Source organism: Weizmannia sp. WK01, assembly GCF_025905465.1.
Lineage (GTDB): Bacteria > Bacillota > Bacilli > Bacillales > Bacillaceae_C > Weizmannia > Weizmannia faecalis.
Window position 1 is genome coordinate 692,057 of the sequence record NZ_CP109616.1, and the last position, 115,343, is coordinate 807,399.

Genomic DNA, 115,343 nt, shown 5'->3' on the forward strand with positions numbered 1-115,343 from the left:
GTGATGTCAAGCATTAAAAATCTGGATCCGCAAGAAGCCGACCAAATCCTGCGCCTGCCAAATTCCTTTTACGACAAAGGGTACAAAAAAGGGAAGGAAGAAGGAAAAGAAGAAGGAAAAGAAGAAGGAAAGGAAGAAGGATTGAAAGAGGGGTTGAAAGAAGGGGAAAGGAGAGCGGCATTAAGGATTGCCAAAAGAATGCTGGAAGAGAACCAGGATCTGGCATCAATCGCAAAATACACCGGGCTGGCAGAGGAAGAATTGAAAAAGCTGAAACAGAGCGGAGCAACCAGACTTAGGTGTGATCAATAAATACACTGGGTTGCCGGAAGAAGAAATTCAAAATTTTAAAATAGAACCGAGCAATCGGCTGCAATCGCATAAATTGTGAGCATCCGTGGAAAACTAGCCGCATCACTTCAATAAGGATGTGGAGAGAGTGGAAAAAGAGAACGGACGTGTTGAGCCGACACTTGCGACTGGCCTTGACGACCAGGAAGAGCTCGACCAAAAAGCAACGCCGGAAGAAATAGCAAAAGGTGAATATACGAAAGTGGTCAGATTGTCTCTGGATGAAGCAGATCCAAGTAAGGGTGAAGATTAATATGGCATCGAATTTTTTGGCAGGCCTAATTGCCTCCATAACCGCATTTTAAATGGCGATCCCGTATGAAAGTCCGCTATGGCGGCCATTTCTATTGCAAGTGATGCAAACAGAAAAGGCGGAAACTTTGAAAAAATGGTGCAACAAACGGATTGCATTTAAGCAGGGTGAAGGCGGCCTTGTTCCGGGGCCGCCCGTGCCAATCATTTGATATCAGCCTTTTCAGCCGTGAGCTGTTCGATTGTTTCCATTGCTTTTGCAATTTGCGCCTTCGTAAAGCTGCCAAGCAGGCGAAAGGATTCTTCGGGTTTTGCGGCATATGCTGCGACTTTTTCAATGGCCGCGCCATGATTTTCCGTCACATGCAGTGTATCCAGATTATAAGGAAAACCGAGTTTTTGATACAACGGAAGCAGTTTTTTCACTTCATTGATATCGCCTGTTGCCGCTAATTGGACAAGGATGCCGTAAGCCACTTTGGAACCGTGCAGAATGGAATGCGTTTCCGGCAGGAAGGTCAGCCCGTTATGGATGGCGTGGGCCCCAGCCATTCTTCCGTATTCGCCGGCAAAGCCGCCGACTGTCCCGGCCGCGCCAATTATAATTTCAACTATATTGCGGAAAGCGTCGGTTATCTTCCCTTCGTTTCGGTCGTGTAATGCCTGCTCACTGTCGCGCAAGATCCCTTCATAAATCGCTTTTGCGGAGCGGAGGCCGAGTTCGACCATCACCGGCAAATGTTTCATGGAACGGGTGATGCCTTCTGCTTCATACCATTTGGCTAAAGAATCGCCAATTCCGCCCAGCAAATATTCGGCCGGTGCGTTCAGGAGAATACGCAAATCGATCAGGGTTAAAAAGGCGGAACGTTTGTAATAAGCGACATGACTGAATGAGCCGTCTTCATGATAAACAGCGGATAAAGGCGTATAACCGGCACACGTTCCGGCTAGCGTTGGAACGAGCACGACTTCACAGTTGAGCAGTTCTGCTGTTCCCTTTGCCGTATCGAGCACTTTGCCGCCGCCAATCCCGACGATGACATCTGCACGGCCTGCCTGTTCCGCCAGTTTTGCCATGTTTTTCTCACTTGCAGTATGATCGTACCGGAGTACCGGCCAGTTTTGCGGTATTGACGCAAATTTTTGAAATGCTTTGAATGATTTTACCCCGGTAATGACAACCGGATATTTGAATTCTTTCAGCTTTTCTTCCAAATATTTGGCTGCATCTTCTTCACATATGTATTGGTTTGGACCGCTTCTTATGACTTGGCTTAGACGCATCTTACAGGACCTCCGTGATATAAAAATTTGATGTATGTCCAGCTTACGCCTAAATAAATTATATTTCAATAATTTTTTTATAAATGTCATAAGTACAAACTCTATTTTTTACAGATACTGGTTATCAAGAAATCTTTTGGTATAGAAACTTAACTAAGTATTGCAGCTCCATTGATTAGTCAAGTTTGGATAACGGAGTACGTGATTGAGATTACTTTATACATATAAGACAGATGTGCTTAATCAACAAAACAACGACTGACTAATGCAGCCGTTGTTTAATAAATTATTTTTGTATGGATTGAGAAAAGTTAAATTTTTTATGCTCAGCTTGTTGTCTGAGATCAATCTCAATTTGCTCAAGGCTTTTTCCTTTTGTCTCGGATACTTTTCGGGTTACAAAGATGAACGCCAGAACACCCATAATGCCATATATAATAAACATGGTTGAAATGCCAAATTGTTCAATCAATTTAGGAAAAGTTAAGGAGACAATTAAGTTTGCAAGCCAGTTTGTAACACTGCCAATCCCCATGCCTATGCCGCGAATTTTAAGCGGAAAGATTTCAGAGAGCATCACCCATACGACCGGTCCCCAGCTGAGGGAGAAAAATGCAATGTAAACAGCCAGGCAAATCACCGTTGTCCAACTGGCAGCAGTTGACGGGCCAAGTAAAGCGTTTACAATCCCCAGTACAAATAAGGCAAGAGACATACCGGCATTACCGATTAATAAAAGTGGTTTTCTACCAACTTTATCGATGATAAGAACTGCAATAGCTGTAATGATCACGTTAACAATCCCGATGCCTACTGTACCCAGAATAGCTGCAGATGCTCCTAGCCCGACGTTTGTAAAAGTGGTAGGTGCGTAATATAGAACGGTATTGCAGCCAATGATCTGTTGAAAGACTGCCAATCCTATGCCGGCAATTAATGCTGGCCGCACCCACGCTTGTTTTACTTCACTAAAACCGCCCTGATTTTTTTCAAGTTCGTTTGCTTGCTTGATCTCACGTATTTCTTCTTCAACGCCGTGCCCTTTTCTCATATAATTGAGAATCGTTCTTGCTTCAGGTTCTTTTCCCTGTTTCAAAAGCCAACGTGGGCTTTCTGGTAAAAAAAGCATACCGATTAACATCAGCAAACCCGGGATCAGCGCAAAACCGAGCATCCAGCGCCAGCTTCCTGTAGCAGCAAAAACATAGTTAATGATATAAGCCAATAAAATACCTGTCATGATCATCAGTTGATTCAAACTGGACAATGCACCGCGGATTGAAGTTGGTGCCATTTCTGATAAATACATTGGAACAAGGGTAGAGGCACTTCCGACTGCCAGGCCCAATATGACCCGGAAAAGAATTAAAACACCAGTATTTGGTGCCAACGCGGTACCTAATGCTCCAATACAGAAAACAGATGCTGCGATGAGAACGACTTTTTTTCTTCCCCATCTGTCAGACATTGCTCCGCTAATTGCGGCACCGATCATACAGCCAAACAGAATGGAGCTGACGACAATTCCTTCTGTCCAGGAAGTCAGGTGTAAATCATTTTTGATAAAAAGAAGGGCGCCGGAAATTACACCGGTATCATATCCAAATAATAATCCGCCCAAAGCGCCAAAAAAGTAAATCAAGCCATTATTGATTTTAAATTTCATCTGTTTTCCCTCCAAACCGCGATTCGTTTACTCTTCTTAAATCAAACAACTGGTGATTGATCGCGACGGTGTGCGGATAAACATCTTTATAAACCTGGTAAAAATCCCGGTAACGCTTCACGTTTTTCGGTATCGGCTCAAATGTCCGGCCTGTCCGGATAAAGGCGGCTGCACAATCTTTGAGGGAAGAGAACCATCCTAATCCGCTTGCTGCAATCATGGCGGCGCCCATCCCAGGACCTTGTTCATTCTGAAGTTTGATGACTTTTGCTTGAAAAATATCAGCCTGAATTTGCAGCCACAGGTCACTTTTCGCACCGCCGCCGATGGATATCACGGTATCGATGTTCTTGCCATAGTTTCGAAAAATTTCAACGCTTTCATTGATAGAGAAGGCAATACCTTCCATCACTGCACGGGTAAAATCCCGCCTGGTATGTGAGCTGTCAATTCCTGTAAAAGTGCCGCGGATTTTTGCATCGGCATAGGGCGTTCTTTCCCCGGCAATAAACGGTGTGAAAAGCAGCCCGTTTGCCCCGATCGAAGAATGCGCGGCTTCTTCCAGCAATGTTGCAAAATCTTCGCCTTTTGTGAATGTATCCTTAAACCAGGACAGACTGTATCCGGCGGCAAGTGTAACGCCCATTGTATAGTAAGCATCTTTCTGTCCATGATTAAAAAGATGCACTTTGCCGCCAAAGTTTTTATTGCTGTCTGATTCATATGAAAGGAATACACCGGATGTGCCAATGCTGCAAAGTGCTTTGCCTTCTTCTAAAATGCCGGCGCCGATCGCACCGCAGGCATTGTCCGCCCCACCGGCAAACACTTTGGTCGCAGGAGAAAGGCCGCACGTCGCAGCGATGTCCGGCAATAATGTGCCGACTTCTGCTTCCGTCTCAACAAGCGGCGGGCAAATATCGGCCGGGATGTCAAATGTGCGCAAAATATCCGTGCTCCATGATTGATTGACGATATCTAACAACAGAGTGCCCGCTGCATCCGAGTAATCCATGCCAATCGTTCCGGTTAACCGGTAACGAAGATAATCTTTTGGCAGGAGAAAGACACGCGTTTTCCGGAAATTTTCCGGTTCGTACTGCTGGACCCAAAGTATCTTCGGAAGTGTGAACCCTTCTAAGGCCGGATTTTTTGTAATTTCCAGCAGCTTGCCACCCAGTACTTGATCGATTTTTTTGCATTGTTCAGTTGTTCTTGTGTCGTTCCAAAGAATAGCATTGCGGATGACTTGCAGATTTTCGTCCAGCAGCACAAGCCCGTGCATTTGGCCAGAAAAACTGAGCCCTTCAATTTCATCGCGGGGTACCCCGGATTTTTCCGTTAGTTCTTTCAAAGCTTGAATCGTTTTTTCGACCCACTGTTCCGGATCCTGTTCGCTGTAACCCGGGTGCGGCTGCATTAACGGATAGGATTTAGAAACAGATGAAACCACCTGTCCGTTTTGGTCAACAAGTAATACTTTAACAGAACTTGTCCCAAGATCGACACCGATTGCATATTTCATCTTAATCTCCCCATTGAATAAACCGGCCGGCCTTCATCCAGGCAGGCCGGTTCGGAATTTTATGCATTTACACTTTGATAGGCTTCTTGCACAATATAATGGTTCAGCGTATTTTTCAGTTGTTCCAGGCGGCCAGATTGGTTTATAATTTCTTTTTTATCAAGAATATAATTTTCAAGTGATTTAAAATCAGCTTTGCCGGAAACGATATCGGCGCCGATGCCTTCTTTATAACTGCTGTACCGTTCTTCGATAAAGGCATCAAATACCCGGTCTTCAATCAGCCGGTTCGCTACTTTTAATCCAAGGGCAAAGCTGTCCATACCGGCAATATGGGCATAAAACAGATCTTCATCTGTGAACGAGGCGCGGCGTGTTTTCGCATCAAAGTTCAATCCGCCCCTGCCAAGGCCGCCGTTTTTCAATACTTCATACATCGCAAGCGTGGTGGAATAGAGATCTGTCGGGAATTCATCTGTATCCCAGCCGAGCAGCGGATCACCCTGGTTCGCATCCAAAGAGCCAAGCAAGCCGTGGGTACGCGCAACCCGGATTTCATGTTCAAACGTATGGCCGGCCAAAGTGGCATGATTTGCTTCAAGATTCAGCTTGAAGTGTTGATCCAAATCGTAAGTTTTTAAGAATGCAATAGTCGTAGCAGCATCAAAATCATATTGATGTTTTGTCGGTTCTTTCGGTTTCGGCTCAAGCAAGAACTGAGCATCAAATCCGATTTCTTTCGCGTAATCAACGGCCATATGGAAGAACCGTGCCAGGTTGTCCTGTTCCAGCTTCAAATCTGTATTTAACAAAGTTTCATAGCCTTCCCGGCCGCCCCAAAATACATAGTTTTCAGCGCCCAGTTCTTTCCCGACTTCAAGCCCTTTTTTCACTTGGGCGGCTGCGTACGCGAAAACATCTGCGTTGCAAGAGCTAGCTGCACCGTGGACAAAACGTGGATTTGTGAACATATTGGCTGTATTCCATAAGAGTTTTACTTTGCTTGTTTTCATATAATCTTTAATCATGGCAACGATGACGTCCAGATTTTTATTTGTTTCCCTTAATGTATCGCCTTCAGGAGCAATATCGCGGTCATGAAAGCAGAAATAAGGGTTACCTAGTTTTTCAAAAAATTCAAATGCTGCTTCTACTCTTGCTTTGGCAAGATCCATGCCTGTGAAGCGATCCCACGGGCGGATCTTGGAGCCTGCGCCAAACGGATCGGTACCGCTTTCAGTAAAGGTGTGCCAGAATGCGACTGAGAATCGAAGCTGTTCTTCCATCGTTTTTCCACCAACGAGTTCTTTCGGATTGTAATGATTAAATGAAAGACCGCTTTTCAATTGTTTGCCAGAATAAGTGATTTTGCTGACATTTGGAAAATATGCCATCATTGTCCCCTCCTATCATTCATTGCAAGCGTATACATAGGGCCCTAGAAAAATAGCACTTTGTTTGTTTAACGGTTAAACTAAGTACATGTTCATAGTAGCACGGTCTTTTAAAAAAAACAACCAATTTTTAAGAAAAATTTTTGATATAATGATAAAAACCGATAATGTTTGTTTAGTGCCTTTACGAATGGAGAGATATTACAACATGCACATAGCGGACCAAAGTTTTATTAAAAATCAAAACCAGCGGGTGATTTTGAACGAGTTGATGAAACATGAGCAAATTTCCCGTGCCAAATTAGCAAAAATTACGAAATTAAATAAAGCAACGATTTCTTCCCAGGTATCGTTTTTGATAGAAAAGAAGCTTGTGAAAGAAGTGGGCACTGGCTTGTCGAGCGGTGGAAGAAAGCCGGTTATGCTAGTATTTAATGAAAAAGCCGGTTATGCTATTGGCGTGGATATTGGTGTGACATATATTTTAACAGTGCTTACTGATTTGGACGGAAACATGATTTACAGTGATTACTGTGAAATTGAAGATCCTTCTTTTGAGATGATAAAGCCGGTAATTATTGAAAGAATCCGGCTTGTTGCAAGTAAAGTGTCGTCTTCCCCGTACGGTATTATTGGCATTGGCGCGGGCGTTCACGGATTTGTCGATATGCAACAGAATGTGCTGTTTACACCGAATTCCGGCTGGCGGGATGTGGATTTAAAAGGCTTGCTGCAAACCCATTTTGATTGTCCTGTTTTGGTGGACAATGAGGCAAATGCCGGGGCATACGGCGAAAAATTGTTTGGCATCTTGAAAGGATGCAAAAATGGCATATATGTCAGTATTGGCATTGGTATTGGGCTTGGTATCATTGTTAATGATGAACTGTATCGCGGAAAAGAAGGCTTTTCCGGTGAAATGGGGCATATGTCGATTGACTTTAACGGCAGGCAGTGCGGCTGCGGCAATAAAGGTTGCTGGGAACTTTATGCATCCGAAAAAGCTTTTTATGATCAACTGTGCTTAGTAAAAAACAAACGCCGGATTACTTTGGAAGAAGTGACGAATTGGGTAAAGGAAAATGATGGTGAAACACTACGGGAATTGGATAAGCTGGGGTACTTTTTAGGAATCGGCCTTACGAATATTATCAATACCTTTAACCCCGAGGCGATTGTGCTTCGCAGTAATTTAATTCAGGAAAACCCGACCATTTTAAATTCTATACAAAGTACGATTGCATCCAGAGTGTCAAAATATGTCCGGCAGAACCATCGAATTTATTTGTCGCAGTTGCATCGGAATGCGACAGCAGTTGGGGCTGCGGCTTTTATTGTCCATCATTTTTTGATGGAGTCGGAAGAGCTTTACGGGAATTAAGGATGCTGCAGGTAACCTGGTGTTCATGTTAAAGCTAGGCCATAAAAGAAAAAGATGCGGAGCGCCCACGTGCAAACCACCAAAAAGACAAAAAGGGGCTCTCTGGGCCCCTGAGTCCAAGCACGTGCCAATTTGAAACCGGGAATCATTAAAGTTTTAACATCCGCTCTAACGCCAAAACCGCATCCCGCGCTGTGTTTTCCTCTACTTTGATCACGTTTGTTTCTTTGCCCTCGATGATATTTTCCAGTGACCATAAAAGATGGGGCAGGTCGATCCGGTTCATGGTCAGGCACGGGCACATGACCGGATTTAACGAAATAATCTTTTTATCCGGATGATTTTTGATCAGGCGCTGCACCAGGTTCATTTCAGTGCCAATTGCCCAGGCGCTCCCGGCCGGCGCGTTTTCAATCGTATCAATGATGTATTTTGTGGAGCCGCTGAAATCTGACAGGGCAACCACTTCATGCGCACATTCCGGATGGACAATGATTTGCATATCCGGATATTTCGCGCGCACGAATTCGATATTTTTGATGGTAAAGTGCGCGTGTACGGAGCAGTGCCCTTTCCATAAAATGACTTTCACATTTTCCAGCGCGCCTTCGTAGATAAGTTCGTTCCGGATCGGGTCCCAGACTGCCATATCTGCGAGTTCCACGCCCAAATCAAATGCAGTGTTCCGGCCGAGATGCTGGTCTGGTAAAAAGAAAACCCGTTTTTTCTGGGTGAAGGCCCACTTGACCATTTTTTTCGCATTTGAAGAGGTAACGGTTGCCCCGCCGTTGCGCCCGACAAATGCTTTTATCGCTGCTGTGGAGTTGACATAGGTAAGGGGCAGCATCGTATCCCCGAACAAAGATTGCAACATATCCCATGCCCGTTCCGTCTGGTGGATGTCGGCCATGTCTGCCATCGAGCAGCCTGCACGCATGTCGGGAAGAATGACGGTTTGTTCCGCCGATGTTAAAATATCCGCCGTTTCTGCCATAAAATGTACACCGCAAAACACAATGTATTTGGCATGGCGGTTTTTTGCCGAAATTTGCGCAAGCTGCAGCGAATCACCGGCAGCATCGGCAAACTGGTATACTTCTTCACGCTGGTAGTGGTGACATGGGAGGAAAAGTTGCGCGCCCATTTCTTTTTTGATGTCCCAAACCCGGTTTTCCATTTCTTCTTGCGCAAGGGACTGATATTTTTCCGGCAAAGCCGTAAGTTGTAACGTTTTCAGCAGGCTCATAAAGCAACCTCCTTCGTATTTTCCACGATTGCACTGATATCAAGTATTTGATAGGAATGGGTCAAAAATCCGAGCGAGATCCAATCGACGCCGGTTTCAGCATAGCTCCGGATATTTTCCATTGTGATGCCGCCTGATGCTTCCGTCGCAATATGGGGCGGCACGAGCGGCAGCCATTCGCAGACTTCTTCCGGTGTGCGGTTGTCAAACATGATGATGTCGGCACCGGCACGGACAGCCTCAAGCAGATGGTCCTTTGTTTCAATTTCGACTTCAATTTTTACGGTATGCCCGATGGATGCTTTCACTGTTTCCACGGCTTTTGTGATGCTGCCGGCAAATGCGATATGGTTGTCTTTCAGCATGACACAGTCGTACAGCCCGCGCCGGTGGTTGAATCCGCCGCCTGCTTTAACGGCGGATTTTTCAAGCATCCGGAGGCCAGGGGTTGTCTTTCTTGTATCGCAAATCTTTGCATGGGTGCCTTTCGTCTCACGGACTGCAGCGTTTGTTGTTGTTGCAATGCCCGACATGCGCTGGACGAGATTCAGGATTACCCGCTCTCCGGAAAGGAGGCTTACAATGGGCCCGTGGATTTCTGCAATGACCGTACCTTTTTCAATCCAGGCACCGTCCCGGGGGAAAATGCGGGGTCTCACCGTACTGTCCAGGATACGGAAACCTTCTTCTATCACATCTTTCCCACAGAAAATCCCGTTTTGCTTTGCAATGAACGTTAATTTGCCCGGCTGATCCGGCGAAAAAATATATTCCGTATTGATATCGCCTTCCCCAATGTCTTCCATGAAAAAATCTTTAAGCATGGATTGAAGTTTGAGCTTGTTCATAAAGTCCCCTCCTTGCGATCAAGCCTTTGTTTTTTGCATGAATGAGATGGATACCCTGCCAGTCGCTGCTTTCATCCGGGTAATCGGCGCGGATATGGGCACCACGCGATTCTTTCCGGAAAAGCGCCGATTGTGTGATGAAAAAGCTGTTGGTAAACATAAAGACTTTTTCTATTTCTTCCTTTGTAAGATGGTCGAGTGAAAAAGCGGAAAACGTATCAGCCCCGCGTGCTTCGAGCCACCGCAAAAGATGCCGCAACCCGGTTTCCGTACGGATCACACCGGCATTTTCCATCATTTTTTCCTTCAATGCTGCGGTGTCTAGCCGGCGGGCAATTTCCGGATTTAAAGGAGGGCGGGCGATTTCTGCTGTTTCGCCGCCCGATGCTTCAGGTTCCAATGCATTTAAAAACGCTGCGAGCCGTTTGCCAAATACGAGCCCTTCCAAAAGCGAATTGCTGGCGAGCCGATTTGCACCGTGTACGCCGCTTGCCGCGGCTTCCCCGATTGCATACAGCCCGTTTACCGTTGTTCTGCCATATGTATCCACTACGATGCCGCCCATAAAGAAATGGCTGCCCGGGACAATAGGCAACAGGCCGGAATGGATATCAATGCCGCTTTCCCGGCAAATCCGGGAAATGGTCGGGAACCTTTTTTCAAAGTTTTTGATTTTACGGATGTCCAGAAAAACTTTCTTTCCGCTATGAATCGTCTGATGGATTTGGTGGGCGACCACATGCCTGGGTGCCAGGTCTTTTAACTGGTGGACGCCCGCCATGACAGGCGATCCGTTTTCATCCATAAGCACTGCACCCTCTCCACGGACGGCTTCGGATACAAGGCCTTTCGCGCGGCCTTCCGCATACAATAATGTCGGGTGGAACTGGACGAACTCCATATCTGCAAGTTCCGCGCCGGCCCGGTATGCCATTGCAATCCCGTCGCCGATGATTTCCGGGTGGTTGGAGGTGAAAGGATACAAGCTCCCAAGCCCGCCGGTTGCGATCACGGTATGATCGGAAAAATAGTGGCGGATGTTGCCGTCGGCCGTTTTTGTTTTTACACCGGTTACGCGTCCTGTTTCTGCGGATACGATTAGTTCAAACGCCAGCTCATGTTCGATCATCCGGACGTTTTTTCCAAGTTGCCCGAGAAGATGTTGAATGACAAATTTGCCGGTTGCATCGCCGCCGCAATGGAGAATACGGTGCACTGTATGGGCGCCTTCAAGCCCTAAATCAAGCCCGCCGTCCGGCCGCCTGTCTACGGGAAGCCCGCTTTTTATGAGTGCTTCCGCTACAGCCGCACCCTCTTTCACCAATTTTTCCACTTCTTTTTCATCATGGTGCCGGCAGCCCGCCCGGATCGTGTCTTTCACATGCAATTCAAAACGGTCTTCCGGCGAGAGGACGGCTGCGATCCCGCCTTGTGCTTTGTAGGAATTGCTCGTTTTTACCTGCGCCTTTGTGATGATCGTCACTTCGTAGCGGCTGCCCAAGTGCACGGCCAACTGTAAGGCGGCAATCCCGCTTCCCAAGATACATATTTTTTCTGTCATCGGTCTCCCTACTTTACATCTGTCTTGACACCTATCTTTGCACAAAATTAAACTGAATACAAGTACTTTTTAGGAGGCTAGCTATGTTTTATTTTGATTATGCGGCAACGACAAAAATGAGTGAACGGGCACGGGAGACGTTTATGGAAGCGGCCGAATCTTTTTACGGAAACAGTGAAAGCCTGCATGACATCGGGACGGATGCGTGTGCGGTTCTTGAAAAATCGCGGGACTTGATCAGCAGCTATCTCGGCATACCGGCTGAAGGGCTGTATTTTACTTCAGGCGGGACGGAGGGGAATTTATTGGCGATTGTTTCGCTTGCAATGGGAGCTTCCGGAAGGGGAAAACATATCATTTCGTCGATGGCGGAGCATGCGTCCGTCCATTCGGCGCTCGGGTTTTTGGAAAGGCTGGGATTTGAAGTGACAAGGCTCCTGTTTACAGAAAAAGGGACGGTGGATGTTAAGAAGCTTGAAGCGGCGATCCGGCCGGACACGGTGCTCGTTTCGGTTCAGCATATTAACCAGGAAATCGGCACCATCCAGCCTATTGAGGAAATTTCCCTGATGGTAAGAAGGCGGGGGATCCTGTTTCATTCCGATTGTGTGCAGTCATTTGGCAAAGCAGATGTAGCACGCATGATCCCTTACGTCGACAGCATCACCCTCTCTTCACACAAAATTCACGGGCCAAAAGGGGTCGGAGCAGTGTACATTCACCCCTCTTGTGTCATGGCGCCTGTTTTTCCGCATTTATCCCATGAAAAGGGGTTCCGCGGCGGGACGGTGAATGTGCCCGGCATTGCCGGATTTGCTGCCGCTGTCGAGGAAATTTTGATAGAAAGTGAGCGGGACTGGGAATACCGGACTGCATTAAAAGAGGCAACCGGCGGGGCGGTTGTTTTTATAGAAGGGGAACGGGCGATGCAGCTTCCTTCCATCGTCGGCTGTATGATTACAGGCGTTCAGGGGCAGCTTGTTTTATTGGAGTGTAACAAAGCGGGATTCGCGATTTCAACCGGGAGCGCCTGCCAGGAACATCATGAAGGCGGGAGCAAAGCGGTTGAAGCCATGGGATACCCGAAGGAAGCGGCTGATCAGTTTTTTAGAATTTCTTTTGGGCGCCACACAACAAAAGAGGAGATCTTTTCACTCGGAGAAAGATTGAAACAGATTGCGGCTGTGCACCGTGTCGGAACCGCGAGATGAAATCTATTTGCCCGCTGAACAAACATTGAGTGACTTATGGTTCAAGCAGTTGGTAATGTGGAAAGAGGGTATATGGAAGAACATGTATGGGTAGAATTTTACTTGAAGGGATAGATGAGTGGAAAAAATGGGAAGACACGCTGTTACTTAATTTTGCTGTTGACAGCTTCCCCGGTGTGGTGATATATTTACCTCGAATAGGTCAAGAAACTCGGAAACTTAACCAAAAAGGGATATGGTAAGACCGTCAGTCGGAGGCGGTGTCTTTCAGTGTTGTGAGGTGCTTAGCAATCGAAGCTAAGTACAAGAGAATCAGAAAAGGCGTCAGCATCGAAGCTGGCGCCTTTAGTATGTCAAAGGGGGAAACCAAATGTGAAGAGAGTGATGGTCTTTATTGATGGCAATAATTTCGAAGCGGCTCTTACTGCCTTGTACGGGTCTCAGCAGAGGCTGGACTATTTAAAGTTGGCAGAATACGTGGCTGCCCGGAGAGATGGGATCCTTCAGCGCATTTATTATTACACAGCAGTCGGAAGTTTGGATAAAGAAAAAGCGGCAGCAACGAAATTATTTATTGATCATTTAAACAAAAAGGTTCCAAAATGTATCGCGAAACTGGGTTATTTAAGTGTTGTGGGAATAAATGCGCTAGGCAAGCCAATTTTTACAGAAAAAGGAACAGATGTAAATATAGCGGTAGATTTGGTGTCACTTGCTTTTAATAACGGTTATGATGAGGCAATTTTATTCAGTGCTGATACGGATTACGAAGCAGCCATTAAAATGGCCAGAAGTTTGGGGAAAAATGTGGTTGCCGGTGTCGTAGATCAACAAAAAGCGGGTTATATGAAGGATCTTTGTGATGAGTATATTACTTTAAAAAAAGAAGACTTTAATCAGTGCATGCGTTAATGAAAAAGTAAAGCTGCCCGGAGTCCGAGCCTCAAGGCAGCCAATGATGCGCTTGGCTGTATAGTTCGAATCTGTACAGCCTTCTAATCATGAGTATGAACGGACAACACGGGTTCATACCCATTTTCTTTCGACATTTTTATTCCCATTTGAAAGAATGAAAAAACCTGTCTGCCATGCCATCCGTGTGGGAATCGCTTTATGGATTAAAATACGCGTGGTTTCCGCCATAAGAGGAATAGCCTTCCTAAAGGGCACAACTTTTAATATACATAATATCTGAATTTTTTTAAAAGGAAACAAAAAGTTTCCTGCTTGTCTGTTTAAGCATGCGCCGAAGTGGGGAAAGGTATTTTGCAAAATGTACAGAAGCGCCAAAGTGCATTTGACTTCATTGAAAGTTTGGATATATTATAAATTAGAAATTTTTCCATCATGGAAGCTTCAAAAAATATCATGCAAAGAAAACTGGATAAAAAAATTTTGCTTATACATCCTAAAAGATAGCAATACCCGCCGGACATCCCGGGAAAAATACGGGTGTAGCGGGAAGAAACACGCTGGCACTTAAATATAGCCTGATTTCGAATGATCTATTTTGCAAATTTGCGTTGATGCTGGTACGTTGAGAGGCAGCAGGAATGTCTGCATTCACTATCATATAAGAAATGAGAGGTGGGTATGATGGACTTAAGTCCGAAAGAAATTGCGGATGTAGCAATTGAAAAAGGAATAGCGAAAGCGAACAGCTCGTTTTTGTCGATGGTGGTGCTTGGTTTTTTGGGCGGGGCTTTTATTGCAATCGGTTATTTGGCTTATATCCGGGTGACCGGCACGATGCCAGCGAGCTGGGGCAGTTTTGACACATTTATGGGTGCCGCAGTGTTCCCGACCGGCCTGATCTTGATTTTGGTTGGGGGCGGCGAGCTTGTCACCGGCAATATGATGGCCGTCAGCATGGCCTGTTTTGACAAAAAGATTAACATCTTGCAGCTTATCTGGAACTGGTTGTGGATCACCATTTTTAACCTGATCGGTGCGCTGTTTGTGGCCTACTTTTTCGGGCATTTTATCGGCCTGACAGAGGGGGATTTTTTGGCGAAAACAGTTCACACGGCAGAAATGAAGACAAGCGCACCTTTTTGGCAGGCATTTGTCTCCGGGATCGGTTGTAACTGGCTTGTCAGCATGGCAGTCTGGCTTTGCTACGGCGCCAAAACGTTTGCAGGCAAAATCCTCGGCATCTGGTTTCCGATCATGGCTTTTGTGCTGATTGGGTTCCAGCACGTCGTTGCCAATATGTTCATTATTCCGGCCGCTATTTTTGCGGGGCATCTTTCATGGATGTTATTTTTGAAAAATATCATTGCCGTTTTCCTCGGGAATGCGGCAGGCGCAGTTGTGTTTGTCAGCATGCTCTACTTTATCGCATATAAAAAAGAAGGGGTTCAAAAGACAGACACTGCACTTTGAAACGGAGGGCTTCTCACAAAATGGGAAGCCTCCCTTTTTTGGCTTTCGGTAAAAACAGAATCGCTTTTTCAGCCATTGCAGAAAAGGATGCAAATTTGAATAGGCTACGCAGAATGGGAGTGAGTCAGCAAGAATGCAAATATCTGATAGAAAAAGCAGCAAAAACTTTGTACCCCGCCTGGTTCTAACGGAGAAAGAGCCATTACCAAGCCCTTCGTAATAATGGGTATCACAGTGCTTCCCGAGCAAAGCTCCACTTGCTTCCGCTCCCTATTCACACAAATTTTGCATGATTCTACAAATTTCCGCAAAGGATTGATATAATAGATATATAGTCTCAGACATTGGATCTGTTACTTATGGGACATCGTTTTTTGGAAAAACAACCTGTTCATAAATTGCAGATTGATGCTGGGTACATTGTCCTATGGATATCTTTACGGATTCCGGTTTGCAAGGGGATACCCATTTTAAAAAACAAATCTATCGCGGTGGAACCAGGGGGAAGAGGATGAGCAAACTACTACATACGACTGCAGCAAAAAAAGCACTGGCTAAAGTTGAAAGGGTGGCTGAAAAGGTAAGGCAGGTTTGGGATTCGCAAAAGTCCATTGAAGAACAGGCCGATTCCATTCGTTCCCTGCTTGATCAGGAACTTGCGCGGGATGAATACTTTGTGATTGTGGATGAAAACGGTGTGGGTTATATCCATACGAACCGCCTCTGGGAAGGAACCATTTTTAATGACAAAGTGGGGCTGGCTGCTGCCAGTACCAATACTGGCCTATTACAGATGTACCCAAGAGATACGGGGGAAGTGCTCATTGATGCCTCGTGCCCGCTTTTGACTGGCCCAAATAGAAAGCGCTTTAATTTGCGGATGGGCAGGCTTGTTCATCAGCCGTTTATCGGTCTCCTTTTTGGGGGGATAACGGTGGTGTCGAGCGTAGCAGCATCATTGGCCGCCTATTTTTTTCATCAAGACCTGGTGGAAACAGGCAGTGTGTTCAGCATTACCCTTTTCGTCAGTCTTGTGCTTAGTTTGGTCGCCTATTTGATCATCACTCATCAGCTGCGACATTGGTATGCGGTTACAAGAAAAATTTCATCGGGGGACTTGAGCGCAATGGTGAAGACAGTAGGGCTGCGCAATGAGTTCCATCAAATCGGCTATGAAATAAATAAAATCATTTTAGGGATCCGGGCAATGATCCGTGACTTTAAAAATGGAAGCGAAACAGTGGAACAGATAAGCAAGGAACAAGAAATGGAATTGCAGCACATTTCCGCAGCTTTTGAACAAATCTCTGCAGCCGTCCAAACTTTTCGGGGCGGCGCTGAGATTCAGGGCAACTCGGTTGGAAATGCGAATGAGATGGTGGAAAAGATGATGGAAAAGGTATGGGAAATGCAGGAAGAAGCGGAGAATGCTGTTGCCGGGGCGGATGAAGCACTGAGGGATGCAAGTAAGGGAGAACAGGCTGTACAATTGGCGAAAAACCAAATGAAGGCGATTCAGGATGAGGCTTCAAATACAGCGTCTAATATCCGTTTGGTAGCCGAAGAAGCGAAAACGGTCATGGAAAAGGTGTCGGCCATTACGGAAATTTCCAAGCAAACGAATATGCTGGCACTTAATGCCTCGATTGAAGCGGCACGGGCTGGCGAGGTCGGAAACGGTTTTGCGATTGTCGCCAATGAGGTGAGAAAACTGGCGGAAGGGACAAATGTATTTGCCGAACATATCATGTCCTCTATGAAAAAAACAAGGGAAGATTTAGAAGCAGCTGTTGCGCAGGTTGAACATAATGTAAAGGCGATCGATAAGGGAATGGAGATTGTTTCGCAAACCGGTGAGACCATTATGCAATTAACAAAGAGCGCCGTCCGGACACAAGACATGGTCATCCATAATCGCAAGTCTGTTCAAAACATCACGGAGGAGGGGGAAAAGCTTCAGGAAATGATAAAAGAAATAAAAACGATTACGGAAGATTTCACCAAAACAGTGGCTGAAACGAACGCCAGCATGGAAATTCAGGTGGAAGGCGTAAATTCGATCGCTCAGAATGCAACACAGCTGGCATCGGAAGCCAAGCATCTTAACCGCATTGTGAAAAGATTTCGGGATGGAAAAGACATTTTTTAAAAAGGGGACGCCCATTTCGCAAGCGCGACGTGGACGCCCATTCTGAAAATAGGGGGAGTGATTTTCATTTTTTACGGATGCATTCATTGCGGTAGGGGTGTTCCTCCTAAAAAGAACCCTAAACCAAGCCTTAATTAAGATAACTTAAGAAACGGGTTATAAAAGCGGCTGCCGTTGTGAAAGGTGACAAGCAGTGAAGCAACCAAGATGGCCAAAAAGACAGCCATTGTTGCATAGTCCTTTAACTGAAAAGGGCGTGCACTGTACCAGGTGCGTTTTTTATTTTTTCCGAAGCCGCGTAGTTCCATCGCGTTGCTGATGGTTTCGATTTTATCAAGGCTCGACAAGATGAGCGGAATCAGGATGGTTGCCGCATTTTTTATCCGTTTCGGCAGCTTTTCTTTGCGTGACATATCTAAGCCTCTTGCCTGCTGGGAAAGGGCGATATTGTGAAAGTCCCGCTGAATATCGGGAATATAGCGGAGCGCTAGGGCAACCGCAAATGAAATCCGGTAGCTGATCCCGATTTTATTGAGCGATGCAGCAAACTCGCTTGGATGCGTCGTTACAATAAACAGAAGTGCGGCTGGAATGACCGTGAAATATTTGAGTGTAATGTTAAACTGGTAAAAAAGCTGTTCCCACGTGATATTGTACCGGCCGGCAATCGAGAACAGCACATGGCTTGTCCCGTAAATTTTTACACCCTGTCCTGGCGAAAAAATATAAATCGCAATGTTATTCAAAAGCAGAAAAGCCAAGATAAAAAGCAAAATAAATAATACTTCCCGGATCTTGATGCGTGAAATGTAAAAAATAACAAGGCTTAAAAGAAAAAGGAAAAGAAGCACACGTGTATCATAGGTAAGCATGGCAGCAAAAGACCACATCAAAAAGAGAATCAATTTTGTCGCACCAGTCAATTCATGGACGGGGGATTTCCGCTCGATATAAGACAGCATTTCGGTTGCCATTTGTCTGTAGCCCCCTTTCGTACGTGATAAAGCGTTCCGTGAAACTTTCCGGGTTCAAATGTAGCCGGTTTGCAAGCGCATAGAGGGATGTCTCTTTTAAATTGGCACGTCGGATTATATCAGGATGAGTTAAAATTCCGGCAGCCGAACCGTCGGCAATTTTTTCTCCGTCTGCAAGTACAATGGCGCGCGGCGTATACTCCAGCATGAGGTGCATGTCATGGGTGATGAAGAGAATTGTGATGCCTTTTTTGTTCAGTTCCACCAAAAACTCCATGATTTCATGGTAATGCATATAATCCTGGCCGGCAGTTGGTTCATCGAGAATCAAAATATCCGGTTCCAGTACGAGAATAGAAGCAATGGTCACCCTTTTTTTCTGTCCGAAGCTGAGCGCGGAAACAGGCCAATTCCGAAAAGGGTAAAGACCGCAAAGCCGCATGGCATTTTCTGTGCGTTTTTTGATCTCTTCCGGGGCAATTCCCCGGTTGGCCAGACCAAGCGCAATTTCATCGAAAATCATATGTTTTGAGATCATCTGGTTCGGGTTTTGCATGACCATGCCAATCCGAAGCGACCGTTCTTTAATGGTGTCGTTTGTGACGTCTTTCCCTTTGTAAAAAATTTTTCCGGAAGAAGGTTGTTCAAAGCCGCAGATCAGACGTGACAATGTTGATTTTCCTGCACCATTTTTCCCGACAATGCTTACCATTTCCCCTTTTTGGATGGTGAAAGAAAGGTTTTTGAGCACAGGCTGCCCGGGTTTATACGAAAAAGACAAATGATGGATTTCAAGCACCGGCTCTGTTTCGATGCGGGCAACCGGCTTTTTGGCATGTTTATACCAGTTTAAAAGGGCGTCTTTGCACCGGCTGAGTTGAAATGTATCCAGGTGGGCCGGATGCATTTCAGGTGTAATGCGGCAGCCGGCATATTTTGCAGCTTTGACATAAAGCGGCTCCCGGATATGGCACGTTTCCAGCACGGAAGAAGAAAGCAATTCATCCGGCGTACAATCGCTGATCATGTTGCCTTCATCCATCACAATGACTCGGTCTATTTTTTCAGCCAGTACATCCTCAAGCCGGTGTTCAATGATTATGACGGTCACGTTTGCTTTTTTTCGGATGTCCGAAATAAGCTGAATGGCTTGCTTTCCGGTTGCCGGGTCGAGATTTGCGAGCGGTTCATCAAACAAAAGAATTCCTGTATGGTCCACCATTACACCAGCAAGAGACACTTTCTGCTTTTGGCCGCCTGATAATTCATGTACATGTGCTGAAAGCTTGTTTTCAATACCGACTGTCCGAGCTGCTTTATCAACGGCATCATGCATGTCACGGAGCGCGAGACCCTCATTTTCCAGGGCAAAAGCGATGTCCTCGCCGACGGTTAAGCCAATGAACTGTCCGTCCGGATCCTGTAGCACTGTCCCGACTAATTTGGATATGGAGAAAATGTCCATATCTTTTGTTTCTTTTCCGTTTATCTTTAGACTTCCGGATACTTTGCCTTTATATGAAAAAGGAATGAGACCGTTAATGCAGTGGCCAAGTGTGCTCTTCCCCGACCCGGACTGCCCGAGGATCAGCACGCTTTCCCCCTCATAAATCGTTAAATTGATATCATGCAGGGTAGGGGTGGCCTGACTTCTGTATTGAAACGTATAATTCTGGAATTCAATGACGGGCTTTTTCATCTTTTCCTCCCGGTATTCTCTCATTCTTTTCGGAGACTACCGCTTTTGCTTCTCGTTTTCGCGTAAGCAGTAATCAGCAATGTTCCGATAATCCCGACTGTCACCATGTTAGACACACCCGCGACAATGCCTTGCAAAAATACTTTATTGGCAGGTTCCGCATAGATAAGGATGTCGAGCAAAGGGGCAACAAGAAACCATCCGATTGCTTGGGCAATGACTTGTACGATATTAAACAGAAAAATCTTTTTGCCGTTTAGAATGCCGGATTCGATGTCTATTTTTTTCGAAACAAGGCCGAATAAGAAGCTGACAAGGGTAGAAACGATCACCCAGCTCCACCAGATAGACCCGTAGGAAATGGCATCCTTTAAGGCGTGCCCGATCAGACCGATCAGGGCGCCTGCAACCGGGCCGGGCCGTATACAATCGACATAAGGGCAAGAAAAGCATAAGACGTTTCAATGGTTGTATTCGGGATGCCGGTCGGGATTGAAACAAACCTGCCCAAAATAATAAAAACGGCAGCGCCAATCCCGATTGCAACAATTGTGACGATCGATCTTCTGTTTGATTGCATGTCGTGTTCCCCCTATTTTTGATATACAATTTTCGGTGCTTTGCGGATGGTAATGTTCCATTTGATACCGGTATCGATATGGTAGGCTTTTGCGAAAGAGCCCTGGTTGATGGCGATGCCGAGTTTGTACAGGGAATTGATGTACAAAAGCGGTTCGCCAATATGGCTGTCGGCAAAAGAATGGCCGAATGTCATAATGTTTTTATAATGCTGGCGGGATTCGTTAAAAATCGTGACTTCGAACGAATCGCCGTAGTTGACGTCCAATTGCCTGAACAAGGAAGAATCAATATTGGTCCATAAATTGCCGAAACGGACATCCAGCGTATCGATCGTGCCTGTAATCACGCCATCCTGAAGCTCCGGTGCTTTTCTCGGCAGTTCAATAATGGAGTCAGCCGGAATTTCCGGCCCGATTTCTTCAAAACGGATTACCCCGGCAGCCAGTTTCGCGCCGGTGTAGGCATACACATCACGGCCGTGAAACGTATACGATTCTTCTGAATGCGGGAGCCGGTTGGTGGTTTCGTCAATTTCTCTGGCGGCCACAATCGTGTCTTTAATGTGGGTCAGGGTGCCGTTATCCGGTGTGATGATGTACTGGCCGTTTGCCGTTTTGGCGGCAATGCTGCGCCGATCGGATCCGACACCGGGGTCGACCACGCTCACAAACACGGTATCCGCCGGCCAGTAGGAAATCGTCTGGTACAGCCGGTAAGAAGCTTCCCAAATATGGTAGGGTGGAATTTCATGGGTCAAGTTAAAGATTCGGAGCGCTGGGTCAACCGAGACTGCTACCCCGTTCATCGCGGCTACGGCGCCGTCGCATAATCCGAAGTCTGTTTGAAGTACCAATGGTTTTGTCATATCATTTCCTCCTTGAATTTTGAAAAATAAAAAACCACGCCCCTATACGATAAGGGCGTGGTTTGAATTCACGCGGTACCACCTTCGTTCACTGTTTACTCACATAAACAGCCTTAGCCAGTACGGGAGCCTGCAATCTCCTTATACTGCGGCGCTTTAACGGGCGCTCTTCCCGCCGGAACCTACTTACGGTTAAGCTTTCAGCACGGAACTCCAAGGCCATTTTTCCGGTTCGTCCTTTTGCTTCTTTTCAGCAACCGAAGCTCTCTGTGAAAATTCGTGAACCGTACTTTTCCTTTTCCTCGTTTTTGGAATGAACTTTGAATTCATTATAGGATTAATCATTTGAAATTTCAAGATAAAATTTTATAATTTTGCTTTTTCATCAAATCCCGTCTTCTATCCTGAAAATATACATCAGCTGATTTTCGTCTTTTTGCTGGTGCTGCTCACTGCTGTATTGGCGTCTAATTGCGGCCGTGCCGTTTCCGGGTTGGTTGCAGATGAAAACGGCACGATTTCTGACGCTCCGCCGGTTATTGCGCCGTATACCCTCCGTCAAGCACGGCTGCCTGGCCGGTGATACCTTTTGCTTTATTGCTAACCAAAAAAACGGCATAATCAGCGATTTCTGTGACAGAAAGCAGCCGTTTTTGCGGGACAAGGGGATAAATCACTTCCTCAAGTACTTTTTCAAAAGGCACTTTCCGCGTTTCTGCCAGGTCTTTCAGCTGGTTGCGTACAAGCGGCGTGTCGACATAGCCCGGGCAAATGGCGTTGACACGAATGCCATGCTCCGCCCCTTCCAAAGCGGCTACTTTCGTCAACCCGATCACCCCGTGTTTGGCGCTGTTGTAGGCGGCTTTGCCGGCAAACCCGATCAGACCGTTAACAGATGCCATGTTTAAAATCGTGCCGCCGCCCTGTTTTTTCATGATGGGGAAAGCATGCTTGATGGCCATAAAAGGGGCTGTCAGCATGACTTTAATCAGCAACTCAAACTTCTCTGTCGGAAAGGCTTCAATCGGCGAGACGTACTGGAGCCCTGCGTTGTTGACGAGAATATCCAGACGGCCGAATGTGCTTGCCGTTGTTTCAATCACTTGCTTCAAGTCTTTTTCGATCGTAACATCACAAGGTGCAGAGACAGCACCCAATTCATCAGCTGCTTTCTGGCTTGCTTCGGCGTTTTTATCGGAAATCACGACATTGGCGCCTTCTGTTTTAAAAGAGCGCGCAATGGCAAGGCCGATGCCGCTTCCTGCCCCTGTCACAAGCGCGGTTTTTCCTTCAAGGCATTTTTCCATCCCTTTTTCCTCCCTGTAATTCGGATCAAATGATGCCAAATATGGTGTAGAGTGTAATGGCAAAGAAAACAGAAACGGTTTTAATGATGGTGACGGCAAAAATATCACGATAAGACTGCTTGTGCGTCAAACCTGTAACGGCAAGCAGCGTAATGACCGCACCGTTATGCGGAAGGGTATCCATACCGCCGGATGCCATGGCAACAACACGGTGCATGACTTCGGGCGGAATATGGGCAGCGGCAATGGCTTTGTTGTACTGATCCGCCATCGCGCTCAGTGCAATCCCCATGCCGCCCGATGCCGAGCCGGTCACCCCGGCAAGCGTTGTTGTTGTTACAGCGCCGTTTACAAGCGGATTTGTAAACGTATGGGAAATACCGTGGCTGATTGTTGTAAAACCGGGAAGCGAGGCAATAACGCCGCCAAACCCGTATTCAGCTCCGGTATTCATCGTTGCGAGCAGAGATCCGCCGATACTTGCATTCAATCCTTCTTTTATATTTTTCGTTACCCTTTTCCAGTCAAAAGCAATCGTTGCCAAAATGCCCATGACAAGCGCCATTTCCACCGCCCAAATGGCAACCACTGCGTTGATGTCCACCGTGCCAAAAGCGTCAAGGCCGATTTTGGAAAAATCGAATCCGTCCGGGTACCATTTCGGGATATAGGTGGTAAAAACTTTGTTCATGACACCGACAAGAACGAGCGGGACGAAAGCAAAAATCTGCCTAGCCAGCGATTGGCTTGCGGAAAGATCCGGTTCTGGTTCCTGTTCGGCTTCAAGCGCCACGGCCGTTTCTGAAGAAAAACCGTAATAGCCCTCGCCGGATTTTTCTGCTTTTTTCCGCCTGTATTCCAAGTACAATAGGCCGCATATCAGCACGAATGCACCGCCGAGCAGACCGAGAATCGGTGCTGCATAAATGTCCGTTTTAAAGAAAGTGGTGGGGATCACGTTTTGGATTTGCGGCGTGCCAGGCAAAGCATCCATCGTAAACGTTAAGGTTCCTAAAGCGATTGTCCCGGGAATGAGCCGTTTCGGAATATCCGCTTCCCGAAACATTTGGGCGGCAAACGGATAGATCGCAAACACGGCTACAAACAAGCTTACACCGCTGTAGGTCAGAATCGCTCCAAGCAGCACGATGGCAAGCATCGCCCGTTTTGCGCCGATGAGCTGGACGATCGTTTTGGCAATAGATTCTGCAATCCCGCTCATTTCCACCACTTTGCCGAAAATGGCACCTAAAAGGAAGACAGCAAAATAAGATTTAATAAAGCTGACCATCTTTTCCATAAACACATTTGAAAAGAACGGGAGCACATATTCCGGCGCCGTCAATAGTACGGCGAGCAGCGCGCACAAAGGGGCAAACAGGATCACCGAGTACCCCCTGTATGCAACAAATATTAATAGGCCCAGCGATAATAAAATGACGAAAAAGTCCATCTTCATCCCCCATTTTTCAATTTGAGAAAACGGTTACATTTATGAGCGTATCCGATTTGCCAGCAAACCTGTTTCCATAATCATAATAAAATGCAGCTGCCACAGTTGAATCAGCTTTCGATTGCAAGCATTACCCCAAAGTATTGTTGCAAAAGCGTCCGAGGATCTGCCCGGGTTTTTCAACTCATTCGGACAACCGGACTGCAAAAAAGAAAGCAGAAGCCGCCACGCCGGGCAGCTCCTTGATTTTTACCACCTTGCTGTCAGCATTTTCCGGCGGGTGTAGAATTCGACGCCGTCTGTGCCATTTGCGTGAAGGTCGCCGAAGAAGGAATTTTTCCAGCCGGAAAACGGGAAAAAGGCCATGGGCGCAGGCACACCAATATTAACGCCAAGCATGCCGGCCTGGATCTTTTCCCTGAAGTAGCGGACATTGCTGCCGTCTTTCGTAAACAGACAGGCGCCGTTACCAAACTCAGACTGGTTTGCCACTTCAATGGCTTCTTTCAGGCTTCCCACGCGCACAACGGAGAGGACCGGCGCAAAAATTTCATCTTTCCAAATGCGCATATCCGGGGTGACTTTGTCAAAGATGGTCGGCCCGAGGAAATAGCCATCGCCGTGCGTAGCCGCATCTTTTCTGCCGTCCCTCACCAAAACGGCGCCTTCTGCTATTCCGGTTTCGATATATTTTTCCGTACGTTCTTTATGTTCTTTTCTGATAACCGGTCCGAGGAACACACCTTCATCGAGGCCGTTGCCGATTTGGATTTCATCCGCTTTCTGCTTCAGTTTTTGCAAAAGCGGTTCGGCTGTGTTTCCGACAGCGACCACAACCGAGCAGGCCATGCACCGTTCGCCGGCTGACCCGAAAGCAGCGCCGATTACTTCTTTTACCGCGGTGTCCAGATCGGCATCCGGCATCACGATCGTATGGTTTTTGGCGCCTGCTAATGCCTGCACCCGTTTTCCGTTGGCTGCCGCGGTTTTATACACATATTCAGCCACTGGTTTTGACCCGACAAAGGAGATTGCGGGCACGTCTTCGTGTTCCAATAGACGGTTGACAACATCATGTGCGCCATGGACGATATTGAGCACGCCATCCGGCAGACCTGCTTCCCGGAACAATTCTGCAAGCCGGTTGGCAAGAAGTGGTGTGCGTTCCGACGGTTTCAGGACAAAGGTATTCCCCATCGCGATAGCCAGTGGAAACATCCAGCACGGCACCATCATCGGAAAATTGAACGGTGTAATGCCGCCTACAACACCGACCGGGTAGCGGTACATGCCGGATTCCATATTGGTTGCAATATCCGGCAGCTGTTTTCCCATCATGAGTGAAGGGGCACCTGCGGCAAACTCCACACATTCAATGCCGCGCTGCACTTCCCCGTAAGCTTCCGTATAGCTTTTTCCATTTTCCTCGGTAATCATTTTGGCGAGTTCATCCCAATGGTCCACAAGCAGCTGCTGGAATTTGAACAAGATACGCGCACGTTTCGGAACGGGCGTTGTACTCCACGTTTTGAAAGCCTCTTTTGCTGCTTCTACCGCTTCATCGACATCAAGCGCAACGGAGAGCGGCACTTCTGCAAGCAGGTCGTCTGTCGCAGGATTCGGGACAGCCTGGTAACGGGTTGTTTGCGGCTCAATCCATTTGCCGCCCACATAGTTTTTTAAAATATTTTTCGTCGTTGTGTTCAACGTCAACAGCTCCTTTTTAGAAATGAAATACAATATGTTTTCAATGATGGGGCACAGCTGCAAAGGCAAATCAGCTGTGAATTTGTATTTAAGTTTTGCCCCAGTTTGCACGATGGTTGATTTTTGACAAAACAGGGTACAGCGTAGCAATGATCCGGCCATTTTATACCGAAAAAATTTTCAGAGTGAGCGCTCATGCCGCTTTTTCCCGTTGTAAATTTTCCGGATAAGCACGCCGTCCGCAAATCAGCGGCCGCAATTTTTCAGGATAGGCGGCCATTTAACGCGGTACCAGCCGAAGATTAAAAATCAGTCGCTGCAAACTTCCAGAATCGGCCAGCCTAAAACATGGACCGACATGCAGCATATGGAATCTGAAAAGGCCGGCTGCTCTATCCCCGGGCCTGCACTTCCCCGGAAAACTGGTAATCATAGCAAACAAGATATAAATCTTCTATTTCCTTTTGCGAAGGAACCCTTGGATTGTTTTGCGGGCTGCCGCTGGCAAGGGCATCAGAAGCCATTTTGTTTATGGCGCTTTCAAACGGTTGCTGTGGAATGCCCCAGCCTCTTAAATTCGGGATATTTAAATCAAGGCACAGCTGCTTGACGGCACGGACGGCAAGATCAGCCGCTTCTTTGCCGGACAGGTCTTTCGCTTCCGGTGAAAAAATTTTCCCGATATCCGCGAGCCTTTCCAAACAGGCGGATTTGCTGAATTCGAGCACGGCAGGCAACAGCATGGCATTCGATACGCCGTGCGGGACGTGGAAGAGTGCGCCGATCGGCCGGCTCATTCCGTGCACAAGGCAGACAGAAGCGTTGGAAAATGCCATCCCCGCTTGCAAAGAACCGAGCGACATGGCGTCGCGCGCTTCCATATTTTCCCCATCTTCGTAGGCACTTTTTAAGTTCGGGATGATCAGCCGCATAGCGGACAGGGCAAGCGTATCGGTTAACGGATGGGCCCTTCTTGAAATATACGCTTCAATCGCATGGCTTAAGGCATCTACACCGGTTGCCGCTGTAACCGATTTCGGGGAAGACTTTGACAAAACAGGGTCCACAATCGCGACAGCCGGCATAAAGGCAGGCTGCTTGATCATCATTTTGACATCATTGGCAGTATTCGTAATGATCGTGGCGTCTGTCGCTTCTGACCCCGTTCCGGCCGTTGTCGGAACCGCAATATGCGGGACAGGCGGCTTTTCTGCTATTTTCCTTCCGCCCATGTAATCGCCGATATAACCACCGTTCGTTGCGACAACGGCAACGGCCTTGGCTGTGTCAATGCAACTGCCGCCCCCGAGAGAAACCAGCAGGTCGCAACTTTCCTGTTGAAAAAGGGCGAGCGCTTCAGAGACATAGTGGTCAACCGGTTCTGAATGGACACCTGTATATACGGCGCTTTTCACACCGGCTTCCTGCAAAATGCGCTGGCACGCATCCGCGTTTCCAAGCCCGGCCATGATTTTATCTGTGACAATTAAAGCTTTTTTTCCTCTTCGGGCCGCCTCTTCACCGATTTTTTCAAAAGCTTGTTTTCCGTAAAGAATGGTTTGCGGGGTCCGGAATACGGCTTGCCTCATTTTATTTTCACTCCTTTTGTGATGCTGCCTTTTTAAATGCAAAAAGCATGCCAAAAGCGTCTCGCAGAACTGGGCCTGTTTCATGCCGGGAAAGTGTAGGAAAAACACGACAATTGTAGCGGACTGGCTACACTACAGGCGCTACAAGTTATATTTTTTGATTTTCTGGTAAAGCGTTGTGCGGTGGATACCGAGCAGTTCCGCCGCTTTCGTCTTATTGCCGCCCGCATTTTTCAGCGCCCGGATAATGAGTGCTTTTTCTTGCGCCTCGCCCGCTTCTCTGGCGCGGCTGATCAAAGATTCAGCGTAGATGTCTTTTGCCGGTTGAACCTCATGAATCGCTTCCGGCAGATCGCCACGGCTGATTTCCGGCCCGTCGGCGAGTGTCACAAGCCTTTCCACCGTATTGGCCAGTTCCCTTACATTTCCTTTCCATCCGTAAGCCATCATCGCTGCAACTGCCTCTGAACTGATCCTTTTTTCAGGCAAATCGTAACGCCGGCAAAACGCCTTCAGAAAATGGGAAACCAAATCCGGTATATCTTCTTTTCGTTCGCGGAGCGGGGGCAAATGGATCCGGATAATATTCAGCCGGTAATATAAATCCGCCCGGAACGTGCCGGCTTCTACCATTTCTTCAAGATTGCGATTCGTAGCGGCGACAATTCTTACATTCGTTTTATATTTTTTTACACCGCCGACCCGCTCGGCTTCTTTTTCCTGAATGGCACGCAGCAGTTTCGTCTGCATGGCGGGCGATAGTTCCCCGATCTCGTCCAAAAACAGCGTGCCGTTTTCCGCCAGTTCAAATTTCCCGAGCTTCCCGCCTTTTTTTGCGCCGGTAAATGCGCCTTCTTCGTAACCAAAAAGCTCGGATTCGAACAAAGGCTCCGGAATCGCCGCGCAATTGACGGTAATAAATGGCCCCCGCGCATACGGGCTCAACTGGTGGATGCTTTTGGCAAACAGTTCCTTCCCTGTTCCGCTTTCCCCTGTTATCAAGACCGTTGCCGAAGTCCGTGCCGCCCTTCTCGCTAGCCGTTTTACGCGGGAGATGCTTTCGCTCGTTCCTAAAATTTGTGTGAAGCCGGCCTGGTCCGGTATCTTTTTGGAATCTGTTTTTTCTTCCCGGGCGGACAAAGCATCCTGCTGCAGCCGCCCGAAAATTTGATACAATTCCGAGACGCCTTCAAAGATCAGCATGCCAATCGCGCCCACTACCCGGCCCTCTTTCCAAATCGGGATACGATGGACAACCATTGCCTGCCCCTGAATATATTGGATGACACCGCGCTCAGGGATGGCCGTTTTAACAGTGATATGAAGGTTTGTATTTTCAATGACCTCGGTGACATGCCGCCCGATCGCATCTTCCCGTTTGATTCCTGTAAACCGGCTGTATGCCTCGTTAAATTCGATAAGAATGCCGTTTTCATCGACAACGGCAATGCCCTCATAGGCGCTCTCCAATACGGCGTTTAAAATCTCTGCTGCGTTTTTTGTTTGCGCCATTTGCCGGATATAGTGCGCGAGCCCGTCCAATATATCATGCCTTGTAAGGATGCCGGTGCATTTCCGGTTTTCATTTACGACCGGAAAGGCAGAAAAAGGCAGGGGCAGCACGTCAAGCAGGCTTGCTTGTTCAGAGATTGCTGCAAAATTTCTCTTTGGCAGTGCCCGAAAGACCGGTTCGTTTTCCATATGATCCAGCAATGCGGCGAGGACATGATGCAGCGTCAGCATCCCGACTGGCTGGTCTGTCTCATCCGTAACCACAAGGCTGCTTAAATTTTGCCCGCGCATGATGCATGCCGCTTCCCGGAACACGGTCCCTGGCCGGATGACATAAGGGCAAGGGGACATCCAGACACCTGCTTTTAACATGCTTTCCGTTTTTTCATAGTAAAGCGGTTTTGCCATTTCTCATTCCCCTTTTTGAAACGAAGGCTGCCGGCATACCCGGCACCATTCCGTTTAAATCGTTTTTAAGCATGCAACGAATAACTTCTTCTTTTCTTGCCGATTTCCTTTTGAAAAGTGCCATTTGTAAAATTTTTTTGCCGGATCAGCATGATTTATCATGGGAAAAAGTTTGCTGTTTGGAGGAAAAAGGGAAAAGGTTGCATGAGCGTATAGTAAAATGAAAAAAGGGTGGTCCGTGATGAAGGAAGAAAAAATGCGTTTTCCATTAAGCCCTAAGGCCAATCCGCAGGCTGTTATAACTGGGGAGCATTACCGGTTTACCGTGCTGACGCCGAAGCTGATTCGCTTGGAATATGCGGAAAACGGCATGTTTGAAGACAGGGCGACACAAACCGTGCTGAACCGGGCGTTTCCGGTACCGGCATTCCGGAAGCTGGAAAACGATGTTTCGCTTGAAATCATCACCGAAGCTTTCCATCTGCACTACCTTAAGAAAGGCCCGTTTTCGCCGAATGCACTTTTTATTGATGTGAAAAGCAATTTTACAAACCACAAGAACCGCTGGTATTTCGGAACACCGGTGGAAACATTGAAAGGCACAGCCAGAACGCTGGACCAGGTGGATGGGGAAATCGATTTGGAAGAAGGCATTCTTTCTAAAAAAGGTTACGCGGTGCTGGATGATTCGGAATCTTTTATTCTTGTTGATGAAGAGACGATTGAACCGCGCAAGAACAAAGGCGTGGATCTTTATTTTTTTGCGTACGGCCGCAGTTATCTGGAGGCATTGCGTGATTTTTACAAACTGACAGGGGCGCCACCGCTTTTGCCCCGGTTTGTGTTCGGAAACTGGTGGAGCCGGTACTGGCCGTATAAAGAGCAGGAATATAAAACGCTTGTGGAGCGGTTTGAAAACGAGGATATTCCTTTTTCTGTCGCCGTGCTGGACATGGACTGGCATCTTGTGGATATTCCGGCAAAATACGGGAGCGGCTGGACAGGCTATACGTGGAATAAGGAGCTGTTTCCGGATCCAAAATCGTTCTTGGACTGGCTGCATGCACGGCATTTAAAAGTAACGCTCAATCTGCATCCGGCCGACGGGGTGCGTGCCTATGAGGAAATGTATCCGGAAATGGCTGTAAAAATGGGCATCGACCCGGAGACGGGAGACCCGATTTTATTCGATATCAACAACCGCTTTTTCCATGATGCGTATTTTGCGTACTTGCACCATCCGCAGGAAAAAGACGGCGTTGACTTTTGGTGGATTGACTGGCAGCAGGGGACAAACAGTTCGATTGAAGGGCTTGATCCTTTGTGGCTTTTGAATCATTTCCACACCTTGGACAGGTTGAAGTCCGGAAAGCGCCCGCTCATTTTATCACGCTACGCCGGCGCCGGCAGCCACCGTTATCCCATCGGTTTTTCCGGCGATACCGTTGTATCCTGGGACTCTTACCGGTTTCAGCCGTATTTTACGGCAACAGCTTCAAATATTGGCTACTCATGGTGGAGCCATGATATCGGCGGCCACTTCGGCGGGGCGCGTGATGACGAACTGGCTGTGCGCTGGGTGCAGTTTGGCACTTTCAGCCCGATCTTGCGCCTGCACAGTACGCAGAGTGAATTCATGGGGAAAGAGCCGTGGAAATACGGGAAAGAAGCGGCGGATGCAATCAAGGCATTTCTACGGTTAAGGCACCGGCTGGTTCCGTATCTTTACACGATGAACTGGCGGACGCATCATGACTTACTGCCGCTTGTCATGCCAATGTATGATTTGTATCCGCTTAATGAAGAAGCGTATGATGTCCGGCACCAGTACTTTTTCGGCAGCGAACTGGTCGTTGCACCGGTGATGGAAAAAAGAAATCCGGCGCTTGGTCTCGCGTGTGTAAAGGTATGGCTGCCGTTTGGCACGTGGTACGACTTTTTTACCGGCCACCGTTATGAAGGCGGCACGAGGTTAAACGTGTACAGAGGGCTTGGCCGTTTGCCTGTTTTTGCGAAAGCCGGCGCGATCATTCCACTTGCGGGGCACTGCCCACATAAAAATGGAACCGGAAATCCGAAGCAACTGGATGTACTGGTTTTTCCGGGGAGCACAAATACCTTTGTACTGTATGAAGATGACGGGGAAACGCTGGCATATGAAGATGGGGCGTATGCCTTGACGAGATTTGAACTCGACTGGGAGGAGCAGAAATTTATTGTGCATCCGGTTGAGGGCGACTTGCGTGTTTTGCCTGTTCCAAGAGAGATCCGGGTGCTGTTTCGCGGATTCGGAAACATCGAAATATCCGGGTATTCGGCATCCTATGAGGAGGCAACAGATACAACGATTGTGCGGATTGCAGCATACGATCCGGAAAAAGGGGCTGCGGTTTCATTTTCGGCCGGCACGCACGATGTTCGCGCACGCCGCTTGCAGGATTTTTACGGGCTGCTGAACGCGGCACAGATTGCTTATCGTTTGAAAGAGGAGATTTATGCCTTGGCCCGGGAAGAAGAGGCGCCTTTGAAAATACTGGCCCGACTGCGCACCATGAATCTCGACCCGGATTTGTTTGATGCGGTGTTTGAGCTGATCTACAGGGAATAAAGCGGCTGCCTGCCGGGGACAGCTTTTTTGGTGCTGCCTGATGTATTTCATAGGTGTGCTGATTGGATTTGGCGGATAATTCCCGGAAGGCATACTATTAGATTTGGCAAATGCATTTTGAATGTAAAGTACAAGTATAGAAAAGATGAATTCAGAAAATCCGGAACTTAAGCCAGTGGAATTATTGCCATTGGGAAGGGAACTTGCAGTTGGGTTATCCGGATTTGGAAAACGGTACGCTTGCTGGTTGCGGGTCAACCGGCAAAATCCGCCTCAACCTGTCGAAAAAAGACAAAATGAGAAGGAAACCAGACTGCCTGCTTCGAATATCTTTATAGAAGAAGAGAAATTGAGGGGGGACCAAATGGACCGGATTGAACAGCTTGAACAAAGAGTGGCCGTTTTGGAACAGGAAGTGGCAACATTAAAAACTGACCTTGCAGCGAAACAGGGAAACCAGCCGGCCAAAAGGGAAGCCGGTCAAAGCGCCATACCAACCACAACCGGCACGCCGGATAAACGGGTTGAGAAAACCGCACCACGCATAGAGGATGCTGAGACACCGGTGCAGAAAACACCGGTTCAGGCGAAGCCGGAACCGGTTGATTGGGAATACCGGCTCGGAAGGGTGTGGCTGCCGAGAATCTTTATTTTCGTGCTGCTTCTAGGCATCATTTTTGCCTTTACCATTGTGGCCATTGCGGGGACGGAACTAATCAGGGTTTTGCTCGGTTTTGGCGTGGCCGCTGTGCTGTACTTTTTTGGGGAGAGACAGATTAAGAAACAAATGGTGGCACTTGGAACCGTGCTGCTGTCCGGCGCCGTTTCCGTTGCCATTTTGACGACGTTTGCGATGCATGTTTTGTACGGTTTCGTGCCGCCTTTCATTGCATTTATCCTGAACCTGATCTGGATCGGGCTTGGGCTGTTTCTTTCTGACCGGCACCGTTCTGAAGCGATTGCGATTTTAACTGCATGTGCCGGGTATCTTGTGCCGTTTTTGGTTGAAGGAAAGGAACATGCCGCCCATTTTGTCATTTGGTATGAAACGGCATTTTATGCGCTTTTGCTCTTGTTTGCCGTCCGGAAATCTTACAAAGCGCTGTTTTATACGGCAAGTGGGCTGTGGCATGCCGCCGTTTTTATCCTTTATATCAATCTTTTGATCAATCAAGTTGGTGCAGGGATCTCGTATTCTGTTGTGCTTGGGGCGATCATTCAGCATGCGCTGCTTTGCTGGGTCGCTTTTTACAAGAAGGGAATGGGAGAGGCAACGGTGCCGGTCTTATTCTCAAGCTTTGTGCTGACAACCGGATGGGCTTATAGTACGCTGGAGGAAGTGCCGGGCATATTGCTGCAAGCATCGCTTCAACATGCGCTGTTTAATCTATACTTATTGGCCGCTGCAGTCGCTTACGGCTGGTTTGCCTACTACGGCCGGGAAAAACAAAACCGGGAGCAGATCTCTGTCTCCATTTCCATTTGTACAGTAAGCGTTGTTTATTTCCTGTACCAAATTTTGCCTGATCATGTGTTAAATCTTGCCGTGTATTTTATTGTAGCCACGGTCGCCATTTATCTTGGCTTTCATTTTAAAGCAGTCATTCAGCAGGTTATCGGGTTATTGCTTTATATTTTTACAACTTTTCAATTATTTTCCACTGCATGGATCCGGGATGTGTTCAGTGCGGAGACTTTCGTGTGGCTTGTTGTGATCGGGACGATGCTGTTTTTCTACCGGATGCTGGCTGCAGCTTCGTTGAAACAGGAAGGGCTGAAAAACTTTATGATCGCCGTAAATGCCTTTTTTCATCTTGTTTTTCTTACCCAGCTGGCAGGTGCGGTTGCAGAAAGCTGGTCCGTCAGCCTGCGGATGATGCTCCAGTCTTTTGTCTGGATGGTATATGCTGCAGCTGGAGTGGCGCTCGGGGTTTGGAAAGACAACAAGAAGATCCGGCTCGCGGGGATGATCCTGCTTTTGATCACGCTTTGTAAATTGATTTTTGTCGATATGCATACCGTCAACCTTTTCATCCGGACGATTTTGTTTATTGCCCTCGGGACAGTCGGGTTGCTTGTGTCAAGGCTGTTCTATGTGAAAAAATAGTGTGTTATTGCCTTGCACCTATCCCCTGAAAGAAGGCAGGTGATAGGTGCAGTTTTTTTAAAAAAATATGGCTGAAGAGGCGAGCAGTTTCATACGAAACCTGCGCAAAAACAGGGCTGTGCCAGGCATTTCCGGTACAGCCCTGTCCTATTTTCCAAGTATATCCGCCTGGACGATGCATATATTGTATTGATAAACGATGGAATGAAAGCGTAATCATTATTAAAAAGTCCTACGGTGTGATGTCAAGGGTTAAAAACAAGTGAATTGGAAATTTTGTTGGCTCTATGTCGTAAAAATGGCAATACTGAACTAAGCCTCCAGATAATTGGAATAATCTGGAAGTTTTCAAGTTCAGGCTATCGATGATGGTTACCTGGTTACCTCATCGCGTCACCTTCTTTTTCGGCGCATAAATTTGATCGTTGCGGAGCAGCGCATCGATCAGGCGCACCAGTTTTCTTGCCGTTAAGACGAGGGCGCGTTTGTGTGAGTGCTTATGCACCTCACGATATTTCTTTTGGTAAAAGGCGCGGTACTCAGGTTCGTGTCGCCGGACCAGATTGGCAGCCTCAACCAGGTAATACCGGAGATAACGATTGCCTGTACGCGCAAGCATTTTGTCATCAGCCTCAAAATCACCCGATTGGTGGCGGGGCCAGAACAATCCAGCAAATTTTGCGATCGCGGCTTGGTCGTCAAAGCGCTCAATGTCGCCGATTTCAGCGAGAATCCCAGCACAGCTCACCGGGCCTATTCCCGGAATGGTCTGGAGGGTATTCGGGATTCCATCAAGAACGCGGGCAATCGCCTTATCCAAATCCTTGATTTGGCGTTTAAGATGCCGGATGATCTCAATAGAACTGCCCAGGACCAAGTCAATCGAATCCTCCACACATTTAGAAAGCCGGTAAGAGGACCGGGCAGCTTTTTGGATGGATGCGGCCAAATCCTCGGGATCGCTAAAGCGGCCATGGCCTTTGGTCTGGAGATACATCGCTAAGTCCTCCAGAGGCATTTGGGCAATTTCATCGAGGCTATAGGCCTCAAGCAAAAATTCCGTTATGGCATGGCCGAAGATCGGTGTATCCACTTCAAGGTTAAAGGCACTGAATTTGAAAAACAGATGATTCAAAAATACCTGTTGTTCCCGGGTTAAACTTTGAATCAGGTGATAGCGCATCCGTGTTAACCGTTGAAGGGCAAGGTATTGTTCTGACTGAATCACGGATTTCGGCAATCTCCCGAAACGCAAGCGGTCCGCAATTACCCAGGCATCTTTGGGATCGGTCTTGTCCATCTCGGCATAAGCCTTTTTGAAATTTCTCACCAGCTTCGGATTCAGGGTAAACACCTTTGTACGACGCTGTTTCAGCTCGGGATCTTCATGGAAAAACATTGCCGGGTGCCAACTATACACAGATGTGGCCTCCATGGCGATCTGGATGGTGTCATCCGCCTCCGCATGTTGGAGGATGGCGTCTCTTAACTCAGAGGCACCGGGAAGATTGTTTGTCACCGTTTGGGTGGCCAACGTTTCCCCCATTCCATCCATCAGGCAGGCATCGAGGTTTTTGGAGCTCACGTCAATACCGACAAATAAGGGCATATGATTTCCTCCTCTCTGTATTGGGATCGATGGAATCGGACGCTTCGGGATATCCCCAGATGGCTTGCCGATCTGTCAGCCTCGCGTATGAGAACTCATCCGGGCCGTGGGCTGCCTGGAACTGCTCATTTCCAGCACGGAGATCCGGAGGAACGGCCTACGGGTTAGACGTTCAAGCAAGAACCTGGGGATGCAGACTTTTCGAGTAGTCAGGCTACAAGGAGGGGAAGCATTGACCCAAACGATCCTAAGACCATTATCCGGGAACATCGCGAAGCGTCCAAGTCCGAACTTGTATTCACTTGTCAATGAGCAGCAGAATGAACTGGAAATTGACATCCACTTTGGATTTAAACTTATTATACGAGGAGGGTATGCCGTATAAACCAGGGTCTGTCGGTGTGCCGATCCCTGGCGTTGAGATTAAAATTGTGGACCCGAATGATTTGGAAGTGCCGGCTGGCGAGGTCGGGGAGCTGGTGGTCCGCGGCGATAACATCACCCCTGGCTATTACCAAAATAGAGAAGAAACAGCGCGGGTTTTAAAGAACGGCTGGCTTTATACAGGGGATCTTGCGAAAGTGGATGAAGACGGATATTTGTATATCGTCGACCGTAAAAAAGATTTAATCATTCGTGGCGGTTTTAATATTTACCCGCGTGATATCGAAGAACTGCTTGCCCGCCACCCCGCTGTGCTGGAAACGGCAGTGATCGGTGTGCCGGATGAGCGGATGGGGGAAGAAGTGCTCGCTTTTATCGTGAAGAAGCCGGGAGACGAAACGTCAGCGCAGGATTTGGCCGCGTATTGCCTCAAGCATCTCGCGAAAAACAAAGTGCCGAAAAAATTTGTCTTTCTAGATGACCTGCCGCGCAACGGGGTCGGGAAAATTTTAAAAACGCAGCTGAGGAAACAAGCTGCCGATTTGCAACCGTAATGGCGGTTGTTTTTTTTGTGCAAGCGCTGTGTCCGGCACATAAAAAGGCTTTTACAGGAAAAATAGCGGCGAAGCGGGCGCCGCTACTTGTTATTGGAGTTGTGTCGGGACAGAAGATGTGTGATAGAAAATATTTTCCCTTGTTAACTGAAAGTGCTGCAAAAATGCTTCAAAATAAGCTTCAAACGGTTCCCCATTACGCACAAGCCTGTCGAGGTGCTTGGCGATGCCGACGATTTCGGAAATCACAAGTTGCGGGTTCTGTTCTAGATTTTTCCGAAAATAAAAAATTTCTTCGTAGATCATTTCGTCCGGCGCCACACCCCGCTTTACAGCAGACCGCGTTTTTTCTTCGCGCTCGTAAATTTTGTTGATATACCGCTTCAGCAATTCTTCATATGTTTTTCTGTCCACCACCCCTTTATGGTGTGAAGTGATGAAAATTTGCGCATCTGTTTCCAACGTGGTTTTCGCGGATGCGATAAAGGCGTCAATGTCAGAGTCGGCGTTGTTGTACCACGGTCCGAAAGAGGCCAGGTCAAAATCGCCGGCAAACAGGACACCGTGTTCCGGAAAATACGGGCAGCAGTATCCTTCCGTATGGCCGGGCGCATGGATCATCAACATTTTCGTCCCATATACATTGAGCTCTTCCCCGTACGGATACCATTTTTCCGTAAGGTTCAGCACCGGCTGCCAGTGCGGGCGGTCCCAGTTTTCAGGCGGTTTCTCAAACAGCTGCTTCATCCACTTTTTGCGGCTCTCCGGGTCGGCCGGGCTCAGCATACCGCTCGCTTTTGCCAGCTCTTCAACATCATTCAGTTTTTTTACATCATATGGATTGATTTGAATTTCGGCGTCTTTAAACAGGTACGCGCCCCAAATATGGTCCAGATGGTAATGGGTCAAATAAACAGACCGAATGGCGTATTCCTTTTTTATTTCATTTAAAATTTGAAAGCCGCTGCCGCAGTCAACCAGCGCCGCCCCCTGCCCGCCCTCGACGAGAAGCGAGGTACTGAACGGAACGCGGCTGCCGTTTTCCCCCGTAATGACGGTAAGCGGCCCGAATTTCGTATATGCCATGGGTAAGGCCCCCTTTAAAATGAATGATCATTCATTTTTCTTTATTATAATGAATTTGAACTATTTTGTCTATTAAAAAAATACTTTTAACAATCTTCCCATATACGCTCTCATTGCCTTTTCCAAATCATAACCCCCATCATGCAAGCACCAGTCATACGTGACGCCCCGTGCTGCAATGAAGAGGTACTCCGTGATTTTTTCTGCAGGCATATCACGAACCATTTCTCCTGCTGTCTGGCCGTCTGCAATGATTTGTGCAAGTGTCTCCTGCATGCCGCGCCCCTTTTGGATAAACAGGCGGTTTTCTGCATGGTAAAGCTGCTTCATCATACTGATTCCTGTTTTTTCATTGTATTGTGCATAAATGGCAAAAAAGGCTGTGATCTTGTGTGGAAAATCGAGGTGTTTGAGACGTTCGCGCACTTGTTCTGCAAAATACACATCTGCCCGGCTGTACATTTCAAGAAGTAAGTCATTTTTCGAGGGAAAATAATGATAAAAAGCACCGACTGAAACGCCGGCCAGCCGGCAAATATCTTCAATTTTAATGTCTTTGTATCCTTTTTTGGCAAACAGCTCCATCGCTGTTTCGAAAATCCGGTTTTTCGTTTCCATCGCCTGTTTTTTCCTTTTGGTCAACGGCTTTTCATCCATCTTTCATTCCCCGATTCTTCATGATATGTAAAAAATTATGAAAGCAAGCCGCGGCCTTTGTCAATGCTTCCTCTACATATGTGAAAAATTTCACATTTTGTCTACCGATTTTTTATTATACCCATTCTATAATGAAAATGTTCACCGAATCCATTCGATGAAAATGGAAAATCCGGGGAGGCCTTTAAAATGAAATACAAAAAGCTATTTGAAACTGTGAAAATAAGGAATGTGGAACTCAAAAATCGTTATGCAATGGCACCAATGGGTCCGCTGGGTCTTGCCGATGCAGAAGGCGGTTTCAACCAGCGCGGGATTGAGTATTATACAGCCCGTGCGCGCGGGGGAACCGCTCTGATTATTACCGGCGTCACTTTCGTTGATAATGAAGTGGAAGAGCACGGAATGCCAAACGTACCTTGCCCGACCCATAACCCTGTCCATTTTGTCCGGACTTCCAAAGAAATGACAGAGCGCATCCATTCATATGATTCGAAAATTTTTCTGCAAATGAGCGCCGGTTTTGGCCGGGTGACGATCCCGACAAACCTTGGCGAGTACCCGCCGGTTGCACCGTCGCCAATCCCGCATCGCTGGCTGGATAAAACATGTCGCGAACTGACAGTTGAAGAAATTCATTCCATTGTCCGCAAATTCGGGGATGGGGCGTTCAATGCGAAGCGCGCCGGATTTGACGGGGTGCAAATCCATGCTGTGCACGAAGGCTATTTGCTCGACCAGTTTGCGATTGCGTTTTTCAACAAACGTACCGATGCATACGGTGGCCCGCTTGAAAATCGCCTTCGTTTTGCCCGGGAAATTGTCGAGGAAATTAAACAGCGCTGTGGCGAAGATTTTCCTGTGACGCTCCGCTTCAGCCCGAAAAGTTTTATCAAGGATTGGCGGGAAGGGGCACTGCCTGGCGAGGAGTTTGAAGAAAAAGGCCGCGATTTGGATGAAGGCATCGAGGCAGCAAAGCTGCTCGTTTCCTACGGCTATGATGCTCTGGACGTCGATGTTGGTTCTTATGATTCATGGTGGTGGAGCCATCCTCCGATGTACCAGAAGAAGGGGCTTTACATTCCGTATGCCAGGCTGGTGAAGGAAGCTGTCGATGTGCCTGTCCTTTGCGCGGGCCGCATGGACAATCCGGATCTTGCACTTGCCGCACTGGAAGACGGAGCATGTGATATTATCAGCTTGGGCCGCCCGTTATTGGCTGACCCGGATTACGTCAATAAGCTCCGAACCGGGCAGGTTGCCGATATCCGCCCGTGTCTGTCATGCCATGAAGGCTGCATGGGTCGGATCCAGGAGTATTCTTCCTTAGGCTGCGCAGTGAATCCGGCTGCCTGTCGAGAAAAAGAAGCAGCATTGACACCTGCTTTAAAAAAGAAACGCGTACTGATTGCAGGCGGCGGCGTGGCCGGATGCGAAGCTGCCCGTGTGCTTGCATTGCGCGGCCATGAACCGGTCATTTTTGAAAAATCGAACCGTTTAGGCGGCAACTTGATCCCTGGCGGCGCACCTGATTTTAAAGAAGATGACCTGGCGCTTGTTGCCTGGTATGAGCATACGTTGGAACGCCTTGGCGTAGAAATTCATTTGAATACTGCATTGACAAAAGAAGAAATTTTGGCTGCAAACGTGGATGCCGTGCTGATTGCAACGGGTTCGAATCCGAAAATTTTGCCGCTCGACGGAAAAAACAAAGTATTTACAGCAGAAGATGTTTTGCTCGATAAAGTGGATGCCGGGCAACATGTTGTCATTGTCGGCGGCGGTCTTGTCGGCTGCGAACTGGCTTTGAACCTTGCAGAAAAAGGAAAAGATGTCTCGCTTGTGGAAATGCAGGACAAACTGCTGGCAGTTAATGGTCCGCTTTGCCACGCTAACTCGGACATGCTGGAAAGACTCGTACCGTTTAAAGGTGTTCAAGTCTACACTTCTTCAAAAATAGTAGATACGACAGAAAAGACAGCCGTTGTGGATGTTGACGGCGAATTGCGTGAAATTGAAGCAGACAGCATTGTGCTCGCAGTCGGCTACTCGGCTGAAAAATCACTCTATGAAGATTTAAAGTTTGAGGTTGCCGATCTTCATGTGGTTGGCGATGCCCGCAAGGTCGCAAACATCATGTATGCCATCTGGGATGCTTACGAAGTCGCGGCAAATCTGTAAAGTTTAAGGAAACCCGCCAAAGATTTTCCGGCGGGTTTCCTTGTTTTTAAAGCAGGAGACCTTGTGGTTATTTTGATTATTTTTGTTTTTGCTGATTTTTTTCATAACAGTCATCTTCAAAAAACGGACGGGAAGATTTGCCGTATCTCGGCGTACCTCCATCACTGTTTGTAATAATATGCGCTTTTTCGAGGGAATAGGTGTTGGCAGCTGTGGCTTGGACTTCATCCCAAAATATCTGAATGGCTTCCGTCCTCATGATGACTGTGGGGCTGACGCAGGAAGCCCCTTTTGCCATTGATTTCCCATCCCTCATAGAGAATGGCGTGGTGGACTTCCATATGCTGTTTCTTTTTCAGTCCCTGAATTGCCATCTGCTTCAGAGAACAGGTAGTCTGCCTTCTTCCCATCAGGCAGTGAAGCAGCTATTTCCAGCTCTTCTTGGTTGGATGAAGCTCTCTAAAGCATGCTGCTTCTGACATATAAAAAGAGTATCAGGAAATACCCGGCATAGTCCGACGTGATATAAAATAGAAGGCTGAAACTTTTTACACTTTTTGCGATTTTGATTATAATAGGCTTTGTACATATCGGGACGAGGAGGAAATGCCAGTGGCAAAGTTAGATGAGACATTGTCCATGTTGAAAGATTTAACCGATGCAAAAGGGATTGCCGGCAATGAAGCAGAAGTGCGTGCCGTTGTCAAAAAATACATAGAGCCGTATGCCGATGAACTTGACACAGACGGCCTCGGCAGCTTAATTGCAAAGAAAACGGGGCAGGCGGACGGCCCGAAAATTATGATCGCCGGCCATATGGATGAAGTTGGTTTCATGGTGACACAAATTGATGAGTCGGGCTTTCTGCGCTTCCAAACGATCGGCGGCTGGTGGTCACAGGTGATGCTTGCCCAACGCGTTACGGTTGTAACAGATAAAGGTGATGTGACAGGTGTGATCGGATCGAAGCCACCACATATTTTATCACCGGATGCACGCAAAAAATCGTACGAAATCAAGGATATGTTCATTGATATTGGTGCCACAAGCCGGGAAGAAGCGCTTGAATGGGGCGTAAAACCGGGCGACATGGTGGTGCCTTACTTTGAATTTACGGTTATGAAAAATGAAAAAATGCTGCTTGCCAAAGCCTGGGATAACCGGATCGGCTGTGCAGTTGTCATTGATGTGCTAAAAAATCTGCATAAAGAAAACCATCCGAACATCGTTTACGGTGTAACAAATGTCCAGGAAGAAGTGGGCTTGCGCGGCGCGAAGACGGCAGCCAGCAAAGTGAAACCGGATATTGCCTTTGCACTTGATGTCGGGATTGCCGGGGACACCCCAGGAATCTCCGAGAAAGAAGCACTCAGCAAAATGGGCAAAGGTCCGCAAATCGTGATTTACGACGCTTCAATGGTGGCGCATAAAGGCTTGCGCGATACGGTTGTGAAAGTTGCTGAAGAGTTAAATATCCCGTACCAGTTTGAATCGATTCCGGGCGGCGGAACAGACGCCGGCTCCATTCACTTAACGGGCAGCGGCATTCCATCTCTTGCCATCACGATTGCAACACGCTATATCCACTCGCACGCCGGCATCTTGCACCGTGATGATTACGAAAATACTGTTAAACTAATAACAGAAGTGATCAAACGTCTCGACCGCAAAACAGTAAACCATATTATTTTTGACTAAAATCATAAAAATTCCGGGCACTTTTTGATGTCCGGATTTTTTTATGAATAAAGTTTTCCGATAGTCCACCAAAAAGCTCTTTATGCAAAAATTTGCCACCAAGTATTCTCTTCTTTTGTCCGCCTTTCCTCTTATTGGTATCTCATGGGGATGATGATTGCCGCCACCATCTGAATATCCTGGTTTTAGTTAGTGGAGAAAGGGAAATAAGTAACCAAGTTAGCTCAAAAGACCTAATTTTTGAAAAAATATTAAAACGAGAAGCTGGTTGATAGAAAATAGTGGTAAAATAAACCGTTTGTACACTCGAACAAGGGGAGGCGGTGAGCGAAGGATGGATAAAAGCGATCTGATCCGCAAAAGGGAAAACATGCAGGCTCAGGCAGCAGCAGCGAGGCAGGATGCTGCACTGCTTGAAGAAAAAATCGAGCGGCTGTATCGGGCAAAGGGGCGAATGGAGGGAGTCATTGAAGGCGCATGGCAGCACGAAAGGAAGGTGGCGCATATTGATTTTCATCCACCCTCTTGGAAAGGCACAACGAAAAATAAGTATTTGAATCACTTGCATAAAATAGAGTCGTCTGTACGCCAATATGTGCATCATCTCCGAAATACGGAGGACAGGCTGGAAGAAGAAATCCGGCGCCTTGCGAACCAGCTGAATGAGGCACAAAGCAATTTATCATATTTGCAGTCGTATATTTCTAACTTGAGCCAGGAAATTGTGGAAGGGGATTAAGTGATGGGAGAAATTGCGATCAATCAAACCGTCTTCCGTGCAGTGCTCAGCCAAGCGGACAGTACCAGGTCTACGCTTGAGGGCATTAAGCCGGTAAAAATAACACTGCAGCAGCCGCCGGATTTAAAAAGCATGAGAGAACAGCTTGAAATAGTGGGGAAACTGCAGAACACGTTGAAACTGTACAGCGCGCTTCTCGATGCGGACTTGCGGAAACTGGAACAATTAGGGAATGAGATGGTACAGCAGGATGATCACATCGGCCAGTCTTTTCACAGGCTTGAGAATTAAAGAGGGGAAAGGGTTGAATGTTGCACCATGAAAGTTGAATTTGAAGAACTGCTGCATCTGCAAAAAGAAATCGACCGGAGCACAAAAGAAATGGCGGCAAGGCTGGAAGTTGTAAGGCAAAAAACAAACGCGATCAGTAGGCTGCAATCTTTTAAAGGGAAAGCGGCAGATTCAGCAAAACATTATTTTCACACTACCCACGGTGAAATGATTGAAGCACTGGTGACAGCTGCCCGGCAAGTTCAGCACCGGTACAACCAAATCATTTCCGAATTTGAGGGTACAGTGGATGATTCGCCAGGCGCGGTACTGCACGCTGATTATATGCATGACCTTAATCAAAAAACGCGCATATTGAAAAACCAAATGATGGACATCTACCATGAAGGATTACAAGTTTTGCACAGCATTTCCGATATTGTATCCATTCCGGCACCGGACTTGGGCCATTTCATAGAAAGCGCTGAAGCATCACAAAAATTTGCGAATGAAGTGAATGAAAAACTCCACGCCTTTGACCGCAAAGCCCTGCAAATCGTCGAAGAAAGCCGCCGCGACGTGGACAGGGTGATGAAGAAAGTGATGGAAGCAGGAGAAAGGAGTTTGGTTGGGGGCGGACAAGCTGACTGTTTGAATGATAATGATTCGTCACTACATGAACAACAAGTGTTTGTCGATAAATTAGCAATATTTATTTTAATGAGCAATGGCTTTAAAGCAATGCAACGTACTTATAAATACATTAATAAGTCTAACACCCTGTTGATTGCTGCTATCCAGTTCTATATTTATTAGAAACTGGATAAGGGGAGGCGCAAAGCATTTAAAAGTGAGCTTTTCCATAATTTTACAAAGGAAGAGTATCGAACATTTAATAATTATATGAATAATACAATCTATAAAATAAATGGAAAAGCTCTTTTAAATCATCTGGCTAAATACAAAGGGAAGGCACTTTCAAAAGAAAATTTTAATCATTTACTTGAGTCTATTGAAACGTTTGGCAGAGAACGTGGGAAACTTGCAATGAAGAAAGAATTTGAAAACCTTTATGGAATAGATAAATTTAGAGAGATGAAGAAACTATCTCCAATTAAAAAAGCTGTGAAAATATCAACAACATTTGTAGACGAATTTGCTGGAAAAAAATATAAAGCAATTAAAAAAACTGTCAGATCTCTCCCAGAGTGGAAAAAACCAAAAGTTGCATACAAAAATTTGACAGAAGAAATAAAAGAAAGTTTTAAAGGCCTGAATACATTGGGAAAAGGGGCAAAAGTAGCCGGAAAAGCACTAGGCCCGCTAGGTTACGGACTTATAGCTGCGGATAATTACAAAAAGTATAAGGGTGACACGCAAAAAGTTGTAGTTGGAACTGTTGTAGACGGTGCTTTTGGCACGGCAGCTACTGCGGCAGGTACAGCAATTGGTTCCGCATTCTTTCCTCCGATTGGCACGGTAGTTGGATTTGGAGTTGGGACAATGGTTAGTTACGGGATAAATTATAAGTGGGGAAATTCATCCAAGAGTATATCTGATCAAAGTAAAAAGGGAATAAACAAGGGAATAGATTCGATTGAAAAAGTCAGCAAAAGTATAGGAGACAGTGTAGCGAAATGGTTTAAATAAAAATTAAGAGTTAATAATGAAGAAAAAATAGGATGATATGAAGGAGAGAGAAAAAATCTTAACGAAAGAAAACTTTGAAGAAATCAAGTTAGAAGTTCAAGAAGGCCGATTAACAATGGATCGAATGAAATTTTTCTTAATCGCTGCTTTTCTCTACTCAATCGTTTTTGTTGGAATAGGATATGCAGTAGCCCATGCGAATACAGTAGGATGGGACAATTTATCAGCAGGCTGGCATTTTATTTATAATGAGGATGAGGCATTTATGAGTATTATATTTCGTTCTTTATTTGGTTACTTATTATTGGGCTAGTAGTTCACGTGGCTGTTATGCTTGTATAGATAAACAAACTAAAAAATTACGGATCAGAATGTCGGGAGAAAATATATGAAATACGGTATTGCTGGCATTGGTTATTTTTTTCTCATTGTTGTAAAACAGTTTGGAACGTTTTACGAAAAAAGGACCGTTATGATGAATAAGTTAAAATCTTAGAATAAATGACACTTAAAAATTATTAAGGGGTTAAGTTAATGGAGAATTCCAAATATGAAAAGAAAGAGATTATAAGCGGTAGAATGAATTTTAATGTTATGAAAGATCGCTTGCAGCTCGATAAAAAGGATTTACTGACACTTTTCATTTTCATGGACCACATGATAAAACTCGAAAGTCATTACCAAAAGGAATTTAACCAGGAAATCAAAAATTGGGAGGGCGGCACGATGATAACGTATGAAGATGAACTAAAACAAGAAGCAAGAGAAGAAGGGAGAAAAGAAGGAAGAGAAGAAGGAAAAATAGAAATCACTCGAAACCTCATTAAACTTGGGGCATCCCTTGATTTTATCAAAAAGGCAACAGGCTTTTCTGAAAAAAAGGTCCTTGAAATAAAAGAGAAGCTGGAAAAGGAATAAGGTCTGATGGCTTTGAAATAGGAGGGCGGCATGATGATAACGTATGAAGATGAACTAAAACAAGAAGCAAGAGAAGAAGGGAGAAAAGAAGGACTACAAGAAGGTAAACGAGAAGGAAGACAAGAAGGGAAAATCGAGATCACCCGAAATCTCATTAAACTTGGGATGCCACTAGATTTTATCAAAAAGGCAACAGGCTTTTCTGAAAAAAAGATCCTTGAAATAAAGGAGAAGCTGGAAAAGGAATAAGGGCTGATGGCTTTGAAATGGGAGGGCGGCATGATAATAACGTATGCGGATGGACTAAGAAAAGAAGGGAAACGAACATGAACCGACTGTGCGTAAAGATGTAAATTCCAAATTCAACTTATATAGTCTTCGCATATGCGATGCGATAAATGCCTCAAATGTCTGAGTTGGCGTTGTTGTACCACAGGTTAAAAGAGGCCAGGTCAAAATCGCAGGCAAAAGGATACGTGCTTCGGAAATATATGGGCAGCAGTGTCCTTCCGTATGGCCGGGCGGATGGATCATCGACATTTCATTCCATTTACATCAAACTTTTCCCCGTACGGATATCATTTTTCCGTATGGTTCAGCAACGGCTGCCGGTTTTCAGGCGTTTTTCAAACAGCTGTTTTGTCCACTTTTTGCGGTTCTCCGCGTCGGCCGGGCTCAGCATGCCGCTCGCTTTTGTCAGTTTTTCTATCTCATTCAGTTTTTTACATCTTAAATTTTGGCACTTTTAAAAAGATACGCCTCCAAAATATGGTCCAGATGGTAATGGGTAAGATAAACAGACTGGACGGCGTATTCCTTTTTTTATTTCGTCGAAAATTTCAAAGCCGCTGCCGCAGTCAATCAGCCCGCCCTCTGCCCGCCATCCACGAAAAGCAGGTACTGAACGGGACGCGGCTGTCATTTTCCCCGGAAAATAGTAGTGGCACCACGAATTTAACGTAGACACGGGTAATTCCTCCTTTAAAATGAATGATTGTTCATCCCCTTTATTATATTTAAATCCGCTTGTTCTATCTATTCAACAAAACAGATAAAATCATTGGCCTGATTTGTGATATAATTTGATCTTAAAAGAGAGAGAAATAACAATTATTGAGAGGTGAAGCCATTGGCTGAAACCATTTTTACAATACTGGTTATGCTGTCACTGGGCGCCCCAATTGCAGCTTATGTTGTTCTTCTGCTGCTTGGTTTTTTGGATAAGGAGCTGGATTATTTGCAGCTGGAGAATAAAAAAATGGAAATGGAAAAAGAACTGCACAGAGTGGAATATTTACAGCTTAGTCAGCAAATCCAGCCCCACTTTTTATTTAACTCTTTGAATGCAATGCTCTCGCTGAACAGGCTTGGAAGGACAAAAGATTTAACGCATGCACTTGAGGAATTTTCAAAGTTTTTGCGTTACAAATATACGGAAAAAGATGCGCTTGTCGCTTTCGAAGAAGAACTGGCTTATACAAGTCACTATATTTCCATTCAACAAATCCGGTTCGGTAACCGCCTGAAAGTAAAGATAGATATTCAGGAAGATGCGAGGCGAACCTATATGCCTCCTTATATGATGCAAACCTTGGTGGAAAATGCTTTCAAACACGGGTTGGAGAAACAGCCCGGAGAGAAGTATTTGCAAATTGGATTGGAAAGAGAAGGAAATTGGGTGATACTGTTTGTGGCAGATAACGGGCCAGGGTCAGAAAATGCCAGTTTCGGCGTTTTAGGGGTAGGGCTTATCAATGTTAAGAGGCGATTAGAATTAATCTATGATTTACATTCAGAATTATCTATCAACAGAGAGGCTGGGAGTACGATTTTAACAGTCAAATGGCCGTATACACCGGAGGGAAAAGTATGAATATATTAATTGTTGATGATGAAATACTTGAATTGGAGCAACTCGTGTTTTTAATCCGGCAACGTTATCCAGAGTGGGAGCTGTTTGAAGCCGAAGATGCAGTGCAGGCAAAAAAGATGCTGGAAAATCATCCGATTGATTTATCTTTCTTGGATATCCGTTTGCCAGGGGAAAGTGGATTGGAATTATGTGCATATATAAGGGAGAATTATAAATCGGAATGTGTGATGATAACAGCTCATGCAGATTTCCAATATGCACAGCATGCCATTAAACTGCATGTTTTTGATTATCTTGTTAAACCGATTATCACAGAAGAACTGTACCGGATGCTTGAAAACTATGTGAATAAATATGGTTATATTGAAGGATTGTCCTCTGACATACAGGAAGTAATTCGAATTATCCGGGAAGACTTTCATTCAAAAATCAATTTGGCTGATCTTGCAAGCCAGGTGCATGTTTCCCCAAATTATTTAAGCCGGAAATTTTCCAAAGAACTTGGGATGAGTTTTCAGGAGTATTTGATTAAATACCGGATTGAGATGGCGAAAGTTTTTCTTAAAGCACACCCCGAATGGTCCATTCAAAAAATAGCGGAAGAAACAGGTTTTGCTTCGATTTATCATTTTAGCCAATCCTTTAAAAAACACGTGCTGGAAACACCAACACAATACAGGGAGAAATTGCATCATGATTGATTGGTACATCATTTTGTTTACATTTGCTGCGGTTATCGTTTTTAACCTTGAGGAAATTAACCGCCAGGGCTTTCTTCAATCAATATTTCCGGCCGTGGGTTTTGGCATGAAAAAAGGCACCGTTTTGTTGTGGATATCCTTATTTACGCAAACGTTGCTGGCTGTTCCGATCTTTAGCATCTTCCACTTTGGTTTCATTAATAGTTTCTTTGCTTTTACAATCATTTTATATTTGGCTTATCTATGTGTGCAGCATTTGACTAAACGTATTCAATTAAACAGCCGGAGTGTGCCGACATTATTGGACGCCTATAAAAACAGATTAACACCTAAAGGCTTTAAATTTGCATTCTTTATACTACTGGTTGCAAACCTTGAAGGGCTCATATTGCAGCTATCTATTGGTGGGCATATTTTTTTCGAGTATTTTCACATGCCTTCTTACATGCTTACCGGGTTTGCAGCACTATTTTGTTTTATTGTTGCCGGATTGGGCGGCATGCATGTTATTTACAGAACTGGCTATTCATTTTTGATCTTGTGCGGGTTCATTCTTTTTTTTATCCCATCGTTTTTCTATCTAAGGGAAGGGATTCACCATGTTTATCAAGACTACGGTACAATGCTTTTTCCGCATTCACCAAATATCTTTCTTTTTGCAGTAGCTTTTCTTATGGCCTTAATTGGATTGTTAATCTCCCATTTGTTTTTATGGCAAGTCATTTGTTCGACCAAGCAAAATTACAAGCAAAACTCAGTGCGGCTGGCTTTTTTCTGCTTTTCTAGTGTGCCGCTTTCGGCCATGATCTTTACCGTATATTTATTAAGCCGGTTTCATATCACGACATTAACAGAGCTGGGCCAAGCCATTTTTTCCGCTCCGTTTTCCCCTTTCATTCGGACAATGATTACGATTGTCTGGTTGTTCAGTATGTTAAATGAAACCATGATTTCGATCTTTTCTCTAGCTATTATATTTGTATATATTTTTGGGGAAAAATGGATCATTCAAAATCGCAAAAAATATTTTTTTGTTTTTCTCCTTTTTGTCCTGTTGGTTTTGCTCTGTTCAACCATATTGGTAAATCACATGGTCTATTTATGGAAATTTTACTTTTTGTTTTATGTAGCTGTATCGTTTCCATTTTATGCTTTGCTTGTCGGGGAAAAAAGGAGGACGGTCCGGGTTCCGGTATCCGGTTGTATTACCGGGATGCTTGGTTATGGAATTGCTGTCTGTACCGGTAAGTTTACTGCCGGGCTTGCAGTGACTGTAGCAGGCACCCTTATAACAGGCTTGGCAGTGTTTCTGACAGCAAAGAGTAAAGATTTAATAAAATAATGTAAAGATTTTATAAAAAATAATCTTCGAAATATTTTAAGATGTAACACAAGGAGGCTGAGAATATGGAACATCTACTTACAAAAGAGACGTATGTCTATTCAATGAGCGCAAAAAACAAACCTGCTCTGTGTGTTGAATCAGGAGAGAAGATTGTGGTGGAAACGTACGATTGCTTTTTGAATCAAATTGAAAGCGAAAAAACAGCTTATCATGCTATTGATTGGAATCAGATTAATCCGGCAACCGGTCCGGTCTATGTGGAAGGTGCAGCACCTGGAGATATTTTAAAGGTAGAAATTAAGAAAATTGAACTGGGTCAAGAAGGCACGATGGTAACGGGACCGGAACTTGGCGTTTTAGGGAATGAAATTACAGACTTTTCGATTAAAAAAATTCAAATTGAAAATGACATGGTAGCTTTTAATGAAAATATTCATTTCCCATTGAGGCCAATGATTGGTGTGATTGGGGTTGCCCCCCATGAAGGAGAAGTAAATTGTGGTACACCGGGAGAACATGGCGGCAATATGGATACCACTTTAATTACGGAGGGTGCAACGTTGTACTTCCCGGTATTCCATGAAGGTGCGTTGTTTTCTTTAGGGGATGTCCACGCTTCAATGGGAGATGGAGAAGTGTGCGTATCCGGCGTTGAGATTCCAGCGAGGGTAACCGTCGTTCTGACTGTCATAAAAGGGCAAACCATTCATACCCCTGTTGTTGAAAATCAAGACGGCTTTGCTTTTATCGTGTCAAAGCCGACGCTGGATGAAGCAGCAGAGGGGGCGGTAAAAGAAATGGTTCATTATTTGGCCAAGCGATCCGGCTTACCGGTTAGTGATGTTACGATGTTATTAAGCGCAGCCGGGGACGTACAGGTCAGCCAGATTGTTGACCCGCTGAGAACAGCGAGAATGTTCGTGCCAAAATTGATCGTTCATCAACTAGGAATAAAAGAAATCTTTTAGGAGGCGGGCAAATGGCAGAACAAGCAGTTGCAAGCTTGGAACAGCAGCCTGTTTATAAGCAGGAGCTGAAACGGTCTTTATCTTTCTGGGATTTACTCATATACGGTATGGTATTTATGGTGCCGATTGCGCCATTTGGCATTTACGGTTCGGTTGCTCAAGGTTCAAACGGTATGGTGGCGCTGACTTACTTAATTGGAATGGTGGGAATGATTTTTACCGCATTCAGTTATGCACGGATGTCAGAAGCTTTCCCCATCGCCGGGTCTGTTTACTCTTATGCACAAAGAGGCATCAATGATTCAGTGGGCTTTATTGCAGGCTGGCTGATTTTACTGGACTATATTTTTGTGCCGGCATTGCTGTACCTCGTCAGTGCTTCTGCCTTGCATGATATTGTTCCACAAATTCCGATTGTAGTTTGGGCTGTACTGTTTATTGCAATTAATACGGTAATTAATGTTCGGGGGATAGAGTTCACAGCAAAAGCCAATAAAATTATTGTAATACTTGAATTAATTGTGCTGGCAATTTTTCTAGCGGTAGGCGTTACGGCAATTATTAAGGGCATTAACGGTGCGGACTTTACAATGAAGCCACTGTATGACCATAGCCATTTCAGCATGAATGTGGTAATGGGAGCGGTGTCCATTGCCGTATTAAGTTTTCTAGGATTTGACGGGATTTCCACGTTGGCAGAAGAAACAAAGGATGGAAGCAAATCGATTGGAAAAGCTTGTGTTTATTCATTGTTAGCCGTTGGTGCACTTTTTATCATCCAAACATGGGTGGCTGCTTTAATATGGCCAGATTATCATGCGTTTAAAAACCCCGATACAGCATTTTATCAAATCGCTGAGATTGCAGGCGGAACATGGCTCAAAGTATTGACGATTGTCGCAACCGCTTTTTCATGGGGGATTGCCAATGCGCTTGTTGCACAGGCGGCCATTTCGCGCATTTTATACAGTATGGCCCGTGACCGAAAACTGCCTGGTTTTCTTGCAAAGGTTCACCCGAAATTCCAGACGCCGTATCTTAGTACACTTTTGATTGCGGTCGTTTCTGTCATTGTCACGGCATTCTTTTCATCACAAATTGGAAAGCTATCTTCCGTTGTAAACTTTGGTGCACTTTCATCATTCCTGTTTCTGCATTTATCAGTCATGAATTACTTTCTGAGGAAGAAAAAAAGCAAAAACTATGTGGCACATTTGCTAATGCCGTTGATTGGGTTTGCGGTTATCGGCTATGTATGGATTAACCTTGATCCGCTCTCCAAGAAACTTGGCTTTATTTGGCTGGCAATCGGCATTGTCTATCTTATTGTACTGAAACTGTTTAAAAAAGACACTGCTTTAAATTTAGAATAACCATCTGTAAAAGAGCAGCTGCATGATGACAGCTGCTCTTTGTATGATTTTTCCATTTTTCACGCTTCCGTATACTCCGTTTCGTGGCAGTTCGGGCATGGAGGGAGCCTGTCCTTATCTTCATCCAGCGTAATCTGTTCCCCGCAGTTTTTGCATTTATACTCGCCTTTTCCCGGTGTTTCACCTGTATGTGGCATCGGCCATGCTCCTTTCGTTTCGTGTTGTCATTTGAATACCCGTGCGAAAAAGTTTTTAAACATCGGCTGCCATACGCGTGCAAAACCGCCCGTTCGCTACAGAGCTTCATCAAAATGTCCCGCCACGGGTTTTCCACCGAGTCATGCTCCCACTGGCTGCCGGAATCCTGCAATCGAACATAAAATCTGGCTATCTAACATTGGGGAAGCACCTTCAATTACCTGCCCGGAATCCTGTGATCGAACACAAAACACCCCGCCGCGAAATGTCCGCAGCGGGGTTTCTGATTAAGGCACCATCCAGGAAAGGATGTTGGATTGCAGGAAGGTGAGCAGACAAATGATGAAAAGCAAAAACATACTGTGCTTGACTGTGAATCTCAGCAGTTGTGCTTCCCTGCCAATCAGCCCGGTTGCAGCGCAGGCAACGGCAATCGACTGCGGAGAAATCATTTTTCCCGTGACACCCCCGGATGAATTGGCCGCAATGGCAAGCAGCGGGTTCATGCCGACAGACTGAGCTGAAACTTGCTGAAGCGTGCCAAACAAAACATTGGACGAGGTGTCCGATCCGGTAATGAAAACGCCGAGCCAGCCAAGTACCGGCGAGAAAAACGGGAACAAAGCGGCTGTTTTGGCGAGCGCCAATGCCAATGTAGTAATCATGCCGGAAGCATTCATGACATACGCAAAGCCGACAATGAACAAAATGGTAAGAATCGGAAACTTCAATTCTTTTAACGTTTCAAAGAATGCGGCAAACCAGGCTTTCCATGTAATTTTTAAAAGAAACTTCGTGACAATGGCTGCGATAAAAATCGCTGTGCCTGCAGTGCCAAGCAGATCCAGCTTATACATGGCCGCAATCGGGGTGTGCGAGCCATTGATAATATGATTGTTTAAAAATGGCACATTCCCGCTGAACGAAGCCGCTCCGCCGATCGGGTTTAGAGCCTTTAAAACCGGGTTCGCTCCGGCATACTGCCCGGTGAGCGCAAGTTTGATCTGCGGGATGCCCCAGATGGTGATCAAAACCGTCAGGACAATAAATGGCGACCATGCTTTCGCAATTTGCCCGCCTGTATTGGAAACAGGCGGCGTTTCGAGCGCGGCGGCAGCCTCTTCATGCTCAAAATAGAATATGTTTTTCGGCTTCCAAAATTTTAGGAAGACGGCAAGGACAACCAAAGATACGAGTGCTGATAAAACGTCCGGCAGTTCCGGCCCCAGAAAATTGGAAGCAAAGAACTGCGTCAAGGCAAAGGACAAGCCTGATACAATAAGCGCCGGCAGCACTTCCATTGCTTTTTTAAAGCCCGCCATGACAATGATGAGATAAAGCGGAATGAACATGGAAATAAGCGGCAATTGTCGCCCGATCATTTTTGAAATTTCCAGTGCAGAAACACCGGTCGGCCCTGCCATCGCAATTACAGGGGACCCGATTGCGCCAAATGCTACCGGTGCAGTGTTGGCCAATAAGCAGATGCCGGCTGCATAAAGCGGATTGAATCCGAGCCCGACAAGCAGGGCAGCGGTAATCGCAACCGGCGCGCCAAACCCGGCACAACCTTCCAAAAAAGCGCCAAATGAAAACGCAATCAATAAAGCTTGCAATCTCCTGTCTTCCGTGATCGATACGACCGAGTTGCGGATCACATCAAACTGGCCGGTTTTGACCGTCAATTTATATAAAAACACAGAATTGATAATGATCCAGGCAATCGGTAGAATCCCATACACAATCCCCTGGGTAGCTGACATAACCGGCAGTACGGCCGGCATTCTGTAAACGATTACAGAAATCAGCAGCGCAATCACCAGCGTGGCAAGGCTTGCAAGATGTGCCGCCATTTTTTTAATGGCGAGTGCCCAGAAGAAAAACAGAATCGGAAAGGCAGCAATCAGTGCGGATAAAAACAAATGCCCCTTAAGCGGAATAAAATTTTGTACGTACTCCAACAATCTCCACTCCTTTTTGAAAAATTTTCTCCAATCCATCCCAATTGCAATTTTTAAGGTCATTAGATGAAATAGTCATCAGATGATAAGGTTTACACGTTAAAAAGTATAAGTATAATAAAAAGAAAAAACAACTCTTTTTTTAAAATTTTTGTTTGCTATTTTTCCGGATTGCTGTTATTCATAAAATATAGAAAAGGGATAAGAGGAGAAAACATGAAATATAAAAAAATTAAACCTGCAAAAATTTATGAACAAGTGGCAAATGAATTGATAGAGATGATCCAAAACGGGGAGCTTAAGCCCGGGGATAAGCTTGATCCGGTGCCACTTTTGGCAGAAAAGTTTTCCGTGGGGAGATCGGCTATAAGAGAAGCGTTAACGTCACTAAGGGCGCTCGGCTATATTGAGCTAAAACAGGGAGAGGGAACGTTTGTCCGTAACTTTGATGCGAGCGGGATTTCGTATCCCATTTCGCAGGCAGTCCTGATGAATCAGGAAGATGTGGCAAATCTGCTTGAAGTCCGGAAGATTCTTGAAGCCGGAGCAGCCGCCACGGCCGCTGTCAAACGGACCGAAGCTGATCTGGAAAGGATAAGGCAGGCGCTCGCAGATATGAAGCGGGCGACGGGGAACGAAGAACTCGGTGAAAAAGCAGATCTTGCCTTCCATCTTGCCATTGTCCAGGCTGTACAAAATCCGATTCTTGCCGGGCTGATGAACCAGGTTGCTGAGACGATGGAGGATGCAATGAAAGAAACGCGCAGAATGCTTCTTTTTTCTGATCCTTCCACATTGGGCGCCTTGTATGAGCAACATGAAAGAATCAGGGTAGCCATCGAAGAAAAGGACAGCGAAAAAGCGCGCAAGGCCATGATCGACCATTTGCAGTTTGTGGAAAACAGTCTAAAGGATTTTCTGCGTTAACCAATCTGTTTTCATGAACGCAAATCCGGCCCTTTTCTTCAGCAGGGGATCTGTTTTGGGGTAGTCCGGCTCCCTTGATATTGGCACCTGAGAATGAGAGGAAATTTAAAGCCTGTTCCGCTTTGAAAGATTTTTCAAGCAGAACAGGCTTTTGTATTGCGCCGATTCGTACGACTTCGGGCTTTCGATGACAGGATAATACCGAAGCACAACAGCTGGAAACATGAGGTGGTGTGAATTTCTCGGCTGATGTTCCGTGTGGATGACAAGGGCATGCGGCCTGGATATACTATTGCTACCTTGTCTTCTTGTCTGATTTCATGCTTTATTTTTTGTGTCACTTTCCTCCGCGCTTTCCCATATACATAGGGTATAGGCAATTTTTCAGCAAATGGAAAGCGGGGTGCGGCGGCGATGAAGCAAATGTTTTCAGCGTTGAGCGGCAAGATTAAAGAAAATGCGATTGATGTGTATATGGACAGCATCGAGCCGGCTGTCCGGGATCCGGTATTTTTCAGCGTCGGCATGCCAAATGGCGGCATGATCCCGAAAAAAGAACTGCAGCGCATCATGAATGAAATCTTTGAGGCAGATCCGGCACGCCTGTATGAGTATTGCAGTGCAAAAGGGTTTGGGCCGTATGTGGATGTTATCTCTAAAACGGAAAATATTCCGGAAAGCTATATCATGGCGACAAACGGCAATACACAGGGGGTTGACCTTGTCTGCAGAATGCTGCTGGATGAAGGGGACGGTTTTGCAATGGAAATGTACACGTATTCCATTGCCTTTTCGGCGGTGCACCAGTACCGGCTCAAGGCGGTCGGCATTCCGCTTGAACAAGACGGTTTGGATGTCGATTTTCTTGAAAAAACATTGCAAACAAGAAGATTGAAAGCGCTTTATATTATTCCGAATGCTCAAAACCCAACCGGCGTCACCACCTCTCTCGAAAAACGGAAAAAACTCATTGAACTTGCTTACCAGTATGATTTTATCATTATAGAAGATGATCCGTACCGTGATCTGCTGTTTCACGGCCGCCCTCCTTCCTTGTTCGAACTCGATCCCTTAAAAGAAAGAACCATATACCTGTACAGTTTTTCAAAAGTTATGGCGCCGGCGATGCGGACCGGCTTTATTCTCGCGCACCCAGCCTTTCTGAAAAAACTTGAACAGTTTAAGCAGGTAACAGACGCCTGCACATCGCCCATGAACCAGATGCTGGCGGGAAAACTCATTTCTTCCGAAAACTGGCCGCAGATTCTTGCAAAACAAAAACACTTTTATGAAAAACGGAAAGACTGGACAAAACGGTTTTTACAGCATATGCACGAGACGGAGCAATGGGAAGGAGCTGAACCGGCCGGCGGGCTGTTTTACTGGATCGATGTCAAAAAAGGTGGTGTAACGGAATGGATGAAAATGGCGGCACAGGACGGCGCCGTGTTTGTGCCGGGTGATGCCTTTACGCTTGAGCGCGGGCGAAACACAAAAATCCGTCTTTGTTTCGCCTACTGCAGTGATGAGGAAATGAAAAAAGGGTTTTCCCGTCTGGAAGAAAGTTTTAAAAAGTGGAAGAAAACAAGCACTTAACGGGGAGGAACTGCAAAAGGGATTTCCGGGCATGTAAAAGTTCCGGGCTCCCGGGTTCTCCAAGCTTACCTGGCTGTTTGTCATTCGTATATTGGGATTTTTTTTTCACGCTCTTTAAAAAGAGGGCGGCGTCTCCTTATCACCCGGCGGTCTTCAATATCCCGTGTATGCCGGAATGTTTTATCAGCGGTATTCAATCCCATGTATCCCTGGAATGTTTCATGAATAGGCGTTTTGGCGCCCTTTACGGCCCGGGCGGCGTTCCTTGAAGCTGCTGAGTTTCGCAAGCTCCTTACCGGTCTTCAAAAGGCAGGCGCAACGGGAGGAAGAAACTGGTGATTCGGTTTTTAACCCACTCCGCTGCTATTTGTGGGTGGTAATTCTTTTCAAACCGCCAGCCGCGCACAAACACGGTATAGGAAAGGTCATTCCGTTTGTAAAAACGCATCTTTTTTCTGCCGGCTTCCCGTTTGACCTGAGCGAGGCAGGATGAAATTTGCAAGAGCATTTGGTCCGTCGCAAAAAGATAAGGCTCTTTAAATTTTAACAGGCTTGCCCGGATCGCTCTCTGGTCCCGTTCCAGCGTCCTTTTGGCAAGCGGCAGGAGGATAAATGCCTCGATCAGCTTTTCTTCTTCCTCGGTTAAGATTTGCGGCATACGGATCACCTGTTTCCATTATATAAACAAACGTACGTTCCTGTCAATGATTACTTGGTTTTAAGGGGATGGGTTGTTATAATAATGTTCATCCTATTACTTAAAAAGGAAAATGAAGAGATGAATGGAAAAGACGGAGATTTTGCGAAAGGCTGTCTGATTGGCATTGGCTTGTCCATTCCGGTATGGGCTTTTGTAATATGGGTTTTGTTCAGGCTGTTTTGAGCGTTCCGTTTTCCACGGTAGCTTTTGTAAGTGCAGGTTACCTTCGCTCCGGCCGGGGGCAGGTGCCGGCACGAATCTGCGGTAGGTAACAGGTTATATTGCCTTTGCTCCCGTTTGAATGGAAAGCTGGTAAAAAACAAAAGCGGTGGCCGGATCACCTTCCATCTAAGCCCCTGGTTATCCGTTGCAGCTATCGGGATCCATTGCCTTCGCTTTTTCCGAATAGACATTTTTTGTTCCGCCAAAGCGGGCAGCCTTTCCACTTTGTTTAGCATATGCAGTTACCGGGTATTTTTACAATAGACAGGCATTGATGCTAAGGAACATCAATCCAACCGGGAGGAGGGCACCAAATGGATTACAACAAGGACAAAAAAGGCGACTCGCCGGAACAACAGGAAAAACAGCATCATCATAAAGACATAGAGCCGGAAAGATCTCCGGTAAAACCGCAGGAAAAGCAAAAATAAAAATTGAAAAGGGCAGGCTCCGGACAACGGGGCCTGCCTGTCTTTATTGTTCCATATTGGTCACCATGTTGTGGACCTTGTCGCGTTCTGCCTGGCTGACATTGAGGTAGTAAATGCCATCAATGGTTGTACTGTTGCCTTTAACTTCATAGTCTGTCGTATTTTGGCGGCAGTCGCGGTAGTTCATCGCGATGTTTTTCATATCATCAAGTGTCAGGTTTGTTTTGACATTGTTCTGGATCGCAGCCAGGATTTCCTGATAACGCGAGAAAGACTGGATGGTCGCCGCTTTGTTAATGACGGCCATAATGACGTCACGCTGGCGCTGGTTACGGCCAAAGTCACCTTGAGGATCAAGGTGGCGCATTCTTACATAACCGAGCGCTTTTTTGCCGGTATCCAATGTAATGTTTCCTTTGGCGTAATAGTAGCCTTTTTTATAATACCCTTCGTCATGCCAGCTGATTTTATTGTAGACGGTTACACCGCCGACAGCATCTACAAGGTCAGCCAATCCTTCCATATTCAAGCGTATGTACTGGTCAAGGTTTAAATTAGCAAATTTGTTTACCGTATCCAGTGCCATTTTTGGCCCGCCGTAAGCATAAGCTGCATTTATCTTATTCAATGTTCCCTTGCCCACGATTTCTGTCCTCGTGTCACGCGGAATGGAGATCATCTGCATGGCTTTCTTTTGCGGGTTCAGTGTAAGAATAATGAGCGTATCGGATCTTCCTACATCTCCGGCCCGCTCATCTACGCCGAGTAAAAGAATGGAAATTGGTTTTTCACTTTTGATTTTTTCAGTGTTTTTCTCGGATGGTTTCACGGATTTGCTGTCATACATTTTATCTGCGGCATTTTGGACAGAATGGTAGACGTAATAGGCGAACCCTCCGCCCCCGATCACGATGATCGCTAAGAGAATCCCGAGTGTGATGAATATTTTCTTCTTCATTTTTTCGACCCTTTTCTTTGAATTTTTTATTTAATCTAATCGCTATCATATCATGGTTTTTCCAAATTGTTAACGGGGATTTTTCGTTTATGCAATGGTCCGGCCTTTCTCTTGTTATTTATGGGGAAAAGAAGAGGAATTGGGCGTGAATGAAATGTAGCGAAAATGGCCGCAAGAAAAACGGTTTGGATTGGGACGCGTGAGGGAACGAAAAAGAGGAGAGGCACGTATGGAGACATGAAAATGCCAGGCCCGGGCGAAGCAGAATAGATGTCTGTTTTGAGTGCAGGCATGAGAAGGGACTGGACGAAGGAAAAAAGGAGCACGCGGCCAAATGCGCCGATTTTTTTCACCTTTTGCCTGCGGGCTTCCGTTTCCCAAGTTTGCATGCATTTTTTCGCACTCTGTTTTACACGGGTGCTTCTGTATTGCTTAAGGCTTTCAATTTCGGTATGATAATGGCACGATATGAGACAGATTTGACCAGAGGGGGGCGCTTGTGGGAGAGCTTTTGAGAAATCGGTTTGTCCGGATGGTATTTGTATCCGCGTTGTTTTTGCAGGTGGGCATATGGGTGCGGAATTTTGCCGTCCTGTTGTTTGTGACAGAAAAAACAAACGGCGACCCGTTTGCCGTTTCCATGATTTCAGTGGCGGAGTTCCTGCCCATTTTCATTTTTAGTTTTATCGGCGGCACATTTGCGGACCGCTGGCAGCCGAAGAAAACAATGGTTTGGTGTGATTTGCTGAGTGCCGTGTCCATTTTTGGCGTCATCGGCGCGCTTGTTTTTGGCTCGTGGCAGTCCGTCTTTTTTGCAACACTGATTTCCTCGATTTTGTCGCAGTTTTCGCAACCGTCCGGGATGAAACTGTTTAAAATGCATCTTGAGGAACGCCTGATCCAGCAGGCAATGGCCGTTTACCAGACCATTTTTGCTGTTTTTATGATTCTTGGCCCGGTGGTCGGCACGTTTGCCTATGAAAGGTTTGGAATCGATTATTCTATTTTGATAACCGGTCTCGCTTTCCTGTTTTCCGCCGCGAGTTTGTCATTTATCCCGAAAGACCAGGCCATGAAAAAGAAGGAAAAAGTGTCGAATATTTTCCAGGAAATGAAGAGCGGGATTCGCTATGTTTTGTCTAAAAAGGAATTGCGACTGCTGGGACTTGGTTTTCTGGCGGCCGGGCTTGGCGTCGGTTTTATCCAGCCGATGAATATTTTTCTCGTAACGGACCGTCTCGGCCTGCCGAAAGAGAACCTGCAATGGCTTGTGATGGTGAATGGCATTGGGATGATTACAGGCGGGGCTTTTTCCATGGCCTTTTCAAAATCTGCTTCACCGCAAAAAATGCTGTTCACCGGTATGCTTGCAAATGCCATTGGGCTTGCGGTAATCGGTGCTTCGACTTCGCTTTGGTTGACACTCGCCGCCGAACTCGTTTCGGGCTTTTTCATGCCGAGCATCCAGATCGGCATTAACACGCTGATCCTGCAAAATACGGAATCCGATTTTATTGGCAGGGTGAACGGCATTTTGAGCCCGCTTTTCACTGGCTCCATGGTGGTGACCATGAGCCTTGCGGGGGCATTGAAGGAATGGTTTTCGATCACGGCTGTTTTCGAACTTGCTGCGTTGTTTTTCATTATCGGGCTGTGCTTTGTTTTTCCAATGTTGAAAACAGGCGTGCCGGGGAATGCAGAATCGAAGGGAGAATAGCGGCAGCAGTGCCCGTTTGCTGCCCGCTGCCGTTAACCGGAAAAATTTGATGCAAATAGGAATGAGCGGCGTGCCCGCGGCCATTCGCTGAAAAAGTCAGTGATCAAACAGCAGTGACAAGTATCTCGAACGCCAGCGAAAAAAATTCGGAGGGCGTGCCCGATCTGTTCGCGTACAAATTAGCCAATCAAAAGGCAATGAGCTGTTTTCTCATTGCCTATATTTTTTACCTTTCCCCATACAATGGCTTGGCACATTAGGTTAAAGCGATATGCCGTTCATTCATCTTCTGAAAATCACCATGTTGATCGTATGTTGTTTATCATTACCCGCTTGGCGCAGCGGGGGCAGCAACGGAATAAGAATCTTGATTTTAAGGGATGATAAAGCATTTCATTTTCATGCTTATGGTAAAATGAATATAATTGGGAGCGCTTTAACGGAGGGGATTAGAATGAAAACATACCATATCGCGGCGATCTCGGGCGACGGGATTGGAAAAGAGGTGGTGCCGGCTGCCATCCGTGTATTGCATGCAGCAGCGGAACGGCATGGCGGAATCCGGTTCGAGTTCACGGCGTTCCCGTGGGGCTGTGATTATTATCTTGATCAGGGAAAAATGATGCCGGATAACGGGCTTGAGATTTTAAAAGATTATGAGGCTATTTTTCTCGGGGCAGTCGGCAATCCAAGGCTTGTGCCGGATCATGTGTCGCTTTGGGGCCTTTTGCTGAAAATCCGGCGCGGCTTCGAACAGGTGCTGAATATCCGGACTGCAAAGTATTTCAAAGGGCTGCAGTCCCCGTTAAGGGACCCGAAAGATTTTGATTTCATTGTCGTGCGTGAAAACAGTGAAGGGGAGTACAGCGAGGTTGGCGGCAGAATTTATCGCAGTGAAGACGAAATTGCGATCCAGAATGCAATTTTTACAAGAAAAGGAACAGAGCGGGCGATGCGATATGCGTTTGAACTGGCGCAAAAACGCAGCCGACGCCTGACCAGTGCAACGAAATCAAACGGCATTTTCCACACAATGCCTTTTTGGGACGAGGTGTTCAGCCAGGTAAAGGCTGGCTATCCGGATGTGGCTGTAAACAGCATGCATATTGATGCGCTGTCTGCTTTTCTGGTGATGAAGCCGGAGACTTTTGATGTCATTGTTGCGAGCAATTTATTCGGGGATATTTTTAACAGATATTGGCGGCGCGATTATGGGCAGTATCGGCATTGCGCCGTCCGCGAACATCAATTTGGACGGGAAATATCCTTCCATGTTTGAACCTGTCCACGGCTCGGCGCCGGATATTGCAGGAAAAGGCATTGCCAACCCAATAGGCCAAATTTGGACAGCTAAAATGATGCTCGATTATTTTGGCGAAACAGAAATGGGTGAAACGATAATGGATGCAATCGAATGGACGATTGAAAAAGGCATCAAAGCCTCGGACATCGGCGGAACGGCAACAACAGAAGAAGTAACAGAAGCAGTTTGCCGGCGCATTTTACAAACTTAAAGAAAGCGAAGCCTGTATAAAAATAATCGGTCTGAGCCGGGAGCCCGCGGCTGAGCGTTACCGGAAGATGAGTGAAGAAGTGAAATGCAGGCTTGGTGGGCTGCCTTCGTCGAAATATATCCTTTGCAGCGTGGATTTTGCGGAAATGGAGCAATTGCAGGTATGTGACTAAACAAATGAATAACGACCGGACCGGGAAATGATCCATCCGGAAAAAGGGAGGGGCTTGCACATAAGCCCCTCCCTTTCAGATCCCCTTCATCCGTTCCGGCAGGTTTTGGATCGATTCAATCACCGCATCAAGCTTGGCCTCAATCCGGTACAGCAAAAAGACGGTGACAGCGACCGGAAACCCGACTTCACTGATGAGCGACACCATTTCATGCATTTCTCCTCTCCCCCTTTAAAATCAAGAGCCCCCGTTCCGAAAACGGGAACCGGGGGCAAAAGATTACGCCAGTGTATATTCAGTAATGTTTTGCTCAATAAGACGTGCACCTTTCATGCTGGAGAGCGCCGTGCCGGATGAGCTGACCAGCACGCCTGAGCCGAGCATCTGAGCCATGGCGTTTTTCACTTTCACCGTATCGATGGGCTCTGCCGGCTCATCGACTGCAACCCTCACTGTTTTGTTATCCTGCGTTAAAAACTGAAGTTCCAAAGTTTTCATCTATCCATTCCCCCTTTTTTTATTTCACTCACTGATATCGTTCAAGTCAGTGCGTGTTACACGGACCAGCGCTTTTTGCTGCAGTGAAGCATATGCGTCTGCAAATTGCCGGATCGCATCGGGTGTTGCAGAGGCAGCCACATTGGCGAACGACTTCGCTTTGGTTACCGGTTTTCCATTTTCATTCACCCCGTTATCAAAGATTAATGAAATGCGGGAACTTGTTAAATGGACTTGTGCCATTCCCGCTCACCCCCTTTCACTCCTTATATAGCGGCTGAATAGAAAAAAGGGTACTTTTTTGTTGAAAAGAGAGAAACAGGGAGAGGAGGCGGGCAGTGCAACAGAGGCAGGACAATCGTTTTAGAAAATAATCCTCTTGGTTAAACAAAGCCGAACCATATGACAGGACTTTTGTAAATGAAATGGAAACAGTAGCGCCAGGGCTACAGCCGCGGCCGAAAACTCCACCATCCAGCGGGAATATGAAAAATTTCCCGCTGCTTTAACAGACATGCCCCCAAAGTGTGCAGGGCGGCCCTTAAGAAATTCTCCCAAAGGTTGCACAAAAAACGTCTTTTCAAAAAGCGGTACGGCCCCTGCTGTTGCAAAAGAATCCGCTCAGCAGGATGAAACAGCCAAGCAAATGGGAACAAGGACGGTTAAAAAACTCCGCTCTTCTTTTTCCTGAACCGGACAGCCAAAATTCGGCCTGCTGTGCTAGAATGAAAGAAGCAACTTTTTAAAATTGCCGGGTTGCCCGGACAAAGGTGCAGGAGGAATTTCATTGAGAATGTTCAGACGGGCATTATCCTTGCCTATTATACTATCGCTATTGTTTATACTGCCGGCCGGGGTATTCGGTGCAGGCGGAAGCGCGTCGGCTCAGGATTATTATAAACTTGTCAGCAACGAGTCTGCCTCAAGCCTTTCGACAGAGCCGACTGGCACCTTCAAGGTTGTGAACCTGGCAGCGCTCCGTCAAAAGTTAAAGAGCAACGTTTACCGGATTGATTACCAGAAGCCATTTGATCTATTAAAATATTTAAGCCTTCGGAAGTATTCCGTTCGCATGGATACGAAAAGGGCCCGTCTTCCCCGGGTGGGAGATACGAAAAAATTCTGGGTGTCCAATCTTGCCAGCAATAAAGATTATCAAATAAGTGCTAAGCTTTTATACAGCGGTCCGCATGCGGATGTCTGGGTATACAATAACCAGCTGAACGACGCCCAGGCTGCCCAGCTTGGAAAAGAATTTGACAACCGTATTTATGCGCTCGATACAAAATATTTCGGCATGCCATCCGATGTTGATGGAAATGGGAAAGTGAATATTCTTTGTTATGACATCCAGGACGGATTTGACGGCTCGGGCGGATATGTTGCCGGCTATTTTTACCCGCTTGACCTTTTTGATGCCGACACTTCCAACAAGTCGGAAATCTTTTATATTGACACGTACCCGCTTATGGGGACGGGGACATCGAAAAATGTAACCGAAGCGTATTCGACACTCGCCCATGAGTTTCAGCATATGATCTCTTTTAACCAGAAAGTGTTCGTCCAGCACCATTGGGATACGTTTGATACATGGATTGACGAAGGGATGTCCATGGCCGCAGAGCAAATTTATACCGGAAAGCCGCTTTCCGATCGGATTGATGATTATAACAACGATGCTTCAATTACAAATGGCCACTCGCTTCTCTACTGGGATAGTAACGGGGATGTGCTTGCCAATTATTCCTTGTCCTATTTGTTCATGGAGTATTTGAAAATTCAATGCGGACAAGGCGATGCCATTTTCAAAAAAATCATGGACGATCCGAACACGAATGAAAAAGCCATCGAGGATGTGATCCGAAAATACATTGACCCGAACCTGACTTTCGGGCAGTTTATGACCGATTTCCGGGCCGCGCTCGTGTTAAAGCAGACAAACGGATTATACGGGTTTAAAGGGGATGCCGCGTTCAAGCCGCTCCGAATTAAAACTTACAACGGCAGTTCATTGAAGCTAAAAGGCGGCGGGGCGGTTGTGAAAAAGCTGTCTTCAGCAAGCCGCTTTTCCGTTCCGTCTGGAAAAGGACGGGATATGACATATACGCTCTTGTCGGGAAGTATCGGCGGCAAGGCGCAGCAACCGAAAACACCGAAAGTATGGACTGTCGGCGATAATAGCACATCCATTTCCGGCAGCTCCGACCCGGGGATCGAAGTAGCCATTATGAAGAACGGAAAAATACTTGCCCGCGGCACAGCGGACGGGAAAGGATATTTTAAAGTCCCGGTTTCAAAGCAAAAAGCCGGAACCGTCCTCTATGTTTATACAGAGGCCGGTTTAAAAAGCAGCAAAGTAAAAGTTATAGTAAAAGACAAAACGGCACCAGGCATGCCGACTGCCGGCAATGTCACAACGAAGTCCACGCATGTTGTGGGTAAAGCGGAAAAATCAGCAGTTGTCTATGTATACCGCGGCAGCAAACAGATCGGCAAAGCCACAGTAAATGCCAAAGGCGCATACAGTGTAAGAATCAGCAAACAGAAAAAAGGCACGAAGCTTTCCATTTTCGCGAAAGACAGAGCCGGAAACAAAAGCAAAACAAGAACGGTTACGGTAAGGTGAAAGAAAGTAAAAGTTTTGCTTGGCCGAAAAAATTGCGTAGTGATTAAAAAACTTGATGCTTGCCGATTGGATGATTTATTGATGAATGGTAAGTTTTTATAGGAATACGAAAAAACGGCAGCTCATCCGGCTGCCGTTTTTTCAATCAGTCACCGCCGTATCCGGTAAATTCGCGGTCAGGCGTGTGATGGAAAAGATGGTGTAAATATTTATGGAAGAACCATTCGCCGGCTGCAATGACGATGCTCGAAGCCAGCGCCGCCCATAACAGATTGTCCATGTCCGGGGCGAGTGATCTGCCCATCAGCCACACGACAAGGTACGCCAGAACAAAATCGGCGACGGTCGCCATGATATTTCTTTGCGTATCCTCCTCGCGTTCATTTTCCCGTTTGAAAATCATTAAATCTCCCAGGACATATGCAAGAATGGTCAGTACTACACTGGTGGCGATCATATCGCCAAACGGCATGTTGAAGATGGCGGATAAAATGATGCCCAACACAACTGCGACCATAATAAACTTTATCACTAACGCCTTTGCATGATCCATAACGGTCCCTCCTTTTGGTGTTTGTACTATATCATTACCCGCTTCTGCAGCCGTTAATCGGGAAATGAAGGCATTCTGCACAGAAAATCTTTCCAATTGTAACTTTTAATGCAGGTTCTTAAAATGCTTCAAACTGCCTTCTGCTTGCCGCACTTTCCTTTTTTGAAATGCCAGGCCGGGATTGGTAAGTACGATAAACAAAGAGGTATGTCTAAAAGCTTGATGCCATGCTTTATTGAAAAAAGTGGCAGTCATGTTAATGGCGAGAAAGTAGAAACTTGATCCCGGATTCCTTTTTCCGTTACTTCATTTTTTCCAGTAATGATTTCCGTTGCGCTAAGGAAAGAGTTTAGGTTAAAGCGAAACCGTTTCCATATTAATATTGAATTAAGGTAAGCGGCTGATAAAGCGGAGCATTAAACAGTGTTTAAGGATTACAGCAAGTTACTCTTTGTGATCAACAGTAAGTAACAATGATGGATATTATGCGACAAAAAGGGTGAAGAAACGACAATTTTTAAACTAAGGGTGATGACATTGAACATAGAAGAAATTAGTTTTCAAATTATTTTAAATGGCGGAAATGCCCGAAGCTTAGCTGCGGAGTCCATAAATCTTGCTAAAGCAGGTGAGTTTAAATTAGCTGAACAAAAAATTGAAGAAGCCAACGAAGCCATGACAATCGCTCATCGTTTTCAAACAGACCTAATAAAGGGGGAGGCCAGTGGGGAGAAATTCGAAATCAGTATATTGCTTATACACGCACAGGACCATTTAATGAATGCCATGACAGTGATTGACCTGGCAAAAGAAATCATTGAACTTTATAAAAAAACAAATGAACTTGAATGTCGAAAGTGCTAACAAATTTGCCAAGTTTGCTGTTTGAAAAATGGATGATTGGCGGCACAAGCGGGCCATTAAAAGCAACGGAAGTCATTAATTCATTGATAAGCAAGTTTAAATCACAATAAAAAACCAATTGGAGGCATTTATGATGAAAAAAGCATTAATTATTTGTGCAGCAGGTATGTCATCTTCTTTAATGGCGAAGAAGACAACGGAATTTTTTAAAACAAAAGGTAAGGAAATTGAAGTCGATGCTGTTTCAGCAAATGAAGGCAATAAGATGATTGAAAAGGGGGACTTTGATTTATATTTAGTCAGCCCACAAACAAAGATGTATTTTCAAAAACTTAAGGAAGCCGGAGAACGCGTAGGAAAGCCAGTTGTAAACATTCCGCCACAAGCCTATATTCCGATTCCAATGGGTGTTGAAAAATTAGGAAATTTAATCTTACAAGAACTGCCAAAAGATTGATTTGCTTATGAGAAAATGGGTCTTCGCTATTTACAATGCACTCACCCGGAAATGCCAAAATTTATGGATAGTCGGAAGGAAGGTGATCTTCAAGCAAGATACCCGTTAAGATGTCTTTTGGATTGGAGGTAATGGATTGCTTAAGCTTTAACGAGTAGCGGGGAGCCATATTTTTAATAAATGAGGGATTTTTATGAATGACGTAGAAAGAGCATTATTTGAAAAAAATCAAAAAAACCAGATGCTTAAATCGATGTACTATAACCGATATTTGCTTGTCAGATATGTTACCGCAATCTTTTTCTTTACGAATGTATATTGGTTAATTTCATTGGTTATGAGTCATTCGTTACTATACCTTCTTCCATTGGCGTTGATCATCGTTGTCATATTGAGCGTTGCGGAACAAGTAAAGATTTATAGCAGCCCGACAAATCATGCTAAATACACAAAGTTTTGTTTCATGACTTTGCTCATTGCAAATGTGATTTTGCTGTTGCCGAGTTGTTTTTCGTCATCTTTCGCTCATTTATATCCATTTTTAATCAATCAAAACAAGTCAAAAGTATTAATTTTAACTGTTTTGATTGCCGGGATATTTTTAAGCGCTTTTATCCTTTATCGGTTATACCAAATTACACATGATGAAGACAAGCATTTTCAACGCATCATGGAGTATGAAAAAGCGATTCGTTAATAATAGAAAAGAGGGGTCTTTATGTCAGAACAAAATAAGGCATTTACTTTTCTTGAAAAGTATCTGATGGGTCCTATGGGGAAAGTAGCATCTTTTCGATTTGTCCGGGCGGTAATGGCTGCCGGGATGGCTTCAATACCATTTACAATCGTAGGATCCATGTTCTTGGTGTTGAACGTATTGCCACAGACTTTAACATTTTTGCAAGGCTTTTTCGATAATACTTTCTTTAGAATTAGTGACTTGTATATGCTGGCAAATAAAGCAACAATGGGAATTTTAGCATTATATTTCAACCTTGTTATTGGTTATGAGTATACAAAAATATATGCTGAAGAAGAAGGGATAAATGTAAACCCGCTAAACGGGGCTTTATTATCCATGTTTGCTTTCTTTATGACGATTCCGGAATTGGTTGCAGGCAATGGAAAAATGTCACTTATCCAAAAAATGAATGATACGACTCATATTATTTTCGGTTGGGAAATGGGCGACAGTGGTGTAAGCCGTTTAGGTTCTTCAGGTATATTTACGGCCATTATTGTTTCTGTTATTGCTGTCCAGTTGTACCGGTTATGTGTAAAACAAAATTGGGTGATTAAAATGCCGGAAGCTGTTCCGGAAGGGGTATCCAGATCGTTCACAGCTTTAATCCCTGCATTTTTAGTCGCTTTTGTGATCTTAATCATCAATGGTATTTTTGTAGCTTTAGGTACAGATATATTTAAAGTTGTCGCTGTTCCATTTAGCTTTGTTACGAATATCGCAAGCAGCTGGCTGGGATTGATGGTGATTTACTTCTTAATCCATGCACTCTGGATCGTAGGTATTCACGGGGCGAATATTATCGGAGCCTTCCTGACGCCAATTACTTTGGCAAATATGGAAGCCAATATTCATGGGGCAAATATTCCATTCGCCGGCGAGTTCCAAAATTCATTTGTCATTATGGGCGGTTCCGGGTCGACTTTAGGATTATGTATCTTTATTGCATTTTTGGCCCGGTCACAGCAATTGAGAATACTAGGAAAAGCGTCCCTTGCTCCTGGCATCTTTAATATTAATGAACCAATATTGTTTGGATTACCAATTGTTTATAATCCATACCTGGCTATCCCGTTTTTCTTAGCGCCTATGGCTACAGCTACAATTGGTTATTTTGCAATTAAATTGCACATTGTTGCGCCACTTATTGCACAAGTGCCATGGCCAACGCCAATCGGTATTGGGGCTTTCATTGGAACAGGTGGGAGCATTATGGCGCCAGTTGTCTCACTCATTTGTGGTGTGGTCGCGTTTATCATATATCTTCCGTTCATCAGAATATATGATAAGAAGTTAGTTGAGCAAGAAAAAGGCGGAGAATCTGTACTCTGATCCTCATCTTGAAATAGAAAAATAAGATGTAGAAATATCCTATGAAAACGATGTTGCACTGCGGGTGAATGAAAGAAGGCGGTTCTTCATAGGAAAATCGCCTTCTTATTTAACTTTTCTCGTTCAGGAAACCAAATAAGATAAATGATGGAGGGTTTACAATGTCAAAAGGCGTTTTACCGGAAAACTTTTTATGGGGCGGAGCAGTAGCAGCCCACCAGCTTGAAGGCGGCTGGAATAAAGGCGGAAAAGGTGTAAGTGTTGCTGATGTAATGACTGCAGGAAGACATGGTGTTCCACGGCAAATTACGGATGGTGTATTAGGAGGTTACTATTATCCTAACCATGAAGCAATCGACTTCTATTCCCGTTATAAAAAAGATATTAAACTGTTCGCAGAAATGGGGTTTAAATGTTTCCGTACTTCTATTGCTTGGACAAGAATTTTTCCAAACGGGGACGATGATGAGCCAAATGAAGAAGGCTTGCAATTTTACGATGATTTGTTTGATGAATTATTAAAATATCATATCGAACCTGTTATTACCCTATCTCATTTTGAATTGCCTTATCATCTTGTGAAAAAATATGGGGGTTTTAGAAACCGGAAATGTATTGATTTTTTTGTGAAATTTTCTGAGACAGTCATGAAACGTTATAAAGATAAAGTAAAATACTGGATGACCTTTAACGAAATCAATAATCAAGCAGATACGAGCATGGATTTTGCAAGCTTCACAAACTCAGGAATTAAATATGAAGAAGGTGAAAACCGGAAACAAACCATGTACCAGGCAGCGCTTTATGAATTAATTGCCAGCGCAAAAGTCGTTAAATTAGGCCACAAAATTAATCCTGACTTTAAGATTGGTTGCATGCTTTCTTTCGTACCTGTATATCCATATTCTTGTCATCCGGACGATGTGATGCTTGCCACGGAAGCGATGCATAATCGTTGGTTCTTTGGTGATGTACATGTTCGTGGGACGATTCCTGATTATACGAAAAAATACTGGGAAAGAAACGGATTTGAAATTGAATATACAAAGGAAGATGAACAAATTCTTAAAGAAGGAACAGTAGATTACATTGGATTTAGCTATTATATGTCTAAAGTAGTCAGCGCCCGTGAAGTAGAAGACAGCCAGCCTGATGGAGAGTTTGGCCGCGTCGTTCGCAATCCTTATGTTCAAGCCAGTGATTGGGGTTGGCAAATTGATCCGGTCGGCCTTCGTTACTCGTTAAATGCTTTATATGAAAGGTACAATATCCCTCTATTTATTGTAGAAAATGGCCTTGGCGCGCGGGATGTCGTTGAAGAGGATGGCACGATTAACGATGATTACCGTATTCAATATTTTCGCGATCATATTCTGGAAATGAAAAAGGCGGTTGAACTGGATGGTGTTGATTTAATGGGTTACACACCGTGGGGATGTATAGATTTAGTGAGTGCTGGAACAGGAGAAATGGAAAAACGTTACGGTTTTATTTATGTGGACAAAGATAATGAAGGGAACGGAACTTTAGAAAGAAAAAAGAAAAAGTCATTTGAATGGTATAGGCATGTCATAAAAACAAATGGAGAAGAGCTTTAACTTTTAGGACGGTCGTTTTTCTAACGTTTACAATAAGAATCATATTCAATCATGGCGTGAAAAAATGGAGTTACAATAAAACTCCATTTTTTCATATACGGGAAGAAAATAGAAATCCCCGGTGAAAAAGCAATAGTTATAAGGAAAGCTACGATATGACAGGCTGCAAAGTATCAAGTATTGGTTTTTTCAACGATTACATCACAGCCCGAAAAAATGGTTGGTTTCCCGAAAACTACAGCTCTTCCTTTGCCAAAAATCTTAGTAATCCATGTAAAAGGGAGTTGTTGGCAGTGGCTATCCTATCAAAACGGCAGAAAGATATATTAATCCTTTTATCTAAGTCAAAAGAACCCGTTACTGCAAGCTGGATGGCAAGAGAATTAGGCGTCAGTGACCGAACGATTCGAAACGAAATTAAGCTCATGCAAAATAATACAGCATCACACGGATTTCAAATTGAATCAACCAGAGGATTGGGATATAGCGTAAAAGTATTAGATGCCGGGCTTTTTTCAAAAATACTCAATGAGATTTCTACGGAGGAACATCATTTAGCGGGTGACTTCACTGATAAAGATACGAGAGTTCTCTATATTTTACGCCGGTTATTGTTAGAAACCGATTTTATTAAAATTGAAAGTTTTATAGATGAGATGTTCGTCTCTTTATCGACATTGCAAAATGACTTAAAGATGGTAAAAGAAATTCTTGATCAATATCATTTAAAGCTAATCAACCGCCCGCACTATGGTTCAAAGGTTGAAGGCGATGAATATATGAAACGTTTGTGTTTATCTAATTTATTGTTGGAGCGGAACCAGGAGGCATTTTTGAAGGAGAATTGTTTACAACTCATTGATCCGGAACTATTTAAAAAGATTAAAGAAGTAATCGTCCAAAAGGTTAATAAATATAAAATTGAAATCTCTGATATATCTTTGGAAAATTTAGCAACGCATATTGCTATCGCCTGCAGAAGAATTCAGGAAGGCTTTGTTATTGAAGAGCTGGCTGATGTTCTGGTCGATGATCATCCATTTGAAAAAATTGTGGCGAACGAAATCATAAAAGAAGTTGAAGATTTTACTTCGTTAACTTTTCCTGAGACAGAAATCGATTATATTATTGTTCATTTATTAGGAACCAAACTTTTACACAAGAAGGAGCTGGCCGAGTTTAGTAAATTTGATGAAGCCGGAACAATTATAAATTGTATGTTAGCTCGTTTAAAGGCTGAATTGAATTGGGACTTTCGCCAAGACCGCGAGTTTATTCAGGCGCTAACGCTGCATATCCGTCCTGCAATGAACCGATTGCGGTACAAAATGAATATCCGGAATCCGTTATTAAACGATATAAAGAAAAAATACCCGGCTGCGTTTGAAGGCGCCATTATTGCCAGCAAATGTATAGAAGAGTATTTGCAAATGGAAGTGGTTGAAGATGAAATTGCCTATATTGCGCTGCATATCGGTGTTGCTCTTGAACGAATGAAATTAAACAAGAAAAAAATAAAAAAAGTACTAATCGTTTGCGCATCGGGCGTAGGGAGTGCAAAATTACTATCCTACCGATTGCAAAATTTGTATGGCCAAGAAATTGAAATTGCCGATACGATTAATTATTACAATTTATCATCATATGATTTATCTTTTATTGACTTGATCATTAGCACTGTGCCTATAAAGGAGGATTTTGGCGTCCCGGTCCAAGTTGTGAATACTTTTTTGGAAGACAAAGACATTCAAGCTATAAATGGTTTTTTATCTAGGACGCAAAATGTGGCAGAAAAATATTTACATCCTTCAAGAATTTTTCTCCAACTGGCATTGCAGGATAAGGAAAGCGTGATTCGATTTTTATGTGATGAACTGTATAAGCAGAAGCTTGTACCGAAGGATTATGTAAACCTTGTTTTAGAAAGGGAGTCGATTACGCCAACCTGTTTTGGAAATCTCGTAGCCATTCCCCATCCAATGGTGCCCGTAACGAAGGAAACGTTTTGGACAGTATGTACGCTAAAAAGCCCTATCCATTGGCATGGACAGCAAATGGTTCAATTTGTTTGTTTGTTGAATATTAAAGAAGGCACGCAAACGGATTTAGATGATATGTATAAAAAGCTCATTTCGATTATCGAAAACAGGTCTGTTGTGCAAAAAATCATCAAAAGCAAAACGGCTGATGAGTTAATGGCATTTATAAAATAATTGAGCCCCGTATCGCCACCATTTGTAAGAAGAATATTTTTCCCAGCCATTTCCCCGAAGGAGACTTTACCCGCCATCCGCGTTATAAAGCACAAAACTTGTCCGGTTTTGTGCTTTATATTTCCTGGAGAAAACCTTACATAAAAACAAAAAGTTTGTGAATATTCTTTACATCTTCCTTGCCCTGTGCGGTTTTCTAAAGGATAATATTTGTAACCTGCAGCAGAAGGAGTAAAGACACGTGAAAACTTAAAAATGAGGAGTGAGCAAATGAAAACGGTCCAACTGAACAGCCGGATAGCTTTCGGCCAACGTCTACCGCTTGTATTGATTGCCGGCCCGTGCGTAATTGAAAGTGAAACGATGGCCATGGAAACAGCCGCAACCCTTCAAACCATTGCCGGAAAACTCGGTATTCCTTTCGTTTTTAAAGCTTCTTTCGACAAAGCCAACCGATCATCCATTTTTTCCAAACGGGGCCCGGGACTGGAAAAAGGGCTCGAAATACTTGACCGGATTAAAAATGTATTTGGCGTACCGGTCACGTCCGATATTCATGAGCCGCACCAGGCAAAAGCAGCCGGGGAAGTGCTCGACATACTGCAAATCCCCGCTTTCCTTTGCCGCCAGACCGATTTGCTGCTTGCCGCCGCCGCGACGGGCAAAACCGTGAATGTCAAAAAAGGGCAGTTTTTGGCGCCTTGGGATATGAAAAACGTCATTCAAAAACTGGAGGAATCCGGCACCGACAAAATTCTTCTTACAGAACGCGGTTCGACATTCGGCTACAATAACCTGGTGGTGGATATGCGTGCACTTCCGGAAATGCGCAGATTAGGGTATCCGGTCGTGTTTGACGCCACCCATAGTGTCCAAATACCGGGCGGAAATGGGACTTCAACAGGCGGAAAGCGTGCGTTTGTCCCGTATCTCGCAAGGGCAGCGGCGGCTTGCGGGATCGATGCGTTGTTTCTAGAAGCCCATCCTGATCCGGACCAGGCCTGGTCGGATGGCCCGAATATGGTGAAACTGGATGATCTTGAAGAAATGTTAAAGCCAGTTATTGAAATTGATCGCATGATAAAAGAACAAACGGCAGCAAACATTCATTAACGGAGGTGAATAGGATGTTAAAAGATTTCAAACGAAGCATCAATTATGTCGAAAGCGTCCGTGAAGTGCTGGAAAAAGAGGCCAATGAGATTTTAAAGCTGAAGGACCGGATCAATTTTCGTATAAATGAAGGCATTGAAATGATATTGGCGTGCGAAGGCAGAGTCATTTTTACAGGAATGGGGAAATCGGGCATCATCGGCCGGAAACTTGCTTCCACATTTGCAAGCACCGGTACCCCGGCATTTTTCCTTCACCCGGGAGAAGCACTGCACGGCGATCTTGGAAAAATAACAAAAGAAGACATCCTCATTGCCATTTCCAACAGCGGGGAAACGTCGGAAATATTAAATATGATCCCTTCCATCAAAAGGATCGGCGCAAAAATGATTGCTATTTCTGGTTCACGCAAGTCGACACTGGCGCGGCGTTCGAATCTGGTGATGGATATCGGGGAAGTTGAGGAAGCGTGCCCGCTCGGCCTTGCCCCGACTTCTACAACTACCGTCACGCTTGCACTCGGGGATGCGATTGCGGTTGCCCTTTTGAAGGCAAGGGATTTTAAACCTGAAAACTTTGCGCTTTTCCATCCCGGTGGCTCGCTTGGCCGGCGTTTGCTTCTCACGGTTGGCCATGTGGCTAAACGGAAAAGGATGAACCCGGTTGCCGGAATGGACACCGGCATAAAGGAAGCATTATTTATGATGACGGAAGCGGGGGCGGGGGCTGTTTCAGTTATTGACGATCGGGGACGGCTGGCCGGCATTTTAACGGACGGCGATATCCGGCGTGAGCTTTTAAACGGCCATGAAGTACTGGATAAAAAAGTAGCAGATTTGTATACAAAATATCCGGTTTGCGTCAGTGAGCATCAGCTGGCAGCGGAAGCATTGCGGATAATGGAAGACCACGCTTTCAAGGTGCTTCCGGTTGTTACCGGCCAGAAACCGGTTGCCATGCTCCATATTCAGGATTTGGTCCAGACTATATAAGCAAAATAACAAGAATAAGCAAAATAACAAGAAAAAATTTTTTGACTGGATAGAGCGGATTCATAAAGAATCCCGCTTTTTTTGGTGGTTGCCGCCAATATGTGCAGCAGCAGTTTGTTTTTTCGGTGACACCACGCAAAAATTTCGGTGACAATGGCGCTGCGGCCTATTAAAATAGGTGATAAGATCTTGTGAATTAACGGGGGAGGGATTGTTTTGTTAAGGGTAAACAATGTGTCAGTAGAGATAGAGAAGTCAAAAATTTTGGAAGATATAAGTTTTTCTGCTGAACCAGGGGAGATTATTGGCCTGGTTGCTCCAAATGGATCCGGCAAGACGACGCTTTTAAATGCGATATCCAACCTGATTCCTGCTTCAAAAGGCGAAATTAGTATTTACGGCATGAATTATAAAATGCATCGGGAAAAAATCCTTAAAAAAATATTTTTTTTGCAAGACCATACAGTATTGTATCCAAATTTAACAGGGAGAGAGCATTTAAAACTTGTACAAAGATTATGGGAGAGCAAACAAGAATGTGGCGCTGTTATTGAAAAATTAAGCATGGGTTCCTATATCGACAAAAGGGTTTCAAAATATTCGCTTGGCATGCAGCAAAGGCTGCTATTTGGGATGTGCTTGATCAGTTCTTGTGATTTGCTATTGATGGACGAGCCGATGAATGGGCTGGACCCATCCAATATTAAACTGATAAGCAAATCCATTAAGCAACTTAGAGATGAAAATAAAATTGTATTTTTTTCTTCCCATATTCTGAACAATGTTGATGAATTATGTGATCGTGTCATCTTTTTAAAGCAAGGAAGAATGGTTTACGAAAGCAGAAAAAATAATCCGGACTTTAATAAATACATCATCATTAAGTTAGAGAATGGGAATGATGCGGATAAAGTTCTTTCCCTATTTAAAGATGAAGAAATTAAAAATGCCACAGCCAATGAAGTATGGGCGGAGATAGATTCGAGTAAAAGCTCCTTTGTGGTAAATCAGGCATTCGAACAAGACATGAAATTTAAATCATTTTTCATAGGGCAAAAAGGCAGCCAACTAATTTATGAGGAAATATACGAAGGTGAAGATAAATGGGGCTAATCAAATTAGAGACATTGCGATTCATTAGAAATAAAAAAAATTTGACTGTTTTTATTGCTGCTATTTTGATTGTTTTCATTTTGTTTGCATTTACTTTCGTGGGAGCAAAGAGAATGGACCCGCTCAATGAATATCAGGATAACAAATCCTCACTGGAAAATGCCATTTCACACATGGAATCAAATCCAAATAAGAGTGAAGCAAAGAAGAAAGCACTTGCGGGTTTGCAGGAGGAGTTACGCCTTCGTACAGAACAAATACAAGCTCATGAAGCAGGGGATTGGAAGCAAGAACTGAAATTGCAGATCGCTTTAGATAAAAAATTAATTGCTGGGATTAATGCCGGAACAATTGTTTTTGGTAATAAAAAAATTGTTCCGCAGACAGAAAAAGCAATACAGCTCAATACCATTCTGCTTAAACAAAATATTCATCCGGTAATAGAGTCGTTCGAAACCCCGGGTATTAACTTTACATATCGTATTCTTTTTTACGTATTCCCGTTCTTAATGCCTCTTCTCATTGCAGTTTTAATTGGTGATATTTCAACAAGAGACAAACAAGGCGGTATTAATCATTTTGTAAATGTTTTGCCAGTGAAGCTCAAGAAAATATTGGATGCGAGAATCTTCACTTCATTTGTTTACAGCCTTGCCATCACGATTGTTATCCTGGTTGTTGCGCTCATTATTGGTAGCATCATAAGCCATTTGGGGAGTTGGAAGTACCCTGTGGCGATCAATTTAAACGGGACAGAAGTATTGTGGATTTCAATTGCCCGGTTTTTGGGCAGATCGCTTTTACTAATCCTATGTCTTCTATTATTTATTTCTGTTTTCACGCAGTTTTTAAATACCTTTATTCGAAATCAATTGCTTCTGATGCTCGTTTTGGTGGCTTGTTTTTGTTTTGAGGAAATGATGAGCGGATTTAAGACAAAGTTGTATGCTGTTATGCATATCATCCCTTTTACATTTGTGGATGTGCCGAATATAGTGAATGGAGAAAGTGCAGCAAAATTCAGGAATGAGTATATCAATACTACAGACGGAGTCATTACGCTTCTCCTTTCATCTTTGCTGTTTTATTTTCTCACCATATGGATTATCCATAAGAAAAACAAAATTTAAAAAAAGCTTGACGAATCCGAAAAAAAGGGATAAATTGAACGTAAGCAATTTTTAGGTTCGTTGTGTAATTTCTTTTGCGGCGTTGATGGCAAATTTCATATTGGTGTTTTCTTATCAAGAGAGGTTGAGGGAATGGCCCGATGAAGCCTCAGCAACCTTCAATGCTTTTACGCGTTGAAAAGGTGCTAAGTCCTGCAAGTTATGGGATCATAACTTGAAAGATAAGAAGATGGTTCATGCACGAAAGGAATGGCCTTCTTCTTATTGGAGAAGGCTTTTTGATTTTAAGTGAGGGAGTGTCCATCATGTATCATACAGAAACAAAACTTGCACAAATCGGAAACCGCAGTGACCGCGTGACAGGTGCGGTGAACCCGCCTGTTTATTTTTCTACCGCTTACCGCCACGAAGGCATTGGGCAGTCAACCGGTTTCGATTATTCCCGTACCGGCAACCCGACGCGCCAGTTGCTTGAAGAAGCGATTGCGGATCTGGAGGGCGGGGACCGCGGGTTTGCGTGCAGTTCCGGCATGGCTGCGATTTTCACTGTTTTATCTTTGTTCCAGGCCGGCGATGAGTGGATTGTGAGTGATGATTTATATGGCGGCACCTACCGCCTGCTGGAGCAGGGATATAAAAAATGGGGGCTTTGTTGTAAGTACGTGAATACGTGCAACCCGGAAAATATTGAACAAGAAATCACCCCGAAAACGAAAGCCATTTTCCTCGAAACGCCGACAAACCCCCTCATGCAGCAGACGGATATCGGCGCAGTGGCTGAAATTGCGAAAAGGCACGGAATCCTGCTGATTGTAGACAATACTTTTTACACCCCGCTTTTGCAGCAGCCGATTAAAGAAGGCGCTGATATTGTAGTCCATAGCGCGACGAAATATCTTGGCGGGCATAACGACGTGCTGGCCGGTCTGATCGTGGCAAAGGGTGCTGAACTTTGCGAGCAGCTTTTTCTGTACCATAACGGTGCCGGCGCCACCCTCAGTCCGTTTGATTCGTGGCTTCTGATGCGCGGCATGAAAACGCTGGCGCTTAGGATGGAAAAACACGAAAAAAATGCAAAAGCTGTGGCGGCATTTTTAAGCGCGCATCCGGATGTAAAAGATGTGCTGTATCCGGGCCGCGGCGGGATGCTTTCTTTCCGTGTAAAAGAAGAATCATGGGTCGACCCGTTTTTACGCGGCCTGTCTTTGATTACATTTGCCGAAAGCCTCGGTGGGACGGAAAGTTTTATCACTTACCCGGCTACACAGACGCATGCCGACATTCCGGAAGAAAAACGGATTGCTTCAGGCGTAGACAATTGCCTTTTGCGCTTTTCAGTCGGAATTGAAAATGAACGCGATTTGCTTGCAGATATTGAAAAAGCTTTTGCCAACATTCACGAAGGGGTGCAAACACGATGACAAATGAAGATTATTCTTTTCAAACGAGGCTTTTACATAACAGCCATAAAATAGACCCGGCGACCGGTGCTGTGAGTGTACCGATCCAGCATGCTTCGACATACCACCAGGCGGACATTGACCAGTTCGGTAAATACGATTACAGCCGCTCGCTCAATCCAACGAGGGAAGCGCTCGAGGATGTCATCGCCGAACTCGAAGGCGGTGTCAAAGGTTTCGCGTTTGCTTCCGGGATGGCGGCGATTTCAACCGCGTTTCTGCTTTTGTCGGCGGGCGACCATGTTGTCATCACCGAAGATGTGTATGGCGGCACGTTCCGGATGGTGACAGAAGTCCTGACCCGGCTTGGTATTGAACATACATTTGTAGATATGACCAACCTTGAAGAAGTGCGGCAGGCCGTCCGCCCGAACACGAAGGCTTTTTATGTGGAAACCCCTTCAAACCCGCTTTTAAAAGTGACGGATATCCGTGCGGTGAGTGAACTGGCAAAGGAAACCGGGGCGCTCACCTTTGTCGACAACACCTTTTTAACGCCTGCCCTGCAGCGCCCGCTTGAACTCGGGGCGGATATCGTGCTGCACAGCGCGACGAAATTTTTAGCAGGGCACAGCGATGTCGTTGCTGGGCTTGCGGTTGTAAAAGATGAAGCATTGGCAGCGCGCCTCGGATTTTTGCAAAATTCATTCGGGGCGGTGCTCGGCGTCCAGGATGCATGGCTCGTTTTGCGCGGGTTGAAAACGTTGCATGTGCGGCTGCTCCAATCGCAGCAGTCAGCGGTGAAAATCGCACATTTTCTTGATGCGCATCCGCTTGTGCGAAACGTGTATTATCCGGGGCTCGGGCACCATCCGCAGCATGCGCTGCAAAAGCTGGAGGCACAAGGGCCGGGCGCGGTATTGTCGTTTGAACTGGAAGATGAGGAAGCGCTCCGGACATTTGTCAGCCATGTAAAAATTCCGGTCTTTGCCGTCAGCCTCGGCGCTGTAGAATCGATTCTGTCCTATCCGGCAAAAATGTCCCACGCCGCAATGCCGCCTGAGGACCGAAGAAAACGCGGCATCTCCGACAGCTTGTTGCGCTTATCGGTTGGCCTCGAGAATCCGGATGATCTGATTGCCGATTTCGAGCAGGCTTTTTCGTACACGAAAGCGGGCACAACCGTGAAATAATGGACAAACGGCTGCAGGGAATCCGCCCTGATCGGCGGGATTCCCCGTTTCAAAATAGACGCCCGGGCTCATTTTGAAACGGGAATGGAGGCACGTCCCGTCCGTACGTATGACAAAAACTGCACCACAGAAGCCGCTGAAAAAGCCCGAAAGAAAACATAAAAACGGCGGGAAACCACTGTAAAAAGTGTCCCGCCGCTTTTTTCTGTTTTTTGTGTAAAGGAAAGGAACGCCTGCATTCACAATCCGGAAATCGGCCGGGTAACCGTCCTGCCTGGTTTCAACGTTTCTGTACGGCCGCCTATATGGATGTCCAGCGCATCTCCTTCCAGCAATGTCACTTTAAACGCATGGCGCGCCACTTCCACCTGAAACTTGCGGTTTTGGTAGGTGAGGCGAAATAAATAGCGGTCCCATTGTTCCGGAATGGTAGGATTTAGAAAAAACCCGTTTTCTTTGATCCGGACGCCGCCGAATCCGTACACGATTGATAGCCATGTCCCGCCCATATTGGCCATATGCAGGCCGTCCTTTGTATTGCCATGTGTGTTATCAAGATCAAGGCGGGCTGTTTCGATAAAATAATGATACGCTTTTTCCGCTTCGCCGAGCCTAGACGCCATTATGCTGAAAATGCATGTGGACAGTGATGAATCGTGTGTCGTGACTTTTTCATAATAATGATACGAGTTTCGGATCGTTTCCGGATTTGCCTCGTCTTCCAGCAAAAAATGCGCGAGCACCGTGTCTGCCTGTTTGCATACTTGGTACCGGTAAATCGTGAGCGGATGGTAATGCAAAAGGAGCGGGTAATGGTCTTTCGGCGTATGTTCAAAATCCCAGACCGCTTTATCGAGAAAGCTGTCATCCTGTTTGTGGATGCCGCGTTTTTCATCATAAGGGAGATACATCGCATCCGCCGCTTTCAGCCAGCTTGCCGCTTCTTCGTCCGTTAAACCAAGCCGTGCAGCAAATGCCGCAAAATAGGCATCATCTGTTTCTTTCAGCCAGTGATAAAATTTGTGAGCTGATTTCAAATTATATTTTGCCATCACATTTGTATAGTAATTGTTGTTGACGATGGCTGTGTACTCATCCGGCCCGGTCACATCTTCAATCGCAAATTTGCCGTCTTTTTCCCGGTAATGGCCAACCTCAAGCCAAAGCCGCGCCGTTTCCACGAGAATTTCGACGCCGTATTGCTTCATAAAGTCCTGATCTTGGGTGGCATACCAGTATTGCATATAACTGTAAGCGATGTCCGCGCTGATATGATACTGCGCTGTGCCGGCAGGGAAATACGGTGAGCATTCCGTGCCGGAAATCGTCCGCCACGGAAATAGCGCACCTTTTTGATGGCCCATCTCTTTTGCCCTTGCCCGTGCGTGGTCAAGGATATGGTAGCGGTACAGCAGCAAATGCCGCGCGAGTTCCGGATGGATCAACAGAAACACCGGGAAAATGTAAATCTCCGTGTCCCAAAAGTAATGCCCTTCATAACCTTCCCCGGACAGCCCTTTTGCCGCAATATTGCTGGCGGTGTCTTTTCCGACAGATTGCAGGAGCTGGTACAGATTGAAACGGATCCCTTCCTGCAGTTTCGGATCGCCGTCAATTTCAATGTCCGCTGCTTGCCAGTAAGTGGCTAAATATTGCTCCTGCTCCCGTAATAGTGCTGAAAAATCTTTGCCTTGCATGCTTTTTAGGATGGCCGCCGCCTTTTCTGCGATATGGTCCCCGTGGCGGAGCGTGTCCGTATAGATCGCAAATTTTGTAAGGGACACCGGCTCGCCGTGTTTGAAATCGATGATTGCGTGCACTTTTTGTTCGTCTTGTTCATAATGGCATTCGCAAGAGACGGAAACGGCGTGGGTTGCGGCACAAGCCATTTCAAGCCCGGAAGCAAATGTGCGGACACGCAGTACAATCGTGCCTCTGTCCTCTGCCACTTTTGTCACAGCCAGCTTTTTTGCATGGGCAGATCCGGTCCGCGGGTCGTTTTTATCGACATAATTTTGCACATCACCGTTGACAGTGGAAATCACCCGCACCGGCCCGGAAAAGTTTACCGGCTCCATTTTCACTTGAATCGCAAACAGTTCCCGCTGTGTAAAAGAAACCAACCGTGAAAAAGTGAGCTTGATTTCTTTTCCGGAAGGCGATTTCCAATGGATGGCGCGTTCGGAAAACCCGCGTTTCATGTGCAAAGTTTGGGAAAAACCGAGAACTTCCCCTTCAAAAAGAGAAAAGCGTTCTTTTTCTTCTCCAAGAAAAATTTCGATGGTCTGCGCATCGATCACATTCAGCATTTTCTGACCGGTTTCCGGGAATCCGTACGCTTTTTCCCCGTACTGGATTTCTGTAATGTCATAAAAAGCATTCAAATATGTGCCGCGGATAGAAGGGATTTCTTCCGGGTAGCCTTCTTCAAAGTTTCCGCGCACGCCAAGATAGCCATTCCCGAGTGCAAATAAGCTTTCATTGACCAGCAGCATTTGTTTGTCCAATTCGTGTTTCGTGATTTCCCATGTCATACGCTGTTCCTCCAAAAATTCCAAATTCGAAGATGGCATGGTGCCAAGCGCCCTTTTTTCTTATGGTCCGGCCGGGAAGCCCTTTTTTCGCTCATATCGGATCGACCGCCGGCTCATGTATTCATCCAGGGGTCACACACCGGCAGGCGGGATTCCGGAAAATGTCGCGCGCTATACCGAGGGAAAACTTTTCCACTGCCGGAAATTTTTATTCTTTCACCCCACCTGTTGTAAGGCCGGAGACGATTTGTTTCTGGAACAGAAGGACGATGATCAAAGTCGGGACCGTGACGACTGTGGTAGCGGCAGCGACCTGTCCCCAAAGTATTTCGAACTGGGTGCGGAGGAAAGAAATCGCGACCGGCACAGTATGATAATTAGCGTCCGAATTTAAGGTAATCGTCAGCAAAAATTCGTTCCACGCGGCAATGAATGTAATAATCGCAGTTGTAAAAACACCTGGCGCGGCAAGCGGGAAGACAATCCGGAACAGCGTCTGGACCGGCGTCGCACCGTCAATTTTTGCCGATTCTTCAAGTGCGAGCGGAATCTGGTTGAAATGCGTCACCAGGATCCATACCGCAGTCGGCAGGGTGATCGTCGAATACGGCAGGACAATCGCATACGAGTTCGTTAAATGCAAATGCAGGAACAAATTATAAATCGGCCCGGTGACAATCATTTGCGGGAACATCGAAACCGCCAGAATCAGCCCGAGCAACAGGTTTTTCCCTTTGAAATCAAAGCGTGAAATCGCGTAAGCCGTAAACGTGGCAATTAAAATAATGTAAACCGTTGTCGTTGTCGCAACGATAAAACTGTTTTTCACCGATGTCAGGATCCCTTTTTGGAAAATCTGCGTGTAATTTTCCCATGTCGGATGATGGGCAAAGACCCGAAAAGCCCCGTTGCCAAAAATTTCCCCGGAAGGTTTAAAGGAGGTGATAAAAATCCAGAAAAACGGAAATATCATCCCAAATAAAAATACGGCAATCAGGGCGATGATGAGCACATTCCATTTGCGGTTCGTTTTCATGGCCATCCCTCCTTAGTTTTTATCCATCAGATTGGCGCCGAGCACTTTAATGTAAATGGTTGCGATGATGGCGACGCAAATAAACATGATGATGACAATGACGGAGCCGTAGCCGAAGTTGGTTTGCCCGAACATCGTTTTGTAACCGTAGACAGACATGGTTTCTGTTGCCCCGCCCGGACCGCCGCCTGTCAGAACGTAAATCAGGTCGAAAACGCGAAAAGCGTCAAGTGTCCTGAACAGCAGTGCGACTAAAATAGAAGGCTTCAGCATTGGTAGCGTAATTTTGAAAAATTGCTGGATTTTTGTTGCGCCGTCAATGGATGCGGCTTCATACAACCCTTTGGAAATGTTTTGCAGGCCGGCAAGCAGCAAAAGGGCCATATAAGGTGTTGTTTTCCAAACGTCGGCTAAGATCGTGGATACCATCGCGCCGGATCCCGTTAATAGCAGAATGCGCGAATCGCTGATTAGCCCTATGGATTGGAAAAAATGCGCGACAACACCGCTTGTGCCGTCATACAAATAACTCCACATGAGCGCGGCAACCGCGGTCGGAATTGCCCACGGGATCAGCGAAGTTGTCCTTACAATGCCTTGCCCTCTGAACGCTTTGTTCATAATCATGGCGAGGCCGAGGCCGAGGACGAACTCAAGGAAAACCGAAACGACGGTAAAGAGCACGGTATTCCATAAGGCATGCCCGAGTCGTTTGTCATGCAATGCTTCTTTATAAGACTTGAAGCCGATGAAGTTGGAGGGTACAAAGCTGCTTTTGAAATCTTTAACAATTTTTGATAAATTTTTTCCGTTTTGCGTATTGTATTTGGCATTGATTTCCTTTACCAGTTTGGATGAGTCGGTATAAAGGCCCATCAGCTTTTTCTGGTCGGCCTGGCTGATTTTTTGGACGCCTTTTCTGCCTTTATACTGCTTGGCAACATCGGCAACGCGATGGACCAGCTTGTCGACTTTTTGCCGGTCGGCCGGGTCGGTGATTTTTTCCCGGTCTTCTGTTAGAAACAGCCTGACATACGTTTGCGTTTCGTCAAATAAATCGAAATTATAGCGCGGGCTCATGTATAGCCCCGATTTTTGCTGGTTATTCAGCTGATAATCAAAAAAGGTATAGCGGAGTGACTGAAAAATCGGCCACAGCGAGAATACGCCGATAAACAGCAGGGCTGGAAGGATAAATAAAAAAGCCTGCAAGCGGTTCTTCTTCATGATGCTGGCACCTCTTTTCACCGTAATGTTTCTTCCCGTACGGAGGATGCACAGTTTATGCAGCGCCCCCTCATTTCTTTTTAAAAAAGGCTCTATGGAATAGAGCCTTTCGCCGATATCAAACCATTATGAAAAGCAGGCGCCCGGGGACGGAAAGGGAGTAAAACGCGTTCCCGGACGGTTGCTTATTTGCCTGTTGCGTCCTGGATCGTTTTGACTGCATCATCCAGATTTTGGCCTGTGCTTAAATATTTGTGGGCCGCAATTTGGATCGTGTCGGATACTTTGCTGTACTTCGCGGATACCGGGCGGGCAATCGTCGTTTTCAACGCTTTTTGGAAGCCCGGCATGGTCAGCATTTTGTTTTGTTTTTGGACATCAGGATCATTCAGCAAATCATTATATCCCGGCAGGTAACCGCCTTTTGTGGACATAATCTTCTGCCCTTTTTTGCCGGCTACGAATTTTACAAACTCCCATGCGCCTTCTACATGTTTTGAGTTTTTGTTGATGCCGAGAAGCCAGCCGCCGACAGCGCCGCCGTTCGGAAGCGGGGCAATGCCAACATTTTTGATGTCCACTTTTACGCCTTCTCCGCCTGTTTTAATGGTGCCATACTGGTACGGCCAGTTCCGCGCGAAGACAGATTTTCCTTGTGCAAAGCTGTCCAGCGTTTGTTGTTCCATATAGTTCAGCAAATCTTTTGGCGCCCATGCTGCTTTTGTAAATTGATACATCGTCTCAAGGCCGCCTTTGATATCTTTGTAATGATTCGTGAATTCTGTCACATTGACGGTTAAGCCTTCATATTGTTTGGACTGATAAACAAAGCCGTTTGTCGTTCCGTTTTTGCCGGCATATTTTGCAGCCATATCCCCGAGTTCTTTATAGGTGTAGTCCCCGCTTTCGAGTTTTGCAGCATCTTCCTTGCTGACAATATCGGAACGGTAATACAGAATGCCAAGGTCCGGGAAGAATGGAAGTGTGTATTGTTTCCCTTCATAGTTTCCGGAAGCCATTGAGCCGGCATTGAACTGGTCTTTCGTCAAATTGGCATCCATCATTTTCTTGTCAATCGGGACAAGGTATCCGGCACCGGCAAATTCGCCGCCCCACACAACGTCCATGGACATGATGTCATATTCGCTTGATCCGCTGGAGAGCGAAGTCAGCAATTGGTCGTGCATTTGTGCCGAGTCATTCGTCATTTGTACCCACTTCACCTGGTACTTTTTCGATTGTTTGTTAAAAGCCGCAATGACTGCTTTTGTCGCAGGTGTGCTGTCATTTTGTGCCGCGAATTTTAACACAATCTTTTTCGAGGAACTGCCGCTTTTGCTCGATTTCGAGTTTGAATTGCTGCCGCAGCCGGCCAGCACGCCGATAACTAGCGTAAGCGCTGCCAAAATCACGCCCGCTTTTTTCCACATACGAAAGCCCCCTTTAATTTTGATGATTACACTTGAATATTACCCTGTATGCGCATACAATGATATTAGAATCTTTAGATCTATAATAAAATTTTTAGGTATTGGGGCGGCTCCGATGAAACAGTCTGCCATCAGCAAATCCATTATTGAACGCTACCTTTCATACCGCGTTGAGCACCAGCGCGAGTATTTTCTTCATCCGCCTTATATGATGGAAAAGCAGTTGTTGAATGCCGTAAAAGAAGGGAGAGTGGAAGCAGCCGAATCCGTTTTGAAAACTATCAATACGCTGGAGCGGGCAAAACTTGCGGAAGAACCGATCCGCTCGCTCCGTAATTCACTCATCTGTATTTGCACGCTGTTTACAAGGGCGGCGATCGAAGCGGGCGTGCCGCCGGAAACTGCTTTTAACATCAGCGATGCGCATATTTTGGAGATTGAAAGGATAAAGACGCAGGAAAAGCTGTTTGAACTCGAGTACAGCATGCTGCGCAATTTTACGGAAGCCGTGCAGCAGGCAAGGAAACAAGAACATCGCTACAGCCATGCGATTCATATGGCTGTGGCATATATTCATGAAAATATTTTACAGGTGATCACGCTTGAATCGCTGGCGAAACATGTTTACCTGAATCCGAGCTACTTGTCCCACTTGTTTAAAAAAGAGACCGGCGTATCGGTGACGGATTATATTAATAAAAAGCGGATTGAAGAATCGATTTATTTTTTGCTCCATACAAATATTACTATTTCCGAAATTGCGCTTCTGTTCCATTTTTGCAACCAAAGCTACTATACTTTGCTTTTTAAAAAATATATGGGGCTCACCCCAAAAGAATTCAGGGAGCAGAACCAGCACTAGCTTTGACGGCATGTATCCGTTTTTTAACGGTCGGCTGGCGCTTCCTTGCAATTTTCCAATGTTTAACACATGGCAGCACCGTTTCACGTCCGGACTTCCATCAAGTTCCTTTCCTTAGCCACCGTCTGCGCACTCGAACAAAACCGTATATCGCCCTTGCTGCAAAAAACACGGTATCAGCAAAGGGTGCTTTTTTATGACCACAAGCCGGGTTTTCCCTTTTTGCCCAGGCATTGGCGGACCGGGATTTTACATTGCCGGCGGTGCACGGAACGTATATACTAAACATGGAAACATTTCACCGTGCTAAGGAGAAAATTGTTTTGAAAAAGGCATTTGGCAATATCGATTTGACCGTAATTACAGAAGAACAATTTTTGGACGAATTTGAGAGCCGGGTACACGAAGGGATCAAAACCAATGTGTTCTTTTTGAATGCGCACTGCTACAATATCGCCCAAACCGACCGCGACTACTACCGAATTATCAATGAAGCCGACTATCTGCTCAACGATGGGGTCGGGATTGAAATCGGCGCAAAACTGTTTGACATTCCGCTTGCCGGCAATTTAAACGGTACCGACTTGACGCCGAAAATATTAAAGCGCTGTGAAAAAAACGGCTTCTCCGTATTTGTGCTCGGTGCTACCGAAACGAATCTGCAAAGTGCGATACAACATTTCCGCAAAGATTATCCCGATTTGAAAATTGCCGGCTGCCACCACGGGTATTTTCAATCAAAACATGAGATTGTGGCGATGATTAACCGCTCGCATGCCGATGTGCTGCTCGTCGGAATGGGCGTTCCGCTGCAGGAAAAATTCATTGCCGGCTTCGATCAGGAACTTTCTTGCACAGCACGGCTCGGCGTCGGCGCATTTATTGATTTTGCATCCGGAAACGTACCGCGCGCCCCGTATTTGTTCCGGAAATTGCGGATCGAGTGGCTGTTCCGATTGTTGCGCGAACCGAAACGGCTGTGGAAGCGAAATTTCGGCAGCCTCATCTTTTTGTGCCGGATTTTGCGATATAAATGGAAACATTCATAACCTCCTTTTTCCGGCGCTGAAAGGAACAGGGCGTGCAGGACGGGAATTCAGACACGTGCCGAAAAAAGAAGGAAATACCCGGTACTTGCCGACAATAAAAGATGTGCTATTTTTGTTTTACAAAAGGGAAAAGCGGGTACGATAATGAAATCATTTGTAAAAGAAAGGTGAGAAAGATGGAAATTGATATCAAACCCGCTGCACTCTCCCAATTCAAACAAATTGAATTTCAAGAAGGCGAAGGCATCCGGATTGAGGCGGTCTTTGTCGGGAGCTGTACAATTGCTGCGGAACATTCTTTAAAAATTGACCATAAACGGGAAGATGACGATTTATTTAATGTTTATGGCATTCCGCTCCTTGTGTCGAAGGCAAGCCAAAAACAGCTCGGTGAGAAAGTCATCATCGATTACAATCCGAATAAAGGGTACAAACTTTCTTCAGATCAGGAAGTTTACCAATACAATCTTGACTTGACAAGAGCCGAGTAAAAAGAGGTGCTTTGCATTGAAAGAAACTTTTCGTGCATTGGTCATGGAAAATGCATCACAGCCGGTACTCTCCGTACAGGAATGGGATACGGGCCGGCTGCCGGACGCGGAAGTCACCGTAAAAGTCGCCTATTCAAGTGTCAATTACAAAGATGCGCTTGTTGGCGTGAAAGGGGACTTTGTCAAATCGTATCCATTCATACCGGGAATTGATTTGGCGGGAACGGTGCTTGCATCCGCTGACAGCCGCTTTAAAGAAGGCGATGAAGTGATCGTCACAAGCTATAAGCTGGGCACCGGGCATTTCGGCGGATTCAGTGAAATGGCGCGCGTGCCGGCTGCCTGGGTCGTGCCGCTTCCGAAAGGGCTGACGTTAAGAGAGTCCATGATTTTAGGGACAGCCGGCTTTACGGCAGCGCTGTCCGTGCAAAAACTGGAAGACCACGGGCTCAAACCGGGACAGGGGCCGGTGCTTGTTGCCGGGGCAAGCGGCGGTGTCGGCAGTGTCGCTGTCGACATTTTGGCAAAAAGGGGTTATGAAGTCACGGTCTCAACCGGAAAAAAAGAGGCACACGCCTATTTAAAACGGCTCGGTGCGGCCCGTATCCTCGACAGGGAAGCCGTTACGGACCATGAAGACCAGTCGATTCGCAAAAAAGAATGGGCAGCTGCAGTCGATCCTGTCGGCGGGAAAACGACACAATACATCATCAGCACACTCCAGTACGGCGGGGCGGTGGCAACGAGCGGTCTTACCGGTGGAAGGGAAGTCACAACGACCGTAACGCCGTTTCTCGGGCGCGCTATCAGCTGGCTCGGAATCGATTCTGTTTTTTGCCCGATGGATCTCCGGGTGAAAATTTGGGAAAAACTTGCCAGCGATTTTAAACCGGAACATTTGACGAGTGAAATTGTTCGGGAAATCAGCCTTGAGCAAGTCCCGGCCGCCCTTTCGGATATTTTGGAAGGCAAGCTTCAGGGTCGGACAATTATAAAATTGTAACGAAAAAGGATGCGTGGTATTCGCATCCTTTTTTAACAACCGGAAAAGGCACTGGTTGAATGGACAAGGGCACCTGCTGGCGTGCTTGCAAGTCCGGGTTTCACCTTTCCTTCGAATGTACCTGCATCACCAGTTGGCGTGCTTGCAAGTCCGGGTTTTAACTTTCCGCCGGCTCTACATGCACAATGACCTCATATACTTCACAATCGCGGATCAGTGAATTCTCCACTTTTGTGGAAATGTCATGGGCATGGCGCAAATCAAGAGACGGATCAACGCCGATGACAAGATCAATGACCGTATTGTTTCCGTACTGCCGCGCTTTAATATCCTTCACACTTTGGACGCCGGCTACGCTTAGTACTTTCGCTTTATAATTTTCCAGCTCCGACTCATCAAATCCGTCTGTTAAAAGATGGGAAGTATCACGGAAAATTTCCCAGGCGGTTTTGCAAATCAATAAGCCGACAACAATCGCAGCCGCCGGATCAAGCCACGGAAGATGGAACTGCGAACCGATGATGCCGATGCTCGCGCCGATACTCACCCAGGCATCGGACAAATTATCCATCGCGCTTGCCCGCACCGCCTGGCTATTGATGCGCTTTGATAATCGTTTATTGTACAAATAGACAAAAAACATGACGGCGGCACAAAGGAATCCGGTCCATGCCGCAGCCATATCCGGGGATTCGGATTTTCCATGTATGATCGAGACAATGGCATCATAGAGCACCTGGATGCCGACCGCCACCATAATGAGAGAAGCAACCATGGAGGCGACGTTTTCCGCTTTCCAGTGCCCGTAAGGATGATCGCGGTCCGCCGGTTTCCGGGAGAGGCGGAGCCCGATCAGGACGGCGATCGAAGACAGGATGTCCGTAATATTGTTCAGCCCGTCTGCCTTCAGGGCGTTTGAATCCGTATAGAAGGCAATCACTAGTTTCAGCACCGACAGGCTTAAATAGGCCGCCATGCTGATCATAATGCCGTACTCGCCTAATTTTAAATTTTGGTATTTTTCTTCATTCATTGCTTTCACTTCCATTTGGTTTCCTTCTCTATCATAACAATGAAGTGCAGGGTGGGTCTACAGCAACGTTTTTTCCGGCCGCTATAAAAGTTAGATGCGGGAAAATCCGCCTTCTCATGCATTAAGGTCTGGGATTTCAACAAATTTATGCTAATATGGAAATAGAAAATTTTTTACAGGAGGCCAACATGAGCACTGATTGGAAAACTTCTTATGAAAAATGGAACCGCTTTGCAGAGCTGGATGCCGCATTAAAAGCAGAACTATCCGGCGTAAGCGGGGATGAAAAAAATCTGGAAGACCGCTTTTATAAAAACCTTGAGTTCGGAACGGGCGGTATGCGCGGGGAACTGGGCGCCGGCACGAACCGCATGAATATTTATACAGTCCGGAAAGCATCAGAAGGGCTGGCAAACTTCATTCTCGACCAGGGGGAAGAAGCTATAAACCGTGGGGTCGCGATCGCCTACGATTCAAGGCGCAAATCGCCGGAGTTTGCCCTTGAAACCGCAAAAACGCTCGGCAAGCACGGGATCAAAGCCTATTTATTTGATTCCCTCCATCCGACGCCGCTTTTGTCATTTGCGGTCCGGTACTTGAACGCTTATGCCGGCGTTGTCATTACAGCGAGCCATAACCCGAAAGAATACAACGGCTACAAAGTTTACGGGCCGGATGGCGGGCAAATGCCGCCAAAAGAAGCGGACGAACTGACAGGCTATGTGAACCGTGTCGAAAATGAGCTGCTTGTCGAAGTCGGCGAAGAAAAGGATCTGATCGAAAAAGGCTTGCTCGTTTATATCGGCGAAAATGTAGACAAAGCTTACCAGGACCAGCTCATCAAACTCCGCCAAAACAAGGAAGTGATCAGCTCGGTTGCAGATTCTTTCAAAATCGTCTACACGCCGCTGCACGGGACAGGCAATCTCCCGGTCCGCCGCGGCCTTGAAAATTTCGGTTTTCAAAACGTCACCGTTGTAAAAGAACAGGAGCTGCCGGATTCCGAGTTCTCAACAGTAAAATCGCCAAATCCGGAAGAACATGCCGCTTTTGAACTTGCCATCCGCTACGGCGAAGAAATCGGCGCGGACATTTTGCTTGGCACGGATCCGGACACTGACCGCCTCGGCGTTGCCGTAAAAAACCATGAAGGAAAATACGAGGTTTTAACCGGCAACCAGACAGGCGCATTACTGCTCCATTATCTTTTAACACAAAAACAAAAGCAAGGGACTCTGCCGGAAAACGGTATTGTCATCAAAACGATTGTAACGTCTGAAATCGGCCGCGATATTGCCCGGTCTTTCGGCATCCCGACCATCGACACTTTGACCGGTTTTAAATTCATCGGTGAAAAAATCAAAGAGTTTGAAAAAACCGGTGCCCATACTTTCTTATTTGGGTATGAAGAAAGCTACGGTTATTTAATCGGCGATTTTGTGCGCGATAAAGATGCGGTGCAGTCGGCGGTCCTTGCTGCTGAAGTGGCCGCTTACTATAAGTCGATGGGAAAAACATTGTATGAAGGCCTGCTCGACATTTTCGAACAGTACGGCTACTATAAGGAATCCTTAACATCGCTCACTTTGAAAGGAAAAGAAGGATCGGAAAAAATCGCCGGCATCCTTGCCAACTTCCGTGCCCATCCGTTAACAGAAGTGGCGGGCATCCCGGTATCCGCCCGCGAGGATTATCAATCACAAGTGCGGACCAACGCGAAAACGGGAGAAACGTCAAAAATTGAACTGCCAAAGTCCAATGTACTGAAATTTTTCCTTGAAGACGGTTCATGGTTCTGCATGCGCCCGTCCGGAACAGAACCGAAAGTGAAGTTCTACTTTGGCGTGAAAGCGGGCAGTCTCGCGGAGAGCGAACAACGGAACAAACGCCTAAGCGATGAAGTGATGAATCTCGTAAACCGTATGCTTTAATTGTATTCATAGGGTGCCCCGGGCGGATCTGACGTCCGGGGCGTTTTTTCGCCGTGCGGCAGATTGATGCAGAACACCATAATCGGCTCCCTCACAACAAAGGACAAGGCTCATTTTCAGCGCCCCGGCCATCTCTCAGGAACCGCCTGTATTGGTGCCGCCCTGCCATGTACGCCGGATCTTCTTTCCCGCTTCTATGCAGGTTCAGTACGATTTTCCCTTTCTGCAAAAACAGGCATCATTTGCAGAAACTTTGCGAAAAAATGAGCCTGATTTTTCTTTACTTTAAAAATAAGGCATGGTATATTCTGGGCAGATGCACATTTTCGGCCGGGACGTATCTGTTTGATTCAACAGAGTCCGGCCAACCGGTCCGGTTTGCGGACTGTCACCAATTTTTCGAAAAAGGTAACCGGCACAGCAGAGCCATATGCGAAAATCACGGTGAAAGCCAGCAAAACAACGATCGGAACCGGCAAGGCCGGTAAAAACGGGGAATTTGCGGCCAAGATACAACCGCAAAGCATCGGCAGAAAACTGTATGTCTATGCAACCGATGCAGCGCGCCATACAGGAAAGGCCGCAGCCACAACCGTAAAACCGCCGGCACCGTCCGCACAGGGCGTTAAAGCAGGCGCAACGAAAGTGACCGGAACTGCACTTAGCGGGTCCAAAGTCTATGTCAAAACCGGAAAAACGGCAATCGGCCATGCTGTTGCCGGAAAAAATGGCAGGTTCACCGTGAAAATCAAAAAGCAAAAGGCAGGCGCAAAATTGTCGTTGTATGCTGTTAAAAACGGCATTTGGAGCGACGCTAAAACGATTACGGTACAAAAATAGGAGAGCGGATCACCCCATTCAAAACGATATCGCTTTTCAAAAGGAGCATAACGTTTCAGGGCCAAAAAGGCCGGGAGCCGTCCCGGTTTTTTTGCTTATGATAAAGGGCAAATGCCATGCTTTTTTCTTCCGCGGAAACGGCTGAAAAGGGCGGCTTCTTTTTTTGTCCGTTGGAAGAAAAACGCCCAAAAAGGATGCAACATTTTTCTTACTCATGTAAAATGGAAAGAGCGAATAGGAGGCTTTGCCATTGCTCATGAAGAAAAAACAAAGCGCGCTGGTGCTTGCAGGTCTCTGCATCCTGTTTATGGCTGCCATGTTTCTTTTCTCCAACCAGCCCTATAAGGAACAGGACATGCGGCCGGAACTGGAAAAGCTGGTACACCTCGATGCAAACACATTGCCGAAAATCGAATTTTATTACGGGGGTGCGCTTGTCACGTCAACGCTGCCGTATGATTTTATTGAATTCTGGATCCGGAAATCCTGCCATGTGGCGGAATATGCCGTCTGTACTTTGCTGATCCTTCTAACTTTGCGCACGGTTTTGGTTCCTGTCCGTTTTGCAGTTCCGGCCGGCTTTCTGGCAAGTTTTCTCTATGCCAATCTTGACGAATGGCATCAAAGTTTTGTCAGCGGCAGAACAGGGCATTTTATAGATGTCATCACTTTTGACAGCTTCGGAATCATGATTGGCGTCTGTCTGTTTTTATGGTTTACGCGAAGGAAAAAATCCCGATAATGCTTAACGAACGGCATTTGTTTCTTTATAATAATCGTATTGAATATACAACAGGGAGTTCTAATCTATGAGCATATCTGTCAGATTTAAAAACGTTTCGAAAAAGTATAAAATGTACCGGAGCAATTCGGAAAAAATTCTCGACATCATTTTGCCGGGCGGTTACGGGGATGATTTTTACGCCCTGCAGAATATTTCTTTTGAGGCGAGCAACGGGGATGTCATCGGCGTGATCGGCGTTAACGGCGCCGGCAAATCAACCTTGTCCAATCTGATTACCGGCATTATTCCGCCCACAACCGGAACGATTGAATTAAACGGCGAAACATCGCTGATTGCCATCAACTCCGGCTTAAACAATGAATTGTCAGGCCTTGAAAATATTGAACTGAAATGCCTGATGCTTGGGTTCACAAAAAAGCAGATTAAGGAGCTAACCCCGCAAATTATTGAATTTGCGGATATCGGGCAGTTCATTGATCAGCCTGTTAAAAAATATTCAAGCGGGATGAAGTCACGGCTCGGATTTGCCATCTCGGTCAACGTTGACCCTGATATTCTTGTCATTGACGAGGCGTTATCAGTCGGCGACCAGACATTTGCCGATAAATGTTTTGAGAAGATGAATGAATTCAAGGATGCGGGCAAAACGATCTTTTTCATCAGCCACTCGATGGGCCAGGTAAAGAAATTTTGCGAGAAAGCGATGTGGCTGGAAGCAGGGGAAATTAAGCAATACGGCGCGATCGATGATGTCCTGCCAAATTACGAAAAGTTCCTGAAAGAATTCAAATCATGGCCAAAAGACAAACAGAAAAACTTCAAACAGATGATTCTCGAAAAACGGAGCAAAGAAAGAAAAGAAAAAGTGGCAGAATAAGGAGGCGGCTGCCCGGAATGCTTGTTGCGTGCCGGGCAGCCGCTTTTTGCTTACCGGGATTTTCGCTGGAAAACCGGGAGTGAACGGCTGAAGAACGATTCCAGCCAGGCAAACTGTTTTTCGCAAAAAATAGATATAAAAATTGACAGCGCTTACTTTTTAGCGGTATAGTGAAAATGTGTACATACTCACAATGGGAGGGAATCATAATGGCCAGCTTAGAAAATAAAATTGCAATTGTCACAGGCGGCGCTTCCGGGATCGGGCTTGCAACCGCAAAAGCTTTTACGGAAAAAGGGGCGAAAGTGGTCATTTCCGATTACAACGAAGAAAGCGGCAAAGCGGTTGAAAAGGAACTTAAAGAAAAAGGAGCGGATGTATGCTTTATTCGTGCCGATGCATCTGATGAACAGTCCGTCGCCGATCTTATCGCAGAAACCGTCAACCGGTACGGCAGAGTGGATATTATGGTGAATAATGCCGGCATTGGCGTCATGGCTACAACCCATGAACTGAGCTTTGAAGACTATCAAAAGGTTATTTCCGTCAATCAAAACGGTGTATTTTTCGGTTCGAAATATGCCATCCGTGAAATGTTGAAAACAGGCGGTGGCTGTATTGTCAATACATCCTCTATTTTAGGGTACGTCGGCGAACCGGGTGCTTTTGCCTACAATGCAAGCAAAGGTGCCGTCAACCTGATGACAAAGTCGCTGGCCCTTGAATATGCATCAAAAGGCATTCGCGTGAATGCGGTGAACCCGGGGTATGTTGAAACCGGCATGGTGAATAAGGAAGCACTCGGCGATTTTTATGACGGCCTTGTCGCAAGGCATCCGATCGGCCGGCTCGGGCGTGCGGATGAAATCGCCCATGCCATCGTATTCCTCAGTGAAAATCAATTTGTAACCGGCATTGCCCTGCTCGTGGACGGCGGTTATACAGCGCAATAAGTGCGGCATAACCAGCGCCAAAAGGCATCCATCCGGTCCGGGTTGATACCGGTTGATGCGTTCAAGCCATAAACCGGCCCTCGGGAAGAATCGCCGATTTGGCCGTATTTGCAAATGCGTCTGTCCGGACAAGCCATAAAAAAACCTGCATCCGCTAAAAGGATGCAGGTTTTTTTGGTTAAAAGTGCATAACCCAGATGGTTCCGTAAACAACGACGATCGCAATGATGATGCTGTAGATCATATTGCTGACATTGATCTTTCCGTTTTCGCCTTCTTTGACGTGCATGAACATAAATAATTGCACGCCAGCCTGGAGGAAGGCAAACAATCCGATTGTCCAGATGGTCGCCGTTTTAGAAAGGTTGGTATACAAAGCAACATACAGTGCCACAAGGGTCAATACGATTGAAAGCAGAAAACCGATGACATGGCCGATCGGATATTTTGAATGATGCTCCATTATTTCATCAACCCTCCTAAATAAACGAAAGTGAAGATAAAGATCCAGACAACATCAAGGAAGTGCCAGTAAATACTTACAACGAAAAATTTGCGTGCCGTCATCGGCGTTAAACCGCGGCGGATCAGTTGTATAATAATCGATATTCCCCATAAAATCCCGAGGGAAACGTGGCATCCGTGCGTTCCGAGCAATACATAGAATGCGGAAAGGAATGCGCTTGTCGGCAGTGTTGCCCCATCATGAACGTACGTGACAAATTCATTGATTTCAAAGCCGACGAAAGTTAAACCGAGAAGAAGGGTAACGATAAACCAGCCGAGCATCGCGCCTTTATTCCGGTTGCGCATATTGAAGACGGCAATTCCGCATGTAAAACTGCTTGTCAAAAGGACAAAGGTTTCAATCAGGACACCTTTGAGCTCAAAGATGTCCTGCTGAACAGGCCCGCCTGCTGTTTGGTGCTGGAGTGTAAAATACGTTGCAAACAGCGTTGCAAACAAAGTGATTTCAGCCGCCAGGAAAACCCAGAAACCGAAAATGGTTAAACGGTCCTGATTGCGCTGGTATTCGAGGGGCAATGATGTATCCAAATGTTCGTCGCTCATCGTTTTACACCTCCTGCTCTTGTATTTTCTGTGCGAATGATTTCTTCTACACTGATATAGTGCCCTTTATCCGGGTCAAACGATCTCCACGCAAGGCAGCCGAGCATCATCAAACCGCCGAGAATGGCGAGCCACCACCAGGACCAGACAAGGCCGAAACCTGCAAGGCCCATCGATACAGCGGAGAAAAATGGCATTGCCGAGTTATTTGGCATATGGATCGGTTTGTACTCTTCATCCCGGTAAATCGGTGTGCCGTTTTCTTTGTATTCTGCGAACGCATCAAGTGTAGAGACAACCGGCTGTTTCGCAAAGTTATATTCCGGAACCGGTGTAGGGGTTGCCCAATCTAATGTGCGGCCATCCCAAGGATCACCGGTCGTGTCGCGAACGCCATGTTTAATGCTGTAAACAATGTTCCAAGCCAGGACGAGGAACCCAATCCCCATGATATAGGCACCTACTGTAGAGGCGAAGTTCCAACCTGTCCAGCCAAGTCCTGCTTCATAAGTGTACATCCGGCGCGCCATTCCGTCGAGGCCGACAAAGAATTGCGGCAGGAAGCAAAGGTTAAAGCCGACCATCCACAACCAGAACGTAATTTTGCCCAGTTTTTCATTCAGCATATAGCCGAACATTTTCGGATACCAGTAGTGGAGCCCTGCGAAACATGCATAGGCGACTGCCGGAATCAATGTATAGTGGAAGTGGGCAATCAGGAAATATGAATTGTGATATTGATAGTCTGCTGCTGCCATGGAAAGCATAACACCCGTAACCCCGCCGATCAAAAATGTCGGGATAAAGGCAAGCGACCATAGCATAGGCGTTGTTGTTCTAATTTTCCCTTTATGCAATGTAAAGATTTCGTTAAATAATTTGACACCCGTTGGTATCGCGATAATCATCGTTGAGATCGAGAAGAACGAGTTTACGACTGCTGTGTTCCCCATTGTAAAGAAGTGGTGAACCCATGTGAAATAACTGAAGAATGCGATACCAGCCATCGCAACGACCATGGAGGCATATCCAAACAATCGTTTACCCGAGAATGTAGCGATAATGTCCGCGTAAATCCCAAGAGATGGCAGCAACACAATGTACACTTCCGGGTGGCCCCAGATCCAGAACAAGTTTGCCCATAACATCGGGCTGCCGCCTGAACCCATGGTAAAGAAGTGCGCACCAAAAGTACGGTCAAACGTTACTTCTGCCAAAGCCACTGTCAAAACAGGGAAAGCAAAAAGCACGATGATAAAAGTAATCAAAGTAGACCATACGAACATCGGCATTTTCATTAATGTCATGCCTGGCGCCCGCATTTTCAAAATCGTGACAATGAAGTTCACGGCCGTAGCCAGTGTCCCGATCCCGGAAAGCTGCAGACCCAATGCATAGTAGTTGTTTCCGACACCTTTTGTAAATTCCGTTCCTGCAAGCGGGAAGTAGTTCGTCCAGCCGGCAGTAGGGGAGCCCCCGATAATGAATGAAATGTTAAAGAGGCACATCCCTGCAACCATTGCCCAGAAGCTGAATGCGTTCAAAAGCGGGAAGGCAACATCGCGTGCCCCGATTTGAAGCGGAACAGCAACGTTAATCAGGCCGAACAAAAACGGCATCGCCATAAATAAGATCATGACAACCCCGTGGGTCGTAAAGATCCCGTCGTAATGGTTTGCATCAAGCAGATGCTGGTTCGGCAGTGCAAGCTGTGTTCTCATCATTAAAGCATCGACACCGCCGCGGAATAACATTAAAACCGCAACGATAATGTACATAATCCCGATTTTTTTATGGTCAACGGTTGTCAGCCATTCTTTCCATAACCATTTCCATTTCTTGAAATAGGTTAGAGAAAAGATCACAGCGGCCGCGCCAAGTGCCATACCAACTTCGGCGGCATATATGGCCGGTTCACCGGTGACGAAAAAATCACTAAGTTTCACACTGTTTTCCTCCTATTCCAATGATTATTTTCCGCTCATATCCATACCGGACATATCGTGGTGATGGTGGTGATTTTGTTTCTCACCTTTTTCCGATTCTTCATAATAGCTTTTTTGTTCATCCGGTTTATCCCATTTTAGATGGGTCCCGGTGTAAGTCTGTCTTCCTACGAGGCCTTCTTTTTTAATCAGTTTTTCATAATCCGATTTTTTCATTTGAGGCGCTCTGCTTTTGACTTCCTTCACCCACGCATTAAAATCTTTCGGCGTTTGGGCCAACACATCGAAGTCCATCTTTGCAAAGCCTTCCCCGTTGAAGTTTGCGTTTCTTCCTGTATATTCGCCAGGGTGATCTGCAGCCAGAATCAGTCTCATCGTCATGTTCGGCATCGTGTATTTCTGTCCGCCAAGTTCAGGAATCCAGAAAGAAGCCATCGTACCAGATGAGGTCAATTCAAAATTGATTGGCCGCCCAGCCGGAATGTTTACATAGTTAACCGTTTCAATTCCCTGTTCCGGATAACTGAAAATCCATTTCCATTCCGATGACGTGACATAAACTGTTAAAGGCTTTTCGTTTTTCATCGATTTTGGTGTTTCTTCCACCGAATAGTTTGCTTTAACGGTTGGAATGGCAATGGCAATAATCAACAGCACCGGGATGGCGGTCCATACCGTTTCCAGTACTTTATGGCCGTGGATTTGCGGCGGTTTATAATCAGCCGGCAGACGCGACGCCCTGTATTTGATCACCATATAAAGATACAACCCAAGGACAACGACGAATACAAAGGCCATCAAGATGGATGAGTAAACAATCAAATGATATTGTTCCCGCGCCATTGGACCTTGTGGGTCGAGCACTGCAATTTTGGTGTCACATCCGCCGAGCAAAAAGAGCGATGTGAGGGACAAAAGCAGCACCAATTTCCAAGGTAGTTTCCTCAACACATTTTTTCTCTCCTTCCGGTTTGGTAAAATAGTGTACAAATAAAAGCAAATGAAAAAAAGGTGGTACTTTTATTTTTTCACCTTTATTATGGTGCTAACCTATTTTACAATAAAATAATATAGATTGTATTGTCATTTCCCCTTATAGTACCATGTTTCATAAAAATTTCATAAAAAGTTCATATATTTTTCATAGATTTGTCAAATACTGGTATTATCCAGAAATAATTTACAACTTTGTGAAGGAATAAGGAATTTAATATTTTGGAAAAGATTTCAAAACCATTCTGGGAGGAAAAGTGTTTTTAACGTATAATGTTAAGGGAAACAGAAAGGGGTTTTACGGATGATAAAAGCTGTCATTTTCGATTTCGACGGGCTAATTATGGATACGGAATCGGAACATTATGATGTGCTGTGTGAAATTTTTCGCGGCTACGATTGCGAGATGCCGCTTGAGCTGTGGGGAAAGGGGATTGGCACGCATTCTGGTTTTAAACCGTTTAAATATCTTGAAGAGCAGATCAAAAAGCCGCTTGATACAGAAAAACTGGATCACAAGCTGGAGGAAATGTTTTTAAAACGGCTCGAAAAAGGTGCGGCCCGCGAAGGCGTGGAAGACTATTTAAAGTCGGCCAGGCAGCTCGGGCTTAAAGTCGGGCTGGCTTCAAGCTCTGACAGGAAATGGCTGCACCGCTATTTGCGCCAGCTTGGCCTGCTTGCGTATTTTGACTGCATCAAATCTTCCGATGACGTGGAAAAAGTCAAACCGGACCCTGCTTTGTATTTGAAAGCGGCTGGCTGTCTCGGCGTGGAACCGGAACAATGCCTCGTCTTCGAAGATTCGCCAAATGGGTCGCTTGCGGCAAAACGCGCCGGTATGGCATGCGTGGTCGTCCCAAACCGGGTAACAAAAGACCTCAAGTTCGGCGAGATTGACCACCGCCTCGGGTCAATGGCGGAAACGCCGCTTGAAGAGGTGATCCGGTTTATTGAGAGCCGTTGACAAAACAACCCGCTTCTGCATGCTGAAGCGGGTTGTTGTTTCCAATATTCCTTAGTCACCAGACAGGTTTTCTTCCAGCATCTGCGTGACTTTTTCTTTTTCAATGTCTGACACCGATAAATAATAGATCCCGTCAAAGTTGGTGTCTGTGCCTTTTACTTCATACTGGGTAATTTTTTTGGCGGCATTCCGGTAGTTTTTCTCTATCGTCAGCATGTCATTAAACGTCATATTTGTTTTGACATTGTCGCCAAGCGTATCAAGAATACTGCTATATTTTGTCACCGAAGAAATGCTGGTTGCTTTCTGAATCAGCGCCTCGATCACTTTCCGCTGCCGTTTATTGCGGCCGAAATCCCCTTCCGGATCAAGATGGCGCATTCTGACATAACCGAGTGCCTGGGCTCCGTTCAAATGAATTTCCCCTTTTTTGTAATGGTACCCTTTTTTATAGTACCCTTCGTCATGCCAGTCAATCGTGTTGTTGACGGTAATGCCACCAACCGCGTTAACCAGTTTTTTCAGGGCCTGCATGTTGATTTTTACATAATAATCCATTTGGATACCGGTAAAGTTCTCAACTGTCTTTAAAGCCATATCGGTTCCACCATATGCATACGCAGCATTGATTTTGTCATATGTGCCGCGTCCGGCGATCAGCGTCCTTGTATCCCGCGGGATGCTGACCAGCTGTGTCGTGCCTTTTTTCGGATTAATGGTCATCACAATGATGGCATCGGAACGGCCGCTGTCATTTGCACGTTCATCCACACCAAGCAGCAAAACGGAAATCGGCTGCCCGTTCTGGCTTGAGATGCTTTCATTTGAAGTGCCTGCCAGCGATTCATGCATTTTATTAGCCGCAGCTTTTGCCGAGTGATAAACATAATAGGCATAACCGCCACAGGCGATGACCAGGATCCCAATTAAGCTTAAAAAAGACATCAGGATTTTTTTCTTCATCGATGGCCCTCACTTTTTCGTCATATAATTGGATATTATAACATGATTCGCTACGCTTGAATATCCTTTTTGTCGATTCCCATCATATACCGGCAGTATCGGGCTGACGGTGCGGCCTGTTTTTCAATCCTCGCAATTTGAAACGAAAACATTAAGAAAAATTTAAGTTTGCCCCATCATAATGAAGCCCAGAAAGTAGAATAGATGGTTCCTGTAAAAATTGGAAAACAGGAAAGGAGAACATAAAGATGAAGAAGTGGATCATTATAGTTATTTTGATTGTTGTGGTCATCGGGGGAGGGTCGCTTTTCTATGTAAAGAGCAGGGCAAAACGGAAGGATATTCTTGTCCAGGTTTTGATCGAAGCGGTCGTATTGAGTGCATTAGGCGGTCTGCTCGGCGTAGGGGTCGGGTTTGCCGCTATCAAAATTTACGCGCTTTTTGCTAGCACGGGCGCCACCCAGTCGCTTCCGGTTACTGCTCTTTCGTTCGGCTTTTCGCTCATTGTCGGTGTCGTCTTCGGCGTTTTCCCGGCAAATAAAGCGTCAAAACTGAATCCGATTCAGGCTTTACGGTACGAATAATAGTCGGAAGACACTTATAACTTCCTTGCCAAAGCTAGAAATTCTGATATTTCAGCAAGCCCTATGTTAAGGAAGCGTGGAAAAATGACGTTGTTTTCTGTACATAGAGGCTATCTACGTTAAGGAAATGCGAAAAAAATCGCTGTTTCTTAACATAGAGGGCGTCTATGTGAAGAAAGCGGTGAAAATTGCAGGCCTTTCTTAACGAAGAGCCCGTCTACGAGTCAAGTCCAGGTTATTGTGTAAATTTATGGGCAAATGTTTTCAACCACCCCTTCATTTTTTCGGCTTAACTTCCATGGATTTTTTTCTTCATCTCCGGGAAGGGATGTCAAATGCCTTTCAATTTGACATCCCTTCCCGGAGATGAAATCATCCATGATGGAAGTTAAGCTGAAAATGCTGCTAACTATTCTTTCCCATAAGTGACTTCCTCTTCGAGTATTCTGTATCTTGATACTGCATTAAAACGGCACCAACCAAACGAAAAGCAGATTGGGTATTAGGAAAAATGCGAATGACCCTTTCCCTTCTACGAACCTCTTGGTTAAGCCGCTCGAGGGAATTAGTACTCCGTATGTGCATACGAATATTCTCAGGAAAGTTCATGTATTGGATAGTATCTTCAAAACCTTCATCTAAAATGGCCAGGGCTTTTTCAAATCTTGCTTCTGTACCAAATTTGTTTATTAATTCATCTTTAAACTTGCGTATGTCCTCAATCGTAACGGCCTCAAACACGCGCTTAATCATCACCCGGATTTCTGCAGTATCTTTTTTGGGCAGTTTTTCAATGATATTGCGTTTAAAATGAACATTGCACCTTTGCCAAGCAGTGCCAATGAATTCCCGTTGTATTGCTTTCTGAAGGCCCATGTGAGCATCGGAAATAACGAGTTTTGGTGATTGGAGTCCACGTGATTTAAGTTGTTTAAAAAATGAACTCCAACTCTCCAAACTTTCTGCATGGTCAACGCTTAAACCCAGTATTTCACGTGTATTCTTCTCTGTAATGGCAGTCGCAATATAAACAGCCTTTGATATGACCTTATGGTGCTCCCGTACTTTTATATACATGGCGTCCACAAACACATAAGGGTAGTAGGTTGTATTCAACGGTCTCTCGGCCCAAGCATTCACAATGGGATCCAGTTTTTGCGTAAGGGAAGAGACAAACGACTTGGATACATTCTTACCGCAAAGCTGTTCTACGACATTTGTGACCTTACGGGTAGAGACGCCATTGATGACCATCTCCAACATAGAAAGGACGAAAGCTTGGTCACATCTGGCATACTTTTCAAATAAGGTAGTTGAGAATTCGCCATTACGTGTCCGGGGAACTTTTAATGTAACATTGCCGATGCTCATCAACAGCTCGCGTTCATAGTAACCGTTCCGGTAATCCCGGCGTTCAACAGCGCGTTCATAAGGGCTCGTTTTTAAATAGTCATCCCTTTCCTTTTCCATAAACTCGTTTAACACGAGGACAACCGCTGATTTAATTACCGCGTCAAGATCGGAAGTCATGATGGCTTCTTTTAAAACATCCAAATTTAAGTTAAACTGTAAGTGAGTCATTTTATCTCCTCTTTTCATTAGTTTATCGTCGTTGAAAACAGTGTTGCCAAGAGTTGATAAAATGACTCCTTCTTTTTACACAATTATACGGACTTAATCCGTCTACGTTAAGGAAGCGAGCAAAAACGAGGCTCTTCCTTCACATAGGGCGCGTCTACGTTAAGGAAGCGTGGAAAAACGAAGACCTTCCTTCACATAGAGCCCGTCTACGTTAAGAAAGCAAGCGAAAAGGAAGGCCTTTCTTAACATAGAGGGCGTCTACGTTAAGAAAGTGCGAAAAAAAGACGATCTTCCTTCACGTAGAGCCCGTCTACGTTAAGGAAGCGCGAAAAAAAGACGGCCTTCCTTCACATAGGGCGCGTCTATGTTAAGGAAGCAAGCAAAAACGAGGTTCTTCCTTCACATAGAGGGCGTCTACGTTAAGGAAGCGGTGAAAATTGCAGGCCTTTCTTCACGTAGAGCCCGTCTACGTTAAGAAAGCGAGCAAAAAAGACGGCCTTCCTTCACATAGAGGGCGTCTACGTTAAGAAAGCGCGAAAAAAAGACGATCTTTCTTCACGTAGAACCCGTCTACGTGAAGGAAGCAAGCGAAAAGGAAGACCTTCCTTAACATAGAGCCCTTCTACGTTAAGAAAGCACGCAAAAACGGGGTTCCTCCTTAACATAAGGCGTGTCCATGTTAAGAAAGCCCGAAAAAAAGACAGCCTTTCTTCACTAGGGCGCGTTTCAAGTGCAAGCTTTTCTTTGGATTGTTCTAACACCCTTGCATTACATTTTTGCCAAAGCTGTCAGCATCCTTGCCAGATCTAGATATTTGGCTTATTCGGCAAGCCCTAAGTAGGCCGCTCTTTTAACTTGCTTTAATTTTCTAGGCTTATTTCACAACCCACTCATCCTTAGGCCCGTCCAGCTCCATTTTTTGTAATTCCAGCCTCATCTTTTCTGTTTCCAGCAGGAAGTTTTCGTTTTTCAGTTTTTCAAGCTCCAGTTCTTTCTCCAAAACTTGTACTCTTATTTTTTCGCGCGACTTAAAAAAATTCGTTACAATTGCGACAATCGGCACAGAAAAAATTAAAATGACTGAAATCAATCCGATAAAGTCATCCATTAGCACACCCCCGGCATATTCTTAAAGCCATTATACAATAAGTTCTGCATTTTTTTACAATTTCCGTTAAAAAGGAGGGGACAAGTTTCCCCATAGCATGGGCTGCCCTTTACCATGCGGAAAAGTTTTTTGCCCCCAAAAAGTAGCGTACAAAAAAACCTGCCTTGATTCAAGACAGGTTTTTTTGCTATCAGCCTGTATTCCGGAGCCCTGCGGCGATGCCGTTGATTGTAAGCAGGACCTCCATCAGCAGGTGCCGGGCTTTTTCATCTTTGTTTTCGCGTTCACGCAGTTGCGAAATAAGGTAGACTTGGAACAGGTTCAGCGGGTCAACGTACGGGTTGCGGAGACGCACCGATTCTTTAATGTTTGGCGTGTAATCCAGCAATTCTTTTTGGTCCGCAATCTTTAAAACCATTTCCTTCGTTAGTTCGTATTCCGCTTTGATCAGGCCGAAAATCCGGCCGGCAACTTCAGGATCTTTCACCAGCCTCGTATATTCTTCAGCCGTGGAAAGCTCCGCCTTGATCAATGCCATTTGCAGGTTATTGATCGTTGCGTGGAAGAACGGCCATGATGCATACATTTCCTGGAGCAACTTGAAATTGCCGGTTTCTTCCACATATTTGCTCAGACCTGTTCCGGCTGCATACCAGGCGGGGAGGAGCTGGCGGCTTTGCGTCCAGGAAAATACCCACGGAATGGCGCGCAAGTCTTCGAAACGGGCGCTCCCTTTCCGGCTCATCGGGCGGGAGCCGATGTTGAGTTCACCGATCTCATTTAAAGGCGTTGCCTGTTTGAAATAAGACAGGAAGTCAGGGTCGCGGAAGACGAGTTCCTGATATTTTTCAAGCGCATATTCGGAAATTTTATCCATTGCCCTGACAGCTTCTTCGTTTGGCGTTTTGCCATTTTTCTCGTTCTGTTTTTGTTCCGTGATGGCACACATCATTGTAGATGTCGCCTGCTCAAGGCTTCGGTAAGCAATGTCGCGCAGCAAATAGCGCGATGACAGCACCTCACCCTGCTCGGTGATTTTCACGCCGTCGCCAAGTGTAACTGGCGGCTGGGACAAAAGGCTTGAATAAAGCGGGCCGCCGCCACGCCCGAGCGAACCGCCGCGCCCGTGGAAAAATTTCAGCTTGATGCCGTATTTGGCGCCCATTTCGTGTATTTCTTTCTGTGCTTTGTACAGCTGCCAGTTCGCTGTCATCGTGCCGCCGTCTTTGCTACCGTCGGAATAGCCGAGCATGACTTCCTGCAGATTGCCTCGCACCTTTAAATGGTTCCGGTAAATGGGCATTTGGAAAAGGGTTTCGAGCATTTTCGCGCCGTTCCGCAAGTCCGCGATCGTTTCCAGAAGCGGGGCGATATGGATCTCGCTTAAAATATCCCCGCTCGGGTAGACGCGGTACAGGCCGGCTTCTTTCGCGAGCACGAGCACTTCCAGCACGTCGCTGACCGAGTGTGCCATGCTGATCAAATATACCTGGATGGACCGTTCGCCAAATGTTTGGTGGGCGCGTTTGATCATCCGGAATGTATTGATGACTTCCTGCGTTTCCGGCGTAAAAGTATCATAGATTGAAATCATCGGCCGCGGGTCGTTTAGAGCCTTCAGGAGCACCGCGACTTTTTCATCTTCGGACAGATTTTTATAGTCCTTCGCAATATTGACGTTATAAAGCACCTCGGCAAGGGCCGATTCATGCTCGCCGCTATGGTTGCGGATATCGAGTGATGCCAGGTGGAAACCGAACAACTCGACCTGGCGGATGACTTTGCGGAGCAATTTAATCGGATGCCCGGCCGGATGGTGCTGGTTCACGCTGTCCCGGATCATATACAGATCGGCAAGGAGCTCCTTTGCGGATTGGTAGCCGCCATTGTTTTTTCCCACACATTCCAGTTTATGGATCATAATCGTCAGCTTTCTGCGGTAAATTTCATCTTTTGTCGGCCATAATTTTGCAGCCGGCATTGTATTTTCTTCGCTTTCCACAGACGCAAGCAGGGCATGGCTGGCGCTTATTTTTTTGGAAGAATGGCTGAGGAGCTCCCGGAGTGTTGTAAGCGACTTTTTATATTTTTCCAATACGAGTTCACGTTGCATTTCGAGCGTTTTCCAGGTGATGTCCGCGGTCACGTTCGGGTTTCCGTCCCGGTCGCCGCCGATCCACGAGCCAAAATGAAGATAGGAAGGGACTTTAAATCGCTGTCCGTACGATTCGTGCAGATAGTCTTCCAAGTCTTCGTGTATGCGCGGCAGCACGTCGAACAGGACATTGTCGAAATAGTAAAGCCCGTTTTTCACTTCGTCGAGAACGGACGGTTTTTTCTCGCGGATTTCGGAACTTTGCCATAAAATGGTAATCTCATTCAAAATCGTTTCTTCAATGACTTTTTTCTCGTAACGGGTGTTTGCATATTCGAGCGCTTTTAAAAGATCTGCAATGCGTTTGTGGATTTGCAGAATGGTCCGCCTTGTTGCTTCTGTCGGGTGTGCCGTGATAATCAGTTCAAGCGATAAGCTGTTCAGCAGTTCTGCAACCATTTCAGCCGGCACTTTTTCTTTCCGCAGCGTTTCGATGCCATCTTCAAGTGAACGCGGTTGAACCTGGTCTGTATCTTCCGATTGGTACTCCCGCCGGCGCTTAATCCTAAAATTTTGCTCGGTAATATTAAATAATTGCAGATAGGTAGAGAAGGCGCGGATGACTTCCTGGCGTTCTGGCGGATTCAGATCTGTAATTTCTTTTTTTAATTGAAGGTAGAAAGCCTCATCGCCTGTTTCCCTCGCTTTTTGTGCCAGGGAGCGAATATTTTGGATCGTTTTGAGCAATGCTTCGCCGCCTTCAAATAGGATCACTTTATCCAGCAGCCCGGCGAGAAAATCCATGTCTGCCTGCAGTGCCATCCGGGGTGCTTTCTTTTCATCAATTTGATGCAAGGATAATCGCTCCTTTCATTTGGTAGAAAAATGCACAAAGAAAATGATACTTATTATTATACTTGTAAAATGAAAAAAGTCTAATACTTTATAAAATTAAAAAACAGCAAAGGAACATTCCCTACATAGAAGGATAAATTAAGGATAAAATGCGAACAATTAAAAGTCAACGGTAAATATCATTCGTGTTTTTTGCGGGGCAAGTACCGGGGATGGGAAGAAAAGAATTGGCGGTGAAACCGTTTTTTTCTTCTTTAATAATAAATTAAGAAATCGTTGTTAGAGTACAAATAAAGCAGCCGGTATGAAGAGAAAAGGAGATGCTTTCTTTGAAAAAAGTGCATTTATATGAAATTGATTTTATGTGAGGCTTTATTATGCTCGGCGTACTGGCTGTCCACATCACGTCCATTTATGATGCGCAATTGAATGACTGGACAGTTGCGTTTTTGTCGATGTCTGCCGTCCACGCTTCCATGCATGTGATGCGGATTTTTTTTAAGCGGGCAGATTCTGCGTTTTTGGAGGACAGAGCAGGCATTCAGTCATTTGGGTGGGATCAGCCATTCATTTCTCTGCCCGGGTCAATTTGTGAAAGTGCGCACAAAAGGGAATACCGTTTACATATCTGACCTTTTCAAATAAAATCATTTGTGAAAAATGTAAACGGATAATAACGGAAAAACCGTCATTTTCCTTCATGCAGGCAGGTGAATTTTCAAATTTTCGCCATAAAATATGTGAATCTGATCACAAAAATAGTGGTATACTTACCCATGTGGAAGAAAAGAAAATGAACGGAACGATCAATTTCAGTCATAAAAGAGCATGCCGTCCATCTCTTTCACAAACCGTATGGCAGCATTTGCTGCAAAAGTTTAATCGTCCTGCTTTAAAGGAAAAGCAGTATGGAATCCATTAGGAGTTGGCACAATATCCATAGACTGGATAGGGGCCCGCCATGCCGGGCTTGCAAAACTGCTTTCATACAGTGGATATATTTTTTACTTTTGATGGGAAGGAAGATTATACATGAAAAAGGTCAATCGTATTGCAGTGGTTGGAACGGGTGCAGTTGGTACAAGTTACTGCTACGCCATGATTAATCAGGGTGTTGCAGAAGAGCTTGTTTTAATCGATATTAACGAAGCAAAAGCAGAAGGGGAAGCCATGGACCTGAACCACGGCCTGCCATTTGCGCCTACGCCGACCCGCGTTTGGAAAGGCGATTATTCCGATTGCGGCACTGCCGATCTTGTTGTCATTACGGCAGGTTCCCCGCAAAAACCGGGCGAAACAAGGCTTGATCTTGTTGCCAAAAACGCAAAAATTTTTAAAGGCATGATTAAGAGCATCATGGACAGCGGCTTTAACGGGATTTTTCTTGTTGCCAGCAACCCGGTTGACATTTTGACATATGTAACTTGGAAAGAGTCCGGCCTGCCGAAAGAACATGTTATCGGTTCGGGCACAGTGCTTGACTCCGCGCGTCTCCGCAACTCTTTGAGCGCCCACTTCGGAATTGACCCGCGCAATGTCCATGCCGCAATTATCGGCGAACACGGCGACACGGAACTTCCGGTTTGGAGCCATACAACGATCGGTTATGACACCATTGAAAGCTATCTGCAAAAGGGAACCATTGACCAAAAAACATTAGATGATATTTTTGTCAACACGAGAGATGCGGCTTACCATATCATTGAACGAAAAGGGGCCACATTTTACGGCATCGGGATGTCTCTGACCCGGATCACAAGAGCGATCCTGAACAATGAAAACAGTGTTTTGACAGTCTCTGCCTTTTTGGAAGGCCAGTACGGAAACAGCGATGTGTACATTGGTGTTCCTGCCGTTATTAACCGCCAAGGCGTCCGTGAAGTGGTTGAAATCGAGCTGAACGACAAAGAACAGGAACAATTTAGCCATTCTGTTAAAGTATTAAAAGAAACGATGGCACCTGTATTGTAAGCATGTGTCGGCTGGGCTTCATGGGAGGCCCGGCTTTTTCTTTGAAAAAAATCCCGGCGCCTGCCTGAAAAAGGACTGCCGAAAAAGTTCACGTTTGTTCCGTGCCCCCGCTCCTAAATTTATGCTATACAAGTTGAACTAAAGATTCCTACTCTCTATGTATTCCCGGAAGCCATGATGATCATTGATTTTGACGCGAACAATTGAAATTCACTTTAATAAAATGACCAAAATATCGCAGCTCTGTTGCCTCCTTCATGCAAATTGGTGCTCGGGCTTGATGTAAAAACTTAAGTTCATTTTATACGGGACCCCATAGGTGGATATAAAAAAGCAGCCTTGAATCGGTTCAAGGCTGCTTTTTCTTAATTCAATATGATCACTTTGACTGTACGGCGCCCCCATGCGATGGAAGCTTTTTTGTTCGGCATCAGGACATCGATGATATGGCCCTTAATGGCACCACCGGTATCGGCTGCGATGGCAACCCCGTATCCTTCAACCCAGACTTTGCTGCCGAGCGGAATGACCGACGGATCGACAGCGATCAATTTCATGTTCGGGTTTTTCTTAATGTTATATCCTGTAGCAGTAATGTCCGACTTCGTATCTTCATGGTTATAAGATGTTGCCGTCACATAAAAGGATTTGCCTTGTGGCGTACTGTGGCTGGCAGATGCGGCGGGTTTGGTTCCGGCCGTTTTCCCGGCACTGGCTTCCGCTGGCTTTTTCGCTTGTGCTTCTGCGTTTTTTTCTGCTTGCGCTTCTGCTGCTTTTTCGGCTTCAGCATCGCGTGCTTGTTTTGCGAGGGCTTCTTCCCTTGCTTTTGCAGCCGCCTGCTGTGCCTTTATTTCTTTTTGCAGGTTGCTGATTTTTGTATTCAAGTCGGTTTGTTTTTGTTCCGCTTGTGACAACTCATTTTGAATGCTGTCATACTTCGATTTTAGTCCCGACAATGCCTTTTCCTTTTCTTTTAAATCTGTTTGCAGTTTTGCTTGGCTGCTTTTTAAGTTTGCCTGCTCCTGTTCGAGCACTTTTTCCTGGTCTGCAATGGCTTTTTTATCGGCTTCAATTTTCGCAAGGTCTGCTTTTTGCTGATCCAAAAGGCTTGTATCAGCGTTCAGCAGGGTCGCGACTGCACTGACCCGGTTGATCAGGTCGCCAATGCTTTCCGCGTTTAAAATCGTTTCAATCACATAGTCGTATTGGTTGTTTTTTTGCATGGCAACGAGGCGTTTTTTAATCACGCCTTCCCGTGCAGAAACTTGGTCCTCCAGCTTTACAATTTCCTCTTTTTTCTTTTCGATAGAATCTTTTGCTGACTGGATTTTCGCTTCGGTTGCTGCGATATTATCTTTATTTTTTTGAATGGACGATTGCAATGTATTCCAGTCTTTTTGCAAATTCTCCATTTTGCTTTCGACGGCTTTTTTCTCCGATTCTTTCTTTTGGATGGTTTGCGTATTTTCATCCAATTTTTTCTGTAAGGAACCTTGATCTGTTTCTGCATAGGCATTTAGTTGTGCCGTGCCAACGAATATGGCAAACGCCATAACTGCAATTCGCCTTTTTAAGTGCATAAGACAACTCCCTTCTCCGTACTCTTGTTATAACACAAATAGGTAGAAAGGAAGATTACAATACGATTAAATTCATATTACGAGAATGAAAACGGACTCAAATCATGTGAAAAAGGGAAAAGATAGATTTGGGTGCTTTTTCGGCTGATGGTGGGCAGTTATTAGACTTCTGCCTCCGTCAGCAGAAACGGGCGTATGAAAAGCAGCAAAAAGAAATAAAGCGGGTACAGCGGCAGATCACTGTGCTCAAGCAATGGTCGGATAAAGCATATCGAGAAGTGGGAAAAAGTGATAACATAAAAGAATTCGAGGGGGTAAAGGCAAAGAAAATAGATAAAAAGAAGCAGGGATCAGCTTCTTTTTCAATTCAGACAGGATGGGAAGGAATATTCTGTGCCTTTGTGCCGGTCAAGGATTCTTTTGATGTTTAAGAAGTCCAAAAGTAGTGCTGAGCTTTTCGATTTTCATTCATGTATAGCCGCGCCGTTTTGGTATGATGATAAAAGCAGCTTTGTATGAAGAGAGGAATTTCTAATGGAAATGGTGGAAAAAGCAATTGAATTTGCGGCAAAAGCACATGAAGGCCAATACCGGAAAGCGTCCGACCTGCCGTATATTGTGCATCCGTATGCGGTTGCCATGATGCTTTTAAAAGAAGGCTGCCGCAAAGAAGTGGTCGCAGCAGCGCTTCTCCATGATACGGTTGAAGATACTGCGGTGACAAACGAGGAGATAAAAGCCGAGTTTGGAAGCAATGTTGCCCGGATTGTTGAAGCCTGCACTGAACCGCCTAAAAATGTGCGGTGGGAGGAACGGAAGCAGCATACCATCGAGCGATTAAAAACGGCAGAAGAGGAAATTTGTATGCTCATATGCGCAGATAAACTCCATAACTTGAAAACGATACACGAAGAATTGCGAAAAAGCGGGGAAAGCGTGTGGAATGCGTTCAGCCGTGGAAAAGAAAAACAGGAATGGTACTATAGAAAGATTGCAGAAACTATTGCGTTGCACCATTCTTTTCCTTTACTGGAGCAGCTGCAGTCGGAAATAAAGCAGGTTTTCGGCGTTATCCGGACATGAATAAGTGCAGGGCAAGACATTGCCGGTGAAATAACGGACTTGTTGCTTGAAAAACTGCGAATATGGGCACCGGCCTTCATTCATCATATTAACGTTACCTGTGCGAAAACGGAGACGCACAGGCTTTTTTGCGTGTACATGACAGCTCAAGCGGTTGGAAAACATAAAGATACAACAACACTTGGAGGCTGCCAATGAAAAAGGTATGGAAGATTTATGCAACTGATTTGAAAAAAATGACAACAAACTGGGCAGCAAGCCTGATCATTGCCGCCTTGATCATTCTTCCATCATTGTATGCCTGGTTTAACATCAAGGCATCCTGGGACCCATACGGCCACACAAAAGGAATTGCGGTAGCCGTTGTGAATTTGGACCGGGGGACAGCGATCAACGGAAAAAAAGTACACGCCGGGAATGAAGTTATAAAAAAGTTGAAACAAAATAAAGCGCTCGGCTGGAGGTTTGTGCAGGAGAAGGAAGCCGCACGCGGCGTAAAGACCGGAGAATATTATGCGAGCCTGACCATCCCGGAAAATTTTTCGGAAAAACTGGCTTCCATCCTGGGTGATAAGCCGGAGAAACCGGTCATTACTTATACCGTTAATGAAAAAATCAATGCGATTGCGCCTAAAATAACAGGGTCGGGTGCGTCTGCCATTACACAGCAAATTAGTGCGCAATTTGTAAAAACCGTTAGCAAAGCGATTTTTACAATGTTTAATCAAATCGGCATTGAACTTGAAAGGGATTTGCCGGATATTGAAAATTTTAAAGCATGGGTTTTTAGATTGGAGGGAGACATTCCGGAGCTTAACCGGATCATCAGGACGGCAGATCGGGATATTACGAAAGCAGACGCAGTAAGAAAACAGGCAGAAGGCGCGATGCCCGATGTCCTGCTGCTTGCAAAACACGGCAAAACCGTCTCAGGGGACATGTCCCGCTTTTTTGGAAACACTGGAAGTTTGCTTGAGCAGACGGATACCGTGATCAAAACCGGACTGGAAGCACTGAATGCCGCCCCTGCTGTCTCGAACCAGGTGAGTATGCTGGCGGACAAAACGAAAATTGCAGAAACAGCGCCAAAAAATACGATGATCTTGCAAAATAGCAAACAGATCTCTGACGCGTTCAGTGATTTGCTCCGAACCGCTGCTGAAGAAACCGGTTCGGAGCATCTTAAGCGTATGGCAGCCCGGTTTACTGCACTCAGCCAATCCTTTCAAAAACAGAAGGACCTAAACGGGAAAATTCTCCAACAGGCCCATAACGGGTTGCTGCCGGAAGCATTGCAGGCAGATCTAAAGCAAGAAGCCGGCCGTGCCGGGGTCATTGCAGGCAGCCTGATTGGAAACGATGGTGCCAACATCGCCGCGGATTTAAAAACATTTGTGGCGCAAGCCGGGCAGGACAGTGCAAAAGCAAATAAACTGTTTCAGAAATTGGAAGGCAGCCTGCCGGATATCCAGGCGATTCTCCGCGATACGAAAACTGGGCTTGCAATCGGGAAGGCAAAATTGAAAACGGCTGAAACGGAACTGCCGGCTGCTGAGAGAAAAATCAGGGAACTGGCTGATAAAATCCGGTCGTTTGAAAAACAGGGCAATATAGATCAGTGGATTCAATTGCTGAAGAACGATGCACAGGAAGAAAGCGGATTTTTAAAGCAGCCGGTATCGCTGAAAGAAAAAGTGCTATACCCTATCAAAAATTACGGTGCGGGTATGGCTCCGTTTTATACGGTCCTGTCTTTTTGGGTGGGGGCAATGTTATTGGTATCCCTGCTGTCGGTTGAACACCATCATGGCGGCGCATATGCCAGCTGGCAAGTCTATTTCGGCAAACTGCTGCTGTTTTTAACGATTGCGCTTTTCCAGTCGGCGATTACGGCGGCGGGTGATCTTTTTATTTTGCATGTGGATGTGCAAGAAAAAGCCTGGTTTATTTTGTTCGGTATCGGTATTGGCGCTGTTTTTAATGTGATGGTCTATACACTCGTTTCTGTTTTTGGCAATGCGGGAAAAGCACTTGGTATTGTCCTGCTTGTCCTGCAAATTTCCGGGTCAGGCGGCACTTTTCCAATCCAGATGGAACCGTCTTTCTTTCAACATATCCATCCGCTTTTGCCATTTACTTATGGGATTGGCTTAATGCGTGAAGCGGTTGGCGGGATGCTGATGGAAGCAGTGATCACAGATATCGTTTATCTGGCAGGATTTCTGGCAGTTGCGCTTATTTTCGG

General features: G+C 45.7%; 96 protein-coding genes, 3 pseudogenes, 1 riboswitch and 1 other annotated feature (2 of these 101 running past the window's edge). Of the genes and pseudogenes, 57 read left to right on the forward strand and 42 right to left on the reverse strand.

The annotated features are described in order from the left end of the window. Together OF158_RS03210 and OF158_RS03215 are read left to right on the forward strand one after the other, a co-directional pair. On the forward strand, positions 1-312 hold the end of the coding sequence (locus tag OF158_RS03210; protein ID WP_014096120.1) for an Rpn family recombination-promoting nuclease/putative transposase. Its footprint begins 663 nt before the window's first position; 312 of the gene's 975 nt are visible here — the last part of the coding sequence; its start codon lies off the left edge, out of view; its stop codon occupies positions 310-312. 127 nt (positions 313-439) lie between these two features. Beyond that, positions 440-604 (forward strand): hypothetical protein, encoded by a 165-nt coding sequence (locus OF158_RS03215; RefSeq protein ID WP_013858399.1) that lies wholly within the window; start codon positions 440-442, stop codon positions 602-604. A gap of 203 nt (positions 605-807) precedes the next feature. Here the strand turns inward: OF158_RS03215 and OF158_RS03220 are convergent, their stop codons facing one another. The 4 genes from OF158_RS03220 to xylA all read right to left on the reverse strand — a co-directional run bounded on the left by OF158_RS03220 (position 808) and on the right by xylA (position 6,475). Then, complete coding sequence (locus OF158_RS03220; protein ID WP_035182470.1) at positions 808-1,890, reverse strand: iron-containing alcohol dehydrogenase family protein; 1,083 nt, start codon at positions 1,888-1,890, stop codon at positions 808-810. Between the two features lie 286 nt (positions 1,891-2,176). Continuing rightward, the gene (locus tag OF158_RS03225; RefSeq protein ID WP_014096118.1) at positions 2,177-3,556 is read right to left on the reverse strand and encodes a sugar porter family MFS transporter; all 1,380 of its coding nucleotides are present in this window, start codon (positions 3,554-3,556) and stop codon (positions 2,177-2,179) included. Then, positions 3,546-5,081, reverse strand: coding sequence for a xylulokinase (xylB, locus tag OF158_RS03230; protein ID WP_017551910.1), 1,536 nt, complete (start codon positions 5,079-5,081; stop codon positions 3,546-3,548). Before xylB ends, OF158_RS03225 begins: the two co-directional genes overlap by 11 nt. Positions 5,082-5,140: 59 nt before the next feature. Continuing rightward, entirely contained in the window at positions 5,141-6,475 is a 1,335-nt protein-coding gene (gene xylA, locus OF158_RS03235; protein ID WP_026104657.1) for a xylose isomerase, read from the reverse strand. A 208-nt stretch (positions 6,476-6,683) separates the two neighbouring features. On the opposite strand from xylA, the gene OF158_RS03240 reads away from it, so the two are divergent. Beyond that, positions 6,684-7,856, forward strand: coding sequence for an ROK family transcriptional regulator (locus OF158_RS03240; RefSeq protein WP_014096115.1), 1,173 nt, complete (start codon positions 6,684-6,686; stop codon positions 7,854-7,856). 148 nt (positions 7,857-8,004) lie between these two features. On the opposite strand, the gene nadA is transcribed toward OF158_RS03240, so the two are convergent. Genes nadA through nadB form a run of 3 tightly spaced genes read right to left on the reverse strand, consistent with a single transcriptional unit; the run spans position 8,005 to position 11,511 of the window. Then, positions 8,005-9,102, reverse strand: a complete 1,098-nt coding sequence (gene nadA / locus OF158_RS03245; protein ID WP_017551911.1) for a quinolinate synthase NadA — start codon at positions 9,100-9,102, stop codon at positions 8,005-8,007. Further along, a complete protein-coding gene (gene nadC / locus OF158_RS03250; protein WP_014096113.1) occupies positions 9,099-9,950 on the reverse strand; it encodes a carboxylating nicotinate-nucleotide diphosphorylase in 852 nt (283 codons plus the stop codon). The genes nadA and nadC overlap by 4 nt, the downstream gene beginning before the upstream one ends. Next, on the reverse strand, positions 9,919-11,511 hold the full coding sequence (gene nadB, locus OF158_RS03255) for an L-aspartate oxidase (protein WP_035182456.1): 1,593 nt from the start codon (positions 11,509-11,511) through the stop codon (positions 9,919-9,921). The genes nadC and nadB overlap by 32 nt, the downstream gene beginning before the upstream one ends. 83 nt (positions 11,512-11,594) lie before the next feature. Between nadB and OF158_RS03260 the strand changes: the two genes are divergently transcribed. From OF158_RS03260 to OF158_RS03275, 4 genes are all read left to right on the forward strand, one after another. Further along, a complete protein-coding gene (locus OF158_RS03260; RefSeq protein ID WP_035182454.1) occupies positions 11,595-12,722 on the forward strand; it encodes an IscS subfamily cysteine desulfurase in 1,128 nt (375 codons plus the stop codon). Between the two features lie 372 nt (positions 12,723-13,094). Beyond that, the gene (locus tag OF158_RS03265; RefSeq protein WP_014096110.1) at positions 13,095-13,634 is read left to right on the forward strand and encodes an NYN domain-containing protein; all 540 of its coding nucleotides are present in this window, start codon (positions 13,095-13,097) and stop codon (positions 13,632-13,634) included. A 681-nt stretch (positions 13,635-14,315) separates the two neighbouring features. Beyond that, positions 14,316-15,107 carry a formate/nitrite transporter family protein gene (locus OF158_RS03270; RefSeq protein WP_026104658.1) on the forward strand — a complete coding sequence of 264 codons (792 nt, stop codon included), beginning with the start codon at positions 14,316-14,318 and terminating at the stop codon, positions 15,105-15,107. Between the two features lie 511 nt (positions 15,108-15,618). Then, on the forward strand, positions 15,619-17,256 hold the full coding sequence (locus OF158_RS03275; protein ID WP_017551917.1) for a methyl-accepting chemotaxis protein: 1,638 nt from the start codon (positions 15,619-15,621) through the stop codon (positions 17,254-17,256). A gap of 134 nt (positions 17,257-17,390) precedes the next feature. On the opposite strand, the gene OF158_RS03280 is transcribed toward OF158_RS03275, so the two are convergent. From OF158_RS03280 to OF158_RS03320, 9 genes and pseudogenes are all read right to left on the reverse strand, one after another. After that, positions 17,391-18,230 carry an energy-coupling factor transporter transmembrane component T family protein gene (locus OF158_RS03280; protein ID WP_017551918.1) on the reverse strand — a complete coding sequence of 280 codons (840 nt, stop codon included), beginning with the start codon at positions 18,228-18,230 and terminating at the stop codon, positions 17,391-17,393. Then, positions 18,181-19,929 carry an ABC transporter ATP-binding protein gene (locus tag OF158_RS03285; RefSeq protein WP_017551919.1) on the reverse strand — a complete coding sequence of 583 codons (1,749 nt, stop codon included), beginning with the start codon at positions 19,927-19,929 and terminating at the stop codon, positions 18,181-18,183. Before OF158_RS03285 ends, OF158_RS03280 begins: the two co-directional genes overlap by 50 nt. Positions 19,930-19,949: 20 nt before the next feature. Then, a pseudogene (locus OF158_RS03290) lies at positions 19,950-20,509 on the reverse strand (ECF-type riboflavin transporter substrate-binding protein). Between the two features lie 12 nt (positions 20,510-20,521). Further along, complete coding sequence (locus OF158_RS03295; RefSeq protein WP_014096103.1) at positions 20,522-21,376, reverse strand: SAM hydrolase/SAM-dependent halogenase family protein; 855 nt, start codon at positions 21,374-21,376, stop codon at positions 20,522-20,524. Between the two features lie 48 nt (positions 21,377-21,424). Further along, positions 21,425-21,688 (reverse strand) — a binding site (T-box leader). Between the two features lie 224 nt (positions 21,689-21,912). Beyond that, the gene (locus OF158_RS03300) at positions 21,913-22,683 is read right to left on the reverse strand and encodes a 3-hydroxybutyrate dehydrogenase (RefSeq protein ID WP_017551920.1); all 771 of its coding nucleotides are present in this window, start codon (positions 22,681-22,683) and stop codon (positions 21,913-21,915) included. A 25-nt stretch (positions 22,684-22,708) separates the two neighbouring features. Continuing rightward, entirely contained in the window at positions 22,709-24,136 is a 1,428-nt protein-coding gene (locus OF158_RS03305) for a GntP family permease (RefSeq protein WP_017551921.1), read from the reverse strand. Between the two features lie 249 nt (positions 24,137-24,385). Beyond that, a complete protein-coding gene (locus OF158_RS03310) occupies positions 24,386-25,843 on the reverse strand; it encodes a CoA-acylating methylmalonate-semialdehyde dehydrogenase (protein ID WP_014096101.1) in 1,458 nt (485 codons plus the stop codon). Between the two features lie 392 nt (positions 25,844-26,235). Then, the gene (locus OF158_RS03315) at positions 26,236-27,432 is read right to left on the reverse strand and encodes an iron-containing alcohol dehydrogenase (RefSeq protein ID WP_035182452.1); all 1,197 of its coding nucleotides are present in this window, start codon (positions 27,430-27,432) and stop codon (positions 26,236-26,238) included. Positions 27,433-27,573: 141 nt separating this feature from the next. Then, a complete protein-coding gene (locus OF158_RS03320) occupies positions 27,574-29,352 on the reverse strand; it encodes a sigma-54-dependent Fis family transcriptional regulator (RefSeq protein WP_035182449.1) in 1,779 nt (592 codons plus the stop codon). 241 nt (positions 29,353-29,593) lie between these two features. Here OF158_RS03320 and OF158_RS03325 point away from each other — a divergent pair, with 241 nt between their 5' ends. Continuing rightward, on the forward strand, positions 29,594-31,960 hold the full coding sequence (locus OF158_RS03325) for a glycoside hydrolase family 31 protein (RefSeq protein ID WP_264302951.1): 2,367 nt from the start codon (positions 29,594-29,596) through the stop codon (positions 31,958-31,960). 145 nt (positions 31,961-32,105) lie between these two features. Continuing rightward, the gene (locus OF158_RS03330; protein WP_226979859.1) at positions 32,106-34,067 is read left to right on the forward strand and encodes a DUF2339 domain-containing protein; all 1,962 of its coding nucleotides are present in this window, start codon (positions 32,106-32,108) and stop codon (positions 34,065-34,067) included. Between the two features lie 385 nt (positions 34,068-34,452). Here the strand turns inward: OF158_RS03330 and OF158_RS03335 are convergent, their stop codons facing one another. Continuing rightward, positions 34,453-35,676 carry an IS110 family RNA-guided transposase gene (locus OF158_RS03335; protein WP_048339803.1) on the reverse strand — a complete coding sequence of 408 codons (1,224 nt, stop codon included), beginning with the start codon at positions 35,674-35,676 and terminating at the stop codon, positions 34,453-34,455. Between the two features lie 320 nt (positions 35,677-35,996). Between OF158_RS03335 and OF158_RS03340 the strand changes: the two genes are divergently transcribed. Next, positions 35,997-36,614 (forward strand): class I adenylate-forming enzyme family protein, encoded by a 618-nt coding sequence (locus OF158_RS03340; protein WP_214644892.1) that lies wholly within the window; start codon positions 35,997-35,999, stop codon positions 36,612-36,614. 90 nt (positions 36,615-36,704) lie between these two features. Here OF158_RS03340 and OF158_RS03345 read toward each other — a convergent pair whose 3' ends face one another. Together OF158_RS03345 and OF158_RS03350 are read right to left on the reverse strand one after the other, a co-directional pair. Then, positions 36,705-37,700 (reverse strand): MBL fold metallo-hydrolase, encoded by a 996-nt coding sequence (locus OF158_RS03345; protein ID WP_035182439.1) that lies wholly within the window; start codon positions 37,698-37,700, stop codon positions 36,705-36,707. A 72-nt stretch (positions 37,701-37,772) separates the two neighbouring features. Further along, the gene (locus OF158_RS03350; protein ID WP_035182438.1) at positions 37,773-38,357 is read right to left on the reverse strand and encodes a TetR/AcrR family transcriptional regulator; all 585 of its coding nucleotides are present in this window, start codon (positions 38,355-38,357) and stop codon (positions 37,773-37,775) included. Between the two features lie 189 nt (positions 38,358-38,546). Between OF158_RS03350 and OF158_RS03355 the strand changes: the two genes are divergently transcribed. Beyond that, positions 38,547-40,538, forward strand: a complete 1,992-nt coding sequence (locus tag OF158_RS03355) for an oxidoreductase (RefSeq protein WP_035182437.1) — start codon at positions 38,547-38,549, stop codon at positions 40,536-40,538. Positions 40,539-40,692: 154 nt separating this feature from the next. Here OF158_RS03355 and OF158_RS03360 read toward each other — a convergent pair. Then, a pseudogene (locus OF158_RS03360) lies at positions 40,693-40,979 on the reverse strand (ISLre2 family transposase); the annotation flags it as partial. A gap of 171 nt (positions 40,980-41,150) precedes the next feature. Between OF158_RS03360 and OF158_RS03365 the strand changes: the two are divergent. From OF158_RS03365 to OF158_RS03425, 13 genes are all read left to right on the forward strand, one after another. Then, positions 41,151-42,236, forward strand: coding sequence for a M42 family metallopeptidase (locus OF158_RS03365; protein WP_026104662.1), 1,086 nt, complete (start codon positions 41,151-41,153; stop codon positions 42,234-42,236). Between the two features lie 334 nt (positions 42,237-42,570). Then, positions 42,571-42,975, forward strand: a complete 405-nt coding sequence (locus OF158_RS03370; protein ID WP_017551937.1) for a DUF5082 domain-containing protein — start codon at positions 42,571-42,573, stop codon at positions 42,973-42,975. Between the two features lie 3 nt (positions 42,976-42,978). Then, the gene (locus OF158_RS03375; RefSeq protein ID WP_014096087.1) at positions 42,979-43,266 is read left to right on the forward strand and encodes a hypothetical protein; all 288 of its coding nucleotides are present in this window, start codon (positions 42,979-42,981) and stop codon (positions 43,264-43,266) included. Between the two features lie 27 nt (positions 43,267-43,293). Continuing rightward, positions 43,294-44,061 (forward strand): T7SS effector LXG polymorphic toxin, encoded by a 768-nt coding sequence (locus OF158_RS03380; protein ID WP_014096086.1) that lies wholly within the window; start codon positions 43,294-43,296, stop codon positions 44,059-44,061. Between the two features lie 87 nt (positions 44,062-44,148). Continuing rightward, complete coding sequence (locus OF158_RS03385) at positions 44,149-44,895, forward strand: hypothetical protein (protein ID WP_014096085.1); 747 nt, start codon at positions 44,149-44,151, stop codon at positions 44,893-44,895. 37 nt (positions 44,896-44,932) lie between these two features. Then, the gene (locus OF158_RS03390) at positions 44,933-45,208 is read left to right on the forward strand and encodes a hypothetical protein (protein WP_014096084.1); all 276 of its coding nucleotides are present in this window, start codon (positions 44,933-44,935) and stop codon (positions 45,206-45,208) included. A gap of 221 nt (positions 45,209-45,429) precedes the next feature. Beyond that, on the forward strand, positions 45,430-45,813 hold the full coding sequence (locus tag OF158_RS03395) for a hypothetical protein (RefSeq protein WP_225620957.1): 384 nt from the start codon (positions 45,430-45,432) through the stop codon (positions 45,811-45,813). Between the two features lie 33 nt (positions 45,814-45,846). Next, positions 45,847-46,062 (forward strand): RpnC/YadD family protein, encoded by a 216-nt coding sequence (locus OF158_RS03400; protein ID WP_035182436.1) that lies wholly within the window; start codon positions 45,847-45,849, stop codon positions 46,060-46,062. A gap of 871 nt (positions 46,063-46,933) precedes the next feature. After that, positions 46,934-47,686: a sensor histidine kinase gene (locus OF158_RS03405; protein WP_225620958.1), complete on the forward strand. Its 753-nt coding sequence runs from the start codon at positions 46,934-46,936 to the stop codon at positions 47,684-47,686. Continuing rightward, positions 47,683-48,387, forward strand: a complete 705-nt coding sequence (locus OF158_RS03410; protein WP_014096079.1) for a response regulator transcription factor — start codon at positions 47,683-47,685, stop codon at positions 48,385-48,387. Before OF158_RS03405 ends, OF158_RS03410 begins: the two co-directional genes overlap by 4 nt. Then, complete coding sequence (locus OF158_RS03415; RefSeq protein WP_014096078.1) at positions 48,380-49,729, forward strand: hypothetical protein; 1,350 nt, start codon at positions 48,380-48,382, stop codon at positions 49,727-49,729. Before OF158_RS03410 ends, OF158_RS03415 begins: the two co-directional genes overlap by 8 nt. Positions 49,730-49,794: 65 nt before the next feature. Beyond that, a complete protein-coding gene (locus tag OF158_RS03420) occupies positions 49,795-50,700 on the forward strand; it encodes an acetamidase/formamidase family protein (protein WP_014096077.1) in 906 nt (301 codons plus the stop codon). Positions 50,701-50,711: 11 nt separating this feature from the next. Beyond that, positions 50,712-52,073 (forward strand): APC family permease, encoded by a 1,362-nt coding sequence (locus OF158_RS03425; protein WP_014096076.1) that lies wholly within the window; start codon positions 50,712-50,714, stop codon positions 52,071-52,073. A gap of 59 nt (positions 52,074-52,132) precedes the next feature. On the opposite strand, the gene OF158_RS03430 is transcribed toward OF158_RS03425, so the two are convergent. After that, on the reverse strand, positions 52,133-52,270 hold the full coding sequence (locus tag OF158_RS03430; protein ID WP_014096075.1) for a zinc ribbon-containing protein: 138 nt from the start codon (positions 52,268-52,270) through the stop codon (positions 52,133-52,135). 288 nt (positions 52,271-52,558) lie between these two features. Next, positions 52,559-54,232, reverse strand: a complete 1,674-nt coding sequence (locus OF158_RS03435; RefSeq protein ID WP_014096074.1) for an L-lactate permease — start codon at positions 54,230-54,232, stop codon at positions 52,559-52,561. A gap of 216 nt (positions 54,233-54,448) precedes the next feature. On the opposite strand from OF158_RS03435, the gene OF158_RS03440 reads away from it, so the two are divergent. Together OF158_RS03440 and OF158_RS03445 are read left to right on the forward strand one after the other, a co-directional pair. Continuing rightward, a complete protein-coding gene (locus OF158_RS03440) occupies positions 54,449-55,159 on the forward strand; it encodes a FadR/GntR family transcriptional regulator (protein WP_014096073.1) in 711 nt (236 codons plus the stop codon). Positions 55,160-55,573: 414 nt separating this feature from the next. Continuing rightward, entirely contained in the window at positions 55,574-56,755 is a 1,182-nt protein-coding gene (locus OF158_RS03445; RefSeq protein ID WP_035182435.1) for an aminotransferase-like domain-containing protein, read from the forward strand. Between the two features lie 292 nt (positions 56,756-57,047). Here the strand turns inward: OF158_RS03445 and OF158_RS03450 are convergent, their stop codons facing one another. Together OF158_RS03450 and OF158_RS03455 are read right to left on the reverse strand one after the other, a co-directional pair. Beyond that, entirely contained in the window at positions 57,048-57,413 is a 366-nt protein-coding gene (locus tag OF158_RS03450) for a YhjD family protein (RefSeq protein ID WP_035182431.1), read from the reverse strand. Between the two features lie 738 nt (positions 57,414-58,151). Then, positions 58,152-59,066: an LCP family glycopolymer transferase gene (locus tag OF158_RS03455; RefSeq protein WP_017551945.1), complete on the reverse strand. Its 915-nt coding sequence runs from the start codon at positions 59,064-59,066 to the stop codon at positions 58,152-58,154. 499 nt (positions 59,067-59,565) lie between these two features. Between OF158_RS03455 and OF158_RS03460 the strand changes: the two genes are divergently transcribed. Next, positions 59,566-60,783, forward strand: a complete 1,218-nt coding sequence (locus OF158_RS03460; protein ID WP_017551947.1) for an MFS transporter — start codon at positions 59,566-59,568, stop codon at positions 60,781-60,783. A gap of 454 nt (positions 60,784-61,237) precedes the next feature. After that, positions 61,238-62,297, forward strand: a pseudogene (locus tag OF158_RS03465) (tartrate dehydrogenase). 247 nt (positions 62,298-62,544) lie between these two features. Here the strand turns inward: OF158_RS03465 and OF158_RS03470 are convergent. From OF158_RS03470 to OF158_RS03480, 3 genes are all read right to left on the reverse strand, one after another. Beyond that, positions 62,545-62,685, reverse strand: a complete 141-nt coding sequence (locus OF158_RS03470; protein ID WP_013858438.1) for a YvrJ family protein — start codon at positions 62,683-62,685, stop codon at positions 62,545-62,547. A 63-nt stretch (positions 62,686-62,748) separates the two neighbouring features. Beyond that, positions 62,749-62,967, reverse strand: a complete 219-nt coding sequence (locus OF158_RS03475; RefSeq protein ID WP_035182427.1) for a DUF2922 domain-containing protein — start codon at positions 62,965-62,967, stop codon at positions 62,749-62,751. Positions 62,968-62,991: 24 nt separating this feature from the next. Beyond that, positions 62,992-63,210 (reverse strand): DUF1659 domain-containing protein, encoded by a 219-nt coding sequence (locus OF158_RS03480; protein WP_017551951.1) that lies wholly within the window; start codon positions 63,208-63,210, stop codon positions 62,992-62,994. A 550-nt stretch (positions 63,211-63,760) separates the two neighbouring features. On the opposite strand from OF158_RS03480, the gene OF158_RS03485 reads away from it, so the two are divergent. Further along, positions 63,761-65,593, forward strand: a complete 1,833-nt coding sequence (locus OF158_RS03485) for an Ig-like domain-containing protein (protein ID WP_225621017.1) — start codon at positions 63,761-63,763, stop codon at positions 65,591-65,593. A 145-nt stretch (positions 65,594-65,738) separates the two neighbouring features. On the opposite strand, the gene OF158_RS03490 is transcribed toward OF158_RS03485, so the two are convergent. Further along, the gene (locus tag OF158_RS03490; protein ID WP_035182417.1) at positions 65,739-66,146 is read right to left on the reverse strand and encodes a YndM family protein; all 408 of its coding nucleotides are present in this window, start codon (positions 66,144-66,146) and stop codon (positions 65,739-65,741) included. A gap of 531 nt (positions 66,147-66,677) precedes the next feature. Between OF158_RS03490 and OF158_RS03495 the strand changes: the two genes are divergently transcribed. From OF158_RS03495 to metC, 12 genes are all read left to right on the forward strand, one after another. Next, on the forward strand, positions 66,678-67,010 hold the full coding sequence (locus tag OF158_RS03495; protein WP_035182413.1) for a PTS lactose/cellobiose transporter subunit IIA: 333 nt from the start codon (positions 66,678-66,680) through the stop codon (positions 67,008-67,010). Between the two features lie 133 nt (positions 67,011-67,143). Next, the gene (locus tag OF158_RS03500) at positions 67,144-67,467 is read left to right on the forward strand and encodes a PTS cellobiose transporter subunit IIB (protein ID WP_017552257.1); all 324 of its coding nucleotides are present in this window, start codon (positions 67,144-67,146) and stop codon (positions 67,465-67,467) included. Between the two features lie 193 nt (positions 67,468-67,660). Then, positions 67,661-68,164 (forward strand): hypothetical protein, encoded by a 504-nt coding sequence (locus OF158_RS03505; protein WP_017552256.1) that lies wholly within the window; start codon positions 67,661-67,663, stop codon positions 68,162-68,164. A 21-nt stretch (positions 68,165-68,185) separates the two neighbouring features. Next, entirely contained in the window at positions 68,186-69,541 is a 1,356-nt protein-coding gene (celB, locus tag OF158_RS03510) for a PTS cellobiose transporter subunit IIC (protein WP_017552255.1), read from the forward strand. 161 nt (positions 69,542-69,702) lie between these two features. Further along, positions 69,703-71,139, forward strand: coding sequence for a 6-phospho-beta-glucosidase (locus tag OF158_RS03515; protein WP_017552254.1), 1,437 nt, complete (start codon positions 69,703-69,705; stop codon positions 71,137-71,139). Between the two features lie 293 nt (positions 71,140-71,432). Further along, positions 71,433-73,352 (forward strand): BglG family transcription antiterminator, encoded by a 1,920-nt coding sequence (locus OF158_RS03520; RefSeq protein WP_017552253.1) that lies wholly within the window; start codon positions 71,433-71,435, stop codon positions 73,350-73,352. Positions 73,353-73,622: 270 nt separating this feature from the next. After that, positions 73,623-74,465, forward strand: a complete 843-nt coding sequence (gene kdsA / locus OF158_RS03525) for a 3-deoxy-8-phosphooctulonate synthase (protein WP_017552252.1) — start codon at positions 73,623-73,625, stop codon at positions 74,463-74,465. Between the two features lie 14 nt (positions 74,466-74,479). Continuing rightward, entirely contained in the window at positions 74,480-75,457 is a 978-nt protein-coding gene (locus tag OF158_RS03530; protein ID WP_017552251.1) for a KpsF/GutQ family sugar-phosphate isomerase, read from the forward strand. A 216-nt stretch (positions 75,458-75,673) separates the two neighbouring features. Then, positions 75,674-76,570: an ABC transporter ATP-binding protein gene (locus OF158_RS03535; RefSeq protein WP_017552250.1), complete on the forward strand. Its 897-nt coding sequence runs from the start codon at positions 75,674-75,676 to the stop codon at positions 76,568-76,570. Beyond that, complete coding sequence (locus OF158_RS03540) at positions 76,561-77,700, forward strand: ABC-2 family transporter permease (RefSeq protein ID WP_035182411.1); 1,140 nt, start codon at positions 76,561-76,563, stop codon at positions 77,698-77,700. The genes OF158_RS03535 and OF158_RS03540 overlap by 10 nt, the downstream gene beginning before the upstream one ends. Positions 77,701-77,808: 108 nt before the next feature. Beyond that, a riboswitch (SAM riboswitch) is annotated at positions 77,809-77,928 on the forward strand. A gap of 77 nt (positions 77,929-78,005) precedes the next feature. Beyond that, complete coding sequence (locus OF158_RS03545) at positions 78,006-79,121, forward strand: methionine biosynthesis PLP-dependent protein (RefSeq protein WP_026104684.1); 1,116 nt, start codon at positions 78,006-78,008, stop codon at positions 79,119-79,121. Next, positions 79,118-80,293 carry a cystathionine beta-lyase gene (gene metC / locus OF158_RS03550; RefSeq protein ID WP_017552247.1) on the forward strand — a complete coding sequence of 392 codons (1,176 nt, stop codon included), beginning with the start codon at positions 79,118-79,120 and terminating at the stop codon, positions 80,291-80,293. Before OF158_RS03545 ends, metC begins: the two co-directional genes overlap by 4 nt. A gap of 239 nt (positions 80,294-80,532) precedes the next feature. Here the strand turns inward: metC and OF158_RS03555 are convergent, their stop codons facing one another. From OF158_RS03555 to OF158_RS03570, 4 genes are all read right to left on the reverse strand, one after another. Then, the gene (locus OF158_RS03555) at positions 80,533-82,827 is read right to left on the reverse strand and encodes a glycoside hydrolase family 65 protein (protein WP_035182408.1); all 2,295 of its coding nucleotides are present in this window, start codon (positions 82,825-82,827) and stop codon (positions 80,533-80,535) included. A 208-nt stretch (positions 82,828-83,035) separates the two neighbouring features. Beyond that, on the reverse strand, positions 83,036-83,863 hold the full coding sequence (locus OF158_RS03560) for a carbohydrate ABC transporter permease (protein ID WP_035182407.1): 828 nt from the start codon (positions 83,861-83,863) through the stop codon (positions 83,036-83,038). A gap of 12 nt (positions 83,864-83,875) precedes the next feature. Beyond that, positions 83,876-85,090, reverse strand: a complete 1,215-nt coding sequence (locus tag OF158_RS03565; protein WP_026685029.1) for a carbohydrate ABC transporter permease — start codon at positions 85,088-85,090, stop codon at positions 83,876-83,878. A gap of 185 nt (positions 85,091-85,275) precedes the next feature. Next, positions 85,276-86,520 (reverse strand): extracellular solute-binding protein, encoded by a 1,245-nt coding sequence (locus tag OF158_RS03570; protein WP_035182404.1) that lies wholly within the window; start codon positions 86,518-86,520, stop codon positions 85,276-85,278. 115 nt (positions 86,521-86,635) lie between these two features. On the opposite strand from OF158_RS03570, the gene OF158_RS03575 reads away from it, so the two are divergent. The 4 genes from OF158_RS03575 to OF158_RS03590 all read left to right on the forward strand — a co-directional run bounded on the left by OF158_RS03575 (position 86,636) and on the right by OF158_RS03590 (position 89,925). Next, positions 86,636-87,382, forward strand: a complete 747-nt coding sequence (locus tag OF158_RS03575; RefSeq protein WP_035182402.1) for an AraC family transcriptional regulator — start codon at positions 86,636-86,638, stop codon at positions 87,380-87,382. A 323-nt stretch (positions 87,383-87,705) separates the two neighbouring features. Next, complete coding sequence (locus OF158_RS03580; protein ID WP_014096043.1) at positions 87,706-88,431, forward strand: WecB/TagA/CpsF family glycosyltransferase; 726 nt, start codon at positions 87,706-87,708, stop codon at positions 88,429-88,431. Between the two features lie 176 nt (positions 88,432-88,607). Continuing rightward, positions 88,608-88,922 (forward strand): iron-sulfur cluster biosynthesis family protein, encoded by a 315-nt coding sequence (locus OF158_RS03585; protein WP_014096042.1) that lies wholly within the window; start codon positions 88,608-88,610, stop codon positions 88,920-88,922. A gap of 16 nt (positions 88,923-88,938) precedes the next feature. Beyond that, the gene (locus OF158_RS03590; protein ID WP_035182400.1) at positions 88,939-89,925 is read left to right on the forward strand and encodes an acrylyl-CoA reductase family protein; all 987 of its coding nucleotides are present in this window, start codon (positions 88,939-88,941) and stop codon (positions 89,923-89,925) included. 157 nt (positions 89,926-90,082) lie between these two features. Here the strand turns inward: OF158_RS03590 and OF158_RS03595 are convergent, their stop codons facing one another. Then, on the reverse strand, positions 90,083-90,973 hold the full coding sequence (locus tag OF158_RS03595) for a cation diffusion facilitator family transporter (RefSeq protein ID WP_035182398.1): 891 nt from the start codon (positions 90,971-90,973) through the stop codon (positions 90,083-90,085). A 173-nt stretch (positions 90,974-91,146) separates the two neighbouring features. Between OF158_RS03595 and OF158_RS03600 the strand changes: the two genes are divergently transcribed. From OF158_RS03600 to OF158_RS03620, 5 genes are all read left to right on the forward strand, one after another. Then, positions 91,147-92,889, forward strand: coding sequence for a phospho-sugar mutase (locus OF158_RS03600; RefSeq protein WP_035182396.1), 1,743 nt, complete (start codon positions 91,147-91,149; stop codon positions 92,887-92,889). 345 nt (positions 92,890-93,234) lie between these two features. Further along, positions 93,235-93,729, forward strand: a complete 495-nt coding sequence (locus OF158_RS03605) for an Ig-like domain-containing protein (protein ID WP_035182393.1) — start codon at positions 93,235-93,237, stop codon at positions 93,727-93,729. A 256-nt stretch (positions 93,730-93,985) separates the two neighbouring features. After that, positions 93,986-94,471 (forward strand): VanZ family protein, encoded by a 486-nt coding sequence (locus OF158_RS03610; RefSeq protein WP_035182391.1) that lies wholly within the window; start codon positions 93,986-93,988, stop codon positions 94,469-94,471. Between the two features lie 67 nt (positions 94,472-94,538). After that, positions 94,539-95,351, forward strand: coding sequence for a teichoic acids export ABC transporter ATP-binding subunit TagH (tagH, locus tag OF158_RS03615; RefSeq protein WP_017552234.1), 813 nt, complete (start codon positions 94,539-94,541; stop codon positions 95,349-95,351). A 209-nt stretch (positions 95,352-95,560) separates the two neighbouring features. Beyond that, positions 95,561-96,304, forward strand: coding sequence for an SDR family NAD(P)-dependent oxidoreductase (locus OF158_RS03620; protein ID WP_035182387.1), 744 nt, complete (start codon positions 95,561-95,563; stop codon positions 96,302-96,304). A gap of 178 nt (positions 96,305-96,482) precedes the next feature. Here the strand turns inward: OF158_RS03620 and qoxD are convergent, their stop codons facing one another. Genes qoxD through qoxA form a run of 4 tightly spaced genes read right to left on the reverse strand, consistent with a single transcriptional unit; the run spans position 96,483 to position 100,272 of the window. Further along, complete coding sequence (gene qoxD / locus OF158_RS03625; RefSeq protein WP_264302952.1) at positions 96,483-96,767, reverse strand: cytochrome aa3 quinol oxidase subunit IV; 285 nt, start codon at positions 96,765-96,767, stop codon at positions 96,483-96,485. Beyond that, positions 96,767-97,375: a cytochrome aa3 quinol oxidase subunit III gene (qoxC, locus tag OF158_RS03630; protein WP_017553873.1), complete on the reverse strand. Its 609-nt coding sequence runs from the start codon at positions 97,373-97,375 to the stop codon at positions 96,767-96,769. Before qoxC ends, qoxD begins: the two co-directional genes overlap by 1 nt. Further along, the gene (qoxB, locus tag OF158_RS03635; RefSeq protein ID WP_035182385.1) at positions 97,372-99,321 is read right to left on the reverse strand and encodes a cytochrome aa3 quinol oxidase subunit I; all 1,950 of its coding nucleotides are present in this window, start codon (positions 99,319-99,321) and stop codon (positions 97,372-97,374) included. Before qoxB ends, qoxC begins: the two co-directional genes overlap by 4 nt. 24 nt (positions 99,322-99,345) lie before the next feature. Then, the gene (gene qoxA / locus OF158_RS03640; RefSeq protein WP_014096031.1) at positions 99,346-100,272 is read right to left on the reverse strand and encodes a cytochrome aa3 quinol oxidase subunit II; all 927 of its coding nucleotides are present in this window, start codon (positions 100,270-100,272) and stop codon (positions 99,346-99,348) included. A gap of 346 nt (positions 100,273-100,618) precedes the next feature. Here qoxA and OF158_RS03645 point away from each other — a divergent pair, with 346 nt between their 5' ends. Continuing rightward, positions 100,619-101,278 carry an HAD family hydrolase gene (locus tag OF158_RS03645; RefSeq protein WP_026685042.1) on the forward strand — a complete coding sequence of 220 codons (660 nt, stop codon included), beginning with the start codon at positions 100,619-100,621 and terminating at the stop codon, positions 101,276-101,278. A 51-nt stretch (positions 101,279-101,329) separates the two neighbouring features. Here the strand turns inward: OF158_RS03645 and OF158_RS03650 are convergent, their stop codons facing one another. Next, complete coding sequence (locus OF158_RS03650) at positions 101,330-102,241, reverse strand: LCP family glycopolymer transferase (RefSeq protein ID WP_035182383.1); 912 nt, start codon at positions 102,239-102,241, stop codon at positions 101,330-101,332. A 248-nt stretch (positions 102,242-102,489) separates the two neighbouring features. Between OF158_RS03650 and OF158_RS03655 the strand changes: the two genes are divergently transcribed. Then, on the forward strand, positions 102,490-102,825 hold the full coding sequence (locus OF158_RS03655; RefSeq protein ID WP_035182381.1) for an ABC transporter permease: 336 nt from the start codon (positions 102,490-102,492) through the stop codon (positions 102,823-102,825). A 405-nt stretch (positions 102,826-103,230) separates the two neighbouring features. Here OF158_RS03655 and OF158_RS03660 read toward each other — a convergent pair whose 3' ends face one another. From OF158_RS03660 to ppc, 3 genes are all read right to left on the reverse strand, one after another. Beyond that, the gene (locus OF158_RS03660; RefSeq protein WP_017551449.1) at positions 103,231-104,406 is read right to left on the reverse strand and encodes an IS256 family transposase; all 1,176 of its coding nucleotides are present in this window, start codon (positions 104,404-104,406) and stop codon (positions 103,231-103,233) included. A gap of 874 nt (positions 104,407-105,280) precedes the next feature. Beyond that, positions 105,281-105,514 carry a hypothetical protein gene (locus OF158_RS03665; RefSeq protein ID WP_026104666.1) on the reverse strand — a complete coding sequence of 78 codons (234 nt, stop codon included), beginning with the start codon at positions 105,512-105,514 and terminating at the stop codon, positions 105,281-105,283. A 190-nt stretch (positions 105,515-105,704) separates the two neighbouring features. Then, positions 105,705-108,464 carry a phosphoenolpyruvate carboxylase gene (gene ppc / locus OF158_RS03670; protein WP_014096022.1) on the reverse strand — a complete coding sequence of 920 codons (2,760 nt, stop codon included), beginning with the start codon at positions 108,462-108,464 and terminating at the stop codon, positions 105,705-105,707. Between the two features lie 377 nt (positions 108,465-108,841). On the opposite strand from ppc, the gene OF158_RS03675 reads away from it, so the two are divergent. Together OF158_RS03675 and OF158_RS03680 are read left to right on the forward strand one after the other, a co-directional pair. After that, positions 108,842-109,096, forward strand: coding sequence for a hypothetical protein (locus OF158_RS03675; protein WP_017551992.1), 255 nt, complete (start codon positions 108,842-108,844; stop codon positions 109,094-109,096). A gap of 400 nt (positions 109,097-109,496) precedes the next feature. Then, positions 109,497-110,435, forward strand: a complete 939-nt coding sequence (locus tag OF158_RS03680) for an L-lactate dehydrogenase (RefSeq protein ID WP_014096020.1) — start codon at positions 109,497-109,499, stop codon at positions 110,433-110,435. A 365-nt stretch (positions 110,436-110,800) separates the two neighbouring features. Here the strand turns inward: OF158_RS03680 and OF158_RS03685 are convergent, their stop codons facing one another. Next, the gene (locus OF158_RS03685) at positions 110,801-112,015 is read right to left on the reverse strand and encodes a 3D domain-containing protein (protein WP_017551991.1); all 1,215 of its coding nucleotides are present in this window, start codon (positions 112,013-112,015) and stop codon (positions 110,801-110,803) included. A gap of 128 nt (positions 112,016-112,143) precedes the next feature. Between OF158_RS03685 and OF158_RS03690 the strand changes: the two genes are divergently transcribed. The 3 genes from OF158_RS03690 to OF158_RS03700 form a co-directional block, all read left to right on the forward strand. After that, on the forward strand, positions 112,144-112,446 hold the full coding sequence (locus tag OF158_RS03690; protein ID WP_110139058.1) for a hypothetical protein: 303 nt from the start codon (positions 112,144-112,146) through the stop codon (positions 112,444-112,446). A 103-nt stretch (positions 112,447-112,549) separates the two neighbouring features. Further along, positions 112,550-113,098 (forward strand): HD domain-containing protein, encoded by a 549-nt coding sequence (locus OF158_RS03695; protein WP_035182371.1) that lies wholly within the window; start codon positions 112,550-112,552, stop codon positions 113,096-113,098. A 194-nt stretch (positions 113,099-113,292) separates the two neighbouring features. Then, positions 113,293-115,343 carry the 5' portion of a YhgE/Pip domain-containing protein gene (locus tag OF158_RS03700; protein ID WP_035182369.1) on the forward strand. Its footprint extends 79 nt past the window's final position, so 2,051 of the gene's 2,130 nt are visible here — the first part of the coding sequence; the start codon lies at positions 113,293-113,295; its stop codon lies beyond the right edge, outside the window.

Coding starts and splice junctions, on each gene's coding strand:
- OF158_RS03220 (WP_035182470.1), bottom strand. CDS start 1,890: ATGCGTCTAAGCCAAGTCATAAGAAGCGGTCCAAACCAATACATATGT.
- OF158_RS03225 (WP_014096118.1), bottom strand. CDS start 3,556: ATGAAATTTAAAATCAATAATGGCTTGATTTACTTTTTTGGCGCTTTG.
- xylB (WP_017551910.1), bottom strand. CDS start 5,081: ATGAAATATGCAATCGGTGTCGATCTTGGGACAAGTTCTGTTAAAGTA.
- xylA (WP_026104657.1), bottom strand. CDS start 6,475: ATGGCATATTTTCCAAATGTCAGCAAAATCACTTATTCTGGCAAACAA.
- OF158_RS03240 (WP_014096115.1), top strand. CDS start 6,684: ATGCACATAGCGGACCAAAGTTTTATTAAAAATCAAAACCAGCGGGTG.
- nadA (WP_017551911.1), bottom strand. CDS start 9,102: ATGAGCCTGCTGAAAACGTTACAACTTACGGCTTTGCCGGAAAAATAT.
- nadC (WP_014096113.1), bottom strand. CDS start 9,950: ATGAACAAGCTCAAACTTCAATCCATGCTTAAAGATTTTTTCATGGAA.
- nadB (WP_035182456.1), bottom strand. CDS start 11,511: ATGACAGAAAAAATATGTATCTTGGGAAGCGGGATTGCCGCCTTACAG.
- OF158_RS03260 (WP_035182454.1), top strand. CDS start 11,595: ATGTTTTATTTTGATTATGCGGCAACGACAAAAATGAGTGAACGGGCA.
- OF158_RS03270 (WP_026104658.1), top strand. CDS start 14,316: ATGATGGACTTAAGTCCGAAAGAAATTGCGGATGTAGCAATTGAAAAA.
- OF158_RS03275 (WP_017551917.1), top strand. CDS start 15,619: ATGAGCAAACTACTACATACGACTGCAGCAAAAAAAGCACTGGCTAAA.
- OF158_RS03280 (WP_017551918.1), bottom strand. CDS start 18,230: ATGGCAACCGAAATGCTGTCTTATATCGAGCGGAAATCCCCCGTCCAT.
- OF158_RS03285 (WP_017551919.1), bottom strand. CDS start 19,929: ATGAAAAAGCCCGTCATTGAATTCCAGAATTATACGTTTCAATACAGA.
- OF158_RS03295 (WP_014096103.1), bottom strand. CDS start 21,376: ATGACAAAACCATTGGTACTTCAAACAGACTTCGGATTATGCGACGGC.
- OF158_RS03300 (WP_017551920.1), bottom strand. CDS start 22,683: ATGGAAAAATGCCTTGAAGGAAAAACCGCGCTTGTGACAGGGGCAGGA.
- OF158_RS03305 (WP_017551921.1), bottom strand. CDS start 24,136: ATGGACTTTTTCGTCATTTTATTATCGCTGGGCCTATTAATATTTGTT.
- OF158_RS03315 (WP_035182452.1), bottom strand. CDS start 27,432: ATGAGGCAAGCCGTATTCCGGACCCCGCAAACCATTCTTTACGGAAAA.
- OF158_RS03320 (WP_035182449.1), bottom strand. CDS start 29,352: ATGGCAAAACCGCTTTACTATGAAAAAACGGAAAGCATGTTAAAAGCA.
- OF158_RS03325 (WP_264302951.1), top strand. CDS start 29,594: ATGAAGGAAGAAAAAATGCGTTTTCCATTAAGCCCTAAGGCCAATCCG.
- OF158_RS03330 (WP_226979859.1), top strand. CDS start 32,106: ATGAATTCAGAAAATCCGGAACTTAAGCCAGTGGAATTATTGCCATTG.
- OF158_RS03335 (WP_048339803.1), bottom strand. CDS start 35,676: ATGCCCTTATTTGTCGGTATTGACGTGAGCTCCAAAAACCTCGATGCC.
- OF158_RS03340 (WP_214644892.1), top strand. CDS start 35,997: ATGAACTGGAAATTGACATCCACTTTGGATTTAAACTTATTATACGAG.
- OF158_RS03345 (WP_035182439.1), bottom strand. CDS start 37,700: ATGGCATATACGAAATTCGGGCCGCTTACCGTCATTACGGGGGAAAAC.
- OF158_RS03350 (WP_035182438.1), bottom strand. CDS start 38,357: ATGGATGAAAAGCCGTTGACCAAAAGGAAAAAACAGGCGATGGAAACG.
- OF158_RS03355 (WP_035182437.1), top strand. CDS start 38,547: ATGAAATACAAAAAGCTATTTGAAACTGTGAAAATAAGGAATGTGGAA.
- OF158_RS03370 (WP_017551937.1), top strand. CDS start 42,571: ATGGATAAAAGCGATCTGATCCGCAAAAGGGAAAACATGCAGGCTCAG.
- OF158_RS03375 (WP_014096087.1), top strand. CDS start 42,979: ATGGGAGAAATTGCGATCAATCAAACCGTCTTCCGTGCAGTGCTCAGC.
- OF158_RS03380 (WP_014096086.1), top strand. CDS start 43,294: ATGAAAGTTGAATTTGAAGAACTGCTGCATCTGCAAAAAGAAATCGAC.
- OF158_RS03385 (WP_014096085.1), top strand. CDS start 44,149: ATGAATAATACAATCTATAAAATAAATGGAAAAGCTCTTTTAAATCAT.
- OF158_RS03390 (WP_014096084.1), top strand. CDS start 44,933: ATGAAGGAGAGAGAAAAAATCTTAACGAAAGAAAACTTTGAAGAAATC.
- OF158_RS03395 (WP_225620957.1), top strand. CDS start 45,430: ATGGAGAATTCCAAATATGAAAAGAAAGAGATTATAAGCGGTAGAATG.
- OF158_RS03400 (WP_035182436.1), top strand. CDS start 45,847: ATGATAACGTATGAAGATGAACTAAAACAAGAAGCAAGAGAAGAAGGG.
- OF158_RS03410 (WP_014096079.1), top strand. CDS start 47,683: ATGAATATATTAATTGTTGATGATGAAATACTTGAATTGGAGCAACTC.
- OF158_RS03415 (WP_014096078.1), top strand. CDS start 48,380: ATGATTGATTGGTACATCATTTTGTTTACATTTGCTGCGGTTATCGTT.
- OF158_RS03420 (WP_014096077.1), top strand. CDS start 49,795: ATGGAACATCTACTTACAAAAGAGACGTATGTCTATTCAATGAGCGCA.
- OF158_RS03425 (WP_014096076.1), top strand. CDS start 50,712: ATGGCAGAACAAGCAGTTGCAAGCTTGGAACAGCAGCCTGTTTATAAG.
- OF158_RS03430 (WP_014096075.1), bottom strand. CDS start 52,270: ATGCCACATACAGGTGAAACACCGGGAAAAGGCGAGTATAAATGCAAA.
- OF158_RS03440 (WP_014096073.1), top strand. CDS start 54,449: ATGAAATATAAAAAAATTAAACCTGCAAAAATTTATGAACAAGTGGCA.
- OF158_RS03445 (WP_035182435.1), top strand. CDS start 55,574: ATGAAGCAAATGTTTTCAGCGTTGAGCGGCAAGATTAAAGAAAATGCG.
- OF158_RS03450 (WP_035182431.1), bottom strand. CDS start 57,413: ATGCCGCAAATCTTAACCGAGGAAGAAGAAAAGCTGATCGAGGCATTT.
- OF158_RS03455 (WP_017551945.1), bottom strand. CDS start 59,066: ATGAAGAAGAAAATATTCATCACACTCGGGATTCTCTTAGCGATCATC.
- OF158_RS03470 (WP_013858438.1), bottom strand. CDS start 62,685: ATGCATGAAATGGTGTCGCTCATCAGTGAAGTCGGGTTTCCGGTCGCT.
- OF158_RS03475 (WP_035182427.1), bottom strand. CDS start 62,967: ATGAAAACTTTGGAACTTCAGTTTTTAACGCAGGATAACAAAACAGTG.
- OF158_RS03480 (WP_017551951.1), bottom strand. CDS start 63,210: ATGGCACAAGTCCATTTAACAAGTTCCCGCATTTCATTAATCTTTGAT.
- OF158_RS03485 (WP_225621017.1), top strand. CDS start 63,761: ATGTTCAGACGGGCATTATCCTTGCCTATTATACTATCGCTATTGTTT.
- OF158_RS03490 (WP_035182417.1), bottom strand. CDS start 66,146: ATGGATCATGCAAAGGCGTTAGTGATAAAGTTTATTATGGTCGCAGTT.
- OF158_RS03495 (WP_035182413.1), top strand. CDS start 66,678: ATGACATTGAACATAGAAGAAATTAGTTTTCAAATTATTTTAAATGGC.
- OF158_RS03500 (WP_017552257.1), top strand. CDS start 67,144: ATGAAAAAAGCATTAATTATTTGTGCAGCAGGTATGTCATCTTCTTTA.
- OF158_RS03505 (WP_017552256.1), top strand. CDS start 67,661: ATGAATGACGTAGAAAGAGCATTATTTGAAAAAAATCAAAAAAACCAG.
- celB (WP_017552255.1), top strand. CDS start 68,186: ATGTCAGAACAAAATAAGGCATTTACTTTTCTTGAAAAGTATCTGATG.
- OF158_RS03515 (WP_017552254.1), top strand. CDS start 69,703: ATGTCAAAAGGCGTTTTACCGGAAAACTTTTTATGGGGCGGAGCAGTA.
- kdsA (WP_017552252.1), top strand. CDS start 73,623: ATGAAAACGGTCCAACTGAACAGCCGGATAGCTTTCGGCCAACGTCTA.
- OF158_RS03530 (WP_017552251.1), top strand. CDS start 74,480: ATGTTAAAAGATTTCAAACGAAGCATCAATTATGTCGAAAGCGTCCGT.
- OF158_RS03540 (WP_035182411.1), top strand. CDS start 76,561: ATGGGGCTAATCAAATTAGAGACATTGCGATTCATTAGAAATAAAAAA.
- OF158_RS03545 (WP_026104684.1), top strand. CDS start 78,006: ATGTATCATACAGAAACAAAACTTGCACAAATCGGAAACCGCAGTGAC.
- metC (WP_017552247.1), top strand. CDS start 79,118: ATGACAAATGAAGATTATTCTTTTCAAACGAGGCTTTTACATAACAGC.
- OF158_RS03555 (WP_035182408.1), bottom strand. CDS start 82,827: ATGACATGGGAAATCACGAAACACGAATTGGACAAACAAATGCTGCTG.
- OF158_RS03560 (WP_035182407.1), bottom strand. CDS start 83,863: ATGAAAACGAACCGCAAATGGAATGTGCTCATCATCGCCCTGATTGCC.
- OF158_RS03565 (WP_026685029.1), bottom strand. CDS start 85,090: ATGAAGAAGAACCGCTTGCAGGCTTTTTTATTTATCCTTCCAGCCCTG.
- OF158_RS03570 (WP_035182404.1), bottom strand. CDS start 86,520: ATGTGGAAAAAAGCGGGCGTGATTTTGGCAGCGCTTACGCTAGTTATC.
- OF158_RS03575 (WP_035182402.1), top strand. CDS start 86,636: ATGAAACAGTCTGCCATCAGCAAATCCATTATTGAACGCTACCTTTCA.
- OF158_RS03585 (WP_014096042.1), top strand. CDS start 88,608: ATGGAAATTGATATCAAACCCGCTGCACTCTCCCAATTCAAACAAATT.
- OF158_RS03595 (WP_035182398.1), bottom strand. CDS start 90,973: ATGGAAGTGAAAGCAATGAATGAAGAAAAATACCAAAATTTAAAATTA.
- OF158_RS03600 (WP_035182396.1), top strand. CDS start 91,147: ATGAGCACTGATTGGAAAACTTCTTATGAAAAATGGAACCGCTTTGCA.
- OF158_RS03610 (WP_035182391.1), top strand. CDS start 93,986: ATGAAGAAAAAACAAAGCGCGCTGGTGCTTGCAGGTCTCTGCATCCTG.
- tagH (WP_017552234.1), top strand. CDS start 94,539: ATGAGCATATCTGTCAGATTTAAAAACGTTTCGAAAAAGTATAAAATG.
- OF158_RS03620 (WP_035182387.1), top strand. CDS start 95,561: ATGGCCAGCTTAGAAAATAAAATTGCAATTGTCACAGGCGGCGCTTCC.
- qoxD (WP_264302952.1), bottom strand. CDS start 96,767: ATGGAGCATCATTCAAAATATCCGATCGGCCATGTCATCGGTTTTCTG.
- qoxC (WP_017553873.1), bottom strand. CDS start 97,375: ATGAGCGACGAACATTTGGATACATCATTGCCCCTCGAATACCAGCGC.
- OF158_RS03645 (WP_026685042.1), top strand. CDS start 100,619: ATGATAAAAGCTGTCATTTTCGATTTCGACGGGCTAATTATGGATACG.
- OF158_RS03650 (WP_035182383.1), bottom strand. CDS start 102,241: ATGAAGAAAAAAATCCTGATGTCTTTTTTAAGCTTAATTGGGATCCTG.
- OF158_RS03655 (WP_035182381.1), top strand. CDS start 102,490: ATGAAGAAGTGGATCATTATAGTTATTTTGATTGTTGTGGTCATCGGG.
- OF158_RS03660 (WP_017551449.1), bottom strand. CDS start 104,406: ATGACTCACTTACAGTTTAACTTAAATTTGGATGTTTTAAAAGAAGCC.
- OF158_RS03665 (WP_026104666.1), bottom strand. CDS start 105,514: ATGGATGACTTTATCGGATTGATTTCAGTCATTTTAATTTTTTCTGTG.
- OF158_RS03675 (WP_017551992.1), top strand. CDS start 108,842: ATGCTCGGCGTACTGGCTGTCCACATCACGTCCATTTATGATGCGCAA.
- OF158_RS03680 (WP_014096020.1), top strand. CDS start 109,497: ATGAAAAAGGTCAATCGTATTGCAGTGGTTGGAACGGGTGCAGTTGGT.
- OF158_RS03685 (WP_017551991.1), bottom strand. CDS start 112,015: ATGCACTTAAAAAGGCGAATTGCAGTTATGGCGTTTGCCATATTCGTT.
- OF158_RS03695 (WP_035182371.1), top strand. CDS start 112,550: ATGGAAATGGTGGAAAAAGCAATTGAATTTGCGGCAAAAGCACATGAA.